This is a genomic window from uncultured Brachyspira sp. (assembly GCF_944393015.1).
GTDB lineage: Bacteria > Spirochaetota > Brachyspiria > Brachyspirales > Brachyspiraceae > Brachyspira.
Window position 1 is genome coordinate 1 of record NZ_CALXYQ010000006.1, and the last position, 106,231, is coordinate 106,231.

Here is a 106,231-nt window from a genome sequence, read left to right on the forward strand (position 1 = left end):
AATGAAGAAGATATAGTAGATGATTACAGAGAAAATAACTATACTATGTCAGAGATATCTGATGAAGAGTTAGAAGAGATAGATGACGGTTATGTTAATGAGAATGAAGAAGATATAGTAGATGATTACAGAGAAAATAACTATACTATGTCAGAGATATCTGATGAAGAGTTAGAAGAAATAAAAGATGAAGTTTCATTACCATTAGAAGAGTCAACAATAGAAGAGCCAACTTCCGAATTAGAGGAAGAAGAGATAACAGAAGAAGTTCCTGAATCAGTGGAGGAAACAAGAGAAGAAGAACCAACTACTGAATTACAGGAAGAAGAAATAAAAGAAGAAATTCCTGAATCAGTAGAGGAAACAAGAGAAGAAGAACCAACTTCAGAAATACAGGAAGAAAAGCCGGAATTAACTAATGATTATATCTCTAAGATGCATGATGAATATCTTAGAAGTCAGGAATCAAATAATCATCAAGAAGTTACAGATGATGATTACATATCTAAATTCAAAAAGATGAACGAGGAATATGTAGAAAGTCATAAGCAAGAAGAAAAACATCAAGAAGATATATCATCAGAAGTAGAAGAAGAATCAACAATAGAAGAGCCAACTACTGAATTAGAGGAAGAGGAAATAAAAGAAGAAGTTCCTGAATCAGTAGAGGAAACAAAAGCAGAAGAATCAACTTCTGAAATACATGAAGAAAAGCCGGAATTAACTAATGATTATATCTCTAAGATGCATGATGAATATCTTAGAAGTCAGGAATCAAATAATCATCAAGAAGTTACAGATGATGATTACATATCTAAATTCAAAAAGATGAACGAGGAATATGTAGAAAGTCATAAGCAAGAAGAAAAACATCAAGAAGATATATCATCAGAAGTAGAAGAAGAATCAACAATAGAAGAGCCAACTACTGAATTAGAGGAAGAGGAAATAAAAGAAGAAATTCCTGAATCAGTAGAGGAAACAAAAGCAGAAGAATCAACTTCTGAAATACAAGAAGAAAAGCTGGAATTAACTAATGATTATATCTCTAAGATGCATGATGAATATCTTAGAAATCAGGAATCAAATAATCATCAAGAAGCTTCAGATGATGACTACATATCTAAATTCAAAAAGATGAACGAGGAATATGTAGAAAGTCATAAGCAAAAAGAAAAACCTCGAGAAGATATACCATCAGAAGTAGAAGAAGAATCAACAATAGAAGAACCAACTACTGAATTACAGGAAGAAGAAGTTCCTGAATCAGTAGAAGAACCAATGACAGAAGAATTATCTTCTGAAATACAAGAAGAAAAGCCGGAATTAACTAATGATTATATCTCTAAGATGCATGATGAATATCTTAGAAATCAGGAATCAAATAATCATCAAGAAGTTACAAATGATGACTATATATCTAAATTCAAAAAGATGAACGAGGAATATGTAGAAAGTCATAAGCAAGAGGAAGTTTTAGAGTCAGTAGAAGAACCAAAAGAAGAATTATCTAATGAAATAGAAACAGCTGTAGAATCAGAAGAAGAAATAATTAATAATGAAGAGGATTTGACAGAAGAAGATAAATCTATGATAGAAAACTATTTAGATAAAGTAGATGTTTTATCAGAAGATTTAACAGAAGAAGAAAAAGAATTATATAAAAGCTATTTAGCTAATACTATAGAAGAAAAAGAATCAGAAAATAAAGAAAAATCTGCCGAATCTCAAGAAGTAGAAAATAAAGAATCTGAAGAACCAATTTCTGAATCAGAACTTCAAGAAGATTATGATGAATTAATAGCAGCAACAGAAATAAAAGTTGAAGAAACATCAGCTCCAATAAATGATGTAATAGAAGAACAAAAAGAAGAAGAATCAATACCTGAAACAGATGAAGAAATAAAAGAAGAGTTATCTGGAGCAGTTGAGGAAGTAGAAGAAGAAATAATTAATAATGAAGAGGATTTAACAGAAGAAGATAAATCTATGATAGAAAACTATTTAGATAAAGTAGATGTTTTATCAGAAGATTTAACGGAAGAAGAAAAAGAATTATATAAAAGCTATTTAGCTAATACTATAGAAGAAAAAGAATCAGAAAATAAAGAAGAAGTAATTTCAGAAGAACCTGAAGAAACTTCCGAAGTAATAGAAGATCTAAAAGAAGAAGATATAACACCTGAAACAGAGGAAGAAATAAAAGAAGAACTATCTGAAGCAGTTGATGAAGCAGCAGAAGAAGAAATCATCAATAATGAAGAAGATTTGACAGAAGAAGATAAATCTATGATCGAAGGCTATTTGGATAAAGTAGATACTTCATCAGAAGATTTAACAGACGAAGAAAAAGAATTATATCAAAATTATTTGTCTAATACTTCAGAGACTCAAGAAGTTGAAAGTGAAGAGGCAGAAAATAAAGAAGAAGTAATTTCAGAAGAACCTGAAGAAACTTCCGAAGTAATAGAAGAGCCAAAAGAAGAAGATATAACACCTGAATCACAGGAAGAAATAAAAGAAGAATTATCTGAAGCAGTTGAAGAAGCAGAAGAAGAAATCATCAATAATGAAGAAGATTTGACAGAAGAAGATAAATCTATGATCGAGGGCTATTTGGATAAAGTAGATACTTCATCAGAAGATTTAACAGACGAAGAAAAAGAATTATATCAAAACTATTTATCTAATGCAGAGTCTCAAGGATTAGAAATTGAAGAAGCAGAAGAAATCATCAATAATGAAGAAGATTTGACAGAAGAAGATAAATCTATGATCGAGGGCTATTTGGATAAAGTAGATACTTCATCAGAAGATTTAACAGACGAAGAAAAAGAATTATATCAAAACTATTTATCTAATGCAGAGTCTCAAGGATTAGAAATTGAAGAAGCAGAAAATAAAGAAGAAATTTCAGAAGTAGTAGAAGAACAAACAGAAGAAGAGCCAACATCTGAAGCAGAGGAAGAAATAAAAGAAGAACTATCTGAAGCAGTTGATGAAGCAGCAGAAGAAGAAATCATCAATAATGAAGAAGATTTGACAGAAGAAGATAAATCTATGATCGAAGGCTATTTGGATAAAGTAGATACCTCATCAGAAGATTTAACAGATGAAGAAAAAGAATTATATCAAAATTATTTGTCTAATGCATCAGAGCCTCAAGAATCATCAGGTGAAGAAGCTGAAGAAACTTCCGAAGTAATAGAAGAGCCAAAAGAAGAAGAGTCAACACCTGAAGCAGAGGAAGAAATAAAAGAAGAATTGTCTGAAGCGGTTGAAGAAGCAGTAGAAGAAGAAATAATTAATAATGAAGAAGATTTGACAGAAGAAGATAAATCTATGATCGAAGGCTATTTGGATAAAGTAGATACCTCATCAGAAGATTTAACAGACGAAGAAAAAGAATTATATCAAAACTATTTATCTAATACTGAATCTCAAGAAGTAGAAAATAAAGAAGAAACATCAGAACCAACTTCTGAATTACAAGAAGGTTTAATTTCAGAGCCTGAAGAAAATACAGCAGAAGAAACTTCCGAAGTAATAGAAGAAAAAGAAGAAGAGTCAACAGCTGAAACAGAGGAAGAAATAAAAGAAGAACTATCTGAAGCAGTTGATGAAGTAGAAGAAGAAATAATTAATAATGAAGAAGATTTGACAGAAGAAGACAAATCTATGATCGAGGGCTATTTGGATAAAGTAGATACCTCATCAGAAGATTTAACAGATGAAGAAAAAGAATTATATCAAAACTATTTATCTAATTCCGAAACTAATGAAGAAGAGCTTCAGGAAGAAGTATCGAATGATGAAAATAATGAATTACAAGAAGAAGTTAGCGATGAAGAATTAGAAGATCTCGTTTATATAAATAATGTTCAATTAGATGAGATAAGAGATTCTGATGTCAATATGCTTGAAAACATTATTAAAGGCAATGATGAAGATGGTGTAGAGCTTATAAGAATAAGTGATAAAATAAATGAGAATAATACTCAAGAAGATAATACTAAAGCAAAATCTTTAGAAAATTTTGATTCTATGGAAGAGCTTTTAAATAAGGAGACTAATATGTCTGAAGAAAAAGAATTAGAAACTATTGAAAAAGAAAATCTAGATGACAACGTAGCAGTTGAGGAAGAGTTTAGTTTAGGTGATGACAATGAACCTATACTAATGGAAGATGAAAAACATACTGAAGATGATGAAGAAGATTTTGACGGAGAAATTACTCAGTCTGATTTAGATTATGCTATTAAGCTATTTGAATCTGAAGAATCTAGCGGACAGTCTAATGAGTATAGCTCTAAACATGATATATTATTATCAGAAAATGAAATTAATAAATTCAAGAAACTATTCGGATACTTCAAAAATATTGTGGAAAAAATGTCTCCTGAAGATTTAAATGATTTCTCTAAGACAGAATTTTACGATATGTACTCATCTTTATTTAGAAAATTTGGCGACTGAAATTAATTTTTTCAAATAAAAAAAGGGACTTATTGAAAGTCCCTTTTTTATTAATTAATAAATATCTTTTTAATTTCTATCTTTTAATAAAACTAAATCCTCACCCTCTAATTCTTTCACTCTTACAGATACATACTGGTCCTGAGGTACATTAAGAGCAATACCTACATAATTAGCTGATACTGGTAATTCTCTTCCAAATCTATCAACTAAAACAAGCAAAGCCACTTTTTTTGGTCTTCCATAATCAAATAGTGCATTAAGAGCCGCTCTAATAGTTCTTCCTGTATAAAGAACATCATCAACAAGCAATATAGTTTTTCCAGTAATATCAAAAGGTATATCAGTTTCTTTAATTTCTGGAAATTCAGAAAGAGTAGACAAATCATCTCTGTAAAGGTTAATATCTATTGCTCCAATCGGTACTTCTTTTTTAATTTTTTCTTCTAAAAGTTTTTTTAATCTTATACCTAAAAAATCGCCTCTTCTTCTTATACCAACAATAGCTAATTTTTCCATATCTTCCTTTTCAATGATTTCCGCAGCAAGTCTAGGGAGAACTTTTTCGTATTCTTCAGCTTTTAGTAAAACTCTCATTTAATACTCCTTTGATATTTTAAGTTATTGCTTTATGAAGTTGTAATTAAGCAATTATGAAAATTATAACGATTATAGTAAAAAAATCAACATAATATTTTTTTACTTTTGCATAAAAAATATGTTAAGTGTTTTTTTACTTTACCGATATTATATATAAGGACAGTAAAAAAAGTTAAAGTTAACATAAGAGTTGCTAATTTTATTTTACTGTTATATAATTGTAAAATAACATATTAATTTAAGTGAGGAAATTATATGGCAGACGAAGAAAATTTAGATTTGGAAGAAGGCGAAGAGGAAGAACAAGCCGAAGCTGCACCAAAGAAAAAATTTGGTTTAAGCCCTATGATTGTAAAAATACTTATGGGAATTGCTGCCATTTTAGTTGTGGCTTTAATATCCGGGCTTATAGCATTTTTTGTATCTAAAAGTGTAGGAAAAGCTGCAGGCGTACAGGGCGGCGTTGTTGATGATATGGTAAAACAGCCACCACCATCAATCTATCGTATAGACCCAGAGTTTAATGTAAATACTGCAGATATGGATGTAGCAAGATACGTAAAAGTAAGTATTATATTAACTTATACTACTAATACTAAACAGCTTGCAGTAGAACTTCCAGAAAGATTCTATATGATAAGAGATAGAATTACTACTATACTTAGTTCTTATACTTATGATCAGTTAAGGACTAATGAGGGCAGAGAGCAATTAAAAGCTGATATTAAGCGGGAAATTAATAGTATGCTTAGAAATGGTCAAATAGATGGTATATTATTTGATAACTTCTTGTTAAGCTAATGCTAAAGAATGCTATTGAAAAAATTTATAAGAGAAGGATATTCGTATGACAGAAGTATTGTCACAAAGCGAAATAGATGCGTTATTAAGTGCTATATCATCAGGTGAAAGTTTAGATAATATTGATACTAAACGTGTAGAAGTAGAGCATAGAAAGATAAAGATATACGACTTTAAACGTCCCGATAAGTTTTCAAAAGACCAAATTAGAACGCTTCAGATGATGCATGAAAACTTTGCTCGTGTTACCACAACTTCATTATCTGCACAGTTAAGAACTTTAGTAGGTATTCACGTAGCAAGCGTAGATCAGCTTACTTATGAAGAGTTTATAAGAAGTGTTAGCAATCCTTCTACTTTGGCTATTGTAAGTATGGACCCTTTGAAAGGAAGTTCCATATTAGAGATTGACCCATCTATCACATTTACTATAATTGATAGATTGTTTGGCGGACCCGGTGAAAGTCCTAAGAACTTAAACAGAGAGCTTACAGATATTGAGTTATCAGTTATGGAAGGTATTATAGTAAGAATACTAGGTAACTTGAGAGAGGCTTGGTCGCAGGTAATAGATTTAAGACCGCGTTTGGGTTCTATAGAAACTAACCCTCAGTTTGCTCAAATGGTTAGTCCTAATGACATGGTTGTTTTAATTACTTTGGAAACTAAAGTAGCTGATGTTGAAGGTATGATGAACTTTTGTATACCATATATTACTATTGAGCCTATACTATCTAAGTTTTCAGCTCAATATTGGTATGCATCTATTAGAAGAGGCAGCACTAGCGAGAATTTAAAGATAATAAAAGAAAAATTACAAAATATATTTGTTGAAACTTCGGCGGAACTTGGATCTATGCAATTACCGCTATCAGACATTCTCAATCTTCAGAAAGGTGATGTTGTTAAGTTTACAGATACTAAGATTACAGATCCTGTCATATTTAAGATAGGAAACAGAAAGAAATTCTTATGTCGTCCTGGTATATCAGGCAGCAGAATGGCTGTACAGCTTACAGGTGTTATGGATGGAGAGGCTGATATAACCGAAGACGATTTATTAAAAGAGGAGGATTAAGGTTATGATGAGTGACGGTGCATTATCTCAAGACGAAATAGAAGCTTTGTTAAAAGGTGCCGATGAAGCTTTTGGAGGAGACACTGCTCCTAAAGCTTCAAGCAATGGAGGCGGAAATGTAGATAAACAGCTATTTAATGAAGCTGCAAAAATGATAGCTGAGAATCAAGCTTTCTCATTATCATCTATTTCTACAAAAACCGTATCTATCACTAATATTACAACTACAGTCGGAGATGTAAATAATTTACATCAAATGCTTTCCGGCAAAATGGTAGAGGCTAAAGTAGGATATACTGGTTCTATCAATGGAAATGTTTATTACTTCATGGGAGAAAATGAGGCTTTAATAGTTGCTTCTCTTATGATGGGACAAAAAGAAGCAGCTTTGAATGATATGGTATCACAAGTATTGAAAGAGGCTTTCTCACAAATGGTTGGAGTTTCTGACAGTGCTTTATCTTCAAGGTTTGGAGGAAGTTTTACTAACTCTCCTATAGAAACTTCTATATTGGAAGATGCTTTCAGTATTAATATACCAGGACCATTGGCTATAGTAAGCGGTTCACTTTCTATTGAAGGTGAAGTAGAAAATGCTCCTTATGTATTTGCTTTAGAGCTTCCATTATTACAAAGCCTTATAGGTTCTGCATCTAATAATACTGCTGCACCTGCTGGAGGAAATACAGCAAATGCCGGAACTTCTGCTAATAATTCTACGGCAGGACTTGTAGATAATCAAGCCTTTGATTCAGGTCCTCAGTTAGGAGTACAGCATGCTGAGTTCAACTCTCTAATGCCTGCTTCTGATGTACAAGGAACAGGAAATATCGGTCTGCTCATGGACGTAACTATGAACATGACTGTAGAGCTTGGAAGAGCTACTATGACTATTAGAGATATATTAGGACTTGGTGAAGGTTCTATTATAGAGCTTCAAAAGTTAGCTGGTGAGCCTGTTGATTTGCTTGTTAATGGTAAGTTAATAGCAAAAGGTGAGGTTGTAGTAATAGATGAAAACTTCGGTGTTCGTGTTACTGATATTATCAACCCTATGGACAGACTTACTAATAAACCTAGATAATAAGTTAAAATAATTACCAATATAATGAAGCGGGAGTAATTTCCCGCTTTTTTATTATTTTTTTATAAATATAATTGAAATTCTTGAATAAATGTATATAATATAATCGATAAAGTAACATAATAAATAATAGAAGTAAAATAATGAGTAATGTAGACAATAAAAATTCTAATGGTATACCTTCTAATAACATCGGCCTATTGATGGATGTTACTATAAATGTAACAGTAGAATTAGGAAGAGCACGTTTAAGTATTAGAGAAATATTAAGTCTTGGTGAGGGTTCTATTATAGAGCTTCAGAAACTAGCCGGAGAGCCTGTTGATTTGCTTGTTAATGGTAAATTAATAGCTAAAGGTGAAGTTGTAGTTATAGACGAATGTTTTGGCGTGAGAGTTACTGATATTGTTGATTCTGTATATAATACAGTTGCAGCAGATACTGAGAAAAAATAAATAATATATTTCCATTAATTCCATAATTTTTTATATTCTGATAATTCAAATCTTTTTTATTAAAAAAATAATTTAGTTTTTCTTGACTTTTAATATATTATTACATATAATAATATTACTATAAATAAAAATTTAAGGAGTTTAGAATGTACACTTCATTCACCTGTATTTCAGGCCGTTTAAATATATGCTTTCAATTTTCTAAATTCTATAAATCTTCAAAACGTACCCTTTCAAAATCTAAGAAGTAATCTTTTTAATAATTCTAAAATTAATAAAAATAATATATATAATAATATTTTATATCTATATGGTATAATTGTTTTTTTTGTTGAGGTGTTTAAATAATGCAGGACAATATAATATCAGAAAACGCTCTTTCAGCTATGAAGGACTTTTTAATAGATTTAAGAAGAGATTTGCATGCTCATCCTGAACTTGGATTTCAGGAGTTTAGAACATCAGAAAAAATTTCTTCTATACTTGATTCATTAAATATAAAATATAAGAATAAAGTTGCTGAAACTGGAATAATAGCGGATATAGAAGGCGAGGATAAAGATTTTACTATAGCCTTTAGGGCAGATATGGACGCTTTGCCTATGGAGGATAAAAAAAATTGCTCTTATTCATCACAGAATAAGGGTAAATGTCATTCCTGCGGTCATGATGTTCATACTACAGTGCTTACAGGCATAGCAAAATATTTTTCAGAAATAAAGCCTCCTTGTAATATTAGGCTTATATATCAGCCTGCAGAGGAAACTACAGGCGGTGCTTTGCCTATGATAAAAGAACATGCTTTAGATAATGTTAATGTTATTTATGGGCTTCATGTTCGTCCTGAAATAAATGTTGGACAAGTAAGCGTTACTTATGGAGCAATGTATGCCAGTTCTAATATGTTTGAAGTTCATATATATGGAAAATCTGCACATGGAGCTAAATCATATAATGGAATAGATTCAATAGTAATTGCTGCTCATATTATAACTCAGCTTCATAGCTTCACTTCAGCATTTACAGATGGAAGTATGAGGCTTCATATAGGCACTATAAATGGCGGAAGTGCTAATAATGTAGTAGCAGATAATGTTAAGATGGAAGGTATTATCAGAATGCTATGCGATGAGGATACTAGAAACAAAAGATTGAACATGATAAAAAATATAATTAAAAATACGGCAAAAAGTTTTAATGCTGATGCAAAGTTTGTTAATATTCCTTCTTATCCGGCTTTGATTAATCATGATGATGCTGTTAATATAGTGAAAAATTCTGCTGAATCTTTTTTAGGCAAAGAAAATTGTTTGCTTGAAAAAGCTAATATGACAGCTGAAGATTTCAGTTATTATGTTCAAAGGGTAAAAGGGGCTTTCTTTAGTTTGGGAGTTTCCAATGAGAAAATAAATGCTCCTATTCATAATGGTTTATTTGATATAGATGAAAATGCCATTAATATAGGGGTGAAAATGCAGGTATTGAATGTTTATAATACATATAAAAATAAGGATAAGTTTATAAAGTAACATTATTATTTTGTTTAAAACTATAGAAAAAAAAAGAAATACAATATATAATTAAAGGAGATGAATATGTCATTATTTGAAGGAGCCGGTGTAGCTTTAATAACACCATTTACGGAAGATAATCAAGTTAATTACGAGAAATTAGAAGAGTTAATCGAATTTCAAATAGCAAATAAAACAGATGCTATTATCGCAGCGGGTACTACAGCAGAAAGTGCTACTCTTACACCTGAAGAAAGAATGCAGGTTATTAAATTTTGTATAGAGCGTACAAAAAAAAGAACTATAGTTATAGCCGGTACAGGAACTAATAACACAGCATATGCAGTAGAGTTTAGTAAAAAGTCTTATGAGTATGGTGCTGATATGGTAATGGCTGTTACTCCTTATTATAATAAAGGTAATGAAAGCGGCCTTATTGATTATTATACAAAAATAGCAAATAGTGTTAAATGTCCTGTGATTATATATAGTGTTCCTTCAAGAACTGGGGTAAAATTATCTCTTAATGTTATTAAAACATTGTCTGAGATTCCTAATATTCAGGGAATCAAGGAGGCTAGCGGAGATATTAGTTATGTTGCAGATATAGTTAATATTGCACCTAAATTGGATTTATATTCTGGAAACGATGATATGGTAACTCCTATGATGGCTTTAGGTGCTAAAGGTGTTATATCTGTTACAAGCAATATCATTCCTAAAGAAAATCATGATATGGTTATGAATTTTCTTAATGGAAATGTTAATGAAGCTATTAAAACTCAAATTAAATATATAGATTTTGTAAGAGCTATGTTTATAGAAACTAATCCTGCTCCTATAAAAGAGGCTATGAATATTATGGGATTTAATGTTGGTGAATGCCGTTCTCCATTAGGTCCTTTAAGTGATAAAAATAGAGAGCATGTGAGAAATATTATAAATAAATATGGATTAAAAAAATAAATAAATTTAAAAAAGGAGAAAAATATGAAAGTATTAATACATGGAACAGGAGTTATGAGCTCAATTTTAAAAGAAGTTATAGAAAAAGAAGGAGAATTAGAAATATCAGGTTTTGCTGATGATTTTACAAATGAAAAGGGAGATATTATTATAGATTTCTCTCATTTTTCAAGACTTCCTGCTATGATAGATTACAGCTTAAAAAATAATATACCTATGGTTATATGTACTACAGGTTATGATGAAACTATGCTTGCTAAGATAGTTGAAGCTTCTATACAAGTACCTATAGTATTGTCATCTAATACTTGTATAGGAATAAATCTTATGAATGATATAGTTGCTAAGATAGCTCCTCAGCTTAGGAATTTTGATATTGAAATCATTGAAACACATCATAATAGAAAAGTTGACTCTCCAAGCGGAACAGCTAAGAGTTTATTCAATATTATTAATGATGCTTTGGATAATGAAATGTTTTTAGTTAGCGGAAGAAATGGTCTTCATGTAAGAGATAAAAAAGAAATAGGTATGCATTCTATAAGAGGCGGTTCTATTGTAGGAGATCATAGTGTTATTTTTTATGGAGATGATGAGATTATAGAAATTAAACACTCTTCTACTTCTAGAAGAATTTTTGCTAATGGTGCTATTAAAGCTGCTAAATTCCTTATAGGTAAGAAACCTGGTCTTTATAGAATGAAAGAGGTTTTGGAATAATAAATATTTTAAATAATAAGTCGATAATGCTGTAAACAATTTATTATAGGAGAATACTGAAATGGATATGTTAGAAAAGTCAGAAGATATTATTGCATACATTAAAAATTCCAAAAAGAAAACACCTGTTAAAATCTATATAAAAGGAAATTTACCTGAAATAAAAACTAATGCTAAAGTATTTTCTTCAGGAAATTTTCATTTTGTAGTTGGAGATTATGAGGATATAAAGGCTATATTAGAAGAACATAAAAACTCCATAGAAGATTATTATTTGGAAAATGACAGAAGAAATTCTGGTGTTCCTACTTTAAATTATTTTAATGTTAATGCAAGAATCGAGCCTGGTGCTATAATCAGAGATAAAGTAACAATAGGTAATAATGCTGTTATTATGATGGGAGCTGTTATAAATATTGGTGCTGAAATAGGAGAGGGTACTATGATAGATATGGGTGCTGTTTTAGGCGGACGTGCTATTGTAGGAAAGAATTGCCATGTTGGTGCAGGTGCTGTACTTGCCGGCGTTATTGAGCCTCCTTCTGCTAAACCTGTTATTGTAGAGGATAATGTTGTAATAGGTGCTAATGCAGTTATTATTGAAGGTGTTCATATTGGAAAGAATGCTGTAATTGGTGCAGGTGCTGTTGTTATAGAAGATGTTGCAGAAAATCAAGTGGTTGCTGGAAATCCTGCTAAAGTAGTAAAAACTAAAGACGAAAAAACTGCTGATAAAACTAAATTGGTAGATGATTTGAGAAAATAATAATTAAAAAACTTAATATTTAGATAAAATATTAATTGCAGTTTATAATATTTTTTATAATCTTCAATTTTTTTATACTCATTTTTTTAAAATATTAATATAATTAATTTTTATTTTTTTTAAAAAGTTTATTTTATTAATAATTTATGAACTATAATTTGTTTATTAATTTTTTTTTTTTTTTTTATAATTTTATCATATAAAAATACTAGGAGTTAAAATATGAAAAAATTTTTATCTATTTTTATGGTAACATTAATATTAATTAGTTTGCCATCATGCAGTAATGCAAAACCAACAGATCCAAAACAAAATTTTGAGAGTTACAGATTAAATGATAATGTGACTCTTCAAAAAGAAAATGATAGACTTTCCTTGAATAATTCTAAGGAAGAAAATATTTCTATAACATCAAGTAAGCTAGATAATAATTATATTGTTTCTGTATTTGCTAAAAAAGAAAATGTAAAAATTAATTTGTCGTATAATAATAATGATTTATTTCCAAATAAAGTATCAATTAGTGATGATGAAAAAATATTAGATGGATATATAAAAAATTATGATAAAGTAAATGGTACTTTTGATATAATTTGGGATAATAATGGATTAACTGTTAATAATTTTTTGGATTTGAAATTAAAAGAAACAATATCAGAAATATTATATTCTAATTTAGATGAAGAAACAAAATATGAGGCTAATATAATGTTAGTATCATATACTGTATCAGATGCTATAAATGAATATATATCTTCTAATAATTCTAGATTTATGTGGATTTTTGCTGTTATAACTTTTGGTGGTCTTATTATATGGGGATTAGGTCAAATTTTTGCTTAAAGTTATTATAATATAAATATATTTTACAAATATATTTATATATATGTTTATTACATATATGATTTAATTTAAGGATTTTACATAATGATTATATCAAAAACAATATTTTATATACCAGCATTGTTAATATTATTTTCTTTTAATCTTTTTGCTAATTTTAAATTTGGAATAAGCCCTAGATTAGGTGCGGATATCAATATAGCTGAAACTAAAGATTATAATAGTGTATTATTAGATCCAAGATTAGATATAAATTTTCAAATAGGATATGGATTTAAATTAAATAATGTTAATTTATTAAGTGGTATAGATCTTTTATTTGATTTTGGTATTAATGAGCATATGGTATCTGTAATCGATAGAAATACATCTTTGATTAACAGAGTATCAGCATTCGGAACATATACAGGAGTAGCTTTAAAATTTGATTTAACTAAAAATAATCAAAATCTTCTTGTAGGAATATCTTCAGGAGTGCAGTTTAATCCCTTAATAAATATGAATTATAAATCAGTTCCAATATCTCCTTATGTAAGATTATCATTTGAAAGGAAATTCTTTGAAACAGAAAAAACAGATTTCATTGCTGGTGTCCATTTATCTTATGAAAATATGATTTTTAATGCTAATGATATGAATAATCTATTTGCTTCTCATACTGTTAAACAATATCATTCTGTAGGTTTGATGTTTAGCTTCGGATTTTTCTTTGAGAATAGATAATAAACAAGTTAATGATAATTAAATAAAGAATATAAACTAATTAAGGTGCTTACTTAAATAAAGTTGGCACCTTTTTTATTGCATTATAATTATTATGGGGAGGGCGGGCTGAAAAAATCATAATCTAAAAATAGTTAAACTTTTTATAATAAAAATTGACAAATTAAATATTTTTGGTAAAATATATGCATTATTATATATAATATTATTGTATGTAATATTATATCTGAATATATTAATTAAAAAAACATCTATGGAGAATCGTTATGGAACTCAATAAAAACATAGTTCAAGTGCCATACTCGCTTATAAGAGAACTTACCGAAAAAGCACAGAAAAAAGAAAATGCTATAATGCTTACAATAGGTGAACCTGATTTGCTGCCTCCTAAAGAATTAATTGAATACGGATGTGAATACGCTAAAACTCATACTTTGGGATATACTCATTCAGGCGGAAGCGAACATATAAGAACATTAGTGGCTAATCATTATAATAAATATTATAATTCTGATATTAAAGCTGATAATGTAACTATGCATATTGGTTCTATGGAAGGTATTTCTTCTGTATTTAGGACTATTTTAAATATAGATGATGAGGTTATAATACCTACTCCTTTTTTCTCTCCTTATGAACAGGCTGTAAAACTTTCTTATGGTAAATGCGTATTTTTAGATACAAGACCTGATCATCTTGTACTTAAGCCTGAAGCTATAGATAAGGTTGTAACAAATAAAACTAAGGCTATACTTTTTAGTAATCCTGGAAACCCTTCAGGATATATGCTTAAAAAAGAGGAGATGGATGAGCTTGTTAAATATTTCGAGAAAAAGGATATATTTATAATAGCTGATGAAATATATTCTGCTATATCATTCTATCCTTTTACTTCATTTGCTTCTTATCCTTCTATAAAGGATAAAGTTATAGTGCTTAATGGTTTTTCTAAATCTCATTCTATGACAGGCTGGAGAATAGGTTATAGCATATCTCCTGAATATGTTAGAAAATGTTTGGTTAATGCTAGTTTCAACAATGTAGGAAGTATGGTAACTCTTTCTTGCGCTATTGCTGAATATGCTTTAGAAAAATATCCTGTTATAGAAAGTTTCAGAGATATTTATAAAGAACGTGCTTTCTTCTTGGCTAAGGAATTAACTGATTTAGGATTCGATGTTATAGAGCCTAGAGGAGCATTTTATTTATTTGTAGGATATGAAAAATTTTCAAAAGAGCCTTCACTTGATTTTGCTATGAGATTATTAGATGAAACAGGTGTTGCGGTAGTTCCTGGTATTGCTTTTGGAAGTGAGAATTACTTTAGAATAGCTTTGACTCAGGATATACCTTTATTGAAAGAGGCTGCTAAAAAGATTAGACAATTCGTACATAAGTGATCATAAATTTATATTTGACGGCAGGAAGAATAAAAACTTCTTGCTGTTGAATGTCCGATTAATTATCAAAGAATATATTTATCACAGCATTAGCATTTATTATACTTATAGGTCTTATATAATATTTAGTTTTTTCTAATACAATAAATCTATCTTTATCAACAGTTGAATTTTTATAATTCATTATGTATTTAATTCCATTTGAATGAATAGATGTATATTTTACATTTAAAGTTAATCTTTCTTCATCATCTTCTTCATAGTGATTTACAATATCAAAATAAAGTGTTTGTTCTATTTTATCAAATTCCTGATTTTCTATTATTTGAAATTCTGCTATTATTATTTTTGATCTGTCATTTTTATTGAAATAATCATATTTGAAATATATATTTTTTATATCATCGTAGTTTTCTGCAAATAGTTCTTCATTATTTTTAGAATCTTTTATTTCTTTTAATAATGTATAATTCATTCTATCATTTAAAATAACTGAAGTGAATTTACTTGATGATATTCTCTCTTCATCATTGACTTTATAATTTATAAATTTAAGTTTATATTTTGAAATTTCTTCTATTGAAATATTATTTTCAAAGTGAATTTTTTTTCTATAATTGCTCCTTACATCATCATAAGAGGTTTTAGCATTATCATAGAATGTAGGTATAACATAAGAAAAGAATGATAATTTTTTAGTATTTAAATTATAAAGATAAGCACTTGCTCCCAAATATCCTGTAGAAGAAATCCAAGGATAAGCACCTAAACCTAATAATTCAGCACTTTTTCTATTTATGTATTTACTTCTCATCTCTCCTGTTAGAAGTTTTACAGTTCTGTTATCATTATTTTGTTTTGCTTTTTCTATATTTTTTATTGTATTATAAAGTCTTGAAAGTATAGCGAAAGAGAATAATTTATTAAATGAGGCATGCTTATTTATCATAGAATCAATACTTTCTGCTATGCTTCTAAACATCTTTGCCAATTCAGGCATATTTTTAACTTGAAGTTTTATACTTAATTGTTCTGCAATATCAAAATCTTTTTCACTGCATGAATAAAGTCCTTTTTCAAAAATATTTTCTACATAGTCTTTTGAAAATTTTAGAATGTTTTCATCTATTTCTTTATCTTCTTCTTTAATTTCTTCAAGTGAATTGTACATCTGTTTGTATTTAAGTATTGCTATTATTTTATGAGCACAAAGAGAAGAATCTTTACAGGAACATACGGCCTTTTTTATACTGTCTTTTTTGGGAAAATAGATAATGACATTTTCTTCAGGTATGTTTATTTCAAGCATTGCTTTTTCTTCTATATCTGCTTCAATATCATCATTAAATCTGTCTAGAGCATATTCGAAATTTCTTTTTGTGCTTGATTTTTTTATTTCATCATAACTAATATTTTTTACTTCATCAAATATATTATTTTCTTCTTTTGTTTCTCCTGTTTCTGTATTATTTTCTATTGTATTATTATTGCTTTCATTTTCTTTATTTTCTGTATTTAGATGTTCTATATATAAAAGCGACATTATAATATGCTTACAAATATCTTTTGAAGGGCAGGAACATTTACTTGATTTTATATCTTCATCATTAAGAATTACTTGTATTTTTTCGCCTGTATCTATAGTAACTTTTATTTTATCTTCTGCTTCTTCAATCTGTATTTTTTCAGGGCTATTATTTATAATATTATCAATGTCTTTTACTGAACGGTTGTATATACCTTTATTTGTTAATGTAAGTAAGAAATTTTCATTGATGTATTGTTTTAAGTTATTAATTTTTTCAGTCATTATAAAAGCCTAAACAATTTTGTGAATATGATATACTAAAATCAATATATTGTCAAAAGTGCGAGCCGCACCACCAACCCGCACGGTATCGCTTATTCTTATCGAATGCCAACTATACGTGCGGCTGATTACTTATTATTATACAAAAACAAACAATTTATTTTACATATAAAACATACTTTCTAAAAAGGAATAGTATTTTATACTATTAATAAATCAAAATTACATTCATAAATAAGTCAAAATTGACAAAATATAATTGTTTAGGTATATACTAAAAATTTTTAAGTTTATAAAAAATTATTTTTATATTGTTATAAAACTTTTATATTGAAAATAAAAAGAGTATACATTATAAATGCATACTCTTTTTATTGTTTATTTGTAATTTTATTTTAGTCTTTTTTAGTTTTCATAAATAATATTAAAAGTCCGCTTGCTATGAAGTTACTAGCATAAGTACCTATGATAACACCGCAGAAGAATGTGAATGCGAAATCATAAAGTATGAATCCACCCCATATCATAATAGCAAGAGCAGCAAGTAGGGTAGAAATACCAGTGATTATTGTTCTTCCTACAACATTATTCAAGCTTATATTAACAATCTCTTTGAAAGGTCTTTTTGAATCAGTATTCTCTCTTATTCTATCAAATACTACGATGATGTCATTGATTGTATAACCTATAAGAGTAAGCATTGATGAAAGAACTAATACAGAAAACTCTTTATTTAAGAAAAGAAGTATACCAAATACTATAACAACATTATGTATAAGAGTAATTATTGCAGGAAAAGCATATCTGTAATTGAATCTTATAGTAATGTATATCATTATGATAATCCAAGATACAATTATCAAAATGAATGCCAATTTTAAATTGTCAGAAGATACTACTCCGCTTATGATGTTGCTTCCTATTAATCTAACTTTTTCCTGAGTATATTTATCATAAAGAACCTGCATAGCTCTGTCGGATTCTTCATTAGAACCTCTGAATCTTAAAAGAAAAGCATTTATATTGTCAGCACCTTCGAGTTCCTGTATATTAACAGTTTCAGTTCCGAAATTATTATATAAAGCTCTTATCTCAGCAATATTAATTACTTCAGGATTATCTATCTGTACTTTTAATTCAACACCGCCTGCAAAGTCAATACCCATATTGAAACTGTTTGTACTAAGTTTACTTATGAATAAACCAATAGAAACTATAAAAAGTATTGAAGATACAATAGCTGCTATAGGCATAATTTTAACAAATGGTATCTTATTTTTTGTCAAATCATTATTTTCTTTTTTTATTTCTTCACTCATTTACAAAATCCTATTTATTTTTAAGAAGTTATATTAAATAAAGAAGAATCCTGCTTTCTTTACTATTTTAGTTCTTATAATCTCTTCATAGATATATCTTGTAATAAATACAGCTGTGAATAGGTTTATTAAAATACCAAAGAACAAAGTAATAGCAAAACCTTGTACAGGACCGCTTCCGAATATCCAAAGTATTAAAGCAACAATAATAGTTGTGATGTTAGAGTCAAATATTGTAGCAAATGCTCTGTCATAACCAGATATAATGGCATCAGCAACATTGGATTTAATTTTTAATTCATCTTTTATACGTTCAAAGATAATAACATTAGCATCAACTGCCATACCTATAGTAAGAATAAGTCCTGCTATACCGGGTAATGTTAAAGTAAATCTCAAAGGTGATAATACTGCTATAATAAGTATAACGTTTACAAGCATAGCTATAGTAGCTAAAACTCCAGAAAGTCTGTAAACTATTATCATAAATAGTCCAACTAAAATAGCAGACATAAGTAAAGCAGTAGCACCTGCCTTAACAGAGTCAGCTCCAATAGACTGACCTACAACTTCTTCTTCTACTATGCTTACATTAAGAGGCAAAGCACCTTCTTTTAATATTCTAGCTAAGTCCTGAGCTTCTTCTAAAGTGAATCTTCCTGTTATTACACCTCTTCCGCCTCTTATCTCATCATTAATATTAGGAGCACTTATAACTTTGTCATCTAATACTATAGCTAGCATTCTATTTCTATTTTGTGCAGTAACTTCAGCAAATTGAGTTGATCCTTCTGAATTAAGTTCAAATTCTACAGTAACCTCTCCGAATTGACCGCCTCCAACTTGAGCATTAATTAAAGCACTTCCTTCTAATGAAGGTTCTTTATTAACTATAACAGGGGCACCTCTTACTCTTCTTCCGAAATCATCTTTTTCACTATAGAAATAAAGCTGTTTTCCATATTCCGGAACTTTAGCTGTATTAGTGAATACACCCATAAGCATATCATTGGTAGTTAAAGTAGCTGTAGCTTGTTCATCAACCAAATTGAAAGTTAAAGCTCCCTGACTTAATACAACACTTTTGATTCTGTCTGGATCTCTTGCTCCGGGAAGTTCAACAACTACTCTGTCCTCGCCTTGCTTTCTTATACCTACTTCACTTACTCCGAATTGGTCTATTCTTCCTCTAAGTCTTGATATAAGTCTTTCCATAGCATCATTTTTCTCTTCAGCTGTAAGAGATGATACTGTTCTGTCAAGTCTGTTTGCATACTCTTCAAAATCAGCCTGAAGAACGATTCTTATACCGCCTTGTAAGTCCAAACCCATATTTACAGATTCGCTTCTTAAACGTTTAAGGGATTGAACATTATCTATTTGTTCTTTAGTATATCCTTTAGCTATCATTTCATCTAAAGACATATTACTTTCTTCTTTCTTCTCATCAGATGTGAAAAAATACCATCTTACTGTAGGAGTAATAAACCAAGCCATTACACCAAGTCCTATAATGATGAATGCTAGTCTTAAATTATGACTCATATTATACTGTCCTATTATTTATATTTTTTAATTTATTCTCTTAATTATTCTTTTTTATCTTCTGCCTGAGCTTTTTCTAAATCTTCTTTTATTTGATTTTTATCTTCTATAGCTTTTTTATCATCTTTTTTCTTTTCCTCTTTTTTAGGAGGGTTTAACATTTCTTCTGTAACTACAGCTGATATAGAAGATTTAACTATTTCCATTTTAGTATTTTCACCAACTTTAACTATTGCAATTCTTCCATTATCTTTGTCAGAAACGTATTCAGCTATTATTCCGCCTGCTACTATTACTTTATCGCCTTTCTTTAATTCAGCTATACTTTGAGCTAATTTTTTTTGCTGTTGTTTTTGGGGTCTTATTAACAAAAAATAGAATATAGCAAAGATTACAACCATCATACCTATAGATACTAATGGGCTTCCTCCTGCCTGAGCTTGAGCTGCTCCTTGTGCATATAATGTAGCTGTGAACATTCTTTAATTACCTCTTGATTTTTTAAAATTTTTTTTGATATTATATCATATTATCAATAATTTATAGTTATGTCAATATTTTTTCTAATATATTTACTATATTAAAGTAATATGTTTCAATTTAAATAGTTTGCAAAATGAAAAAAAATATAAAATAGAGCTTGATTTTTTTTTATTATATGTTAATATTTTAGGCAACTACCAGCTCGGGTGATGGAATTGGTAGACATAGCAGATTTAAAATCTGCTGGTCCTTGTGACCGTGCCGGTTCGATTCCGGCCCCGAGCAAATAATAATCAATTTATGAAACGGAGTAAGCAGAGTTTGTAGTGTAATACCTATAAACTTTTTTTGTATATTGAATATGGTAAATAATCATGATAAACTTTCTAAACAAAATATTATTATTCTAGTAATAGGACTTGCTATTTTTGCTATTAGTTTTCTATTCATAGCAATGGTAGGACAGCACCCTGAAGGTTTTATGGGATTTTTAGCCCCTTTTACTATGCTTATTGGTATTGTAACTATAGTAGCTGGCTTCCTATACAAATCTAATTCTTAATATAATTATTTAATTCTCATTTCCGAACAATTTTTTATAAATATCATTCTGTTCTTCTAAATGCATTACAAATCCAACTGCAGTTTTATTTTCTGTAGCTTCTATTATTTTTCTAGCTCCTTCTTCTCTAAATCCTCCGCATAACTCTATACAGTCAATGCCTTCTGATTGTAATTCTTTAGCTATTTTACATGCTTCTTCTATATTTGAAACTCCTATGATTTGTGAAACTCCATTATGTATAGATGCTTTATCTTTTTTACTGTCGAAAATTTTATCCATTATTAAATAAGCGAATTTCATTTTATGCTCCAAAAAAGTATTTGCTTTATTATAATATAATCGCAAAAAATATAAATAGTGTTGGGTGTCAGGCAGAGTTATAAATTTAAAAATTTCTAGTATATAGTGAAAATTTTTAAGTTTGTCATTTTTTTATTCAACTTTTTCCCGCCGCAAAAAGAACCAAAAAATGCAAGTATAAAATTAGTGTTAAATCATACTATGATAGTATTACATATAAGATAGATAATTAATTTAAGCCTAAATGTAGACTTTCTCTGAAGGCGGGCTTCGCCTGTGGCAATACCATACCTACACTTACAGTGGACTTCGTCAGGTACTTTTTTCAGTCGCAGGCACTTCCTTTGGTTGCAAAAGAAGTGTGGTGTTGCGTAAGCACGCAGAGTTGCAGATATTTAAAATTTTAAAAAATTATTTTTTACAAAATATATTTTCAGCTATCATAAAAAAATTTTTTAGTTTAAACTGAAAAATTTCATCAAATCAGCAAGTTTTTCAGTTTCTTTTTCCATATCAATAACTATATCAGCATTAGTTTTTACCAAATTGCTATTTTGTTCAGCACTAATATCAACACTATTAACAGCACTTTGAACCTCTCTTGCAGAAGCATCTTGCTGAGTAGAAGATTCAACCATTTGACTTACTATATGGCTGCTTTCTCTAGCCTTATTTGTGATATCTTCCAAAGCGTCCATAGTTTCTTTTATTTTTTTATTTCCGTCTTGTATCTTTTCTATACTAGTATTAACTATGTTTGTAATATTTTTTACGGATTCCTGAGAAGTTTGTGCCAAATTTCTTACTTCAGAAGCTACAACAGCAAATCCTTTTCCCTGTTCTCCGGCACGTGCTGCTTCTACTGATGCATTAAGAGCAAGTATATTTGTTTGCATAGCTATGTCATCTATCATCTTTGTTATATTTGATATTTCAGATGTAGCTTTTGTGATATCTTCCATAATAACCATAGATTCTTTTGATAGATTATAGCAATGTTCGCTTGAATTGGTAAGCACTTGTATCTTATCATTAGTCAACACTATATCATTAGTAGTTTTATCTATAACTTTTAATGTATTAGTCATAGTTTCATTTATAAGTTTTAAATCATCTCTTTGTTTTTCTGTTCTGTTTGATAAATCCATTGTACCGGCACTTACATTCTTACTTGCATTTTCCATAGTATTAGTGGTGTCTAGTATTTGTTTTATTATATTTGATAATTTATTTTGTGTGTTTTGAATAGAATTAAATATCATTCCTATTTCATCTTTTCTCTTGCTTAAAGAGTTATTTTCATCAGAAGTTAAATTACCGCTGCTTAGTTTTTCAGATATATGCATAACTTTCAATATAGGGTCTATTATACTTTTCTTTATCAAAATATTTATAATGATTAAAAATACTATAATAATAATCACAGCTAATATACAAGTTATAACAGCATTTTTTATATTTTCTTTTACTATAACAATTTCAGGTATATTTACAAGTAAAGCCAATGAATTATTATTATCTTTTAATGAATCTAATGGTATTAAAATATTAAATGTTTTCTGATCATCTATCTTGTTTACAAAAGAATATTTATTATTATTATTTAAATTATCAATTATTTCTTTTGAATGATCTTTATATATATCAGATATTTGTTTTCCTATATTTTGAGTATTAGTGGCAGCAAGTATAGTACCATTTTGATTAATTAAATATCCAACCATACCATTATTTGTAGATATATCAGAAACTATTTCAACTAAATTATCAGCAGAAAAATCAACGCCTATCATACCCAAAAAATTACCTGAATTATCCAATATAGGCTCAACCACACTAACAGTTAATACAGTTCCTGCATCCGCATAAGTATCATCTTTTTCTACATCGCTTATATATAATTGTTTTGTATTTTTAGGTATAGTAATCAGGGTTTTCATCGAACTCATCTTGATATACTTTATCATAAGTAACTGTATTATCATCATAAAAATATGAAGGTCCGTATCTGCCGTCAATTTCAGAACCATAATCTGTATCTATAAACTCATTATCTCTTCCGTCAAAAGCATTTTTTTCCCACATTTCATATATTGAAAATAAATTTTTATTATTTTTAAGAGTATCTCCTAAGATCATTGCATGCGATTCTCTTGTAACAGTTCCATTTGCTATATCGTTTCTTAATGATGATGATAATGTTCTTAATGTCGATATATAGGTGAGCATTTCTAATTCTATATCTTTAGCATAAGTTGTAATCATATATTCTGTTGAGGCATAGCCTTTTCTTTTTGAAGTAGAAATATTATGCGTTACCATATAAGCAATAACAGCTACAAACATTATTAATATAGATACTGTAAGAAGTACAAATATTTTAAACTGAAGTCCAAGAGATTTTTTATTTTGCATAGAATAATCCTATTTATATAAAAAATTAATTAATATTTAATATACAATAGTTTTAGTTTTTGTAAAAAGAATATTTGATATTTTTATATTATTTTTACAATTTTATTTAAAAATCAATTTATTTAACTCTTTTTATTTTCACTTCAAAACGTTCTTCAACCAAATTAATTAATTCAGGCAATTTTTGTTCAGCAATCATTCTTAATTTTTCTCTTTCTATATTTTGTGCTGGAGCTCCAAGCATAATAGAATTAGAAGGTATTTTTACATTTGACATTACAGCAGTTCTTCCTCCAAATATTACTCTGTCGCCTAATGTAACATGGTCTGCTAATGCTGCCTGTCCGCCTAATATACAATGATTTCCTATTTTAGAACTTCCTGCTATTCCTACTTGAGAAACTATAATAGAATGCTCTCCTATATCACAGTTATGTGCTATCTGTACTAAATTATCTATTTTTACGCCTTCCCTTATTATAGTAGAACCTAATGTAGCTCTGTCTATACAAACATTAGCACCAAGCTCAACATCATTTTCTATGACAACATTTCCTCTTTGAGGTATTTTCATCTGCTTTCCATTAACTTCAAAGAATCCGAATCCGTCATTTCCTATAACAGTAGAAGAACCAATTATAACTCTGTCTTTTACTACACATCTGTCATGAATAGTAACATTTGCATAAATAGTGCAGTTTTCTCCAATAACTACATTGTCTCCCAAAAATACATTAGCTTCTATAACAGTTCCTTTTCCAATTATTGTATTTTTTCCTACATGTACATTATCACCTATATAAGTATTATCAGATATATTTGCATTTTCTTTTATTACTGCTGTAGATTCTATAGTGCCAAGAGGATATTTTTTATCTTCAAATAAAAAGTAAAGTAATTTAATAAATGTTTCTTTAGGATTATTATGTATTAATGCGGTTTTATTTTTAAAATCTTTTATTTCATTAGCAGCATCTTCTCTTAATATCAAAGCATTGGCATTGCTGTTTAAGGCAGTTTCAAGATATTTGTTATTATCTATGCATACTATGGAGTTTTCTATAATGTCATTAATAGGGGAGAGTGTAGATATTTCTTTATTTTCATCTCCTATTATTTTTTTTGCTTGTATAAAATTAGATATATCTTTTATTTTCATAATAAATTTCTCCATTTTATTTTAAATATAAAAAACTAAAATGTATTAAAGTATGTTAATACATTTTAGTTATTATAAAAAATTGTTTTTAAATTATTGTTTTTGAAGTGAAGCTTTAACATTTGCTATAACAGCTTCTGTTATATCAAAGTTTCTATCAGCATAAAGAATTGCATGTTCTGTTCTTTCTAATATTAGAGTATATCCTTCTTTTTTTACTATAGCCATAAGAGAAGTAGCAACCTGTCTTTTTACTTCCCCTCTCAAAGAATAATCTCTATTTTGAGCTATAGAAGTATCTTCCATATTTGTCTGCATAGCATCTCTTTCTTTATACTCTTCCAATTTCAATTTTAATTTTTCAACAAATTCATCATCACTAGTGAGTTCTTTGATTACTCTTTCTAGATCAATATATCCAACCTTTGTAAGTCTGTAAGATTGAGTAAAAACTCTTGGACTAACAATAGATACAGCAAGCACTGCTATAAATAATAAACTCATAATATAATACTTTTTCATTTTTATCTCCTTAAAATTTTAATAAAAATTGTTTTTATATATTTTTAATAGAATGGGTGGTTCATAGTAAATGCAATTCCCCATCCTCTTCCAAGCCAAGCACCTAGAGGAGTGAAAGTATCCCCTTCAAAGTCCTGAAAACCTTTACCGAATCCAACATCCTCTTTGTTATAAACGAATCTCTTAGCAATATAGAATCTTATGTTGAATATAGGTATTGTAAGTCTGAATCCGAATCCTACAGAATATATATACTGAGAAGGATCAAACATATCTCTAATATCCATAAATTGAGAAGGATATGTATGAGCATCTCCGTCCTGATTCCAACCAGTACTTCCAGGCATCCATAATTGTCCTGCATCAAGGAAAGTAACAAATCCAAGAGTTTTAGGTATAATAGGTATACGAAGCTCAGCAAAGAATCTTACTTTTGCTCTACCATAACTCCAAGAGTCTGTAGTAGGCTTACCATCTGAACCAGTAGTGGATCCTATCATATCATAAGTTGATAGGCCTCTATTTTTCTTGAATATAGTATATTTAGAAGTATCCCATCCGCGTACATCTTCAAATGGGTTTAAGTAATAAAGTACATCGGCATCATTTTGTAAAGGAAGTCCAGGAGTAGCAATTATTTGTCCTAATTCTCCATAGAATGCAAATGAAAGCCATTCTGTAGCAGGTACAGCCAAGAATCCTGTAGCGCTTAATCTAGTAAGCTGAGTATGGCCGAAATAGAAGTCTACCATACCTCTTAAGAAACTTCCTCTAGTAGGGTTCAAATAATCGTTTCTGCTGTCTCTAAGCAAAGAATATGAAATAATGAATGTTGTAAACCAATCACTTTCCCATCTTTCAAATGAACCGTTTTTTTTATTTACTCTATGAGTTAAATATTTTTTTACATCACTAAGGACATAATTAGGGCCTGATTCATTAGCACCCTGATCATGCCATTGCTGATACTGCTGTACTATAGTATCAAATGTGATGAATGTAGAATAATAGTCAGCAAAATAATAACCAAGTCTTACTATACCTTCAAAACCATGTCTAGTATAATATGAATATTTAGGTATTCCGAATTGATCCGTTCCTATTTCATATCCTGTGTTTACACCTTCATTGAAGTATGACAAATCAACACCTAAATATATAGGCAAATTAAGTAAATAAGGTTCAGCAAAGTTTACTGCTATACGTTTTTGCTGCTCTCCGAATTCTCCGCTCAATCCTAATGTTAAACCTCTTCCTAAGAAGTTATTTTCTCTAATAGAAGCAAATACTTTAAATCCTGAACCAGTGGAGAAACCGCCTCCTCCTGATACCATAGCAGTTTTTCCTTCACTTACATTTAAATTTAATTCCATAAGTCCTTCAGCAGAACCGGGTTTTACTCCTAAATTAATATTATCAAAATATTGAGTATTATATAATCTTTCTTGTACTCTCTGAATTTTTGTTGTATTAAATACTTCTCCAGGTTTAATATCAATATATCTTTCTATAACAAAATCTTTAGTTTTTGTGTTTCCTGATATAGTAATGTTTTCTATATGTACTTTATCATTTTCAACTATATCATACATTATATTTACTATTTTGTTTTCTTCATTGACATTAATTACAGGTATAACTTGTCTGAATATATAACCTCTTTCAGAGTATTTGTTTTGTATACCCTGATAATCTGCCATATGATATGAGTAATTATATAATGCACCTTTTTTGGACTTTATATCTTTTTGTATATTTTCAGAAGGTATTATAAAGTTTCCTTTAAACCCTATATCACCAAAATAATATTTATCTCCCTCTGTAAGATATACATCTATTATCAAATCTTGTTCATTCTTTATTTCCGGATTTCTCCATTGATACGTGAACTTTACATTATCAACTTTGGCTCTGTAATAACCTCTGTCTGCATAATACTTAACAATTTTATCTTTATCAGCATCAAATGTAAATTCGTTAAATTTTCCAAGAGTCATAAATCCATTTTCTTTTGTAGACATTTGTCTTTTGAGCTCGTTATCTGTGAAATGAGTATTTCCATGGAATCTTATACTGGCAACTTTAACTTCATTACCTTCCACTATGTTCATCTGTATTAAAACATCAGAAGTATCTTTATTTTCTATTACTTTAGGCTCAACATAAGCTTTTAAATATCCCTTATCTTGATAATTTGTTATAATAGCATTAACAGCATCATTCAATTTCTGAGGTATATAAGGATCCCCAGCTTTCATTATAGGTTTTACAGCATCATTAAGTGCAGTTCTGCTTAGCCTTTTATTTCCTATATACTCTATGTCTTTTATTATGAATCTTTCAGCTACTACAATAGTTAAAACCACCCCATCATCTTCTCTGTTGGCATCTATTGCAACTCTGTCAAATAATTGAGTATCAAATAATTTTTTTATAGCATCATTTATTTGAGTTCTTTGAAATTTACTTCCAGCTTTTATAGGGAAGTTATTTATTATTTGATCTTTTGTAAGCCTAACTTCACCTGTAACGTCTATACGGTTTATTGTAAGACCTTCGTATACAGCTATATTTCTCGCTGTTCGTAAATTTTCAAAGTCGCCTTCTGCAGATATAAGTAAAGCTGCAGCAAGCAAAAGAAATGAAAATAAAATAATACAATTTTTCTTAATAAAATTCACTAAAATCTCCACCGAGTAACAATATTAAAATCTTGTCCTTTTCCTCTTATATCGAAAGGATTTATTTTATACTCAAACACAAAATTTGCAAGTTTATAATTTTTTAATAATGATACTTCAAAACCAAATTGATGGTCGAAATAGTAAGGATCGACGTTTCTTCCATTTAAACTAGGTCTTGTTGTATCATTTACTCTATATGTAACATCGTATTTTAAATACAAATATTTAGAAACATATTTACCTATACCAACACTTGTATTATCCCATACAGAAGTAGGACTTATACTGTTATTATTTGTAACAAATAATAAGTTATTTACTACTGTAGGGGTTAAGTTTATATAATCTATGCCTAAAAATTGTCTGAACCATCTTTCTACTGGTCTTAATACTGTACTCCTTAATAGTAAGTCGCTGTAATTCATAGTAAGCTGCTGTAATTGCTGATCATTGTTTATTGAGTTTCTACTTGCTGTGCTTTGGGCAAACATCTGATCTTCTCTGTTTCCAAAGGTTCCCTGAGGTATTCCAGCAAGCTGATTAACCTGATATTGTCCTAAAGCAGGTATAGTATAAAATTTTACAGGTCTTAATACGCTATCCTCAGAGGATAATAATTGAGAAAGTCTTGCATTCATTTCCATATACAAAGTTACACTTTCTCCTGATAATTCATTTTCATAAGACTGGGAAGATGTGTTTGCTGTTGTAGGATAATATTTTTTGTATGTGTAAGCAGTTGCATCTATTATAGGATCTAAACTATTGTTAGGAGGGAAAGTTACAGAACCTCTTTCAAGCTGATATACATTTTGTAAATAGTATATACTTCCTCTCTCTACATTTATAGTTCCGGCAAGTTCTATTCCATCAAGAAGGGTATTATAAACTCTCATTTTAGAACCTTCTTCTAAATATACATCTCCTACTAAATTATGTGCAACTCTAACCTGACGCCAAGCTTCTATAGTGAAATCCCAATATATTTTGCTGAGTATTCCATAAACTCTTTCTCTGTATGTACTTCCGGAAGGAAGAGTAGATAATTGAACATCACTTTTCATAAGTGTAAGTATTCCGCCTATTCTAGGTGCTTCCATATTTCCATTTACTGTAAGGTCTACATGGACAGGGCCTTTTACTTTAGCTATACCTAAATTTAAATTACCATCTAAAAGTCCTAGCTGTTCATCTGATGACAATAAATCAAATGACATATAATTTATATTATTTTTGAATAATTCTGCCTCACCTGTTACAGTTAAATTTTTCTTATTTCTAGAGGTAAATGTTAAGTTATTAACATTAAACATATGTCCGTCAAAATTGAAGTCTACTATTGTATCATCAAATATATCATTGAAATATGCTATTTTTACTCTTTTTCCATGTCCTAAAAATCTTCCGTCTATTTTTACATTATCAGCATCACCATGAACATGAGCATATAAAGTATAAGGTTTGCCGTCTACCATAAAGTTTGTAGGAGATGAAGCTATTTCTGTGAATAAAATATTAAATATTTCAAAAACTTCTACATTTATTATATCTGATGTAACTAGCAAGTCTACCTGATCTCTTTTAGTATTTTTTATAACTCCATTTATATTTAACATATCATTATTATCATACATATAAACTAAATCAGTTCTTGTATTTCCGTCTTCTCCTACTATAGCACCTTTTATACCATGATTTTTAGTGTTTGTAAGAAATATATTATTTTTATCTCTAATGACTGTAGTTCCGAATTCAGGAAGTTTTCTCTTGTTTACGGTAATAGGACCTGTTTGAAGCCTATATTCTTCTGTACCATTTGGTAATTTTCTCATATTGTAATTTATATTTCCTGAAAATGAACTCATAAAATTCATATTATTAACTTCTATTGTCATATTTTGAAGTTCTTTTGAAAAATAAGCATAAGGAATTTTTATCTGCTGTTTTTTAGCAAATGGTTTTGCTGTAAGCATTCCAAAATCACCTGTTTTAGTTATAAGTACATCTTTTATTTCAAGTTCATTTGCCCTATAATATCCATTTAAAGAAACATCAAACTGCATTCCAGGTATTTGGAAATCTTTTATATCAAATTTTTCAAGATAAATTACAGGATTATTCATTAATCCTATTATAGTGGCATTTGCTGTTAATACTCCATAAGCCTGACCGCTTATATCAAAAGGAAGCTGATTAACAGTTATATTACCATATATATTATTTTTATTAATAGAAGCATCTACTGCGAATATTCCATTATTTTCTAAATCTTTTAATAAAGCAGCAAATTTAGTTATACCGTCTGTAGAACTTAATATTCCGTCTCCTGTTATTCTATTTTCTCCATAATTTAAAATGATATTTGTAAACATTATGCTTTGATTCGATAATTCAAATTGAGTATTTAAAGCAAATATTGGAGCGAGATTTTTATTAGCTTTTACATTACCATATATATATAAAGGCTTTTGCATATAATTATTTATGTCTACATCTACATTTATATCTATATCTTTTATACTTAAAGTTTTGGGGGTTTTAATATTCAAATCTAATATTCCGTTTGTAGCTATTATACCGCTTGCTATTATTTCTGAATTATCAGTTGAAGCATATATTATTTTGCTTCCATTTGTAGAAGTTGTACTAAATCCGCTTAATCCGTAATTACCGGCAGGAGTGTTAACACCTCCATTTATTTTAACATTAAAGTTTTTATCATATTCTATTTTAGCATTAGCATTTATTCCGCCGTCTTCAGATAATCTATAATAAATATCATTAATATCTATAATATTTTTATAAACAGATGCTCCTACTCTTATTAAATATTCTTCTGTATATATTTTTCTAGATGAGGCCTGCAATACATGTACATTTCCTTTTCCTCCAGTATACATAGCATTACTCATAGTATATTCTACATTTAGAGAAGATAAGTTATCTATTATATTTTGTCCTAACAATACTACGAATATCTCTTGAGGTATTACACCTTTTGCTGTAGCTATTACAGGATTAGTATTGTCTAAAGAATAGCTAGCATATAAAGGCTGATAATATTCATTTGGTATTAATCTTATAGATATTTCTTTTTCAGGTTTCTTATATAGAAATTCAAATGTCATAGGATTAGGCATAGAATTAGCATAGCTTAATGATGCTATAGTAAATCTAGACTTTATTTCCTCATTATCCGCATTGACAACCGGCTTTAAATATACTTTTGTTGATAAATAATTTACACCAGCCTTTACATTATTTACATTTAAAGAAACAGCACTTGATATAGGATTATCTAAATCAACTATTCCGCTCGCTATAATATTTCCTTCTAAAACACTAGCATAAGCATTTGACAGTATTATTTTATTATTAGTAAGTTTTGCATCTATTGCTACATTGAATAGTTTATCTCTTACATTTAAATCAAAATCTATATGTGATTTTTTTCTTCCTTTAAATGAATAATATCCGGAAGAATTAATTTCAGCATCTCTAAATGTATTTATATAATTACTTACAGTACTTATCGTTTTATTATCCAATTTTACAAATTTACTAACAATAGGTGTATCTAAAGCTATACTCATAAATTTATGTACAGTATCTTTTGTAAGTTTAATATTTGTAACAGAAAATACCATATCTTCTTTATTATAGTTGTATGTAAAATTTATGAAATCATATTTACTTTTATTTTGCAAGCCAATAAATATATCATAGAATGTATTTGTAACGAATAAATCATATTTAAATAGCTCATTTCTGTCATCTCTGCCTGATATTTCTGATTTTATATTAGCTAAGTTAGTTGAGCTTTCTACATTAAAATTAACTATTGTTTTGTCAGGTAAATTTAAGTCGTATGAAAGAAAATATCCGTAATCTCTAAAATTACCATTTAAATCTGTAATAGATACCTCTGTGATATTATTGTTATCTACTAGCTTAGCAGAGAAGTTTTTTATATTTATATTCTTTTCTTGAAATATAGTTGTAATATTATTGATGATATCTCTTGAATCAGTATAAGCATTTTTATTGGTATCATCACTTTTAAATATAGAAGTATCTAATAAATTAGGATAAAAATCAGCATTATTAATATTTACATCGCTTAAAAGATACAAAGGATCTTTCTTTATAAATATTCTAAATATATTAAATCTCAAACTAGCTCTATCCATTTCAAAAAAAGCTTTTTGATTATTTTTAGAGTATAGTTTTACATTATCTAATACTAATTCTAATTTATAGGATATACTTATATCTGATATGTATATATTTATAGGGCTTACTTTATTTATATATTCTATAACATTGTCTAGATATTTTTGTTTATTAGATATTACTATAGATATACTAAATAAAGCAGGTATCATAAAAGCTAACAAGGTTGTAGCCACATACATTCTAAATTTAGAATACCTAGTTTTTTGCATTAATTAAATAAATTCCTATTTGCAAATATAGTTTACATTATATAATATAACCTATTTACAAAAAAATTGTTATATTTTAATATCTTATTATCGTAATTTCTATTTTTAGATATTAAAATACAGCATAACTTTATTATTTTGAAACTTTCATGTACATAAAAAATAAGAATTGACAAATAATAAAAATAAAAGTATAATAATGTACCAAATAAAAGTTTATTATGTGGAGGTTTCTAATGTTAAAAGAACTTATAAGAAACAAAATAGATATAGTTGATAGTGTTGATAATTGGGAAGAGGCTATAAAAAAAGGAGCTGAACTTCTTATTGAAAATAAATGTATAGAACCTAGATATGTTGATAATATCATAAAAAATATTAAAGAAAGCGGACCTTATATTGTTCTTGGAGATGGAATGGCTATGTCTCATGCCAGACCTGAAGACGGAGTTATAAAAAACGGCATTACTCTTTTGAAAATTAAAAATGGTGTGGATTTTGATGAAAAAAATAAAATATTTTTACTATTTACCTTAGCTGCTGAAAATAATGATAATCATCAGGAATTAATGGAAGAAATTGCTGATTTGTTAAATGAAAGTGAAAAAATTAAAAGAATAATGTATGATGAATTAACTGATTTAGAAATATATGATATTATTTTACAGTAATATACTGTATGGTTTATTATATATAATTTGATAATATGAATTTTTAAAAACATTCTATATGCATATATAAAATGTTTTTAAAAATAATATTATTTTTTACAAATCCAAAAATTGTTTTATTATAATAAATAAATTTTGGAGTTTTTATGTTAAAAGAGTTGTTAAAAGATAATATGAAAATAGTAGAAAATGTTTCAAATTGGGAAGAAGCTCTAAAAATAGCAGCAAAATCTTTAGTAGATAATAATAATATAGAAGAGAGATATATTCAGGCTATAATAGATGATGTATATAAATATGGTCCTTATATAGTTCTTACTGAAGGTGCTGCTATGCCGCATTCAAGACCTGAAAACGGAGTATTAAAAATGGGGATGAGTTTTCTAAAAGTAAAAAATGGTGTTGATTTTTATAAAACAGATGAAAAGGTATATTTATTCTTCGTTTTAGCTGCTGAAAATTCTGACAGTCATCAGGAAGCTATATCTGAATTAGCCGAATTTTTATGTAATGATGATAAGGTTAAAAAAATGATAAAAGAAGATCTTACAGAAGATGAAATTTTGTCATTTTTATAAATTAAAATAATAAAGGAGAAAATATGAGTAAAATTGATTCAATTACCAGAGAAGGTTGGATATTGGACAGTTTTCCTGAATGGGGAACTTGGCTTAATGAAGAGATAGAAGAAGAGGTTGTAGAACCAAATACATTTGCTATGTGGTGGCTTGGATGTGTTGGTATTTGGGTAAAAACCCCAGGTGATGCTAACATATGTATAGATTTATGGTGTGGTAATGGAAAAAGAACAAAAAAAACAAAAAATATGGTAGCAGGACACCAAATGGCTAATATGGCAGGTGTAAGAAAATTGCAGCCTAATCTTAGAGCTTCTCCTTTTGTTATAGATCCTTTTGCAATAAAAAAAGTAGATGCTATACTATCCACTCATTATCATAATGATCATATAGATATTAATGTAGCTGCTGCTGTTATGAAGAATATTAAAGAACCTATACCTTTTATAGGTCCTAAATATTCAGTAGAAAAATGGATTGAGTGGGGTGTTCCTGCTGACAGATGTATAGTTGTTAAACCAGGTGATTCTGTAAAAATTAAAGACGTAGAAATAATAGCTACAGATTCTTTCGATAGAACTTGTTTAGTAACTACTCCTCCTGATGATTTAAGAAATACTGTTCCTGAAATGGATACAAAAGCTGTTAATTATGTTATAAAAACTCCTGGCGGAAATATATATCATAGCGGAGATTCTCATTATTCTATTTATTTTGCTAAACATGGTAAAGATTTTGATATTGATGTTGCTTTAGGTTCTTATGGTGAAAATCCTGTAGGTATTGCAGATAAAATGACTTCTATAGATGTTCTTAGAATGGCTGAAGCTTTAAGATGTAAAGTTGTTATACCTATACACTATGATGTATGGACTAACTTTATGGCTGATACAAGAGAAATAGAAGTTCTATACAAAATGAAAAAAGACAGACTTCAGTATCAGTTTAAGCCTTTCATATGGGAAGTAGGCGGTAAATACGTTTATCCTAGAGATAAAGATTTAGTTCAGTATCATCATCCTAGAGGTTTTGAAGATTGTTTTGAACATGAGCAAAATATTCCATTCCGTTCTATGTTATAATTAGATGTGAATAAAATGAAAGGATATAATTAATGGAGATTTTATTGAAAATATGGACATATTTTGCCCAAAATATTCTCACACAGCCTGCATATTTTATTGGTTTTATAGTATTAATAGGTTATATCCTATTAAAAAAACCTTGGTATGAATGTTTAGCAGGTTTTTTGAAAGCTACTGTTGGATATCTTATACTTTCAGTGGGTTCTGGAGGGCTTGTTAATAATTTTAGACCTATACTTGTAGGACTTAAAGATAAATTTAATTTGCAGGCAACAGTTATAGACCCTTATTATGGACAAAATGCTGTTCAGGCTGCAATGGAGCATATAGGTAAATCTTTTTCTCAGGTAATGCTTCTGCTTCTTATAGCATTCATATTTAATATTCTTTTGGTTGCTTTTAGAAAAGTTACAAAAATACGTTCTATATTTACTACAGGAAATGTACAAATACAACAGGCTGCTACAGCTTTCTGGCTAATATTTTTCTGTTTTCCAGAATTAGGCGATACTCCTATACTTGTAATGATGAGCATACTTCTTGGTTTATATTGGGCTGTAGGTTCTAACTTAACAGTAGAAATTACTCAAGATTTAACAGAAGGCGGCGGTTTTTGTGTTGCTCATCAACAGATATTTGCTTTAAAAATATTTTCTACTATAGCTGAAAAATTAAAAGGAAAAGGCGAAGGTAAAAAATTAGAAGATATTAAATTTCCTGGATTTTTATCAATATTCAATGAAAACATGGTATCTACTTCCATATTAATGTTAGTATTCTTTGGTATAATATTATTAACTTTAGGAAGAGATTATTTAATAGCTAATAATTTTATGAAAGAAGGTCAGAGTTTCTTCTTCTATACATTGACTACAGCTTTGAATTTTGCTGTATATTTAGCTATACTTCAATTAGGAGTTAGAACATTCGTTACCGAATTAACTCAGTCTTTCCAAGGTATATCTACAAGACTTCTTCCTGGTGCTGTTCCTGGTATTGACTGTGCTGCTACTTTCGGTTTCGGTTCTCCAAATGCCGTTACTATAGGTTTATTATTTGGTGCTGCAGGACAATTCCTTGCAATCATTATACTGATACTTATGAAGAGTCCTGTTATAATAATAGCCGGATTTATTCCTGTATTTTTTGATAATGCTACTATAGCTGTATTTGCAAATAATAGAGGCGGTATTAAAGCTGCTATGATTCTTCCATTTATTTCCGGATTATGTCAGGTATTTGGTTCTGCCTTTATAGCCTATTGGGTAGGTCTTGCTGCTTATGGCGGTTATTTAGGTATGTGGGACTGGGCTATATTATGGCCTGGATTTACAGTTATTATGAAATATTTAGGTTATGCTGGTGTAGGTATAATAATATTAATATTAATAGCTATACCTCAGATACAATATATGAGAAATAAAGATACATATTTCTTAATCACTGATGATTACGAAGCATACAAAGAAAAAATAAAAGAAAAACAACAAAAAGCAAATGCTTAAATATTTTATTTTAAGGAGATTATTATTATGTTAAAAGTTTTAGTTTCTTGTGCTAATGGATCCGGCACTAGTTTAATGATGAAAATGACCGCTGAAAAAGCTCTTAAATCATTAGGTATTAATGGAGCAAATGTTCACCATTGTGCTTTATCTGAAGGTAAGAGTACAGCTATTAATTATGATTTAGTATTTTGTCCTTTAAATTTTATTGATATGTTTAAAGAATCAATTGAAAAAGGCGTAAGAGTTATCGGAATTAAGAATGTTCTATCAGAACAGGAATTCAAACAAAAACTTAATGAATCCGGATATTTAGAAGATTTGAAAAATAAGTGATAATTTTTGAATGGGGAAATATTTATTTATTAATTATTTCCCTATTTTTTAATTATACTGGAGGGTGATATTATCAATAATTTATTTGGAATATATGAAAAAGCTTTGGAAAAAAATACTTCTTGGCATCAGAAATTATTAGATGCTAAAGAATTAGGTTTTGATTTTGTTGAAATATCAATAGACGAAACAGATGAAAGGCTTGCCAGATTAGATTGGACTAAAGATGAAAGGGAATCATTAGTAAAATCTATATTTGAAACTGGTATAAAAATACCTACTATGTGCTTTAGCGGACATAGAAGATTTCCTATGGGAAGTAAAAATTCTGATACTAGAAAGAAAGCTATGGAGCTTATGGAGAAAGCCATTATATTTGCAAGTGATATAGGAATAAGAATAATACAATTAGCTGGTTATGATGTTTATTATGAAAAAGGAGATGAAGAAACAAAGCAACTATTCATAGATGGATTAAAAAAATCTCTTGAAATGGCTGCTAAATATCAGGTAATGCTTTCTATAGAAATTATGGATACACATTTTTTAAACTCTATAACTAAGTTTTTAGAATATGATAAAATTTGCAATAGTCCTTGGCTTACAGTCTATCCTGATTTAGGCAATTTAACAGCTTGGGGAAATGATGTTGAAGATGAAATAAGAAAGGGAATTCATAAAATTACTGCCATACATATTAAAGATACTATAGCTCCTAAAGAAGGTTGTGAAGGAAAATTTAAAGAAGTTCCTTTTGGAGAAGGATGTGTTGATTTTGTGAAATGTTTTAAATTATTAAAAGAACTTAATTATAATGGAACTTTTATGATAGAGATGTGGTCTGAAAAATCAGATAACCCTAAAGAATATGTGATGAAAGAAAAAAAATGGGTATTAGAAAAGATGAAAGAGGGAGGATTTTATTAAATTATGCTTGAAGAATTAAAAAAAATAGTATTTGAAGAGAATCTTGAACTCGTTAAAAAAGAACTTGTAATATATACTTGGGGAAATGTAAGCGGTTTAGATAGAGAATCTAAAAGATTTGCTATTAAACCTAGCGGCGTTGATTATGATGTAATGAAAGCAGAAGATATGGTAGTTTTAGATTTAGACGGCAATAAATTAGAAGGAAAATATAAACCTTCTTCTGATACAGCTACACATATAGAATTATATAAGGCATTCCCTGAAATAGGCGGAATAGTACATACTCATTCAAGCTATGCTACAAGCTGGGCACAGGCTAGAAAAGATATACCTGCTTTGGGTACAACACATGCAGATTATTTTTATGGCGATATACCTTGTGCAAGACCTTTGACTAAAGAGGAAATAGAAGGTGAATATGAAAAAAATACCGGTCTTGTTATCATAGAAACTCTTAAAAAAAGAAATATTAATCCTATGGATATACCTGGTATTATAATAGCTTCTCATGGTCCTTTTGCTTGGGGTAAAGATGCTAAAGAAGCTGTTCATAATGCTGTTGTTATGGAAGAGCTTGCTAAAATGGCTTACAGAACTATACAAATAACCCCTGAAATAAAGTCTGTAGAACAGTATTTACTTAATAAGCACTATTTTAGAAAACATGGTGCTAATGCTTATTATGGACAAAACTAATAAATAAATAATTTTTAAGGAGAAAAATATGGCTATACCTTTATTGCAAATTGCATTAGATAATACTACTTTAAGCGGAGCTTTAAAATCTGCTAAGGCTGTTGGAAATGAAGTTGATGTTATAGAAGCAGGCACTATTCTTTGTCTAGCTGAGGGAATGGAAGCTGTAAGATGTCTTAGAGCTTTATATCCTGATAAAATTATATTAGCAGATACTAAATGTGCTGATGCAGGCGGTACAGTTGCAAAAATGTGTGCTGATGCAGGTGCTGATTGGATGACTGTTATATGTTCTGCAACTATACCTACTATGAAAGCTGCTTTGAAAGAAGTTAAAGAGCTTCAAGTTGAGCTTTATGGAGATTGGACTTTTGATCATGCTAAGGCTTGGAAAGATGCTGGAATTACTCAGGCTGTATATCATCAAAGTAGAGATGCACTTCTTGCTGGTCAAACTTGGTCTGATAGTGATTTAGAAAAAATTAAAAAATTAACTGAAATGGGATTTAAAGTTTCTGTTACAGGCGGTCTTGAAATAGATACTTTGAAACTTTTTAAAGATATTAATGTATTTACTTTCATTACAGGAAGAAGCATAAGAGATGCTGAGGATCCTTCTAAAGAAGCTAGAAAATTTAAAGAAGAAATATTAAAATATTGGAGATAATCTTTGAATAATATTCAGCTTATAGCTACCGATTTGGACGGTACTTTATTAAATAGAAATCATCAAATAAGTGAATATAATCAAAATGTTATAAAAAAAGCTGCTGAAATGGGTATAAAAATAATATTGTCCACTGGAAGACCCACTTCTGCAGCTACCAAATTTTTATATGATTTAAATATTGATACAGAGCTTATATCATTTAATGGTGCTATGATAACTGATAAAAATTCTAATATTATATACCAGCAGAATTTAGATGCTTCTATAGGTAAAGAACTTATAAAGATTGCTGAAAAATATAATATATATCATCAGGGTTTTTTAGCTGAAAGATGGAATATAGGTTTTTTTGATAAAAGATGGATAGATTTTTATGTATCAATAGCTAAAATAGATAATTATGTTATAGGTTTTGATAATATAGAAGATTTTTCTTTCAGTAAGTTCATGTTCATAGGAGAAAATGACAGATTAAAAGTTATAGAAGAAGAATTAAAAGAAACTTTTGGAAACAGTATATATTATACATTTTCAAGACCTGTTTATTTAGAAGTTCATAGCCCAAATGCTTCAAAGGCTAAGGCATTAAGTTATTTAGCAGATAAATATAATATAAAATCGGATAATATAATGGCTTTTGGTGATAATAATAATGATTTGGAGATGCTTGAATTTGCTGGGGTATCTGTTGCTGTTGAGAATGCTGAAGCTGTAGTAAAAGAAAAATGCGTACATCTTACAAAAACTAATGAAGAAGATGGGGTTGGTTATTTTATAAATAAATATTTAAATTTTGGATTATAGAATTTTTTATAATATTTTTATTAATTAAAAAGTAAAAAAGAGGTTATAATAAGTTTTTATAACCTCTTTTTTATGATTATTTTATAATAACCCTCTTCTAATTTTTTCTAATGTTTTTAAGAAATTAACAGAATTTTTTGCTGCATTATCCAATTTTTCTTCAGAAGTATCAGCTAGTAAATCTCTCCAAATTTTTATGTCTGTTTCTACTTCACCGCCTCTTTTTACAAAAGGTTCCATAACAGCATAACCTTTATAATCTATACTTATTAAAGCATCTAATATTTCATTCCAAGGCATTCTTCCTTCTCCTGGTACTCTTCTATTAGGTTCTCCAAGATGGAAATGTCCTAAATATTTTCCTGCTTCTTTTATAGCATTAGAAAAACTCTCTTCTTCTATGTTCATATGAAAAGTATCTAACATAACTTTGACATTATCAAAACCAACTTCTTTAACAAAAGCAACCGCCTCTTTTGCTGTGTTTAATAAATAGTTTTCAAAACGATTTAATACTTCACAGCATATATTTACATCATATTCTTTTGCAACATTAGCCAATAATTTCATACCTTCAATTGACATTTTTAAATCTTCTTCTTTGTTAATTTTTTTAGAGTAATCAACAGGCCAATAAGAATAAATAGCTCCGCATATAATATGTATATCTAATTTTTGCATAACAGAAAATACTTTTTTATACCAATCAAAAGCCTTATTTCTAGTATTTATATTTCCTATATTATGTTCTGCTATAGGACCATATCCAGCTGTTAATATAATATTATTATCATTTATTATTTTTTTTACTTCATTAATTTTATTATCCGAATAATCAAAAAGAGCGGAGGCATTGATTTCTAAAACATCAAAACCTAATTTAGATACTTTTTCTATATACTTTACAAAATCAGCACCCCAAGACTCTTCCCAATAAGAATAATATATACCATATTTCATATTTATTAACTCCTGTATCAAAAAATTAGGCTGAAGTAATAAAAACTCCAACCTAATTCTATTTATAATTATTTTATTTATTGTTTTTCGTAATCTTCTGGAGGTCCTAAAATAACATTTTTATCACCTTCCATTTTTATAACTCCCCAACCAGGTATATCTGCACCGTCTGTTAATTTTCCGCCTTCAAGCATATATTTAGCAACGGCTACAGTTAAATATCCCAAATTAGGACAGTTCCATAAAGAACCGCAGTCAACAGAACCATCAGTTAATAAATCTTGTACATCTTCTTTTACTGCAGAACCAACAACAGTAACTTTATCTTGTACTCCTAATTCTCTTACAGCTAAGCCAGCACCTATAGGTGTAGGAGTAGATACACAGAATAATCCTTTTACATTAGGATATGCTTTTATTATGTCTTTAGTTGTAGATAAAGCAACATCTTGTTTTTCATCTGTAGGGAAAGGATCAGCTACTAGTTTTAAATTAGGATATTTAGTTGAAGCATAATCTCTAGCAAAATTAATCCAAGTATTTAAATTTTCAGCAGATAATCCTCCAGTTAATATAGCCCATTCAGCAGCATCAGTTCCCATATATTGAACCATTTTATCCAACATATGTTCAGCATACTCTTTGTCAGATATTTGACGAATAGAAGCATCTACTAATGAAGCATTAGCCGGAGTATCCCAGTCAAGTACTAATATACCAGCATTTTTTGCTTTTCTTAATACAGGGTCCATAGCAACAGGGTCATTTGGAGCAACACAAATAGCATCAGCACCAACAGTTATATAGTCTTCCAACATTTTGATCTGTTCGGCAGCATCTGCAGTTGTAGGACCATTATAAATAACATTAACACCTAAATCTTTACCTGCTTTAATAGCACCATCTCCTGTTTGAGTAAAGTATGGAATTCCAACTAATTTAGGCATAACCACTATAGTGAATCCATCCTTTTTTTCTCCGCCTGCTGCATTATTTGAAGCATTATTAGAACAACTAATAAAAACAAAACTCAATGCTAAAGCAGCTGCAATAATTTTTTTGAGCATAAAAATCCTCCTAAAATATTTATTTATTTAAACGATTTTGTATTTGTTTTTTATCACTTATAACATTTGATATATATCTTAGAGCTAATACCAATATTAATATTCCTCCTGTTATTATATTAATAATATATCTATTAACTTGAAGTATATTAAGTCCTGTAGATATTACCTGTATTATACAAACAGCTATAACAGTTCCAATAACTTTACCATGACCTCCTGATATGCTTGTTCCTCCCAACACAACAGCTGTAACTGCCTGCATTAAATAAGATGAACCATAATCTGTTTTAGCAGAATTATATCTTGAAGTAATAAATATTGAAGCTATACCTGTTAATATTGAAGAATAAACGTATACTTGAAGAAGAATTTTTTTCGTATCTATTCCAGAAAATTTAGATGCTAATTCATTACATCCTATCATATAAACTTTTGTTCCCCAAGTGCTTCTTTCAAATAAGAAGTAACATAAAAATATTATAATTATATAAATTATAATAGAATATGGTATGCCAAAGAAAGATCCATTGCCTATTTCTATATAAAGTTCAGGAAAACCTGATATAGAACCGCCTTTTGTAAAATTCAGTCCTATACCTTCATATAAAGTTTTAGTACCTAAAGTAACAAGCATAGGAGCAACTCCTATATATGCTATTACAGCACCATTGAATAATCCCAATATAATTGCCACTCCTATAACAGAGATAATGCTTAATATAACACCAATCACCGGATTAGATTGTGTAAAATTAGAACAAAGTACGAATGCAGATATTATGCTTGATAATGATGCTGACATAGTAATAGACAAATTAATACCGCCTGTTAATATACATATCATCATTGCTAAAGCCATAAGACCAAATTCAGGCATTTGAAAAGCCATTGTTTGTAAATTGTATGGTGAAAGAAATTTTGTCGGGCTAAGAATAGCCATAAGCAAAAATACTACTAAAAATGTGATGATTAAACTAAACTCACCAACATGTTTTGATTTAAACTCTGAAATAAATTTCATGAAAATACCTCTATTCTTATAAAATATTCTTTATTCTTTCTATTTATTCTTCTATATCAACACGTACTAATTTTGCCTGTTCTCTTTTTCTGTTAATAACATCAACAGAAACAGCTATTACAATTACAATCCCCATAACTATCTTTTGCCAAAATGTAGGAACTTTAGCTAAAATTAATCCATTTTTAAGTACAGCCATTAATATGATTCCTAAAGTAGTTCCAAATACAGTTCCGTATCCTCCCATTGTACTAGCTCCGCCTAAAACAACTATTGCTATAACATCCAATTCATAACCATTATAAGTATTAGGGTCTACTTGACCTACTATTGATATATGGGCAGCAGCAGCAAAACCTGTCATCATACCGCAAAATACATATATGAATATTAATATTTGTTCTACATTATATCCTACTCTTATAGCTGATGAATAACTTCCTCCTACAGCATATATTCCTCTTCCTATTAGAGTAAATTTTAGTAAGATAAAAGTAATTATTGCCGCTATTATTAGCATTATAACCTGTATAGATAAACCTGTTGTTGAACCTTGAGAATTAGCAAAATTACCTATCTGAATTCTTCCAAATTCTTTCCACCATTCAGGCAATCCTGTAATCCATATTCCTCCTGTATAAAATAAAACTCCTCCTAATATAATTGTCATAGTACCTAATGTAGTTACTATAGGCGGAATTTTAAATTTTGTTATTATTACTCCGTTTATAAGTCCTATTATTGATCCTGTAAGCATTGATAGTAAAATTACTACTATGGGATTTGAATTTGGAAAAGCATTCAAAAACTTACCTATAACAACAGCACATAAGGCTATAGTAGATGATACGGATAAATCTATACCTCCTGAAATAAGTACTGGAAGCATACCAAATGCCATTATACCTAAAACAGCATAACTTCTCATAAAATCGAAGATATTATCTATTTTTAAAAAAGCATCACTTATTAAAGTTAATATAAAAGACAATATAATAATTATTAATAATATACCAAATTCTTTTTGTTTAGTTATAGTCAATAAAAATTTAGACATAAATAAATCCCCTAAAAATTAATTAAACAACTGCTTTATGCATAATATCTTCTTGAGATACAGAATCATTAATAAATTCACCATTTATAGTTCCTCTTCTCATAACTAAAATTCTATCGCTTACAGAAAGAATTTCAGGTAATTCAGATGAAATTATAATAATAGATGTACCTTCTTTAGCTAATTTTCTAATAATTTGATGTATTTCAGATTTTGCCCCTATATCCACACCATTAGTAGGTTCGTCTATGATTAATATGTTAGCACCTGTTGATATCCATTTTGCTAATACTACCTTTTGCTGATTTCCTCCTGAAAGCTGAGAAGCTAACATATTTGGATCATTCGGTCTTACATCAAGCATTTTTATCCATTGATCTACAGAATTTCTTTGTTTTTTTATATCAATAAGACCAAATTTATTTTTGAATTTAGATAAAATAGGTAATGTTATATTGCTTTCTATTGTTTTAGGTAAAATGAGACCTTGTGTTTGTCTGCTTTCTGGTATATATGCTATACCATTTTTTAATGCTTCGCTTGGTGAATTTATGGATACTTCTTTACCATTTACCAATATTTTACCGCTATCCGGCTGCAATATTCCAAATACTATTTGAGCAAGTTCGCTTCGTCCGGCACCTACAAGACCTGTAATTCCTACAACTTCACCTTTATGAAGCTTGAAAGAAACATCTTTTATATTTCCTTTCTTAGATAATTGCTGTACTTCTAATACTATATCTTCATTTTGTTCTAATTTAGCATATTTTTTTATTTCGACTTTACGTCCAACCATCAAAGAAACTAATTTATCTTCATCTACATCTTTTCTATCTAAAGTATCCACATATTGTCCGTCTCTAAATATGGTAAATCTATCAGATACTCTAAACAATTCTTCCATTTTATGGCTTACAAACATAATAGCCATATTTTTATTTTTTAAGATATCTATTATTTCATATAAATGTTCTACTTCGCCTCTTGATAAAGCAGAAGTAGGTTCATCTAATATTATCATTTTAGCATCTTGAGCTATGGCACTTGCTATTGCAACCATTTGTTTTTTAGCAACAGATAAATTTTCTACTATTTCATTAGGATTAATATCCGAACCTATGAATTTTAAAGCTTTTCTTGCATTTTCATTGAGTTTTTTCCAATTAATTATAAATTGTTTTTTTTCTATAATCTCATTTATGCCTATATTTTCTGCTACAGTTAAATTGGTAAATAAACTAAAATCCTGGTATACAACAGATATTCCTTTTTTAATGGCGTCTATTACTCCATTTAATTTAGTTTCTTGACCGTCTATAACTATTTTAGCCCCTAGATCAGGCTGCTGAAATCCAGATAATATTTTTATTAATGTAGATTTACCAGCCCCATTTTCTCCAACTAGAGAATGTACTTCGCCGTATCTAATATCAAATTTTACCTTATTTAAGGCTTTTACACCAGGAAAAGTTTTACTTACATTTGAAATTTCTAAGAAAGTTTTATCATTCATAAATATCAAATCCTAATTTAAGTAATTATATCTTAATATAGTACATAAATAGATAAAAAAAAAGAACGTAATTTAACAAAAGTTACATTCTTTTTTGCTATTTTTTATATCTTTTTCTATATTCAGCAGGAGATATGGAGAATATTTGTTTGAATCGTTTATGAAAGTAGCTGTTATTTTCATATCCTATATTACTTATAATGTCTGAAATAGACAGATTAGTTTCTATTAAAAGTTTTGATGCTAGCTCAAATTTTTTATTTTGAAGCATTTCTTTAAAAGTCTGACCGAATTTAGATTTTATAAATCTGCTTATCTGAAATATATTGCTGTTTAATTGCTTAGCCAATTCAGATAATTTGGCTGTTTTGTATTCTGTTTCTATATAATTTGTTATATATTTTGATATTGTGTATTCATCATCTAATACAAAATTTTTTTCTAAAAGAAATGTATAATTGTATAGATACATAAATAATATGCCAATAAGTTTTTTATTAATATTAACTTCATCTAAAGATCTGTTTGTTATTATAGAGTATATTAAGTTTTCAAGTATATTTTCTATTGGAAGTATTCCAAATGTATTAAATAGTAAAAATTGTCTTTTGGTATTATCACTTTTAGATAAATTTATTATAAAATCTTTTATATAGTTATTTTCTTCTAACATAGATAATACATCATTGAAAAAATCTTTTTTTATTATAAAATTTATAGCAACATCATTTTTATTGCAGGCTTTTATTCTATGGGAGATATTAAAATTTAAAAATAGCAGATCCCCTTTATTTAAAGATATTTCTTCATTATCTATTACATGTATAATATTTCCTTTAAGGACATAAATAACTTCTATATATGTATGATTGTGTTCCGGTATATCTATGAATCTTGTATGCGGTCTTATTGTAATTAAATTCCCTTTTTTTAAAAATTTATTTACATCCACACATATAAAATCATTATCATCAGTATACAACTGCTTCTTAAAACTTTTTTTTCCAGATAAAATTTCACGTTCCTCTTCAGTTATATTATCAAAGAAATTTAAAATTTTACTATTTATAATTTATACCTCCAAATTATCATGATATTATTATAACATAATTAAATTCAAATTTCATTAATAAATCAAAAAAAAATACTGTTAGTTTCAAATTTAGTCCTTATGTAAAAAAACAACTGTAGTAGAATATTTAATAATAAATTTATTGTACATGTTATATATTTTTTAAGAGGAATTATGAAAATAAATTATTTTTTAGCTATAGATATAGGTGCTTCAGGCGGAAGACATATATTAGGATATATAGATGAAAATAATAAATTATCAGTTGAAGAAGTTTACAGATTTAAAAACGGAGTATCTGAAATTGATAATCATCTATGTTGGGATTTGGATTATCTTTTTTCTGAAATTGTAAAAGGCATAAAAAAATGTAAAGAAATAAATAAAATACCTGTTTCTATGGCCATAGATACTTGGGGTGTAGATTTTGTTTTATTGGATAAAGATAATAATACATTAGGAAATGCTGTAAGTTATAGAGATAAAAGAACTTTTAATATTCCTGAGCAAGTGTATAAAATAATATCTAAAGAAGAACTTTATAATAAAACAGGAATACAAAATAAAGAGTTTAATACAATATATCAATTATATTCAATGAAAGACAGTGGTATTTTTAATAAAGCTGATACTTTTTTGATGATGCCTGATTATTTTAATTTTTTGCTTACAGGTAAAAAAAATAATGAATATACTAATGCAAGTACCACACAATTATTAAATGTTTCATCTTGTCAATGGGATACTGATATATTGAATAAGCTAAAAATACCTAAGCATATTTTTCAAAATATATTGCAGCCCGGAACATTTGTAGGTATGTTAAAAGATGATATAAAAGAAATAGTGGGATTTGATTTAGAAGTAGTTACAGCACCGTCTCATGATACAGCTTCAGCAGTATTATCAGTACCTACAGAAAAAGATGACTTTTTATATATGAGTTCTGGTACTTGGTCATTATTAGGTATAGAAAGTGAAAAATATAATAATAGCTTAGATAGTTTAAAATTAAATTTTACTAATGAAGGTGGTTATAATCATAAATATAGATATCTTAAAAATATAATGGGACTATGGATAATACAAAATATTAAAAAAGAATTGAATAATAAATATTCTTTTGAAGAATTAAGCAACATGGCAAGAGAATTAAATGACAGCAATGTTATTATAGATGTTAATGATAATGCATTCTTTTCTCCTAGTTCTATGATAGATACTATAAAGGATTATTGTAAAACTAAGCTAAATTATGAAACTAAATCTATAAATGATATTGTAAATATTGTATATAATAGTCTTTGCCATAGTTATCATGAAGCTATAAAAGAAGTTGAGTTTTTATCAGGTAAGAAAATGGGTTCATTTTTTATAATAGGGGGAGGTTCTCAGGATAATTATTTGAATTCTTTAATAGCTAAGAAAACTAATATGCATATTTTCTCAGGACCTGTTGAGGCAACCTCTATAGGTAATATTATATGCCAAATGTTGAATAAGGGTGTATTTTCTTCTGTGAAGGAAGCAAGGAAATGTATTTCTTATTCTTTTGATATAAAACAATATAATTAAAATATTTGAGGAGTTTTTTATGAGCAGATATGAAGAAGCTAAAAAAATGTATTCTAAATTATCAATAAATACAGATGAGGCATTAGAAAAATTACAAAATATAAAAATTTCAGTACATTGCTGGCAGGGTGATGATGTTAATGGTTTTGATACTAAACAAAATCTATCTGGCGGTATACAAACTACAGGTAATTATTTAGGAAAAGCTAGAAACTACCAGGAATTGATGCAGGATATGGATAAGGCTTTTAGTTTAATACCTGGAAAGCATAAACTTAATTTACATGCTAGTTATGCTATATTTGAAGACGGAGAATTTGCTGACAGAGATAAACTTGAACCAAAGCATTTTAAGAAATGGGTTGATTTTGCAAAAGAAAGAAATATGGGTATTGATTTTAACCCTACATTTTTCTCTCATCCTAAAGCATCTCAATTCACATTATCAAGTCCTGATGAAGAAATTAGAAAGTTTTGGGTAGAGCATGGAAAAGCATGCATAAGAATCTCTCAATATTTTGCTGAAGAACTAAATGAACCATGCGTTATGAATATATGGATACCTGATGGTTATAAAGATATACCCGCTGATAGAATGTCTCCTAGAGTAAGATTTCAAAAGTCATTAGATGAAATATTATCTATAGATTATGATAAAGAAAAAGTTCTTGTTTGTTTAGAATCTAAGGTTTTTGGAATAGGTTTGGAAAGTTATACAGTTGGTTCTGCTGAATTCTGTATTAATTATGCAGCTTCAAGAGGTATTATGCCTTTAATGGACAATGGACATTATCATCCAACAGAATCTATTTATGATAAAATTTCTTCTATGCTTTTATTCAATAAAAATTTAGCATTGCATATAACAAGACCTGTAAGATGGGATTCGGATCATGTTATATTATTTAATGATGAAGTTAAAGAAATATGTAAAGAAATAACAAGATGCGATGATATATCAAGAATAAAAATAGCAACAGATTATTTTGATGCTAGTATCAATAGAATAGCTGCTTGGGTTATAGGAATTAGAAATGTTCAGAAAGCTTTATTATTCGGATTGCTTCAACCTAATAAAACTTTATATGATCTTCAAATGAAAAGCAAATTTACTCAATTAATGTTTTTACAAGAGGAAATAAAAACTTATCCTTTTGGAGATGTATGGAATGAGTTTTGTAATAGAAATAATGTAATAGGCTCTGAAGAATGGTTTAAAGAGATAGAAGATTATGAGAAGAATGTTCTTGTAAAAAGAGTTTAATTTTAATGATTATTTAAGGATATAAATTTATGGATTATAATATTAAATTTGTAAAAGGTTTTATAGAATTAGCTAAAGACGGATATCTTCATAATTGGCATGAAAGAAACGGAGGAAATTTAAGCTATCGTTTGACAGAAAAAGATGTTGAAGAAGCATCTAAATATTTTAAAGAAAATAATGAATATAAACCTATAGGTGTATCAGTTCCTAAATTAGCAAATGAATATTTTATGGTTACAGGCTCCGGAAAATTTTTCAAAAATGTTGATTTAGATACAGAAGATAGCACTTGTATAATACAGCTTGATAATAGCGGAGATAATTACCGTGTATTATGGGGATTAAGAAATGGTGGAAGACCAACTAGCGAACTTCCTACTCATTTAATGAATCATGAAATAAAAAAGATCACTACAGATAATAAATATAGAGTTATATATCATTGCCATCCAACTAATGTTATCGCTTTAACTTTTGTACTTCCATTAGATCATAAAGTTTTTACTAGAGAACTTTGGGAGATGGCTACTGAATGTCCTGTAGTATTTCCAAATGGTATAGGAATAGTAGAATGGATGGTTCCTGGTGGAAAGGACATAGCTATTGCTACTTCTAAACTTATGCATAATTTTGATGCGGTTATTTGGGCACATCATGGTTTATTTTGTTCAGGTGAGGATTATGATATAACTTTCGGACTTGCTCATACTATTGAAAAATCTGCTGAGATATTAGTGAAAGTTTTATCTATGTCAAATAATAAAAGACAAACTATTTTACCTCAGAATTTTAGAGATTTGGCTGTAGATTTTAAATTGACTCTTCCTGAAGAATATTTATATGAAAAAAAATGATTATATATAGGCAAATATATTAAATTTTGATATTTTTATTTTAATGCTTTATGATTTATCTGTTATTCTTACTAGATACTTATTTTTATTATAAGGAGTTTTTATGCAATATGTTATAGGTGTTGATGTAGGCAGCGGAAGTGTAAGGGCTGGAATATTTTCAATTACTGGGGATAGTCTGATATTTAAAAGTAAAGACATCAAAAACAGAAAAATGTCTGGTAATTTTGTTGAGCAGTCATCTACAGATATATGGGAAAGTCTTTGTCATGTTGTAAAAGAATCTATTAAAGAGACTAATATAAATCCTTTGGATATTATTGCTATAGGTTTCGATGCCACTTGTTCTCTTGTGGTATTAGATAAAGATAATAAACCAGTTAGTGTCAATCCGGATAATGATGATTATTGGAATATTATTATGTGGATGGATCATAGAGCAGAAAAAGAAACGGAATTTATTAATTCTAATAATTATGAAGTTTTAAATTATGTAGGCGGTAAAATTAGTATTGAAATGGAAATACCAAAAATACTATGGCTTAAAAATAATTTAATTAATTCATATGAAAGAATTGATAAGTTTTTTGATTTAGCAGATTTTTTGCAGTATAAGGCTTCTGGATCTGATATTAGAAGTTCATGTACACTGGCTTGCAAATGGACATATTTAGCTCATAAAAATAGTTGGGATAAAAGTTTTTTTGAGGTAATAGGTTTATCTGATTTATTAGAAAATAAAAATATAGGTACTACAGTTAAAGAACCTGGAAGTTTAGCCGGTTTTTTAACAAAAGAAAGTGCTTTAGAATTAGGGCTTCATGAAAATGTAAAAGTTTCTGTTGGAATGATAGATGCTCATGCGGGCGGACTTGGTTCTTTAAGAGATGAGGCAGATGATGTACTTGTTATAGTAGCCGGAACATCTGCTTGTCATATGATGAATAGAAATGAATCTACTTTTATACCAGGAATATGGGGACCTTATTATAATGCTATGGTTTCTAATATGTGGCTTAATGAAGGCGGACAAAGTGCTTATGGCAGTTTATTAGATTATACATTGAGAAATCATTCTTACTATAGCACGGTATTAAAGCAAGTAAATGGAGTGCATAATAAAATATATGATGTATTAAATGATGAGATCAAAAGGTTAAGGGAGAAAGATCCTTATATAATAAAAGATTTACATGTTTTAGATTATCATTATGGTAATAGATCTCCAAGAGCAGATAATAAGCCTAGAGGTATTATTGTAGGTATAGATATGGCTGAGAACTTAGAGTCTATGGCTAAAATATATTTGGCTGTTTTAGACAGTATATGTTTTGGTACTAGACATATTATAGAGGTTGCAAGAGATAATGGATATAAGATAAACACTATTATCGTTTGTGGCGGTGCTGCTAAAAATACATTATATATGCAGGAATTAGCAGATATTTGTAATCAGGATATTTATTTTGCCGGACATGATGAGGCAGTGGTTTTGGGAAGTGCCATAAATGCTTCTATAGCTTCAGGAGTTTATTCTACATATAAAGAGGCATTAAATAAAATGGGAAGACTTGGAGAGATGGTAAAACCTAATAATAAATTAGCTGATTACTATAATAAAAAATATGAAATTTATTTGAATATGTTTAATGATAAAATTAAATATGAAAATATTATGAAAGATTTTTAATTGATTAATCTGGAGATAAAATATGCAATATTATATTGGATTAGATAATGGAGGCACTACTACTAAAGCAGCTTTATATGATGAGTTTGGTAATGAAATAGCCATAGCTTCAACAGATACAAATGTAATTAATCCTAAACCTGGTTTTACCGAAAGAGACATGGAAGAGATGTGGGAAGCTAATTGCAAAATAATATCGCAGGTTATTGAGATGTCTAAAATCAATCCTAAAGATATAGCTGCTTTGGCCTGCTGCGGACATGGTAAAGGTTTATACTTATGGGGAAAAGATAATAAACCATCTTATAATGGTATTATATCAACAGACAATAGAGCTTGGAAGTATGTTACTAATTGGAAGGAAAACGGGATAGAAAAAGAGGTATTTAAATTATCATATCAGCATATAATGCCTTGTCAACCTGTTGCCTTATTATCATGGTTTAAAGACAATGATATAAATGTAATAAATAATACTAAATATATTTTTGAATGTAAGGATTATATAAGATTTAGATTAACAGGTGAGGCAAATGCAGAGATTACTGATTATTCAGGGTCTAATTTATTAAATTTAAATACAAAAAATTATGATGATGAGCTTCTTAAATTATTTGATTTAAGTATTATAAAAGATAAGCTTCCGCCTATAAAAAATTCTACAGATATATGCGGCTATATAACAAAAGAAGCTGCTCAAAAAACAGGATTATTAGAGGGTACTCCTGTAGCTGGAGGAATGTTTGATATAGATGCTTGTGCTATTGCTGCAGGTTTGGTTAATGAAGATAATGTATGTATGATAGCAGGTACTTGGAGTATAAATGAATATATTAGAAAAGATGCTGTATTAGACGGATCAGTATTAATGAATTCTGTTTTTTGTATGCCTGAGTATTATCTTATAGAAGAATCTAGTGCTACTTCAGCCGGTAACTTTGAATGGTTTTTGAAAAATATTTTTGGAGATTTTGTACAAAATGTATCTTCAAAAAAAGATTTATATAAAAAAATAGATGAAGAAATAGACTCTGTTTCTATTAAAGATTTTTGTCCTATATTTCATCCGTTTTTGATGGCAAGCAATGTTCATCCTAATGCTAAAGCTAGTATAATAGGCATGAATAATTATCATACTAGAGCACATTTATTTAGAGGAATGTATGAAGGTATTGCTTTCTCTCATAGATTTCATTTAGATAAATTAAAGGCAAGCAGAAATAAACCTATAAAATCTATTAAATTAGCTGGAGGTGTTGCTAGATCTAAAGTTTGGAGCAGTATGTTCAGTGATATTATGGGGATAGATATAGATGTAATTGATATAATGGAAACTGGAGCATTTGGATGTGCTATTGCATGTTCTGTGGCTTCCGGTCAATATAAAACTTTGGAAGAAGCAGCAGAAAAAATGGTGAAAATTGCAAATACTATAAAAGCAGACAAAGATAAACATGAAATATATTCTAAAAAGTATAAATTATATAAACAAACATTAGAATTATTGGATAGTCTTTGGGATAATATTGATTTATGATTATATTTTAAGAATTTTTCCATCATTAATTTTATTTTATAGAAAACTCTTTTTTTGGGGACTTATAGTCCCCTATTTTTATATAATAATTTTGACAAATTTAGAATTTACTGATATAGTTCTTTTAGTTAGTTAGGAGTTTAATTATGCAAATATTTCAAGAAAAATTATTAAAAGCTTTAGAAATGTATCAAAACGATTTTGATAATATTATAGGAAGTTTTTTTGATGATAAAGAGAAATATAATAATTTAATAAGTAAATATTCATGCGAAATGGAAGATGATGTTGATAAAAATTATTTATTAAGGGCAAGACTTTCATTTTCTATTATATATTATAAAAATCTACAAGCGTTAAATAAAGAAGCTTTGAAAAATATAATCATTCATTTATTTAATGAAGAATTAAAAGACAGAGAACACTCAAAATATAAAGGAATAGGAATAGCATTAGAATCTTTGACATTTCTTTTAAGCAAATACAATAAGGATAATAAAGATTTATTTGAAAAAGCAAAAAAGATAAATACTGATTGTGCCATTGGTTATGACAGTAATGTGAGATTTGAAAGTGATATAGAAAAATTAACTATTCAGTATTGTATGCATTATGCTTTGGAATTGGGATTTAAAGATTTATATTATGAATTAATAGATGTATGGAAATCAAGCATTGAAAAATGGGACAGGATTAATTTAGAAAGACTTAGAGATTTTGAAATAGAAATAGGAAACAAAGATGGTGAATTAGAGGCTAATAAAAAACTTTATGAGATTGTTAAAAGTGATTATGATAAAAACAAACAAAATCAGGCATTATCAAAGAAGTATTTATTTTATTTAGTTTCATATTTAAGTAATTATGCAGAGAATTTAATAAGGGTTTCAAATTATGATGAGGCTTTGAATATTATTTTATTAAATATTGATGATATAAAATCTATTAATAATAATGCTTTTTATAAAGTTCATGCCGGCATATCAATAGCAGACAGTGCGTTAAAAATTTTAATTAACAAAGAAATTAATGATAATATAAACTCATTATGGGATTTTATAAAGATAGCATTTACTAATGAACATAATACATATTCAAAGAGTTTATATGATTCTTTCTTTAAAGCATGCGATAAAATGAATGACTTAGAATTAAAAGAGAAAGTTGAAAAAGAGATGAAAAACTAAGCACGGGCTACGGTAAGCAAACCTATTTTGTTAATGCATTCTAGTTTCTTAATCTCTTTAGAAATTTCATTTAAAGTGCTTCCCGTGGTAAGTACATCATCTATTATAAGAAGATTTATTTTATTATGATTGCTGTAGTCAGTATTTATCACAAAAGCATTTTTTATCATATTTAGTCTTTCTGTTTTACTGTTTAAAGAGCTTAATGCTTTGGTTTCTTTTTTTCTGAATATTATATCATCTATTAATTTTATATTTAGGATTTTGGATATTGTTTTAGCTATTATTTCACTTTGATTGTATCCTCTTTCCAAAAATCTATTTTTACCAAGAGGTACAAAAGTAACTGCATCATAGCTTTTAATATAATCTTTATAATAATAACTAAGCATAGCAGCAAAGTCTTTACAAATTAAATATCTATGAGAGAACTTCATTTTGTGAATCAAATCTACTGTATGATTATTATAATAAAGCATAGATTTACATTCATCAAAATAAAGTTCTTCATCTTTGCAAATGCATATTGATTTTTCACTTTCTAAAACTTTACCGCATTTAGGGCATCGTATATATTCATCTTTATGTATATAATCCAAATTTTTATTTATGCAGTCAATACAAACATAATTCATATTATTACTTTGCATTAATTCACCGCATATTATACAGTGATTAGGAAATATTAAAGAAAATATATTATTTATAATATGCTTGTAAAGTTTCATTTAATATTTAATTATTTTACTTGTATCATAGGGGTAACACCAGAGCCTGAAACCTGAGGCATTTTACCATCCCATTTCTCTATATACATTCTTTGAATAAGAAGAGGTGTTAAAGATTCCTGCATTATTCTATTAGCTTCTGCTATACCTTTAGCTTTTGTTATTTCAGCTTCAGCTTCATATCTTACTTTTTCCAATGCATTTTGTGCTGTTAAAGCATCTTGGGAAGCTATCAATTTTCTTTCTATTGCCTGATCAAATTCATCAGAAAAATCATGTTCTATAATAGAGCATGCAGCAACTGTGATGCCGTAATCCTGAAAATCACTCATAACTTCTTTTAAAAGCTCTCCAGCCATTTCATTTCTTTTTGTTATGAATTCTTCTATAGTGTATCTTGCAGAAACAGCATTCAAACTCTCTGATATTCTAGGATTAACTAATTTGTTTTTATAATCTGTTCCGAATTTTCTAAATAAATCCAAAGCATCTCCTGTTATAGAATACTGAACATTTAAAGTCATAGATATTGTCTGCATATCCTTTGATGATACAGCATAAGTTTTTTCTACAGTTTGTTCTCTTACTTCCATAGTTTTTATTGTGTCTATAAAAGGTATTCTAAAATGAAGTCCCGGCTCTTCCTGAGATATAGCTTTACCTAATCTGCTTCTTATTCCAACTTCCCCAGTAGATACTATTGTAACACTGGAAAATATTAAAAATCCTACAACTAAAACCACAGGCAATGCTATAAAAAGTATAGAATGCAGCTTATTTGAACTCACATTTATTATTCTCATATGTTCCTCCTTAAATATATATGAAATATTAAAATATAAGTAATTTTTTTGCAAGTATATCCTATTGGGGTATTATTCGGAATCATTTTATTAAAATAAAAATAATTTATTATACTAAAATATTAATTGCATTAAGAAAAAAAATACTATATAATTTATCCTACTATTTACAAATAACAGCTGCATTAATTATGTCAAATTGAATAATAGTCAAAAAAGTAATTTTTTATTATCGGAGTCTTTTTATGGAAATGCTTAATAGAGTTTTAATATCAGATGATGGTCATAGAATGTATACATATATTTTTAAACCTGATTCTAAGCCTAAAGCAATAGTGCAAATAGTTCATGGACTTGGAGAGCATGCCGGAAGATATAAAGAGATTGCTGAAAAACTTAATAAAGAAGGATTTTTAGTTTGTGCCGACGATCATAGAGGATTTGGAAGAAGCACTGTAAGTAAGGATCAAATAGGTCATATGGCCGATAAAAATGGACATGAACTTATTATAGAAGATATGAAGCATTTGATGGTAAATACAAAAGCCGATTATCCTAATCTTCCTTATTTTATGATGGGTCATAGTATGGGTTCTTTTCTTACCAGAGGTTTTTTGATTAAATATTATAAAGATTTAAATGGTGCTATAATAATGGGTACTAGAGGAAAACCTAAGGGAATAGAAAATTTAGGAAAAACTATAGCTAATATTCAGAAGTCATTATTCGGCGGAAGAAAAAGAGCTTATTTACTTGACAAATTATCAGTTGGCGGATACGGTAAAAAATTCTTCCCTAAAGATAATTCAGATTTAGCATGGCTTACTTCAGATAAAGAAGAAATTAAAAAAGCTCAGGAAGATGAATACTTTGCAAATAAGCCTGCAAGTATAGAAACTTACATTCAATTATTTGAACTTATTGATAAAATTTCAAATAAGGATAATTATTCTTCTATGGATAAAAATTTCCCTATACTTTTAATATCAGGAGCAAAAGATCCTGTAGGAGATATGGGAAAGGGAGTTAAATGGGTTCATGAAATGTATGAGTCATTAGGATTTAAAGATGTTACTATAAGTCTTTATGAAAATGGAAGACATGAAATACTTAATGATGTTCAAAGAGATGATGTATCTAAAGAGATAATTGCTTGGCTTAATGCTCATATAGCATAGTATTACTATATGATATTTTTATAAAGCATAGGTATAATTATTTATACTTATGCTTTTTTAATAGTATATACTAAAAATTTTTAAGTTTGTCAAAATTTAGATTTTTAATTTTATTGTTTGTGGGGACTAGCCCCCACACCCCCAGTTCTTTTATTGGTATAAAAGAACCAAAAAAACTGCATTTTTAACCCATATTTTAGGTATTACTACACATTTAATACATATTGTAGTAATATAAGGTTGTAGCACTTGCGTTTTTTGCAACTTTTTTGTGCGTCAAAAAGTTGATAATACATTTACAAAAATATTAAAATTGACAAAATGTAATTGTTTAGGTATAAATTTAATCATAATAGGCATAAGAACCTAATTCTCTTGATGCATCATAATCTTCTTTTATACTCATAGCATATTTATTTTCTGAGTTAATAAATTTTAAACATGATTTTATTGCTTCTTTTGAGAGGGGAGGAACATCTTTTTTATTTAAAGCTTCTTCTACACAAAGCCAAATAACTTCGCTGTTTTCACTGTCATTAACTTTTGCCTCTCCTGAAATATATTCTGCTCTGAATATTAAATACCAATCATTTTCAGTAAAACGCATTGATACTATTTCTTTTGTTTTTACTTTCACATTAGTTTCTTCTAATACTTCACGCTCAGCAGCTTCAGCAGGCAGTTCTCCTTCATTGATGAATCCTCCCGGTATTATAAGAAGTCCTTTTCCTCTGCCGTAATTATGACGTCCTAGAAGAACTTTACCGTCATTTATTACTACACAGCCTACGCCTTTTCCAAATATCATTCTTTCATTATCTGAAAATGCCATTTATCATTCCTTTTAATTATTTTTTATCATTATAAAAATTTATTTCTAATATATACTCATCATCTTTATTTACAGCGGCATTTTTTGATACTCTATTTAATCCGTAAGGCTCTAAATATAATGCTAGTATATCATCTTTTTCTGATAATATTACTGGTATTTTTTCCCTTTCATATAATGGTATTTTTAAATCTATGAAAATTTTTCTTAAATATTTTTTATTTCCATTAGGATAAGCATTTATAAAGTCAGATTCTTTTTTATTTCTTATTATTAATGGATAATCTGCTTTTATATAAATATTATTCTTATAATTAATATCTTTGTTTAAAACGGTTTTTATTTCTATTTTTTTATTTAAAAAGTTATATACTCCGTCTTTTTCAATTTTTATAAAATTATTTATTTTTGTATCATTAAGTTTTTTTTCATTTTGTTTTTCTATAGTTTTTATAAAGTTATATTCTTTTATCAAATAAAAATTATCCAGTCTTAATCTTATATTAGGCTTATCTGATTTTATCAGTTTTAATATTTCTGAAACCCTTTTCTCTGTTATCTCTATATTATTTTTTGCTAAAAATTTGATTATTATTTTTTTTATAAAAAGTTCATTTGTATTTTTTATTTTTTCTATATTAAGTTTTGTATTTTTTTCAGATATATTTTTTTTGTATAATTTATTAATTTTTTTTCTTAAAATATATGTTTCTTCATAGCTTCTTTTTGCAAATCTTATAATATTGTTTTTAGCATTTGTATTTATTTCTTCAAGCATTGGTATTATCAAATTTCTTATCTTGTTTCTAGAATAATAATTTTTTTTATTTGAAACATCTTCTCTATGTTCAAGATTATTATTTTTAGCGTACTCTTCAATGTCTTTTCTATAGAAATTTAAAATAGGTCTTAAGATATATCCTTTTTTATCTCTTAAACTTTTATAGACATTAGTTCCAGCACCTTTAATCATTCTGTAAATTATAGTTTCAGCTAAATCATCTTTATTATGTGCTATTAATAAATAGTCGTATATTTTTTTATTATGAAGTTCTTCAAAAAAATTATATCTGTCATTTCTAGCTTCAAGCTGAATATTTTTTCCATTATAGCTGTTAGGTGCTATTTCTTTAACATATATTTCTATATTATATTTCTTAGCCATATCGCGTGCGAATAATTCATCATTTATAGAATCTTCGCCTCTGAGATTATAATTAACATGTATTATTATTAAATTGAATGATAACTCATCTTTTAATCTATATGCTATATTTAAAAGAACTTGAGAATCTATTCCGCCTGAATATGCTACGGCTAAAGTTTTATTTTTTATATATTCTATATTTGAAAGTAAAAAATTATAAGTTTCTTTTAACATAAAAATATCCTAAAGTTTAAATACATCATTTTTCTCATTAATTATTATTTTTCTTTCTGTTATATTTATATTTTCATTATCAATTAAATTTTTATCTGATAATATTTCATTGTTTGCATCATAATCTTTTAATATATTTTTTGAATTAGCATAACAGTAAATGCATCCGTTAGTGCATGTATTATATATTCCTATATCAATACTTTCTATACAATTGCATAATTTTCTTTGGGATTTATCCTTTTTTTCTTTTATAGAATATCCTAATATTTTTTGTATTCTTTCTTTATCTATGCATGCAGACTTTTCTATTGTTATATTATCAAAATCTTGGGAACAGGATTTTAATTTTATATTATTTTTTTCAGATATTTCTTTTATATTTTCTATTAATATAATTTTATCATTGTAATTTATATTTTTAATATTGTTTTTTATCTTTGAATATATTTGCACAAAACTGAATATGCATTCATCTGTATAACCATTTAAATTATCAGCAAAGTTTTTGAAATTATTTATATGATAATTAGCATCAAAATCATCATTTAAAATAATAGGGTCATATCTCCATATAATTTTTTCTTTACCAAATAATTTGCTTATAATCTGAAAGTTTTTTATTAATAAATTTTTATCAGGTATATTTTTTTCTATATTTTTGTTATAAGGTGTGATAGTAAAATGCAGATAAAACTCATACCCTAAATCTCTAACTTCTTTTAGAAAATCAATATTAGGATTCTTCGACCAAAATACTATTATATCAACTATATTTTTATTTAATGGTATTTTGTAGAAATTATTTTTACTTATAGGATTTTGAGTAATAACATATTCTTCTTTTAATCTATTCAAAAACCATTTAGTATGTAAAGAAGGTATATCGGTTCTTCTGCTTGCACTTATTATCATTTTGTATTTAGTTTAAAATACGCCCATTTTCTTTCTTTGAGATAATTTTACTCCGTAAGCATCATGTCCCGGATATAATAAAGTATCATCATCTAAAGCAAATACTTTCTTTGATATGCTTTCTTCTAAAGTAGCAAAATCACCTGTAGGAAAATCTGTTCTTCCTATTCCATAGGCAAATATTGTATCACCGCAGAATAAATGTCCTTCAGTATAAAAGCATACTCCGCCTCTTGTATGTCCCGGTGTATGTATAACCTTGAACTCTATATCTTTTAATTTGAAAGTATCACCGTCATTGAATTGTATTTCAGGACTTTGACATTTTATAACGCTTCCTAAATATGAACTTACATTCAAACTTCCGTCCTGAAAGAAATCATAATCCATACTATGAACGCAATGAGGAACATTAGGAAATTCTTTTCTTATATCATCGGCACCAGATATATGGTCGAAATGCCCATGAGTATATATCACCTTTACTAGTTTTTTCCCTTCTAATACTTTTTTATAAGCATTATAATTATTTAATTGTGCTGCATCTATAATCATAGCTTCATCATCAGCTATTACTACATAAGAATTCATAGCATACATATTATTATTTATGCAGTATATTTTTAATTCGCTCATTATTATTTCTCCTGTTTTTAGTAAATTATTTTTTTTCTGTCTCTGTAAGAAAAATGTCCATAGTATCAAGCATTCCAGACATAGTATTATATTTGATTATTTTTCTTGTTTTATCATCTTTTTCTATATAAGCTGCTATTTTAGGAAGAAATATTGAGAATGGTATTCCTTCTATTTTTATTTCCATTTCATAGCATTCTTTTTCTTCATTTTGTATTTTTATTTTTTTTATTCCATTATTGAGTATAGATACTCTTATTTTATTATCTTTTGAAGTCATAGGCATGATGATATTCATTTCATTTGTTGCCTCAAGAGGAAAAGTTCTGGCTATTTGATAGGCTCCGTACATAGAGAATATAGCCAAAGAACCAGGGGCATTTGTATAATTTACTTTGCCTCTTATATCGAATGTATGCTCCATAGTACCGAAATCATAATAATCTATTGTTTTATTATAAATGGTTCTCATATTTACTAAATCTATTTTAGAATACATTTCTGATTTTCTAATATTAGTCATCATACTTTCTTCTAGTAAGAATGGATCTTTTAACTTATTTGTTACATAGCCTTTTATAGAAGTTTCTTTGACATTCCAATATCCGTTATTGTCTATAGAAGTTTCTGTATATATTATTACGGCATTATTTTTCTTTCCTGATACTCCCTTATGAACAAAGTATTCCTTTTTTTGAAAAGATGGAATATTTGTATAAGAGTAGTATTGTGAAAATAAAAATGAATTTAATATAAAAAAAATTATCAATATGTTTTTCATTTCAATATAATAACCTTAAAAATACAAATTTCAATATATATTTCATACATTTTTTATTTTTAATATATTGCCTTCAGTATCTATTATGATTATATTACCATTAATTTCTATTTCATATTTATTTTTTCTTTTAATTATTCTGTATATATTGAAGCTTGTATATTTATATTTTATAGTTTTTATTACTTCTCTTTCAATAATATTATCTTCAGCAAGTTTTTCTACTATATTAAATGGTATTTCATTTCCGTTTCCTATTATAGAAGTCCATTCTCCTTTTGTATTAAAATTAATTGAACTTCCGCCTTTAAATACTGCACTATATGATGAATTAAATGTTACTTTAAATAAATAGTATTCAGAGAAATATGTTTCTATAAAGTTTCTTGCTTTTTGAGGCAGGCTTTTTGATGAAAGAATATCCATAATTATCCTTATTACAGTTAATAGAAATTAATTTATTTATTTTCTTCGTTCTTTTCTTTTTCTATCATATCTTCTAAATATGCCTTTAAGAAAATATAATTGTGAACATCTGCAAGATTTTGATTATTGTCGATTTTTTTGTTTAGAAATTCCACTAATTCTTCTTTTGTTTTCATATAAGCTCCTTTAATAATTTAAGTAATAATTTTTGGGTTAAACAATATAATATTATTTGCAGTATGTCAATCTATAATTAGTATATAGAATTGTTTAAAATAGAGTATCAAAAATGTATTCGAAGCCAAATAATTTTAACTTTTTTATAAATACTTATTATTTATCAATTGTGATTATATACTGAAAATTTTTAAGTTTGTCAATTTTTATATTGTTCTTTTTCCCGCCGCAAAAAGAACCAAAAAGTGCAAATGTAAAATTAATACTAAATCATATTGACTTTGTTTTACATGTATATAAATTATTAATTTAAGATAAAATATAGCCCTTCGCCGTAGGCGGGCTGTGCCTGCTTCTCGCTGTAGGCGTACTTCGTATGTGGCACGCCACAGGCAACTCCCTACGGTCGCAAAAGAAGTGGGGTCTGTGGCAAAGCCCCAGATATAACAACAAAAATATAAATTGGTTTTTTGACAAAATGTAATTGTTTAGGTATATATAATAATTTACTGTTTAAATATCATATTTTTATAAAAAAATTATAGTATTATTTTTAGGCTTTTTTTGTTTTTAAAATATTTCCGTCATAATCTATATAGATGTAATATGCATTATCTACTTTAAATTCATAGCCTTTGCTTCTTTTATATATATTATTTATGTTTGTATATTTGTTTTTTATGATATTCATAATTTTACTGTCAATAAATTTTTCAGCTGTACTTATCTGTATTATTTTTCTATTTCCTATTATAGAAGTCCATTCGCCTTTTCTATTAAAGTTTATAGATGAACCGCCTTTAAAAATAACCATATAATGAGTGGATACTGCAGCACTATACACTTCATATTCGTTAAAGTATGTATTTACGAATTCCTGAATATTATTAGGAAGAGAGGTATATGGTACAAACTGAATATTTCTTTCATCATCGAAAAATAAAAATGAGGAGGACACTATATATAATATTAATATTAAAAAATAAAATTTTATATTATATTTTTTCATAATATTTTCCGCCTTATATTAATAATTTTAAATATATACTGAAACAAATATATTTTGTCAAAAATTATTTTATTATTTTTATTATTTGTGGGGACTAGCCCCCACACCCCCAGTTCTTTTGTTGCCACAAAGAAGCTATATCCTCGACAAGCTCAGATACGCTTCGCGAAAGGCTATATTTAAACTTAAATGTAATAAATTATTTTACATGTAATACAATTTTAGTATGATTTATCACTAATTTTATATTTGCACTTTTTGCAACTTTTTGCGGCGGGAAAAAGTTGAATAAAAGAATTGACAAACTTAAACATTTTCAGTATATAACAATTTTTGGAACTATAAACGCATACATTCTGATGCAAAATTATGATACAACGTTTTTTTACTTCAAAAAATTAAGGAATACTTAAATTCAATATCTATGTCATCTGTGCATATATTGGTATATGTAAAAAATATATAAAAAAATAGGCTGTATAATTAAAATATAAAGCCTATTTTAAATTACTCAGTTAATAATTAATATAATTAATTTTTTTGAAGTTTATACAATCTATCAGTTTCATAATAATATTTTATATTTTCACTTTTATCAAAGATTATAAACTGAAACTCTGTTATAGAATCATTTTCAACTTTCATAGTTAATGTATATTCACCTCTATAATCACTTGAATAATATGTATGTTTAGAATTATCCAACTTAATATTATTAAAATAAAAATGAGTTGGTATATTCACTACAGCACTTTTATCTTTTTCATTAATATCAACATACACATTTTCAGGGTCAAATTCTGTAAGTTCTGTTCCATCCAATTTTTTAGCAATTGATTTTGCTTTTCCTCTAAATTCTACATAACCATCATCTTCAAAATTTGGTTCTGAAGTTTTATTTTCACTGCTGCTTATATCATTCTTAGAAGAAGTATTATCTGAATCAGCATTATTTTTTGTTACATTATCAGTATTTTGAAGAGGATTAGCAGGGTTATTTTTGGTACATGATGCCGCAAATAGAATTATCATTATAATTAAAAATATTTTTATTTTCATTTTTTATTTCCTTTATTTTTTATATGTCTTAAATATAATATTTTTATATTAGAAGTCAAATTTATTTTCATAAAAATGAATTTTTATGAAACGGATAATATTAGTAAATTTAAAAGTTTTATTGAAAATAGTAATATATCTTTACTAAAAAATAAAAATTATTGCACAGGTGCTATAGATATTGCATTTAGGAATTCCTTAATTTCTTAAAGTATATCATAGGCGTATCATAATTTTGCATTAGAATGTATTCTTTTATGATTCCAAAAATTATTATATTTCCTTAGTTTTAGATTAGCTTTCTCTAAAGTTAATTCTTTTGTACAAAAGTCATAAAATTCTTTTTGGTCTCGGTTATGTGTACTTTCTACTACTCCATCGCTCTGCGTGCCTGCGGCAATACCAAGGACTAGCAACTGGGCTATAAACTCTTTTGATGTGTTTATTTTTACAAAAATTATCTAGCGGATGCTCTGTTTCAAAAAAATGCTTACGATAGGTGAATTCTGTGCCATTGTCTGTTTGAATACAATGAACACGAAAAGGAAAATATTTCAGCATACGTTTGGTAAAATCAATAGTACTTTCTGGTGTTTTTTCAGCATATAAATATCTAAAGCTCATTCTTGTTGCTATATCTACAGCAGTAAATTGATAATAACGTATTTCCCCAAAGAAAGCATATTTTACATCTGTTTGTACCTTTTCCCCCGCTTCTTTTATATAAATAGCATGCTTTCCTTTATGTTTTTTTCTTATTTTCTTCTTTCTATTTTGATAGAGATTATAATCTTTGAGGATTGTTTCAATAGCTGTAGTGCCTATTGTAATATTTTCTTTTTCTAAGAGTTTTTTAATTTTTAGCTTACCATATTTGTATTTCTTACGAACTTCTATTACTTTATTAATAATCTTTTTCTTTTTAAGCTTATTAGGACTATTTTTGGGTTTCCTACTCTTACTTTCTACAGTTCCTGTTTCTTATAATTTCTTCTTCCAATAGTAATAAGTTCTTATGCTAATATTAAATTTGAGAGCCTGAACTTTTTTATTTTTAGCTTTATTAATAGTTAATACTATCTTTTTTTCTGATTTGTATTATATTGTTTCATAGGTATTCCTTTTTATTTTTTTGCTAATTTAATTATAAGGAATACCTGCTTTTTTTAAACTAAAAAGTGTGCAATATCTATTACTCCTAAACAATAAAAAGTAAAAAATCGTACTTTTTCTATTGACAAACAAATAAACATGTATATAATACTTCATTACTAATAGTACGAAATAAGACTATATTTAAAAGGAGTTTATTATGATGAATATTCAAAAAATGGATAAGTCTTTTTTCAAATATGTTTTACCTGCTATAGTATCAACTATGCTTGGAGGATTTTATATAGTTGTAGATGGTTTTTTCGTTGGTAATTCTATGGGAGATATTGGGCTTACTGCTATTAATTTAGTTTATCCTATAGGTACTTTGCTTATGGCTGTAGCTATTATGCTTGGTATGGGAGGCTCGGTTATAATGTCAACATATCTCGGAGAGGGTAATATAGAAGGATTTAATAAGGCTAAAGTAAATACCTTTATTTCTTTAATATTAGCTAGTATAATATTAACGGTTGTTCTTCTTTTATTAAAAAACAGTCTTATATATTTGCTTGGTGCAAGAGATGAAGTATTTAAACAGGCTGATTCATATATTACCACTATAATTTTAGGGGGCAGTTTTCAAATAATATCATTCGGTTCTATGCCTATAATAAGAAATTCAGGAAAAACTATTCATGCCATGAGTTTTATGGGAGTTGGACTTATAACAAATATTATTCTTGATTATTTATTTTTAATGGTTTTTAGATTAGAGATGTTTGGTGCTGCTTTAGCTACTATAATAGCTCAAGGATTAGTTGCTTTGATAGCTGTTTATTATTTATTTATAAGAAAGAAAAATAGAACAAAAATAAAATTATCAGATTTTGATTTATCTATGACAAAGAGAGCTTTGCAAATAGGATTATCTCCATTTGGTTTGGTAATGGCTCCTTCTCTTATAGTGATATTTAATAATCTTCAATGCATCAAATACGGCGGATATTTAGGAACTACTGCATACTCTGTAATGAATTATATATACGGCTCTATTTTGCATTTGTTTGAGGGAGTTGCAGAGGGCTGTCAGCCTATGATAAGTTATTTTAAAGGTGCATGCAGAAATGATCTTATGAGAAAAGTATTTAAAAAAGGCATATTATTTGATATTATACTTGGGGCTTTTCTTATGATAATAGTATTGATTTTTAGAAATAAACTAGGAATATTATTCGGTGCATCCATAGAAACTAATGCTATAATAAGTTTAGGGCTTCCTATAATATCAGCTGCATTTATACTTCAGCCCATAGTAAGGCTTGGAACTGCATATTTTTATTCATCAGGAGAAAGCAGATATTCTACACTTTTAACATATATAGACCCTTTACTTGTAAGTCCTTTATGTATATTGGTACTTCCTTTATTTTTGAAACTTAATGGTGTATGGTTTGCCGTACCTGTATCACAATTAATATTAGCTATTATATTTTTATTTATCTTTTATAATACAAATTTAAAGAATGATAATTTAATTAATAAAGCAGTTTATCAAAATGAATAGTTAATATAAAAATATAGGCTTTAAATAATAATCAATATTTATATTATTTAAAGCCTATAATTATATTCTTTTAATATATACCTAAACAACTATATTTTTTCAAAATAAATTTATATTTTTGTTTTGATATCTGGGGCTTTGCTGTGAAGCACACAGTCGTGCCGCGAAGCGTACCCGGACGAAGTCCACCTACGGTGAGGGTAAGCCCCAACTTCTTTTGCGACCGTAGGGAGTTGCCTGTGGCGTGCCACATACGAAGTACGCCTACAGCGAGAAGCAGGCACAGCCCGCCTACGGCGAAGGGCTATATTTTATCTTAAATTAATAATTTATATACATGTAAAACAAAGTCAATATGATTTAGTATTAATTTTACATTTGCACTTTTTGGTTCTTTTTGCGGCGGGAAAAAGAACAATATAAAAATTGACAAACTTAAAAATTTTCAGTATATATTATTTAAAAAATTATTGAAGATATTAGCATAGAAATAAGTTTAATTATTATTAATGCTGCTAAAGCAAATATAGCGGAAGTTAATATTAATTTATTAGCTTTTTCTATATGATTAGAATTTAAATCTTCTAAATATTCTCCTACTAATGTTCTGTCATATATTTCACCGTCTTTTATATATTCGCCTCCAAGTTCTATATTCATAGCACCGGCAATACCTGCTTCTAATCTTGCTTTATTATTTTTACCGTCTTTTCTCAAAACAGAAAATGCATTTTTATATTCATATCTAAAGAATATAGATGTAATAATACAAATCAAGGCAGTAAAGAATGAAGGAATTATATTTAATATATAAGATAATTTTATATTAAATATTCCGAATATATCATCACTTTTATTTTCATCTATGTATATAGTATCTGAAGAACTTTCAGAAAGTACATATATAACTTTATAAGCTATACATAGAGGAGCCCCACCTAATAATAAAAATATAGATGGATATATATAATCTTCAGCAATGCTTATTATCGTATATTCTATTGTATTTTTTATCATTTGATCATCTTCAATGTCTTCTGTATCCACTTCAGCATTTTCTTTCAAAAGAGATTTAGCTTTTTTAATATCATTTGTTATCATACTATGATATATATAAGAACTTATTTCCAAAGGCTTTCTAATGCCTAATGTTATATAACATAAAGCGAGTTCTATTATTAATCCTAATATAAAATGTACTTTATACAAAAATGTTAAAAGAAAGAATGGAATTAAAAAGCCTATAGCTATAAGTATTAAAGAAGATAATATTCCTATTATATAGGCTAATATTTTATTGTTAGGATTTCCTTTTTTTCTAAATAAATCTTCAGCTATGAAATGAAGTCTTGATACAAATACAAAAGGATCAAATTTAATATTCTTTATAAATATATTTAAAAGAAAAGATATAGGCAGTATTAATAATATTTCCATGTTATTTATTCCAATAAAAGTTATTACTAATAATCATCGTAAAATTACAGCTTTTCTATAATATTTATATTATTTTTATCATCTATTTCCGCATAATATCCGCATCCGTTTTGTAAAAGATAATCATAAAAATTTAGTTTTTGCTTATCGTATCTGCTGAATATTGACATAATAACCCCACCATGAGTAACTACAGCAGTATAATCTAAATTATTTTTCTTCATATCTTCTATTATATATAAATAGGCTTTTTCTGTTCTGTTAAAGAAATTTTCAGAAGTTTCTCCGTTTGGTACATTGCTTTTCCAATTAGTTCTAAAGAATTCTTTATAGTAAGGATTATTTTTTAATTCATCATGATTTTTTCCTTCAAAATCTCCAAAACTCCTTTCTTTCAAATCATTTATAATTTCTTTATTCATATCATTGAAATATATATCAGCTGTTTCTAGGCATCTTTTCATAGGGCTGCAATATAGTTTTTGAATAGGTTTATGTTTTTCTATTATATTTTTTTTATTAATTAATACTTCTTTACCAGATTCAGACAATGGAGCATCGGTAGAACCAAGCCATCTTCCTTCAGCATTTAATTGAGTTTGACCATGGCGTATAAATAGTATTTTCATGTGATACTCCGACTATAATATTTTATTTTCTTAGATAATATTAACATTATAATAATAGTTTATTTTTTTTCAATAATATAATGTAATTTTTTAATAATAATGTATTAAACAATAGTGTTTTTATTTTTTAAAAAATTATAATATAGGTGCGGTATGTATAAAAAATACTGTGAAAAATGAATTGACAATTTATCTAATTTGGGTTATAATCAATAACTGTACAAAATCTAACAAAATTCAAAAATAGGGGTATGTGTATGAATTATGAAATATTAGCTGAAAACGCCCGCTTTTTTACAATATCAGCGGCAATTCTAACATTAGCGTTTGCCTTCTATTTCTATAAATGGATGCGTAAACAAGATGAAGGTAATGACACTATGAAAGAAATAGCTTCGCATGTTCGTTCCGGTGCCATAGCTTATCTTAAACAACAGTATAAAGTTATAGCTTTCTTCTTTGCCGGAGCTTTCATCATTTTTGCTATTCTTTCTTATACATTAAAAGTTCAGAACCCTTTCATTCCTATAGGTTTCTTAACAGGCGGTTTCTTCTCAACTTTGTCTGGTTTCTTAGGTATGAAAACTGCTACTTATGCATCAGCTAGAACTGCTAATGCTGCTAGTAAATCTTTAAATGAAGGTTTAACTATCGCTTTCCGTTCTGGTGCTGTTATGGGACTTACTGTTGTAGGTCTTGCTTTATTTGACATTTCATTATGGTTTATAGTATTAAATGTATGGCTTGATAATAGCTTATTTGGTACAGACTTTTTAAACTTAGCTGTTACAGGCATAACTAAAGGTACTGCTGAGTATACAGCTGCTAAAATGCACTTTGTAACTACTACAATGCTTAGCTTTGGTGTAGGTGCTTCTTTCCAAGCATTATTTGCCCGTGTTGGAGGCGGTATATTTACTAAAGCTGCTGACGTTGGTGCTGACTTAGTAGGTAAAGTTGAAGCAGGAATACCTGAAGATGACCCAAGAAACCCTGCTGTTATAGCTGACAATGTAGGCGATAACGTAGGTGACGTTGCTGGTATGGGTGCTGACCTTTATGAATCTTATGCTGGTTCTATACTTGCTGCTATGAGTTTAGGTTCTGCTGCTTTTGGATATATTAACCCTGATGTAAGCCCAATATTTGCTGTATCTCTTCCTATGATACTTGCTGCTATTGGTACTCTTTCTTCTATTATAGGTGTATTCTTCGTTAAAACTAAAGAAGGTGCTACTATGGGAGAATTATTAAAGTCTTTAAGAGTTGGAGTTTATGTAAGCAGTGCTATAATTATTATAGTATCTTTCTTACTTGTAAAAGCTTTACTTCCAAACAATTTGGGATTATTTGTTTCTATAATTGTTGGACTTATAGCTGGTAACGTAGTTGGTTTCTTTACAGAATACTATACTGCTGCTGAATACAGACCTACTCAATGGGTAGCTGAACAGTCTAAAACTGGTCCTGCTACAGTTATAATCGGCGGACTTGCTGTAGGTATGCAATCTACTTTAATACCTGTTGTTACAGTAGTTATATCTATAATATTAGCATTTGGTTTTGCAGGCGGTTTCGGTGCTGAGGCTTCTTCTTTCTCTCAAGGTTTATATGGTATTGCTTTAGCTTCTGTTGGTATGTTATCTACTTTAGGTATCACATTAGCTACAGATGCTTATGGTCCTATAGCTGACAATGCCGGCGGTAACGCTGAAATGTCTGGACTTCCTGAGAGTGTTAGAGAAAGAACTGATGCTTTAGACTCTTTAGGTAACACTACTGCTGCTACTGGTAAAGGTTTCGCTATTTGTTCTGCTGCTTTAACTGCTATGGCTTTAATTGCTGGTTATATTGAGGAAATTAAAACTTCTTTAGGAAGAATGATCAATACAGGCAATCTTACTTCTATAGATATAGGTACTGTTCAATACACTGCTAACAGTGCTAAAGAATTATATGACAAAGTTGTTTATAGCTTAGGTATGAATGAGTTTATGAATGCTTTCAATATTCACTTAATGAACCCTAAAGTATTAATAGGTATATTTATTGGTGCTATGTTAGTATTCTTCTTCTGTGCTTTAACTATGAAAGCTGTTGGACGTGCTGCTGCAGGTGTTGTAGAAGAAGTTAGAAGACAGTTCAGAGAGATTAAAGGTTTATTAGCTGGTGAAAAAGGCGTAAAAGCTGATTATGAAAAAGCTGTTCAAATCTGTACTAAATCTGCTCAAAAAGAAATGATTGTTCCTTCTGTACTTGCTATAGTTGTACCTGTTGTTGTTGGATTTATATTTGGCGTACCTGCTGTTATAGGTATGTTAGTTGGTGGTTTAACTTCTGGTTTTGCTATGGCTGTTATGATGTCTAATGCTGGCGGTGCTTGGGACAATGCTAAAAAATATATCGAAGCTGGTAATTTAGGTGGTAAAAAGATAGTTGATGAAAATGGTAACAAAATCACTAACCCTAATCATGCTGCTGCTGTTATAGGGGATACTGTTGGTGACCCATTCAAAGATACTTCTGGACCAAGCTTAAACATTCTTATTAAACTTATGAGCTTAATAAGTGTTGTATTTGCTGGTGCTATAGTTGCTTTCTCACCAAAGATTCAGGCTATATTAGGTATCGCTGATCAAATTATTAAGTAATAAATTTTATTTAATATAAATTATAAAGCTGTCTGACTTTAATAAAAGTTGGGCAGCTTTTTTATTATATTTTAGTCTTTTTGTAAAAAAAATTTAGAATAATGTGTAAAAGTAAAAAATATTTTAGATTCTTTATTGACTTTATCAATTTTTAATTTATAATCATCTTCTATTCAAAAGTGTAAATATATCAATTTTTGTTTTAATGATGAACTATTATAATAGCATATACTGCATTTTTACTGATTATAACCTTTGTTAAAAATTTTTATTATCAATATATATTTATAGAAAATAAAATAGTTTTATAAAAGGAAAATATATGAGAAAAATACATTCTATAAGGGTTAAAATGCCTATAGCAATAAGCATTTTAAGTACAATTTTTTTAGTCCTAATAGTAGTAATATTATCATACAGATCGCACACAATAGTTAAAGATTCTACATTATCCGGTTTTGATAATACAGTTAATGGTTATAAAGATATGCTAGATGTTTGGCTTGATGACAGCAGAAATTTAATAAAAACTTATGCTGTATCTCCTATAGTGAGAAATTATTTAGTAAACAGAGATATTGATATAAGGAGCACACTTACTGAATTTGAAGCAATTAATGAATATGTACTTGATATAGGTATAACAGATACGAATGGAATAATTTTAGACAATGTTAATAATGTGAAAATAGGTGAAAATATAACAACAGTAAGACCTAATATTTTAAATATATTAAAAAGAAATAATAATGAAGCATCTTTTGATGACAGTATACAAAAATCAAGTGCTGATAAAAAATGGTCATTAGCCGTTATTTGCGGAGTGAAGTATAATGGGGAATATGTTGGAAATGTATATATGATTATGGATTGGGAGGATTTAGCGGCTAAACTTCAGGAATTAAAATTGCCTGAGAGAACTAGAATATTTGCTATTGATGATGATAATATTGTTGTGTTAGATACTAAAAATGAACTTAATACAAAGGCTAATGAGGCATATACTTCAATAATAAAAGGAGGAATGCCTTCTGGTGTTATGAATTATATATCTTCTGTAAGTCATGATCCTAGAACAGCAGTTTACAGCAGACTTATGAATTTGGATTGGTATTTGATTATGGCTATGGATGATAAAGTTATTTATAAGGCTAATAACGATTCTATAATGATATCTATTATTATATGTATTTTATCTATTGTTTTCATAAATATATTTGCTTTTCTTTATATTAAAAAAGTTACACATCCTCTTAAAGTTTTAATGGATCATGCTACCAGCATATCAGAAGGAAATATAACTACTCATATTAAAGATAATTATGGAAAAGATGAATTCGGACAATTGGAAAAAGTATTTGATGTTATGAGCAACAGGTTGGCTGAGGTTGTTTCTAATGTTAATGATGCTTCAAGGGAAATAATGACAGCAGCACAAAGTATGATGGAAAGCAGTAATGAATTATCTGTAAGAACCGATTCGCAGTCATCTAGTTTGGAAGAAACAGCAGCAAGTATTGAGGAAATGGTTTCTAATATAAAAACTTCTGCTGAAAAATCTTTACTTGGAAAAAATATGATGTCAGAATCTATGCAGTATATAGAAGATGCAGCCAATATAATTGCTCAAACTGCTTCCAATATAGAAGAAGTTTATCAGTCTAGTGAGAAAATAAAAGATATTACAAAGATAATTGAAGACATTGCTTTTCAAACTAATATATTGGCGCTTAATGCTTCAGTAGAGGCAGCACGTGCGGGAGATCAAGGAAAGGGATTTGCTGTAGTTGCTTCTGAAGTAAGAAATCTTGCTCAAACTACTCAGGCTTCAGTTAAAGATATCACTGAATTAGTTGATAATACTTCACAAAAAATTGATACAGCCACTCAAACTGCAAAACAATCTCAAGAAATATTTGTGGACTTACAAAATAAAGTATCTGATACCTCTAAATTAATGGAAACTATTACATCAAATGCGTTAGAGCAGGAATCAGGAACTAATCAGATAAGTATAGAAGTAAACAATATGGAATCTGCTACAACTCAGAATGCTGCTTTAGCTGAAAACTCAAATGAAATTTCAAAGAGCTTGGTTGAAAAAGCTGAATTTTTAGAAAGAAGTATTGAGTTTTTTAAGATTTCACATAATTAATTTTTATTTAATGTAAATATAAGCTGTCTGACTTTAATTAGTTAGGCAGCTTTTTTTATTTAAATATGAACTATAATTCTTTTTATTATACAATAATTGTTAAATAATGATAATTTCATATTTATTTATTTATTTATTTATTTATAATACTAATCATACTTAATATTATTAATTTTGAGGTAATTTATGAAGTTAATATGTATTTTTATGATTATTTTAACATTATTCAATTTATCAGCATGTACAAAACATGAATATTCGGTATATTATCCAAGCACTCCAGAAACTCCAAGTACTCCAGAAACTCCAAGTACTCCAGAAACTCCTTCTATTTATAAAGATATTAATTTTATGTATTTAGATAGTAATTATACCTCTGTAGAAAATAAAACTGATATTATGTGTATATTTCTTAAAGATATTGAAGATATGGTAATTTTTTCAGAAAAAGAAAATGATAATGAGTATTTAGTTTCTATAATATTTAAAAATAATACTTCTGTTTTAATGAGATATAAAAATAAAAAAATATTTCCTGAAACAATTAGTTTTTATAAAAATGGTGCCATAATAAAAGGATTGGTAAAAATGGATTTAGTTAAATATAATAATATTGATGTTACATTTTATATGAATGATACAATGGAGTTAATATCCGGTATAGAACTAAAAAATGATATAAAAAATTATAAAGAAAATTTTAATTTAGATAAAGATGAAAATTATAATCTTAATATAATGAGGAATAGTTTATTCATATTAAATTCAATTAATGATCATATTATTAATAATGGACAATTTCAAACAAGAGCTGGATTTGGTCCCATATTTCAAGCATTAGGTGCAATAGTAACAGGTATAGTAAATGGAGTAATGGCTGGTGTTGGTTTATTTGTTGTTCAAACCATAGTTGCTATTGCAGGAATAGTTGGATTTGCAGCTTTAATTGATTGGGCTATAAAAAATAGTAAAGATCCTAGAACAGCAGATGAACAATTTGTTATAAATTATAGAAATAGTTCTGCTGTAATATTGAAAGATAATCAGGATATTGTATTTGATGGTGATTCATTTATTGTTAATAATGTTCTTAATTTGGTGATACCATTAAAATCCGATTTGGCACCTATAAGATGGTATATAAAACATAAGCCTGATAGCATGAGCTATGCACAAATTGGTCAATATTTTTTGTTTAAAAATTATAATAATACTCCTATATCAATTAAACCAGATGGGCTTATATCCAATCTTTTAGTTTCTGGAGGAATGTCAGATACTACATTTTATATACAAAATGAAAAAATACAAAATTTGCCAGACGGAGAATCTATAATTATATGTTTTGAATTTTCAAAATATTCTACAGTTAATGGATATTATACTGATAATTTATGTATTGAAATAAAATAATTATAGTTTAATATATTAATAATTGGAGTTATATTTATGAAAATAATTAAATATTTTTTATTTATAGCAATTTTAATTATAACTATTACATATAGTGCATTTGCTAGTTTAGAGATAAATTTTCAAGGACATTATGGAATTGCTTTTCCATTTAATTCTATAAAAGTAAATGATAATTATAAAAACACTATTTATGACAGCGTTAAAGGTACTTTAGGTTTTGAAGGAGCTGTATTTTTTCAAATAGGAAATTATTTTAAATTATTTGAAGATGATTATACAAGCATTATTAAAGGTGTGAGTTTATTTGGAGATATTGGTTTTAGTATTAATGCTTTGATGTCAGATTATAAAGAAAATAATAAAAAGTATACAGAACTTATGGCGTTTTATTCAATGATGGTTGGGGCTACTGTAAAGTTAAATTTCAGTAAAATGTCTATAGGATTTGGTACGGGAATAATAGCTCCTTTATATGCTATGGAATCTTCAAGTAAATACGGAGGGGTTATAGCTTCACCTAATTTGGATAATTGGAATGTTGATGATATGAGAAATCTATTTAAAGCTCCTATAATGCCTTATATAAAACTTACTGTTGAAGGATTTATATATTTAGTTCCTAATTTTGCTTTTACTATAGGAGGATATATGATGTATAATTTTGGTATGCAGTATAAAACTGATGTTGTTAATAATAATTTAGGCGGCAATATATATAATCAATATAATTTCTCTGATCTTTCTATTGGCTTAATTTTAGGTATATCTTTTGGAAGAAGCGACGGATATAATTAAAAATCTGTAATTTTGACAAATTAATTTTTTTCTGTATAATAAATTTAAAAATTAATTTGGATAAAATAAATGAATATTTTTGATGATCTAAGCCTTTTATATACAATAGCAAAATATTATTATTTAGAAGATTATTCTCAAAGTGATATAGCTAAAATCCTAAATATATCAAGACCTCAAATATCAAGACTTTTAAAAAGGGCCAGAGAATTAGAAATAGTAAAAATAGAAATATCAATGCCTAATAATCTTCAAGATGAAAATAAATCAGAAAAGATAAAAAAATATTTAGGACTTAAAGATGTTTTGATAGTTGAAAATTCAAATGATAATAAACTTTTATATGTAAAATCATCAGAATATTTATCAGCATTAATAGAAAAGAGTAAAAAAATAGGTATAGGCTGGAATGAAACTTTATACAATATTTCTATAGAATTAAAATATAATGATTCAGATAAACAAAAAGTATTTTATCCTCTTATAGGAAATTTGGGAAACAATAATAATCCTTACTTGCAAATAACTACTATAGTTGATAGATTTGCTGAAAAGTTCAATTCAAAGGCCTATTTTAATAATTATCCTGCATTGATAGAAAAAAAATCTCTTAATAATAATGATCTTGAAAAATTAGAGGAGTTTAAAAAATTTTGGTCTGATTTAGATGTTGCCATAGTAGGATTAAGCAGCAGGAGAGAATCTTATCAATCATATATATCAGATATACCAAAAGTAGATAAATTAAATGTTGATGAGATAGAGGGAATAATATTAGGAAGTTTTTTCATGAACAATGGAGAAACTTTTAATTATCCTGATAAATATTATATAAACTCTATAATGCTTTCAGAATTAAAAAAAATTAAAGATATAGTTTGTATAGTTTCAGGAGTAAAAAAAATAGATATTATTAAATTTGCAGCTATGAAGAAATATTTTAACATTTTAATAACCAATGAATCTACAGCAGACTCTGTAATATCAAATTTTAATTTATAACATATTTAAACAACTATATTTTGTAAATTTTAGTTTTTTCAATTTTATTGTTTGTGGTGGCTTTGCCCCCACACCCCCACTTCTTTTGTTGCCACAAAGAAGCAAAAAGGCTACATTTGGTCTTTAATTTAACAAATTATCTTACATATAAGACGATTTTAGTATTATTTAGTACTAATTTTTTACACTTGCATTTTTTGGTTCTTTTTGCGGCGGGAAAAAGAACAACAAAAAAATTGACAAACTCTAAAATTTTTAGTATATCTTAAATAATTTTATTTTATAAATTATTATTCATTTAATCAATTTTATAAATATTAATAAATTTATACTTAAATTTTTAGAAATTTGTTTCAGAACAATTGACAAAATATAGCTATATCGTATAATACAAGAAATATTGTTTAGAACATTTGTTCTGTTGTATGTGATATTAGTTTTGGAGGTTTGTTAATATTTATGAATAAAGATAATATTTTTTCTAAGTCATTATTATTTGCAGGGGCATTAAGCTCATCAATGATAAGTGTAAGCTGTAATAATGACAATAGAGTGTCTGATAATAGTATGGTTTTAGCTAGTAACGATATAGAAAAGCCCAATATTGTTTATATAGTTATAGATGATATGGGCTTTTCGGACTTAGGCTGTTACGGTTCAGAGATAAGCACACCTAATATAGATAAGCTAGCAGAAAACGGACTTCGTTACAATAATTTTTGTGTTACTCCTTTAAGTTCTCCGACAAGAGCGGCACTTTTAAGCGGAAGAAATTCTCATTCAGTAGGTATGGGAAGACTTGCTAATTATACTTTAGATGCTCCTCATTCTACAGCACAAATAACAAATACTGCAGCTTTAACACCAAGAGTACTTAAAGATAATAATTATAATACTTATGCAGTAGGTAAATGGCATGTTGCTCCTTTATGGGAAACAAGCAGTATAGGACCTTATAATAATTGGCCTTTAGGCAGAGGATTCGATAAGTTCTACGGATTTATGGACGGAGAAACTGATCAATTCAATCCGGAACTTGTTGACGGAAATACTCATGTTGATACTGTGTATGATGATAATTATCATTTGACAGAAGATATTACAGACAGAGCTATTTATTATATTAAAAGCCATAAATCAATATCAAAAGAAAAACCTTTCATGCTTTACTATGCAACAGGAGCAGCACATTCACCTCATCAGGTACCGGAAGAATATGTTAAGAAATATGAGAATGTTTATAATGTTGGTTGGGATAAAATAAGAGAGGCGAGATTAAAAAAACAAAAAGAATTAGGAATAGTACCAATGGATGCAGAACTTTCTCCATTAAATGAAAATGTTAAGCCTTGGAATGAACTTGATGAAGATACAAAAAGATTATTTATAGAATATGAAAAACATTATGCTGCTTTCATAGAACATACTGATGCACAAATAGGAAGATTAATAAAAGCATTGAAAGATATGGGATAGCTTGATAATACTGTAATATTCTTAATAGCTGATAATGGTCCTTCTCCTTCTGAAAAAGCTACAGGAACTTTGAATACTGTTAATATAAAAAATGGTATCATGTCAGATATAGAAAAAGATGTTAAGAGAATAAATGAATTTTCTAAATTAGCACCTAATTATCCTCAGGGCTGGGCACAGGTTTCTGCTACTCCTTTTAGATATTATAAAGAAAGTGCAAATTATTTAGGAGGAATAAGAGTACCTTTAATAATACATTATCCTAAAGATATTGATAAATCACAAAATGGAAGCATAAGAACGCAATTTAGTTTCGTTACAGATATAGCAAAAACTGTATTGGATATTACAGGCATAAAAGAACCTAAAACAGTTGATGGTATATAACAAATGCCTTTACATGGATATAGTTTAGTTCCTACTTTCAATGATGCAAATGCTGATACCAAAAGAACCACTCAGTATTTTGAACTTTATGGAAATAGGGGCTTATATGATAAAGGATACTTCTTGTCAGTTTCTCATAAAAAGGGAGAAAGTTTTGAGAATGATAATTTTGCTCTTTATGATTTGAATACTGATTTTTCTCAGCTTAAAGATATTTCAAAAGAAAATGAAAGCAAATTAAAAGAGATGAAAAACTTATGGGATAAAGAGGCAGAAAAATACGGAGTTACTCCTCTTGATGACAGAGTGCATGTTGAATTAATAGCTAAGCAATTGAGCGAGAATATAGAAAAGAAAAACTCTTTGACATTATACCCTAATACATCAAGTATAAACGTTAATATATCTGCTATACCTACAGCATTGAACCGTTCTTATGATATAACAGCTTATTTAAATAGAAAATCAGAATCAGAGGAAGGCGTATTATTAGCATTCGGTAATCATTACGGCGGATATTCATTGTATATAATAAATAATAAATTGAATTATGAGTATATATACGATAACGTAAAATATCATATAGAAGTAAATGAGCCTTTGCCTTTAGGTGAGTTAGCTATAAAAGTTAAATACACTAAAACAGGTAATGATTCAGGAGAGGCATCATTATTAGTAAATAATAAAGAAGTCGGAAAACTTGCATTACTTAAAGTATATCCAATGACAGCAAATACAACAGACGGAATGTCGGTAGGAAGAGATTTACAAGGCAATGTAAGCGAGAGATATGAATGCAGAGGACATTTTGAATACAGCGGAGATTTAGAGAAAGTAACAGTTGAAGGACATAATGATTTAACAAAATAGCTATGTGATAAATATAAGGATTTAGAGGACATTTTATATCTATACTGAAATGATTTTAGTTTGCAAAAAAAACATTTTAAATTTAGGTATTTGTGGGGACTATCCCCACCGCTATGCGTACTTCGTAACACCCCACTTCTTTTGAGACCGAAGGAAGTACCTTAGGTATGCCCCAAAGAAGCTATATCCTTGATAAACTCGGATACGCTTTGCGAAAGGCTATATTGGGTTTTAATTTAATAAATTATATTACATGTAAAATATTTTTAGTATGATTTAGTACTAATTTTACATTTGCACTTTTTGCAACTTTTTGCGGCGGGAAAAAGTTGACTAAAAAATGACAAACTTAAAAATTTTCAGTATATATAAAAAATACGGAATTGTAAGGAGAATAAAATGGTATATGAGAAAAAATAATAATAATTTAAAAAAAGGTTTTTGTATAGGATCATCTGTACTCATGGCAGCATCTGCAGTATCCTGTTCAACTGAAAATAAGAATCAATCAGAGAAGCCTAATATAGTTTATATAGTATTAGATGATATGGGATTCGGTGATTTAGGCTGCTACGGATCAAGTATATCTACACCAAATATTGATGCTTTAGCTCAAAATGGTATAAGGTATGTTAATTATTTTACTTCTCCATTAAGTTCTCCAAGTAGAGCGTCACTTCTTACAGGCTGTGAAGCTAATAAGGTTGGAATGGGAGCGGTAAGTCAGGTTGATTTCGGAGATTTAGCACCTAATATGGCAGGAAGAATAAAGCCGGAACATGCTCCTATTACTCATACATTAAAAGCAAACGGATATAATACTTATGCTATAGGTAAATGGCATTTAGGGCCTTATGATGAGTTTACACCGGATGGAGATAAATATCATTGGCCTTCAGGAAAGGGTTTCGATAAGAATTATAATTTTATAGCAGGACAGGCTAATCAATTTCAGCCGGGCGGTATTATAGAAGGCGATGAGTTTATAGTTCCTGATACTTCAGATCCTAATTATCATTTGAGTAAAGATATAGTTGATAGAACATTAAAATATATTGATGAATCTAAAAATAAACCTTTCTTTGCTTATGTGGCATTCGGTGCTATGCATGGCCCTTTCAATGTTGCTAAAAAATATATAGACAAATATAAAGGCAAATTTGATCATGGATGGGACGTTGAAAGAGAAAAAATATTTGAAAGACAAAAAGAGTTGGGAATAATGCCAGCTGATGCAGTGTTATCAGAAAGAAATGATGAAGTACCTGCTTGGGATAGTTTAACAGAAAAAGAAAAAGCAGTTGCTATAAGACATATGGAAACTTATGCAGGGTTTTTAGAGCATACTGATGAACAAATAGGACGCTTAATTTCAGAAATGAAAAAAAGAGGCGTATACGATAATACTATCTTTATAGTAGTTTCAGATAATGGAGCTAATTATAATGGAGGAAGAACAGGAAGTTTAATGGCTCATGCTAATGAAAATTTATATGTTCATGATATAGATACTCAATATGATTTGATAGATGAGTTTGGAAGTGCTGTATACGGAACAGAATATAATAGCGGTTGGGCTAATGTTTCAAATACACCATTAAGATATTTCAAAACTAAAGCACATTATGGTGGAGTTAAAACTTTCTGTATAGCTTCTTGGGCTAATGGCATAGCTGATAAAGGCAGAATATCAAAAGAGATGATAGCAGTATTTGATATTTCCCCTACTATGCTTGATGTATTAGGTTTTGATCCTCTAAGTCAAGTTAATGGTGTTAAACAGGAAAAGATGCAGGGTATATCATTTAAAGAAAGTTTTGAAAGTTCTGAACCTATGACTAATCCTAGAAAAGAAATAGCTTTAATGATGATGCTTGACAGAACTTATGCAGACGGAAGCGGATACATTATAGTAACTAATCCTAAAACTCAGGAATGGGAACTTTATGATATAAATAATGATCCTACTCAGATGAAGAATTTAGCTTCTTCTATGCCTGATAAGGTAAAAGAAATGGCTTCAAAATATGAAGAAACTGTAAAAAGAGATTTTAACGGAGCACAAAATTTATTAATTGATTTTGCTCATAGGGTAGACAGTAAAATATTAATAGAGCGTTACGGACAATTAGCAAAAGATGTACTTACTTCTATGCAGACTGGTAAAGCAGTTTCAAAAGATGCAGAAGAATATATGAGATTGTATAGATTCTTTAGTTTTGTTCCTAAAGGTATAGGATATGCTGGTGTAGGTTCAGTTTGGTATAGACCTCCTTCATCAAAATTGAGAGCAACAAACTATACATACAAAAAAGAAGACGGATATTTCTTCTCATTATCAGCAGCACATACAGGATCAGTTTCTCATAAAATAAATGTTGATGTAGAAGTTCCTAATAAAGCTTCCGGAGTTATATATGCAAACGGTGGTTTAGACGGCGGTTATGTATTGTATGTAAATGATGATGGTAATTTAGTATATGAATACAATCATTTAGGAGAAAGACAAAAAGTTATATCTCCTTCAAAACTTGAATCTGGAAAGCATAATATAGTTATGGATTATAAAAAAGATGATGTAAACAACGGAGTCATTGATATGATTATAGACGGAAATGTTGTTGCTTCTTCAGATATAAATACTTTGCCTATAATGATTTCTTATGACTATTTCAGTATAGGGGAAGATGTAGGCTCTAAAGTGAGTTTGTATTATAAAGATAATTATGCATTCAATGGGAATGTAGAAGAAGTTCATATAAATTTAGGAGATGATTTACTTAAATAATTAATACTCTAATTTTTGTTTTTAAGGGGGGATAATTATTCCCTCTTAAATACATACTTAAATTTGATATATTAAAATTTTTTTTATTTTTTATTTTCCCCTAAAACCGCATGCTGTTAAATCGTGTGCGGATTTTATTTTTTTATTTATCATAAAAGGAGAATTATATGAATAAAGGTTATCATTTAATGGCTAAGCCTTTCGGCCCTATATGTAATATAAAATGCGAATATTGTTTTTATTTAGAGAAAAAGTCATTATTTCAAAATACTGAAAAATATAAAATGTCTTATGAAGTGTTGGAAAATTATATAAAAAAATATATAGAAACTCAGGACATACCGGAAATAAATTTTGTGTGGCAGGGAGGGGAGCCTACTCTTGCTTCTTTGGATTTTTATAAAGATGTTGTAAAACTTCAGAAAAAATATGCAGGCAATAAAAACATTACTAATTCATTACAGACTAACGGACTTTTAATAGACGATGATTGGTGTAAATTCTTAAAAGAAAATAATTTTCTTGTTGGTTTAAGTTTAGATGGTAATAAAGATATTCATAATAAATACAGAAAAGATATTTTTGGAAATGGTACTTTTGACAGAGTTTTTAATTCTTTGAAAATGCTTCAGGATTATAATATAGATTTTAATGTTTTAGCTTCTGTTAGCAGATACTCTTCTCAATATCCTTTGGAAATATATAATTTCTTCAAAGAAAATAAAATCAAATATATACAGTTTTCTCCTATAGTAGAAAGACTTCCAGATGAAGAAGCTAAAAAACTTTCTCTAACTCATTCTATACCTAACAGCAATTCAAATGAAAAAGTTACTGATTATTCTGCAGAGCCTGAGAGTTACGGAGATTTTTTAATATCTATTTTTGATGAATGGGTTAAAAAAGATGTTGGTGAAATATTTGTTATGAACTTTGAATGGGCTTTAACTTCTTGGCTTGGCTTAGATAGTACTATATGTTTATTTGGAAAAGAATGCAGCGGCTGTACTGTAGTTGAGCATAATGGTGACATTTACAGCTGCGATCATTATGTTTATCCTGATTACAAAATAGGTAACATAATAACAGATAATCCTAGAAGTATAATTGATTCAGATAAGCAAAAATCTTTCGGACTTAAAAAATCCGATTTGCCTAAAACTGTTTAAGATGCGATGCTTTATTTGCATGCCGAGGTGAATGTCCTAAAAACAGATTCGATAAATTTTATGATGGTGAAGAAGGAAAAAATTATTTATGTGAAGGATACAAAAAATATTTTTATCATATTCACCCTTATATGAAAGCTATGAGAGAGCTTTTAGAAAATAATATAGATATTAGAGAGATTATGAGAATAAAGGAAAGCCCTATTGTAGTGGTGAAAAAGAATAATTAAATTTTATTATTTGTTAGGCTTTACCATTATATAGAGAATTATCAACTTTTTTCAGTACTAGTCAAAGTTTTTATCCTTCGGATACATTATACTAAAAATGCAATTGATAGAACTTTATATTTATTAAATGTGGGCTTTATCAAATGCAGTCTTTTTGGTTCTTTTGGTCACAAAAAGAACTGGGGGTGTGGGGGCTAGTCCCCACAAAAAACTAAATTTAAAATTATGTTTTTTGACAAAATATAGTTGTTTAGGTATATATTAATTTGGCTTTATTAATCTTATAAGTATTTTATAAAAAAGCATTTAAATTTTTTTATTAACTTATATAAGTCCCCCACCCGCACCTTATTTTCTAATATGCATATTATAAAAAATAGTTTGCATTTCTTTTTATTTTGTTTTATAAATATAATAACAAATAAATTAGGATAAGATTATGAAAGAGATAAAAATCACAGATATAGAAAATATAAAAATAGGCAATGCTGAAAACAAGGAAGCCGCAACAGGCTGTACAGTTATAATATGCGAAAGAGGTGCAGTTATAGGTTTAGATGTTAGGGGAGGGGGACCAGCTTCAAGAGAAAGCGAACTTACAAAGGCACAGGCTTCTACTGATGTAGTTCATGCAGTACTTCTTAGCGGAGGAAGTGCATTCGGACTCGATGCTTCAGGCGGAGTTATGAAATATTTAGAGGAGAGAAATATCGGTTTTGATGTTGGTATTACAAAGGTTCCTTTAGTATGTCAGTCTTGTATATTCGATTTAAGAATTGGAGATTATAAAGTTCGTCCTGATATTAATATGGGTTATGAAGCTTGTGTTAATGCTCAAAATAATAATCCTAAAATGGGTAATTATGGAGCAGGTACAGGGGCAAGTGTAGGAAAGATACTAGGTGCTGATTATGCTATGAAGTCTGGACTTGGTTTCTACGCTGTACAAATCGATGATGTAAAGATTGGGGCAGTAGTTTCTGTTAATGCTTTCGGTGATGTGTATGATTATGACAGCGGTAAAATGATTGCAGGGCTTCTTAATGAAAATAAAAATGGATTTAGAAGTTCAGAAGAAGAATTAATAAAAATCACACAAAATAATAATTTATCTTTTACTTCTAATGCTTCAAATACAAAAGAAAATACGACAATAGGAGCTATTATAACAAATGCTAAATTTACAAAATCTCAAATGGGCAAAATAGCTTCAATGGCTCATAATGGATTTGCAAGGGCTATAAAACCTGTTCATACCACATTAGACGGAGACAGTATTTATGCTATGAGTGTGGGTGATGTTAATGCTAATTTGGATGCAGTAGGTACGATAGCTGCTATTGTAATGGGTAAGGCTATAAATAATGCTGTTAGAAATGCTGAAACTTCTCATGGTTTTAAATGCCATAATGATATAATGAAAAATTAATTCCTATTAAAATATTGTTTTTATAAAAATAAACTAGAAGTACTGATTAAATATGTACTTCTAGTTTTTTATTTTTTTATAAAAGAATATATTTTTGTGTTGGTAGGCTTAAATAAATTAATAAAAAATTTAAATGATTTTATTTTTTTAAGAATATATAAATTAATCTACTTGTTTAGTTTTTGCTATTACAATTTCTCTTACACATATATCCTGAGGCATATTATAGGCAAACTCTATACAATTAACAACATCAGAAGCATTAAGTCCATTTCCTATACTTTTTTTCCACTCAATATAATCAGATTTTATATTTTCATCTGTAGTATGACTTAAAAGATTAGTTTCTACTACTCCAGGAGCTATAACTATTATTCTTACATTTTTATCAGCAACTTCTTCTCTTATACTTTCTGTAATAGCATGTACGGCAAATTTACTTCCGCAGTATATTCCATGATTTGTGAAAGTTTTTCTTCCAGCTATTGAACTTATATTAATAATAGTTCCTTCATTTCTTTTTATCATATCAGGAAGTATAACATTTGTAGTTGTAAGTATGCCATTAACATTTACATCAATCATGTTTTTCCATTCTTCATAACTTTGTTTATCTATATTTCCTAATAGCATAACTCCAGCACAATTTATAAGTAAATCGGTTTTACCATACTTCTCTTCAGCTATTTTTACTGCATTTTTTATTTCTTCTAAATTTGTAACATCAGCAGAAACGCTTATAGAATTTTTAAATTTAGTTTTTCCATTATTTCTTTTCTTCTTGATATTAATAGAGTAGGGTATCCATTTTCAGAAAATTTTTTAGCAGTTTCCATTCCTATGCCTGAACTTGCTCCTGTAATTACAACTAATTTTTTCATTGTAAAAAACTCCTTTATAAAAATAATTTATGATTTATAATACAGTATAGATAGAGTAAAACAAGAACGGAAATATTTGTTATTAAGTAACATGCATTTCACTGCATTATTAATTTTTATTGAAGGAAATAATATTTATGAAAAAAATTAAAGTATCATCAGAAATAGGTGTTACACTTTATATGATAGGCGGTAAATATAAGCCAATAATACTTAATTATCTTATAGAAAATAAAACAAAAAGATTTAATGAGATGATGCGTTATATGAAGCCTATATCTCAAAGAACATTAACTAATCAGCTTAGAGAGTTGGAAGAAGACGGACTTATAAGCAGAAAAATATATGCAGAAGTTCCTCCCAAGGTAGAATATTCAATAACTAAGAAAGGCAAATCATTATATAAAATATTAGAAGCTATGTGTGAATGGGGAGATAAAAATATTGATGAGAGATTTGAAATTACTAATCCGCAATGTTTAGAAGATGATTAATATAATAACTTTTAGTATTAATTTAAATAACCTAGCCATTTAAAATTTTATGTTTAAGTTTGTATATGCATTTTCATTTTTTTGTTTGAAATTGAAAAAGAAATGCAACAAAAGTTTTTATTAGTTTTATTGATTTTATTAGAAAATAAGTTAATAAATAAAAATGCCGCAGCATAATAAATATACTAACGGCATTTATGATATTATCAGAAAAATATTTTTTTATTCTTCTGTTTTTTTCTTTCTAGTAGAAGAAGAAACTTTTTTAACACTTGATTTCTTTATAGATTTAACTTCTTCTTTTTCGCTTTCAGCTTTATCAGATTTTTTAAGAGGTTTTATAGGTGTATTAAAAACTTCTTCCTTTACGCTTTTTACTTCACCTTCCTGATATGCTGAAGGGTCTTCAAGCTCATCAGTACCTCTTTTTGGGTCTTTACCAGCATAAACTAGCTTATCTTTGATTCTATCTAATTTTACTTCGCATATTCTTTCAATATCTTCTATGTCAAGAGATTCTTTTTCAAATAATTCTCTAGATAAAGATTCAAATTTATCAGCATTTTCAGCTATTAATTTTTTAGTTCTTTCATAAGCTCTCATGACGAATTTATGAACTTCTTCATCTATTTTCTGAGCAGTTTCTTCACTGTAATCTTTATGTCTAGCAATCTCTTTTCCTAAGAAAATAGGCTGTTCTTTCTGTCCGAATGAAATAGGGCCAAGTCTACTCATACCCCATTCACATACCATTCTTCTAGCAAGTTCAGTAACTCTTTCTATATCATTTGAAGCACCTGTAGTTACAGAATCTTCTCCAAACTTGAATTCTTCAGCAACACGTCCTCCAAGAAGCAAAGACATTTCATCAACAGCTTTTTTTCTTTGAAGGGTATATCTTCCGTCAGAAGGCAAAGTCCAAGTAGCACCTAAACTTCTTCCTCTAGGAACAATAGTAACTTTGTGTAAAGCATCAGTATTTTGAAGAAGTACGGCCATTAAAGTGTGTCCTGCCTCATGATAAGCAGTATTTAATTTTTCTTTTTCACTGATTAGTATGCTTCTTCTTTCAGGTCCCATCATAACCTTATCGCGAGCCTCTTCAAAATCAGAAAGTTCTACTCTTGGTTTATCATTTCTAGCAGCAATTAAAGCAGCCTCATTAACCATATTGGCAATATCAGCACCAGAAAAACCAGGAGTCGCTCTAGCTAAATGATACAAATCTATAGAAGGGTCATGCTGTATTTTAGCAACATGCACTTTAAATATTCCCTCTCTTCCTTTAACGTCAGGCAAATCAACAACAACCTGTCTGTCGAATCTTCCAGGACGAAGTAGGGCAGGGTCAAGTACATCAGGTCTGTTAGTAGCAGCAAATATTATGATTCTAGTATCAGTATTGAAACCGTCCATTTCAACAAGCATTTGGTTTAATGTTTGTTCTCTTTCATCATGTCCGCCGCCGTATCCAGCGCCTCTAGTTCTACCAACAGCATCAAGCTCATCTATAAATATGATACAAGGAGCAGATCTTTTTCCTTGTTCAAATAAATCTCTTACTCTTGAAGCACCAACACCTACAAACATTTCAACAAATTCAGAACCAGACATACTGAAGAAAGGCACATTAGCTTCACCAGCAACTGCCTTAGCAAGTAAAGTTTTACCAGTACCTGGAGGGCCTACTAATAATACACCTTTAGGAATTTTAGCACCAAGTTTTGTGAATTTGCTTGCATCTTTTAAGAATTGTACAACTTCCTGTAATTCTTCTTTAGCTTCTTTACAGCCTTCAACATCTTTAAAAGTTACTTTTACATCTTCTTTAGTTAAAAGTCTTGCTCTGCTTTTTCCGAAACTCATAGCTCTGTTATTAGAGCCCTGTACCTGCCTGAACATAAAGAACCAAAGCAGAAATCCTATTAACAGTATAGGCAGTAAGTTTACGAGTATAAGACTTAAATAACTAGGTTTTTCAGCTTCTCCTCTAACTTTAACATTATTATCTATAAGCAAGTTAACGAATCCGCTTGCAGTAAATGGTATAAATGAGTAAAAGTTTATTTCTGTTATTTTACCATTAACTGTTTCTATAGCTTTACCATTTCTGATATTCTGATCTACTATAGTAACTTCTTTAACAACTCCTTCTTTGACTTTCTGTACTACAGTTGAATAATCCCATTCCTGAGCTTTCACCTGCGGTGTTTTTTGAAAGTACATTATAGCCATTACTACAACCATTGTAAGAAGAAGTATTATTATGATTTGATTTCCTCCGCCTCCGGATTGCGGCATAGATTGTCTTCTATTATTTTTTTTACTACTCATGTATTCTCCAAACTTATTTTAACTTTATATATAAATAAATATTAATAAAATATCAAATATTTACAAATTATTATTTTTCAGGTATATCTAAGATAGTACCATAGCTATTAAAGCAATGAGATGCTAGAGAAGAAACTCCTCCGCCTCTCTTAAGAGCACTGTTTATTATTTTCCCATCTTTTCTAGCTAAATCAGGGTATTTTAAATTCATATATCCAATAATAAGTCCTTTGCTTGTAGAAGCATGAATATATGTTACAGTTTCATCTTTTTTATCAACTTCTATTACTATACCGGCATGAGTAAGCTTTTTATCATCAGATGTAGTTTTGTCAAACATAATTATATCGCCCACATTCGGCAAAACACCTTTATAAATTTTTTTATATTTTGACAAAGTAGAATATATAGTTTTTACTCCGCCAGAATCTAAAATTGCTTGTTTTTCAAATACCGCTATATTAGAAGCCCAATAAACTGCAGCTACATATCCCGAACAATCAAATCTAAATGTTTTCTTCTCTTTAGAAGTAGGATGTGTTAATGTAGCTTTTTCATTATATTGATAATGTTTATCCAAATAAAAGTTAGCCCATTTACTTATATCATTTCTAACTTTTTGTTTTTGTGCATCATTTATTTCAACACCGCTTTCTTCTAACTTCTTTTGATACTCTTTGTCATATCCGTAAGTTTGAGTAAATGATACTGAATAAAACAACATCATCAATAATGATAGTATAATAATATAAAAACGCATAATACACTCTTATACATAGTAAATTATTTTATAAAATATTAGTAAAAAGTCAAGGCAATTTACAATATTATTATTTATATTAATTTGGCTTTTCAAAAATAGTACCATAACTATTAAAACAGTAAGAGGCTAAAGAATCTGTACCGCTTGATCTTTTTCCTCTTCTTAGATAACTATTAATAACTTTGCCGTCTTTTCTAGCTAAGTCTGGGTATTTTAAATTCATATATCCTAAAATAGGTCCTTTACTTGTACTTGAATGTATATAAGTAATTGTTTCATCTTCATCAACATCTATTACTATACCAGAATGAGTAAGTTTTTTATCATAAGATGTAGTACCGTCAAAAAATATTATATCTCCTATATTAGGAAGAGTATTTTTATAAATTTTATTTTCTTTTGATAGGAGATAAAATATATTTGCAGTAGAGCCGCTTAATTTTATACTTGGTTTTTCAATAGCTGTAAAGTAAACTGCTGCTACAAATCCAGAACAGTCAAAATTAACTTTTTTCTTTTCTTTTGTGAAAGGATTAGTAATAGTATCGCTTTGATTATATTTATAATTTTTATTCATATAATAGTTAGCCCATTTTACTATTTCGTCTCTTTCATTATTTTGAGAAAATAATAACTGAGTAAAAAAAGACAGTATTACTATAAAAACGGTAATATAAAAACGCATTATTAATCCTCCTGTATAAAAAATTAATTTTCTATTATAAATCGGATTTTTAATTATAAATAATAGTTACATGTTATTATAATATAACTCTTTGATAGTAAATTCATCAGATTTTAACCATTTTATTCTATATTGTATAGGTGTTATTATATTGAAAAATACTGATAAATAAGGGTAGGCATTTTGAAACTGCATAGATAATCTTGTTTTGAATATGTACTTATTGTTTTTATTTAATTTATTTACATTGATAACTTCTATTCTATTTATTTGATATATATTTTTAATTAAAATTGATAAATCTGTATTTCTTGTTTCTCTCATAGTTTCCGAGTTCAAAACAACATATTCTTTAGTGAAAAAGTCATAATACAATTTTCTATATATATATATTTCTCTTATATTATCATTAAGCAGTAAATTCTTTTTTATTAAATCAACCCTATAATTGATAAATAAGATTATTCCATTATCTATATATTTTTTTATATTTTGATAAATTTCATCTTCATAATATGTTTTTACATCTACATAAAGCTTATCATCATATATATAGCTTCTTGAAAAATGTAATCTTAATTCATAAGCATAAGATATTTGTGAAACAATTATAAAAGATAATAGTATAATAATTTTTTTCATAATATTATTTTACTTTTTTTATTAAATATTACAATATCAAATTTATACATTATAAGAATATACTTACTTCCATTCCGATTTTGCTTTCCATTTTTTTATAAGCATATAATTGTCTTGATCTTAAATATTCATATTTAAACGCAAAAACTACTCTATAAATTTCAAAACCAACTCCAACAGCTACATGAGGATAGAATTTCTGATAACTGTCAATTATGGGATATCCTTCGCCTTTCTTTTTTCTGTTTACAGTATTTATTTCATCATAATTTCCTGCTACATATATTCCTGTTATAAAGCTTATTTCTCCCCATATAGGAAGTCTGAAATCTGTTCCTAAATATATATTGAATAAATTTACAAAATTTGATTTTTTGAATCCTGTTATAGCAAATGCAGTTCCGCCATAGAATGTAAACCAACCCCAGTTATAATGCAAAGAAAAATGCATCTGTTCAAAACCTACATCTCTGAATTCTTCTTCATCTTTATTATATAATTCACTATCTCCTAATATATCTCCGCTTATATGGGAACAGGTATGTCTTAAAGGAGTGAATCTGAATCTTAATTTATTTTTATAAATATAATCAAAATATGCTTCAACTTGCATATGAGTTCCATACATTAAACTTATTCCATAGTATCTATCATAACCTTTGGGATAAGCCGATAAGAAAAATTGAGTAAGGTAACCTACACCTATTCTGAATCTATGGTCATTATTGTATTCAAATGCTATAGGAGCTGCCTCTGTTGCCAATGTAGGCTGATGGAATATTAGTACGGAATCAAAATCATAATTACCTTTATTGTACATCTCTTTTATATTTAAAATATCACCGAACCAAAATTTACTGTTATAAACATTAGGATCAAGCCAGCCATATAAATATTTATCTGTTTCAAAATCTCTAAATGGATTGTATCTCCATTTTATTTTTTTACTTTCTCTATATTCATTCATTTTGTTTTCTAATGAATTTTCATTTTCTGTATTTTGGGAATAAAGTGATAAAGCGAATAAAATAAATAAAAGAATATATAATGTTTTTTTCATAAAAAATCCATTTATTATAAGATAATTGAACATTATATATAATAAATTCATTTTTTCAATATATTTTAGATATATATATTTAGATAATATATAAAGATATTCAAATTTTAATATTGTAATATTAATTTCTATTAATCATCTATAAATGGATTTAACAATTTAGAAAAATAAACTAGCTTCAAGTCCTATTCTGCTTTCCGTTTTTCTAAAAGAATATACCTGTTTTGATCTTCCGTATTCATATTTTACTCCAAGTATAACCCTATATATTTCAAAACCTATTCCTGTAGATATAGAAGGAGTCCATTCATTATGTTTTTCTATGATATCATATCCTTGTACATATCCTTGTGTTCTTCTTATTGTGCTTAAACTATCAAAGAAAGCCCCTACATATATTCCTGTCATTAAACTTATTTCGCCCCATAAAGGTATTCTCACTTCTGCACCAGCATAAATATTAAATAAATTTATAAGACTTGTCATATTAAAGCCTGATATAGCAAATGATGTGCCTCCATAAAAAGAAAACCAGCCCCATCTATAATATGCTGATAAATGCATTTGTTCAAATCCAAAATCTCTAAATTCTTCTTCATTCTTGTTATACAAATTTTCATCTCCGAATATATCACCTCCCATATGATAACAAGTATGTCTTAATGGGGCAAATCTTATCTTTAATTTATTATTATATATATATTCGAAGTATACCTCTACCTGCATGTAATCACCAAATAAAAAAGTTTCTCCATATAATTGATCTTTTCCTTTAGCATAACTTCCTAAAAATAATTTAACTGAATAAGCTACGCCTATTCTGAATCTATGTTTATCACTGTTTATATTGAATGCTATAGGAGATAAATCTACTGCCAATTTAGGATCAAAGTATAATAATATATTTTGTAATTTAAATTTATTAGGGTATAATTGCTGATCATTTAGTATATCACCCAACCAAAAACTTGTATTATAATTATAAGGATCAAGCCATGGAGAAAAATATTTATCTGTTTCGTATGTTCTGAGCGGATTATATTTCCAGTTTAGTTTTACTTTTTCTATATAATTGTTCATTTTATTTTCTAATGAATCATTATTTTGAGAATATATTAAATTTGATATGATAATTAGTAACACTATAGTATAGATGATTTTTTTCATAATAAATCCTATATTATTAATATTATTAAATATATAAATTATTTAAAAAAATTAAAAATTATGTAATCAATTTTTTTTTGAAAGGAGATTGATATAAGGTTCTGTTTCTATACAGTTTTCATCTATACCTATTTCATTTAATATGGATTTTAATTGAAGTATTTGATTTTCAACAGTTTCATTTGAATTTAAAAATTCTATTTCTATAAAGTTGTCTAAATTTTTTATTTTTGAAATTTCTACTAAGGCATTTTTATATATAAAGGCATAACCTTTTTTTTCTTTTTTAACATATTCTTTATATTTCTGAAGCTTTGATAAAAAGTTAATTATAAATCTTGCTTTTTTCTTGCTTACTTTAACTTCTATTTCTTCATTAACTTCTACGCCGTCAATTAGAATTCTTTCTTTTGTGCAGAAAGTATATCCTCCATGTTCTATTCTAAGTCTTATGCAGTCGCTTGTTTTTATATTTTCTTTTTTGATGCTTTCTTCTTTAGCATAATAAATATCTTTTTTGAAATACTTTTTTTTGAACTTAGCATTATTTTTAAGAAAGTTTAAAACAGAGTCAAAATCTTTTATATATGCTTTTATTTCTATTTCAGAGTTTGCCATATTTTATTCAGTATATTCCTTAGTGCTGTCATCTACATGTATTTTTTGTTTATCATAAATTAAAGGAGCAACTTTTTCAAATAATATGAATGCTGGTGAAGATAGTATAACTGTAAGAGGAAGTCCTACAAGCAATTCTGATCTTATCAATACAGCAACATTTGAAAGATCTGAATATATAGAAGTTACCAAAAATAATGCTATGATTTTTATTAAATAGCCTACTAAAGTTACAAATATTCCAGCAGCAATTTGCTTTATAAATATTCTTGTATTGAAAAAACCTACAAAGAAACCAATATTAAGGAATATTATGGCATAAGATCCAAATGTTCCGCTTGATACAATATCTTGTAAAAGCCCTATGATAAAGCCATATATTACTCCATCAAATGAACCATATCTAAATGCTATGAATGTTAAAAAAATTAAAAGCAAATCAGGTTTAGCACCTAATGCCACTCTTATTAAATCATAAGCAGGAGATGATTGTATAAGAAGTAAAATCAGAGTTGTAATGATTACTGTTACTATTCTTTTCATTTTGCCTCTCCATTATCATCTTCTTCATTAGCAAGCATAATGATTTCCTGATCCGGTATCTTTTTTATTACATAAACATTTTCTAAAGTTGAGAAATTAACAGCAGGCTCTACATATAAATCATGGAAAAGTCCGTAATTTTTCTTTTCAACTTTGAATATAGTACCTACTAATATACCTTTAGGAAATACTCCTCCCATACCGCTTGTAACAACTCTTTCGCCTTCTTCAACGTCCATTTGTAAATCTATATACTGCAAATGTGTTTGTGTAGATTTAGGGCTTTGTCCAACCATTATTCCTGTAGTTCTTGAGCTTTCAAGCATTACAGATATTTGAGATCTTTGGTCAACTAAAGATAATATTCTGCTGTTGTATCTTCTCACTTCAACTACCTTTCCTACTAATCCTTTATATCCGTTTTGATAAGATATAACAGGCATTCCTACTACTATACCATGAGCACTTCCTTTATTTATAACAATAGTAGTGTAGAAGTTTTGAGGGTCTTTAGAAACTATTTCAGCATATTCTAAAGGGTATTCATCAGTAGGGGCTTCATTTAATAATGCTCTAAGTCTTTCATTTTCAGCACTTAATTGTTCATATTCTAATGCAGCACCGCTTAATTCAGCTATTCTGTCTCTTAATACCTGCACCTGACTTTGAAGTGTGAATATATCTGTTATGCTAGTATAGAGGTATACAAAAGCTCTTGATACGCTTTTTGTTGCACTTTGAATAGGGTATACTCCAAGTGCATAAATAGACTGTAAATTGAATACAAAATTACTTCTATTTAACACCATTAGCATTCCTGCTACAAGATTAAGCAGAATATATAATGTTAATAATTTGTGTTTTATAAAAAGTTTCACGTATATGAATATCGGCTATATTAATAAAATTTTTATTATTTTTCCGATTAAGAGTATCTTCTGTAATTTTTCAAATTTCTAGTCTCTTCTATAAACTTTCCGCATCCTATAGCAACGCAAGTAAGAGGACTTTCAGCAAGAATTACAGGAACTCCTGTTTCCATAGATATCAAATCAGTAAAACCAGGAAGCATTGATGTACCGCCGCTCATAACAATACCGCGTTCTACTATATCAGCAGAAATTTCCGGAGGTGTTTGATTAAGTACAGATTTTACAGCTTCCAAAATTTCTATTAATATATCAGCTATGGCGTCTTTAATTTCAGCACTGTTTATTGTAAGAGTTTTAGGAAGTCCTGATACAGAGTCTCTTCCTCTTATGTCCATAGTTTTTGATATATCGCCTTTATAAGCATGACCGATATTGATTTTAATTTCTTCAGCAGTTTTTTCACCGATATATAAGTTGTGAGTTCTTTGCATATATTTGATAATAGCATCATCAAGTTCATCACCGCCTACACGTATAGAAGCACTTCTTACCATACTTCCAAGTGAAAGAACAGCCACCTCTGTAGTACCTCCGCCTATCTCTATAATCATATTACCATGAGGTTCATTAATAGGCATATCAGCACCAATAGCTGCAGCTCTTGCCTGTTCAATTAAGAATATAGTTCTAGCTCCTGCCTGTTCGCAGCTTTCTCTTACGGCTCTTCTTTCTACCTCTGTGATTCCAGTAGGTATACCTATAGCTATTCTAGGTTTTACTAAAGTTCTTTTATTATGTACTTTATTAATAAAGTATCTTATCATCTTTTCAACAGTTTCAAAGTCAGCAATAACTCCGTCTCTCATAGGTCTTATTGCTGCTATAGAATTAGGTACTTTACCTAACATTTGCTTAGCTTCATTTCCAACTGCTATAACATTTCCTGTGCTTTTTTCTATAGCCACAACTGATGGTTCAGCCAAAACAATACCTTCTCCCTTTACATATACAAGAGTATTAGCAGTTCCTAAATCTATTCCCATATCGCTTGAGAACATATTATATAACCAGTTAAACATTTATTACAATCTCCTTAAAGTATCCCTAGCGGGCTTATACGAATTATCTATTTTTATAGCTTCTCTAAACATTTTTATAGCTTCATTTCTTCTTTTAGTGTCTAAATATAATGTCCCTATACTATAATATAAATCAGGATTTTTTTCATCTATCTCTAATGCCTTTTTGTAAAAAAATTCGCTTTCTTTATACAATCCTTGTCTGTAATATAAATTTCCTAATTTAAAATAGGTTCTTGATTCAAGCATAGTATTATTATTAAAGCTGTCCATAGAGGATAATATTTGTATAGCTTTTGTATAATCTTTATCCCCCTCATAAGCATTTGCAAGTTCATAATACAATTCCATATTTATAAATTTATCGCTGTTTTCTTTTAATTCTCTATCAATGGCATTTTCTAAATATTTTACAGCATCTTTGAATAATCCTATTTCATAGCAAATTTTAGATAATTCTATGGCAGTTGAAGTTCTATTATCTCCTTCATTTATTGCTTGTATATATGAATTGTATGAATCAATATAATATGCCGAACCTAATCTTTGATAACTATAAGCTAATCTTTGATGTATGATATTTTTATTTTTTATGAATTTGAAAGATAATAATAATTGATTAGCGTATCTTATGATATTTTCACTTGCATTGACGATTATTTCTTTTTTATCAGACCTTATAAGTATATCATAGTATAAATCTATGCCTGTTATTAATATATTTTTATTTAAAGGTCTTTTACTATATAGATCATTAAATAAAAATGAAGCATTATTATAATCTTCTGATACCATATAATCATATATAGATTTTAATCTTTTTTTTTCTATATAGTTAGAAGTAAATAAATATGCAGCTCCAATTAGAGCTAAGGCAGCAATTAAAGTTATCACTATAATATGTATGCTAATCTTTTTTTCAACATTATATAGGTAAGGCATTATTATTTAATGTAATCCGTAAGTTAATTTTGATTATCCATATTACCATCATTATATAATTCTAAAATGGTTTCTTTAGGATTAGTAAGAGGGTCTTGAGATACTATACATACTCCCTCCAATATAACCCCATTTTGTATTATTAATTCAGGAGTTCTTATCTCTCCAAGTACTCTGCTGGTAGGCATAAGCATTACTCTGTTTTTAGCCTCTATATTTCCAATAATTATTCCTTCTATAACAGCAGAAACAGTTTTTATATTTGATTTTACTTTTCCTGTGGCACCTACAAAAACATTATCTACTTCTAATTTTTCACCTTCATAACGTCCGTCTATTCTTAATGTGCCGTTTAATGTAAATTCACCTTTGAAGAATGAACCTTCACCTATAATAGAATTAGATTCTGTATTATCATTTCTTTTTGAAAACATTAATAAAACTCCTAATTTTTAGTATATACTATGGAATTATCTATATTGTTAAATTTGAATTTTGTATCTAGTCCGAATAATGATTCACTATGTCCTATAAATAAAAATCCATGTTCATTTAGTATATCATAAAATCTATTAACTGTAAGCTTAACAGATTCATTATCAAAATATATAAGAACATTTCTACAAAAAATAACGTCCATATTTGACTGACTTCCTCTATGTCTCAAATTATGATAATCAAAAGTTATTAATTTTTTTATATCATTTTTGATAGAGTACTCTCCGGAAGCTAATTTATCAAAATATTTTTTTAAATATTCTTTTGGAACATTTTCTACCTTGTGTTCCTCATATCTTCCTTCTTTGGCAGCTACCAAAGAATTAAGAGATAAATCACTAGCAAATATTTTTATATCTCTATCTGTTATACCGGGCGTTTCCAAACAAGTTATTGCTATAGAGTAGGGTTCTTCTCCAGTAGAACAGCCAGCACTCCAAATTCTTATTTGTTCTCCGGGTTTTTTGTATTTCATTATTTTTGGCAGAACATAATTTTTTAATAGTTTAAAGTTTGGCTCATTCCTGAAAAATTTAGTAAGATTTGTAGTAATGTTATCTAAAAATTTTTTTAGTTCTTCTTTGTCTGAAGAAACAAGTTTATAATAATCTTCTACTACTTCTAAATTTCTTTCTTTCATAGAAGAAGCTATTCTTGACTCTAAAATAATTTTATTGATAACATTAAAACATATACCGCTTTCTCTATATACAAAATCTTTAAACAGATTAAATTGTTGTTCGGTTAATTTTATCTCGTTCAAAATAAATTATTCCAAGTAAGTAGGCAATAAATTATTATTGTTTTTTTGCAAGAACCATTTTTATACGTTCAAGAACTTTTTTTCTGTCTAAAGGTTTAGTAATGTAGTTTTTAGCACCAGCTAGAAGTGCCTTTTTTACCATATCTTCTTTACCTAAAGCACTAACCATAACAACTTTAGCATTTTTATCGTATTCTATTATTTTAGTCAATGCAGTAATACCGTCCATTTTAGGCATTGTAATATCCATAGTTACTAAGTCTGGCTTGTATTCTTTATACATAAGTACGCCTTCTTCTCCGTTTTCTGCTGTGCCAACTACATTGTATTGTTCTGATACAAAGATTTGCTGTAATTGTTTAACAACAAATGCAGAGTCATCTACGATTAGAACTTTGTATGGTTTTCCAAATTCATTTATACCATCAGCTTCTTTTGTATTAATGTCAGACATATTTCTTTACTCCTTTTCTGATTCTACGGCAACTAATATATTAAAATCGCCAATAGAGGTATCTAGTTTTATATGCAGAAATTCCGAATCGCTTATCGAAACTTCCAAATTTTTGCTTTTCATAATAACAGGCGGAGATATATCAACATCATAACCGTCTGTTTCTAATTTTGTTACAGCGAGACCTGCTATTAAATTAACAAGCTCCTGTATAGTAGATAATGATAGCTTATCAATATCTTTTATTTCTCTGTCATTCATAATAGAAACTATTTTTTTGGCAGTTTCTAACTCCATATCTATTATGAAATGACCTACTATATCTTTTGATAATGCTACTATAGCTATAATACCTGAAGCATTTACAAAATCACCTTTTAAAGTTATATCGCCGATTTTGATACCGTCTTTAATATAATTTTGCAATATTTCGTTTGACGCATCTGTAAATGGTCTTATATAGTCAAGTCTCATTATAACACTCTTTACATACTAATTACTTACGTTTATTTTAACAATATATGAATTTTATTGCAAGTATAGTTGTAAAATATAGCATTATGCTTCTATAAATATCGAAAAAAAAATAATTTGCTTGAAAATATTTTAAAATATATAGATTTATTTTAATTTTAAAACCATATAATACCTGTTTATAAATATAACTATATGATTGTATATTTACTATCAAATACTATAAAATTTACATATCGATTAAATATTTTCAAATAAATGTTGATGTTAAGAAATATTAACAAAAAAATTCTGATTATTTCTGATAAAAAATCATAAAAAATATTTGCTACGACAAAAAATGTCATAAGCATGAATTATTATCCTAATATAATGATTATTTATATAAGCAAAGGAGTTTAATTATGTTTTGTCAAAATTGCGGTTCTGAAAATGAGGATAATGTAAAATTCTGTTCTAATTGCGGAAATTCAATTAATACATATAATACATATTTTGGAAATATTACATCAGAAAATAATGAATTTAAACATTCATCTGCTTTTGGAAGAATTAAAACTCAAATTGATTCTATAAAAGATCAGCCGGATACATCATTATCAGATGATAATATTAATCAGCTTTCTGAAATAATAAATGATGATGAAAATATATTATATTTTACTTCAGGTTTTTCTGCTTTTGGAAATGATTCTCTTCTTCTGATTTTAACTTCAAAAAGAGTCATTGTTGCCAAATGGGGTATTTTTAAACCTATTGAAGAAAAAAAATCAATACCGCTAGATAGTATAAATAAAGTTTCATCTTCTATTGGTATTATGGGTGCTGAAATAACAATAGACTATGGAAATAATTCAGAGTACATTACGGATATAGGAAAAGAAAGCGGGAGATTATTTGAATATAAAATCAATAGAGAATTAGAAAAATATAATAAAAACGAAATTCAAATAAAAGAAACTGAAAAAGTAAAAGAAATACAGAATCATAATTTCAATAATAATATAAATCCAATTGAGAATAAAGACAGATATTTATTTTTTAAAAACAGATATGTCAATTGCAGCAGCATTCAGGAAATAAAAAGAGAAGAAAATACTATTCTAATTATGACTTCAAAAAATGTGTATTACTTCAAATATAATTCAGAAGAGAGAGCTATAGATAATCATAATAAATTAATATCTTTCATCACTAATGAAGTATTTGATCTTGAAGATGATGAAGAAAAATAATTATAAAAAATAATTTATATAAAAAAATAATTTATATAAAAAAATAATTTATATAAAAAAATAATTTATATAAAAAAATAATTTTAAGGAGTTTAATTATGTTTTGTACTAATTGCGGAACACAACTTAATGAAGGTGCAAAGTTTTGTACTAATTGCGGGGCAAAAATAGAGTTATCATCAGAAATTAATAAAAATAATATTTCTGATAATTCTATTTCTGACAGCGTAAAACCAAATGATTCAAAAATAGAAAATATAACTAGTAATGAATCTAATCAAAACAAAAATGCTTCAGATAATAATGATGCCAAAAAGAAGAATGAAGATGACAGAAGTGCTTATCAGGCTAAAAGTGATGTTCAGTATTTAGAAGAATATGAACAGTTTATTGCTGCATTCTTTGGTATTACAGGAAGTTTAGACAAGAAGAAAAATAAATTTATAGAGGGGTATTCTCATTCTTTTAAATTTTATGATTCAAAGCCTAATATATTAAAATTTCTTATGGATTTAAGATTTGGAGATAAGAGTTTGCCTATACATGATATAAGGGCTATATTAAGCTGTATATTTCTTATTCCTTTTGCATATTTATATTCATTTGGGGCAAAAAAATCTGCTATTATATCAGGCATTATCGTGGCATTAGTAATAAGCCTTGTTATGATAGCTCCTGCAGGAGATATTTGGATTATATGGTTTCCGTTTATGTGTATCGTATTTTATTTAATGCCTAAATTTTTTCACATAGAATTTAGTAAAAGAATGAAGCTAGTTGAAAATGAACCTAATCATAGTATGAAATTAGAGAAGTTTAAATCTATGTGTCAGGGATCTGATAAAAAGAAAGAAAAAATAATATCAGCAATTTCTCTTGCAGCAGTGCTTGTATTTTTCTTTATTTCAGCGGCTTTATTTTCAGGTGCTTTTGAGGGAAAGTATATTAAGCTAGTTAAACAGTCAACATTCAATAATTTACCTCAAGTAACTGTTGAAGAATTAATAAAAGGTACTATTAAAAATGCTGAATGGAGCGAGGGAGTAGGAGAAGATGACGGAAGAAACTATGTTAATGTGAGAGGAGATTTAATGGGATTTGATGTATTAATACAGTTTAGAATCAATAAAAATGAGGATGGATGGGTTGTGAATGCTGTTGAAATGGATGGAGAAGCACAGCCTGTAGGTAATGTTGGCCAGGATTTATATAACATATACATTGGCAAAGAGGCATTAAAAGAATATTTTTAATAGATAAAATAATATTTTAATGGGGGAGAAAATGAAAAAATTATTTATTATAACAGCTTCAATATTTTTATTTATAATATCTTGTTCATCAGACGGCGGTTATATAGATATGGTTAAACATGGTGCATTTGAGGCATATCCAGATGTTACAGTAGGGGAGATGGTTGATGCTATATTTGATGAGGTTGAATGGGAGGAAATAGTAGCAGAAGATGGAAATGATTATGTAAATATGCATGGAACTTTGGAAGGAGATAAAGCTTCTATACAGTTTAGAATATTAGATGATGAGTCATGGATAGTTTATGCTTTAGAGATAAATGGAAAGCCTGATACAACAGATAATATTGCTGAAGATTTATATAATTTATATTTATTAGCTACTGAAGCATATTAAAAAATTAAAAAGGGCTTGAATAAATAATTTTCAAGCCCTTTATTTTTTAGTAATATTATTTACAGTCTGAATTTTTACATATTTTTGTAGAAATCTATATGATGCTGTAATTCAGGAGGAAGAGGATTTCCTGATTTTGTGAATTTGAAGTATCTGTTTTCTAATTCAGTAGCCTTTTTGTTTCTTATGTTTTTGAATCTGTTAGCTATTTCTGTATACATAGGCTGTTTTTCAAGTTCAACTCTTATGTCTTTGGCAAATGGTACTTGTCTGTATAATATTCCTCTTGCAACTCTATTAAGTCTCATAATACCTTTGCTTTCATATCTTATCCATAAGTTGTAATCTGCTACGAATACTTCTCTCAGATTGTTTCTGCATTTTTTAATTTGTACTTTTAATTTTTCTTTAGCCTCATCAGAAAGGTTTCTGTTTTTCTTATAGAACTGAACATAGTCGCTGTACTCAGAAGTAATTGACATTTGAGTAATATCATTCCAAGCAGGTCCGAGCATAGTTTTACATAATTCCCATCTGAATGCACCTATAGTAGGTATTGCTAAAGTATCTATTTCTTCAGAAGTAAATATAGGGAATAAGAATCTTCCTGTACTATTTTTTTGTCTTGTTGAAAGCTCTTCCCACATTATAGCTCTTGAACCGAATGTAGGCATAAGTATTATATTAGGCAATACTTCTTGCATAACCAATTCTTTTTCTATGTTTAACTCTTTATTTTTATACAATACCTCTCTATAGAATGCTGAAAAATCTATATCTGTTATTTCTTTTATAGATTTTTCCATGAAATCTCTTCTGATTAATGCTCTTTCAAAGTCTTTAGTTATCATATCCTTGTGAAGTATAGGGAAATATACACTAACTTGTCCGTAACATAATCTATGAGTAGTTTCAATCATGTTGTCAACTTCATATTCAAGTCTTTTTGATGAACTTTCCCAATGCTCCTCTAATTCTTTATCATTGATAGTACCGCGTTTCTTTAATTCTCTCAAAGCTTCTCTATAATCCTGACCGAATCCATTAACAGAAGGCGGCTCTTCTTTATCATAAATTTTTTGAAGCCATTCGTCTATATAAAATACATTGATTCTTTTGGTTTTGCTTTTATCTTTTATTTCATAAAGATCCATTATTTGATTAGGAGTAAGAAGCTGATCGTCCATATATCCAAAGTTTAAAAACATTTTTACAAGTTTATTGTTATCTCCGTTTATTATGGCTCTTTTCGCAATTTCTTTATATATTTCAAAGAATACACTTGAAACGCCTCTTCTTATTTTTCTTACATCATCATCAGTGCTGAATTTATCTCTTAATTTTCTAAATGCCTGTAAAGACTTCATGAAATTTTTAGCTTTAGTTTCATCAATTCCAGACATTTCTATTAATTTTTTAGTAGGATTTTTTACTTCTTCAGGTAATTCTTCAAATCCTAATTTAACTTTTATATTATCAATATCATCTATTCCAGCAATAATATTGTCATCAGATGAAGCAATAGAGTTTACAGATATTCTTCTTAGTATTGAATCTATCTCATCAAGATCTATGTGAAGATCATAATCGTATTCGGTTTTAATTTTATTGTATATATCTTTTATGATATTAGACATAAATTTTATATATTTAACCCATACTTCATTATCTTTACCCTGTTTGTCTAAATCAAGAGCAGTTTTAGCATACTCACCAAATAAAGATTCATCTTCATTTGAAGACAAAAATAATATGTTTTCTATAGCTTCAACTATTTCATTTTTTAATAGTGATGATATCTTTTTTAAATTTTCGTATAACATATGAGAAGCATCTAAACTCATATTCTCATCATAAGTGAAGAACTGATTTTTAATTTCTTTAGGCATAGTTAAAAATCTTCTTACATAGTCAATTTCAAATTCCAATTTTTCTGTATTTTCTATTAATTGATTTTTATTATGCATATATATTTCAGAGTGATCTGCTCTTATGAAATCCACATCAAAAGATGCAGGGAAATTAAAACCAGAGTTTATAGAATCATCATAAATTTCTTTATATCCCTTAAAAATCTCTGATTTTATATTTTTTGATTTGTTCTGCTGTAAATTGAAATATATAACAGCAAGATTTGAAGATAATATTTTTATATCAGAGTTTATTTTTTTTATTTTGATATATTCTTCATAGGATTTAAGTATCATATATGCTATAGAATGATACATACTTGTAAGATAAGGTTTATTAACTTTAAAAAAACTTTTTACATACTCTTGATTTGGTGTTTTCACTGCATATATTTCAGTATTCTCTTTTGCTTTAAAAGAAAACATGTATTTAGAATTAGATTTATAACTTCCAATACCAAGCATAATATTTTTAGGAATTGAAAATAATCTGCAGCTATATCTCATAACTTCATTTTCATCTTCTATACCTAGAATCTCTTTAGAAGAAATATAAACATCTATCTCTCCTTTTGTAACAATTGATATGTTTTTTACATTTTCTCCTTCATAAAAAACAATATTTCCAGTACTTAATTTTAAATTTCCATTTTCTTCAATGTTTACACTCATAATAACTCTCTTTTCAAATGTTTATTAGTAATTTTAAAAAAAATTATATATTATTTTTCCAAAATATGCTAGTTATTTGAATTTTTAATAAAAAAAATCCCAAATTCTTCTAGAAATTCATTTTTTTAATAAAAAATTTCCAAAATTCATCCCAAATTTCACTGAAATTCCTGAAATTTTGAAAAAAATTGGGCCTCAAAAAAGGCTTTTTATAGCTTTTTAATTTTTCTAACTTAATTTTTGTATGAAATGTATTATATAATCAATTATTTTAAAAATATTTGCTTTTTTTAGCCAAAATAAGGCTTTTTAAGTATTGCGTTTTTCTAACTGTATGCTATAATAACAAAACAGTTGATGAGAAACAAAAAAACACAACGAAAGAAACGAAACATCAGCTGAGAAAATGAAAAAACTTAAGATCTTTGACAGATATATGAGAGCGTAGATTTTTAGAAAGTTTTTTCCAACATTAAAAACGGAAATCAGCAATTATAAAAATCTTCACTAGATAAAGAAAACACAATTAGATTGTGTGTCTTAGAGTAGAAACAATTAAGCGGAGCGTTACTAAAGAATTAGATAAGAAACAGCTTTAATTAGCTAAAAGTCTCATTCAATTTGATATATTAGCTTTAGCTTCTATATAAAGAAGAAAAGGATAATATGGTCAAGTAAGTAAGGGCTTAAGGTGGATGCCTAGGCACTGGAAGGCGATGAAGGTCG

At 28.1% G+C, this 106,231-nt stretch carries 93 protein-coding genes, 1 tRNA gene and 1 pseudogene; 45 read left to right on the forward strand and 50 right to left on the reverse strand.

Going from position 1 to position 106,231, the window contains the following annotated elements:
• The coding region (locus Q0K19_RS03535) for a hypothetical protein (protein WP_297245366.1) at positions 1 to 4,476 on the forward strand (4,476 nt) is incomplete at its 5' end.
• A gap of 69 nt (positions 4,477 to 4,545) precedes the next feature.
• On the opposite strand, the gene pyrR is transcribed toward Q0K19_RS03535, so the two are convergent.
• On the reverse strand, positions 4,546 to 5,073 hold the full coding sequence (pyrR, locus tag Q0K19_RS03540) for a bifunctional pyr operon transcriptional regulator/uracil phosphoribosyltransferase PyrR (protein ID WP_297245368.1): 528 nt from the start codon (positions 5,071 to 5,073) through the stop codon (positions 4,546 to 4,548).
• A 258-nt stretch (positions 5,074 to 5,331) separates the two neighbouring features.
• On the opposite strand from pyrR, the gene fliL reads away from it, so the two are divergent.
• From fliL to Q0K19_RS03595, 11 genes are all read left to right on the forward strand, one after another.
• Positions 5,332 to 5,877, forward strand: coding sequence for a flagellar basal body-associated FliL family protein (gene fliL, locus Q0K19_RS03545; protein WP_012670913.1), 546 nt, complete (start codon positions 5,332 to 5,334; stop codon positions 5,875 to 5,877).
• A gap of 46 nt (positions 5,878 to 5,923) precedes the next feature.
• Entirely contained in the window at positions 5,924 to 6,955 is a 1,032-nt protein-coding gene (gene fliM, locus Q0K19_RS03550; protein WP_008722421.1) for a flagellar motor switch protein FliM, read from the forward strand.
• A 4-nt stretch (positions 6,956 to 6,959) separates the two neighbouring features.
• On the forward strand, positions 6,960 to 8,039 hold the full coding sequence (fliN, locus tag Q0K19_RS03555) for a flagellar motor switch protein FliN (protein WP_297245378.1): 1,080 nt from the start codon (positions 6,960 to 6,962) through the stop codon (positions 8,037 to 8,039).
• A gap of 143 nt (positions 8,040 to 8,182) precedes the next feature.
• On the forward strand, positions 8,183 to 8,494 hold the full coding sequence (gene fliN, locus Q0K19_RS03560) for a flagellar motor switch protein FliN (protein ID WP_297245380.1): 312 nt from the start codon (positions 8,183 to 8,185) through the stop codon (positions 8,492 to 8,494).
• Between the two features lie 347 nt (positions 8,495 to 8,841).
• The gene (locus tag Q0K19_RS03565; RefSeq protein WP_297245381.1) at positions 8,842 to 10,023 is read left to right on the forward strand and encodes a M20 family metallopeptidase; all 1,182 of its coding nucleotides are present in this window, start codon (positions 8,842 to 8,844) and stop codon (positions 10,021 to 10,023) included.
• A 66-nt stretch (positions 10,024 to 10,089) separates the two neighbouring features.
• Positions 10,090 to 10,971, forward strand: a complete 882-nt coding sequence (dapA, locus tag Q0K19_RS03570) for a 4-hydroxy-tetrahydrodipicolinate synthase (RefSeq protein WP_297245383.1) — start codon at positions 10,090 to 10,092, stop codon at positions 10,969 to 10,971.
• A 24-nt stretch (positions 10,972 to 10,995) separates the two neighbouring features.
• Positions 10,996 to 11,691: a 4-hydroxy-tetrahydrodipicolinate reductase gene (gene dapB, locus Q0K19_RS03575; protein WP_297245385.1), complete on the forward strand. Its 696-nt coding sequence runs from the start codon at positions 10,996 to 10,998 to the stop codon at positions 11,689 to 11,691.
• Between the two features lie 61 nt (positions 11,692 to 11,752).
• Positions 11,753 to 12,457, forward strand: a complete 705-nt coding sequence (gene dapD / locus Q0K19_RS03580) for a 2,3,4,5-tetrahydropyridine-2,6-dicarboxylate N-acetyltransferase (RefSeq protein WP_297245387.1) — start codon at positions 11,753 to 11,755, stop codon at positions 12,455 to 12,457.
• 222 nt (positions 12,458 to 12,679) lie between these two features.
• Positions 12,680 to 13,300: a hypothetical protein gene (locus tag Q0K19_RS03585; RefSeq protein WP_297245389.1), complete on the forward strand. Its 621-nt coding sequence runs from the start codon at positions 12,680 to 12,682 to the stop codon at positions 13,298 to 13,300.
• Positions 13,301 to 13,384: 84 nt separating this feature from the next.
• Entirely contained in the window at positions 13,385 to 14,023 is a 639-nt protein-coding gene (locus tag Q0K19_RS03590; protein ID WP_297245391.1) for a hypothetical protein, read from the forward strand.
• Positions 14,024 to 14,289: 266 nt separating this feature from the next.
• Positions 14,290 to 15,423, forward strand: a complete 1,134-nt coding sequence (locus Q0K19_RS03595) for a pyridoxal phosphate-dependent aminotransferase (RefSeq protein ID WP_297245393.1) — start codon at positions 14,290 to 14,292, stop codon at positions 15,421 to 15,423.
• A gap of 58 nt (positions 15,424 to 15,481) precedes the next feature.
• Here Q0K19_RS03595 and Q0K19_RS03600 read toward each other — a convergent pair whose 3' ends face one another.
• From Q0K19_RS03600 to yajC, 4 genes are all read right to left on the reverse strand, one after another.
• Positions 15,482 to 17,233 (reverse strand): SWIM zinc finger family protein, encoded by a 1,752-nt coding sequence (locus Q0K19_RS03600; protein WP_297245395.1) that lies wholly within the window; start codon positions 17,231 to 17,233, stop codon positions 15,482 to 15,484.
• A gap of 395 nt (positions 17,234 to 17,628) precedes the next feature.
• On the reverse strand, positions 17,629 to 18,552 hold the full coding sequence (gene secF / locus Q0K19_RS03605) for a protein translocase subunit SecF (protein WP_297245397.1): 924 nt from the start codon (positions 18,550 to 18,552) through the stop codon (positions 17,629 to 17,631).
• Between the two features lie 33 nt (positions 18,553 to 18,585).
• Positions 18,586 to 20,097, reverse strand: a complete 1,512-nt coding sequence (gene secD, locus Q0K19_RS03610) for a protein translocase subunit SecD (protein WP_297245399.1) — start codon at positions 20,095 to 20,097, stop codon at positions 18,586 to 18,588.
• A gap of 44 nt (positions 20,098 to 20,141) precedes the next feature.
• The gene (yajC, locus tag Q0K19_RS03615; RefSeq protein ID WP_297245401.1) at positions 20,142 to 20,576 is read right to left on the reverse strand and encodes a preprotein translocase subunit YajC; all 435 of its coding nucleotides are present in this window, start codon (positions 20,574 to 20,576) and stop codon (positions 20,142 to 20,144) included.
• A 204-nt stretch (positions 20,577 to 20,780) separates the two neighbouring features.
• Here yajC and Q0K19_RS03620 point away from each other — a divergent pair.
• Positions 20,781 to 20,865 (forward strand) — tRNA-Leu (locus Q0K19_RS03620).
• Between the two features lie 76 nt (positions 20,866 to 20,941).
• Positions 20,942 to 21,142 carry a hypothetical protein gene (locus tag Q0K19_RS03625; RefSeq protein WP_014486954.1) on the forward strand — a complete coding sequence of 67 codons (201 nt, stop codon included), beginning with the start codon at positions 20,942 to 20,944 and terminating at the stop codon, positions 21,140 to 21,142.
• 9 nt (positions 21,143 to 21,151) lie between these two features.
• On the opposite strand, the gene Q0K19_RS03630 is transcribed toward Q0K19_RS03625, so the two are convergent.
• The 7 genes from Q0K19_RS03630 to Q0K19_RS03660 form a co-directional block, all read right to left on the reverse strand.
• Positions 21,152 to 21,445 carry a DUF6506 family protein gene (locus Q0K19_RS03630; RefSeq protein WP_297245408.1) on the reverse strand — a complete coding sequence of 98 codons (294 nt, stop codon included), beginning with the start codon at positions 21,443 to 21,445 and terminating at the stop codon, positions 21,152 to 21,154.
• Between the two features lie 455 nt (positions 21,446 to 21,900).
• Positions 21,901 to 23,385, reverse strand: a complete 1,485-nt coding sequence (locus Q0K19_RS03635) for a methyl-accepting chemotaxis protein (protein ID WP_297245410.1) — start codon at positions 23,383 to 23,385, stop codon at positions 21,901 to 21,903.
• The gene (locus tag Q0K19_RS03640) at positions 23,360 to 23,860 is read right to left on the reverse strand and encodes a hypothetical protein (RefSeq protein ID WP_297245412.1); all 501 of its coding nucleotides are present in this window, start codon (positions 23,858 to 23,860) and stop codon (positions 23,360 to 23,362) included. The genes Q0K19_RS03635 and Q0K19_RS03640 overlap by 26 nt, the downstream gene beginning before the upstream one ends.
• A 118-nt stretch (positions 23,861 to 23,978) precedes the next feature.
• Positions 23,979 to 25,019, reverse strand: a complete 1,041-nt coding sequence (gene lpxD / locus Q0K19_RS03645) for a UDP-3-O-(3-hydroxymyristoyl)glucosamine N-acyltransferase (RefSeq protein WP_297245414.1) — start codon at positions 25,017 to 25,019, stop codon at positions 23,979 to 23,981.
• Positions 25,020 to 25,112: 93 nt separating this feature from the next.
• Positions 25,113 to 25,541 carry an OmpH family outer membrane protein gene (locus Q0K19_RS03650; RefSeq protein WP_297245416.1) on the reverse strand — a complete coding sequence of 143 codons (429 nt, stop codon included), beginning with the start codon at positions 25,539 to 25,541 and terminating at the stop codon, positions 25,113 to 25,115.
• A 44-nt stretch (positions 25,542 to 25,585) separates the two neighbouring features.
• Complete coding sequence (gene bamA, locus Q0K19_RS03655; protein WP_297245418.1) at positions 25,586 to 28,222, reverse strand: outer membrane protein assembly factor BamA; 2,637 nt, start codon at positions 28,220 to 28,222, stop codon at positions 25,586 to 25,588.
• Entirely contained in the window at positions 28,222 to 32,610 is a 4,389-nt protein-coding gene (locus tag Q0K19_RS03660) for a hypothetical protein (protein ID WP_297245560.1), read from the reverse strand. The genes bamA and Q0K19_RS03660 overlap by 1 nt, the downstream gene beginning before the upstream one ends.
• A 296-nt stretch (positions 32,611 to 32,906) precedes the next feature.
• On the opposite strand from Q0K19_RS03660, the gene Q0K19_RS03665 reads away from it, so the two are divergent.
• From Q0K19_RS03665 to Q0K19_RS03705, 9 genes are all read left to right on the forward strand, one after another.
• Positions 32,907 to 33,341: a PTS sugar transporter subunit IIA gene (locus tag Q0K19_RS03665; RefSeq protein WP_014486961.1), complete on the forward strand. Its 435-nt coding sequence runs from the start codon at positions 32,907 to 32,909 to the stop codon at positions 33,339 to 33,341.
• Positions 33,342 to 33,487: 146 nt separating this feature from the next.
• Positions 33,488 to 33,919: a PTS sugar transporter subunit IIA gene (locus Q0K19_RS03670; protein WP_297245421.1), complete on the forward strand. Its 432-nt coding sequence runs from the start codon at positions 33,488 to 33,490 to the stop codon at positions 33,917 to 33,919.
• A gap of 23 nt (positions 33,920 to 33,942) precedes the next feature.
• Positions 33,943 to 35,001, forward strand: coding sequence for an L-ascorbate 6-phosphate lactonase (ulaG, locus tag Q0K19_RS03675; RefSeq protein ID WP_297245423.1), 1,059 nt, complete (start codon positions 33,943 to 33,945; stop codon positions 34,999 to 35,001).
• Positions 35,002 to 35,033: 32 nt separating this feature from the next.
• Positions 35,034 to 36,509: a PTS ascorbate transporter subunit IIC gene (locus Q0K19_RS03680; RefSeq protein WP_297245425.1), complete on the forward strand. Its 1,476-nt coding sequence runs from the start codon at positions 35,034 to 35,036 to the stop codon at positions 36,507 to 36,509.
• A 27-nt stretch (positions 36,510 to 36,536) separates the two neighbouring features.
• A complete protein-coding gene (locus Q0K19_RS03685; RefSeq protein WP_297245429.1) occupies positions 36,537 to 36,845 on the forward strand; it encodes a PTS sugar transporter subunit IIB in 309 nt (102 codons plus the stop codon).
• Between the two features lie 90 nt (positions 36,846 to 36,935).
• Complete coding sequence (locus Q0K19_RS03690; RefSeq protein WP_297245562.1) at positions 36,936 to 37,772, forward strand: L-ribulose-5-phosphate 3-epimerase; 837 nt, start codon at positions 36,936 to 36,938, stop codon at positions 37,770 to 37,772.
• A 3-nt stretch (positions 37,773 to 37,775) separates the two neighbouring features.
• A complete protein-coding gene (locus tag Q0K19_RS03695; protein WP_297245431.1) occupies positions 37,776 to 38,471 on the forward strand; it encodes an L-ribulose-5-phosphate 4-epimerase in 696 nt (231 codons plus the stop codon).
• Between the two features lie 28 nt (positions 38,472 to 38,499).
• Positions 38,500 to 39,138, forward strand: a complete 639-nt coding sequence (locus Q0K19_RS03700; protein WP_297245433.1) for a 3-keto-L-gulonate-6-phosphate decarboxylase UlaD — start codon at positions 38,500 to 38,502, stop codon at positions 39,136 to 39,138.
• A 3-nt stretch (positions 39,139 to 39,141) separates the two neighbouring features.
• Positions 39,142 to 39,945, forward strand: a complete 804-nt coding sequence (locus Q0K19_RS03705; protein ID WP_297245435.1) for a Cof-type HAD-IIB family hydrolase — start codon at positions 39,142 to 39,144, stop codon at positions 39,943 to 39,945.
• Between the two features lie 81 nt (positions 39,946 to 40,026).
• Here Q0K19_RS03705 and Q0K19_RS03710 read toward each other — a convergent pair whose 3' ends face one another.
• The 6 genes from Q0K19_RS03710 to Q0K19_RS03735 all read right to left on the reverse strand — a co-directional run bounded on the left by Q0K19_RS03710 (position 40,027) and on the right by Q0K19_RS03735 (position 46,521).
• Entirely contained in the window at positions 40,027 to 40,905 is an 879-nt protein-coding gene (locus Q0K19_RS03710; RefSeq protein WP_297245437.1) for a sugar phosphate isomerase/epimerase, read from the reverse strand.
• Between the two features lie 77 nt (positions 40,906 to 40,982).
• Complete coding sequence (locus Q0K19_RS03715) at positions 40,983 to 41,972, reverse strand: autoinducer 2 ABC transporter substrate-binding protein (protein WP_297245439.1); 990 nt, start codon at positions 41,970 to 41,972, stop codon at positions 40,983 to 40,985.
• Positions 41,973 to 41,991: 19 nt separating this feature from the next.
• Positions 41,992 to 42,996, reverse strand: coding sequence for an ABC transporter permease (locus tag Q0K19_RS03720; protein ID WP_297245441.1), 1,005 nt, complete (start codon positions 42,994 to 42,996; stop codon positions 41,992 to 41,994).
• A 43-nt stretch (positions 42,997 to 43,039) separates the two neighbouring features.
• A complete protein-coding gene (locus Q0K19_RS03725; protein ID WP_297245445.1) occupies positions 43,040 to 44,053 on the reverse strand; it encodes an ABC transporter permease in 1,014 nt (337 codons plus the stop codon).
• Between the two features lie 22 nt (positions 44,054 to 44,075).
• A complete protein-coding gene (locus Q0K19_RS03730) occupies positions 44,076 to 45,569 on the reverse strand; it encodes a sugar ABC transporter ATP-binding protein (RefSeq protein WP_297245447.1) in 1,494 nt (497 codons plus the stop codon).
• Positions 45,570 to 45,666: 97 nt separating this feature from the next.
• Positions 45,667 to 46,521: an AraC family transcriptional regulator gene (locus Q0K19_RS03735; protein ID WP_297245449.1), complete on the reverse strand. Its 855-nt coding sequence runs from the start codon at positions 46,519 to 46,521 to the stop codon at positions 45,667 to 45,669.
• Between the two features lie 294 nt (positions 46,522 to 46,815).
• On the opposite strand from Q0K19_RS03735, the gene Q0K19_RS03740 reads away from it, so the two are divergent.
• From Q0K19_RS03740 to Q0K19_RS03765, 6 genes are all read left to right on the forward strand, one after another.
• Entirely contained in the window at positions 46,816 to 48,216 is a 1,401-nt protein-coding gene (locus Q0K19_RS03740) for a rhamnulokinase family protein (RefSeq protein ID WP_297245451.1), read from the forward strand.
• Positions 48,217 to 48,235: 19 nt separating this feature from the next.
• Positions 48,236 to 49,480 carry an L-rhamnose isomerase gene (locus tag Q0K19_RS03745; RefSeq protein ID WP_048595318.1) on the forward strand — a complete coding sequence of 415 codons (1,245 nt, stop codon included), beginning with the start codon at positions 48,236 to 48,238 and terminating at the stop codon, positions 49,478 to 49,480.
• Between the two features lie 29 nt (positions 49,481 to 49,509).
• A complete protein-coding gene (gene rhaD, locus Q0K19_RS03750) occupies positions 49,510 to 50,337 on the forward strand; it encodes a rhamnulose-1-phosphate aldolase (protein ID WP_297245453.1) in 828 nt (275 codons plus the stop codon).
• Positions 50,338 to 50,440: 103 nt separating this feature from the next.
• Positions 50,441 to 52,027: an FGGY-family carbohydrate kinase gene (locus Q0K19_RS03755; RefSeq protein WP_297245455.1), complete on the forward strand. Its 1,587-nt coding sequence runs from the start codon at positions 50,441 to 50,443 to the stop codon at positions 52,025 to 52,027.
• 22 nt (positions 52,028 to 52,049) lie between these two features.
• Positions 52,050 to 53,564 (forward strand): FGGY-family carbohydrate kinase, encoded by a 1,515-nt coding sequence (locus Q0K19_RS03760; RefSeq protein ID WP_297245458.1) that lies wholly within the window; start codon positions 52,050 to 52,052, stop codon positions 53,562 to 53,564.
• A gap of 146 nt (positions 53,565 to 53,710) precedes the next feature.
• Positions 53,711 to 54,751, forward strand: a complete 1,041-nt coding sequence (locus Q0K19_RS03765; RefSeq protein ID WP_297245460.1) for a hypothetical protein — start codon at positions 53,711 to 53,713, stop codon at positions 54,749 to 54,751.
• On the opposite strand, the gene Q0K19_RS03770 is transcribed toward Q0K19_RS03765, so the two are convergent.
• Both Q0K19_RS03770 and Q0K19_RS03775 read right to left on the reverse strand, forming a co-directional pair.
• Positions 54,748 to 55,479: a ComF family protein gene (locus Q0K19_RS03770; RefSeq protein ID WP_297245462.1), complete on the reverse strand. Its 732-nt coding sequence runs from the start codon at positions 55,477 to 55,479 to the stop codon at positions 54,748 to 54,750. The two genes, Q0K19_RS03765 and Q0K19_RS03770, sit on opposite strands and share 4 nt — an antisense overlap.
• 11 nt (positions 55,480 to 55,490) lie before the next feature.
• Positions 55,491 to 56,282 carry a prohibitin family protein gene (locus Q0K19_RS03775; protein WP_297245463.1) on the reverse strand — a complete coding sequence of 264 codons (792 nt, stop codon included), beginning with the start codon at positions 56,280 to 56,282 and terminating at the stop codon, positions 55,491 to 55,493.
• A 245-nt stretch (positions 56,283 to 56,527) separates the two neighbouring features.
• Between Q0K19_RS03775 and Q0K19_RS03780 the strand changes: the two genes are divergently transcribed.
• Positions 56,528 to 57,460, forward strand: a complete 933-nt coding sequence (locus Q0K19_RS03780; RefSeq protein WP_297245465.1) for an alpha/beta fold hydrolase — start codon at positions 56,528 to 56,530, stop codon at positions 57,458 to 57,460.
• Between the two features lie 343 nt (positions 57,461 to 57,803).
• Here Q0K19_RS03780 and Q0K19_RS03785 read toward each other — a convergent pair whose 3' ends face one another.
• The 10 genes from Q0K19_RS03785 to Q0K19_RS15390 all read right to left on the reverse strand — a co-directional run bounded on the left by Q0K19_RS03785 (position 57,804) and on the right by Q0K19_RS15390 (position 65,588).
• Positions 57,804 to 58,292, reverse strand: coding sequence for an NUDIX domain-containing protein (locus Q0K19_RS03785; RefSeq protein WP_297245468.1), 489 nt, complete (start codon positions 58,290 to 58,292; stop codon positions 57,804 to 57,806).
• A gap of 16 nt (positions 58,293 to 58,308) precedes the next feature.
• Entirely contained in the window at positions 58,309 to 59,673 is a 1,365-nt protein-coding gene (gene tilS / locus Q0K19_RS03790) for a tRNA lysidine(34) synthetase TilS (RefSeq protein WP_297245470.1), read from the reverse strand.
• A 9-nt stretch (positions 59,674 to 59,682) separates the two neighbouring features.
• Complete coding sequence (locus Q0K19_RS03795) at positions 59,683 to 60,588, reverse strand: DUF1848 domain-containing protein (RefSeq protein ID WP_297245472.1); 906 nt, start codon at positions 60,586 to 60,588, stop codon at positions 59,683 to 59,685.
• A 12-nt stretch (positions 60,589 to 60,600) separates the two neighbouring features.
• Complete coding sequence (locus tag Q0K19_RS03800; protein ID WP_297245474.1) at positions 60,601 to 61,224, reverse strand: MBL fold metallo-hydrolase; 624 nt, start codon at positions 61,222 to 61,224, stop codon at positions 60,601 to 60,603.
• A gap of 25 nt (positions 61,225 to 61,249) precedes the next feature.
• Positions 61,250 to 62,005: a hypothetical protein gene (locus Q0K19_RS03805; RefSeq protein WP_297245476.1), complete on the reverse strand. Its 756-nt coding sequence runs from the start codon at positions 62,003 to 62,005 to the stop codon at positions 61,250 to 61,252.
• Between the two features lie 42 nt (positions 62,006 to 62,047).
• Positions 62,048 to 62,431: a PepSY-like domain-containing protein gene (locus Q0K19_RS03810; protein WP_297245479.1), complete on the reverse strand. Its 384-nt coding sequence runs from the start codon at positions 62,429 to 62,431 to the stop codon at positions 62,048 to 62,050.
• A gap of 32 nt (positions 62,432 to 62,463) precedes the next feature.
• Positions 62,464 to 62,607: a hypothetical protein gene (locus Q0K19_RS03815; protein WP_297245480.1), complete on the reverse strand. Its 144-nt coding sequence runs from the start codon at positions 62,605 to 62,607 to the stop codon at positions 62,464 to 62,466.
• A gap of 554 nt (positions 62,608 to 63,161) precedes the next feature.
• The gene (locus tag Q0K19_RS03820) at positions 63,162 to 63,617 is read right to left on the reverse strand and encodes a PepSY-like domain-containing protein (protein WP_297245481.1); all 456 of its coding nucleotides are present in this window, start codon (positions 63,615 to 63,617) and stop codon (positions 63,162 to 63,164) included.
• Between the two features lie 531 nt (positions 63,618 to 64,148).
• Positions 64,149 to 64,676 (reverse strand): hypothetical protein, encoded by a 528-nt coding sequence (locus Q0K19_RS03825; RefSeq protein WP_297245484.1) that lies wholly within the window; start codon positions 64,674 to 64,676, stop codon positions 64,149 to 64,151.
• Positions 64,677 to 65,030: 354 nt separating this feature from the next.
• Entirely contained in the window at positions 65,031 to 65,588 is a 558-nt protein-coding gene (locus Q0K19_RS15390; RefSeq protein ID WP_367172127.1) for a DDE-type integrase/transposase/recombinase, read from the reverse strand.
• A 400-nt stretch (positions 65,589 to 65,988) separates the two neighbouring features.
• Here Q0K19_RS15390 and Q0K19_RS03835 point away from each other — a divergent pair, with 400 nt between their 5' ends.
• The gene (locus tag Q0K19_RS03835) at positions 65,989 to 67,335 is read left to right on the forward strand and encodes an MATE family efflux transporter (protein ID WP_297245486.1); all 1,347 of its coding nucleotides are present in this window, start codon (positions 65,989 to 65,991) and stop codon (positions 67,333 to 67,335) included.
• Positions 67,336 to 67,794: 459 nt separating this feature from the next.
• On the opposite strand, the gene Q0K19_RS03840 is transcribed toward Q0K19_RS03835, so the two are convergent.
• Together Q0K19_RS03840 and Q0K19_RS03845 are read right to left on the reverse strand one after the other, a co-directional pair.
• On the reverse strand, positions 67,795 to 68,772 hold the full coding sequence (locus tag Q0K19_RS03840; protein WP_297245488.1) for a cobalamin biosynthesis protein: 978 nt from the start codon (positions 68,770 to 68,772) through the stop codon (positions 67,795 to 67,797).
• Between the two features lie 44 nt (positions 68,773 to 68,816).
• Positions 68,817 to 69,401 (reverse strand): histidine phosphatase family protein, encoded by a 585-nt coding sequence (locus tag Q0K19_RS03845; protein ID WP_297245492.1) that lies wholly within the window; start codon positions 69,399 to 69,401, stop codon positions 68,817 to 68,819.
• Between the two features lie 257 nt (positions 69,402 to 69,658).
• Between Q0K19_RS03845 and Q0K19_RS03850 the strand changes: the two genes are divergently transcribed.
• The 10 genes and pseudogenes from Q0K19_RS03850 to Q0K19_RS03895 all read left to right on the forward strand — a co-directional run bounded on the left by Q0K19_RS03850 (position 69,659) and on the right by Q0K19_RS03895 (position 85,769).
• Positions 69,659 to 72,052, forward strand: coding sequence for a sodium-translocating pyrophosphatase (locus Q0K19_RS03850; RefSeq protein WP_297245494.1), 2,394 nt, complete (start codon positions 69,659 to 69,661; stop codon positions 72,050 to 72,052).
• A 322-nt stretch (positions 72,053 to 72,374) separates the two neighbouring features.
• Entirely contained in the window at positions 72,375 to 74,207 is a 1,833-nt protein-coding gene (locus Q0K19_RS03855; RefSeq protein ID WP_297245498.1) for a methyl-accepting chemotaxis protein, read from the forward strand.
• A gap of 186 nt (positions 74,208 to 74,393) precedes the next feature.
• Positions 74,394 to 75,620 (forward strand): colicin lysis protein, encoded by a 1,227-nt coding sequence (locus tag Q0K19_RS03860; protein WP_297245500.1) that lies wholly within the window; start codon positions 74,394 to 74,396, stop codon positions 75,618 to 75,620.
• Between the two features lie 36 nt (positions 75,621 to 75,656).
• Positions 75,657 to 76,418: a hypothetical protein gene (locus tag Q0K19_RS03865; RefSeq protein WP_297245502.1), complete on the forward strand. Its 762-nt coding sequence runs from the start codon at positions 75,657 to 75,659 to the stop codon at positions 76,416 to 76,418.
• Positions 76,419 to 76,487: 69 nt separating this feature from the next.
• A complete protein-coding gene (locus Q0K19_RS03870; protein ID WP_297245504.1) occupies positions 76,488 to 77,420 on the forward strand; it encodes a sugar-binding transcriptional regulator in 933 nt (310 codons plus the stop codon).
• Between the two features lie 567 nt (positions 77,421 to 77,987).
• A pseudogene (locus Q0K19_RS03875) lies at positions 77,988 to 79,283 on the forward strand (arylsulfatase).
• A gap of 3 nt (positions 79,284 to 79,286) precedes the next feature.
• Positions 79,287 to 80,153 carry a hypothetical protein gene (locus Q0K19_RS03880; RefSeq protein WP_297245506.1) on the forward strand — a complete coding sequence of 289 codons (867 nt, stop codon included), beginning with the start codon at positions 79,287 to 79,289 and terminating at the stop codon, positions 80,151 to 80,153.
• A gap of 406 nt (positions 80,154 to 80,559) precedes the next feature.
• The gene (locus tag Q0K19_RS03885) at positions 80,560 to 82,941 is read left to right on the forward strand and encodes an arylsulfatase (RefSeq protein ID WP_297245508.1); all 2,382 of its coding nucleotides are present in this window, start codon (positions 80,560 to 80,562) and stop codon (positions 82,939 to 82,941) included.
• A gap of 167 nt (positions 82,942 to 83,108) precedes the next feature.
• Complete coding sequence (locus Q0K19_RS03890) at positions 83,109 to 84,110, forward strand: anaerobic sulfatase maturase (RefSeq protein WP_297245509.1); 1,002 nt, start codon at positions 83,109 to 83,111, stop codon at positions 84,108 to 84,110.
• 669 nt (positions 84,111 to 84,779) lie between these two features.
• Positions 84,780 to 85,769, forward strand: coding sequence for a P1 family peptidase (locus Q0K19_RS03895; protein WP_297245511.1), 990 nt, complete (start codon positions 84,780 to 84,782; stop codon positions 85,767 to 85,769).
• A gap of 162 nt (positions 85,770 to 85,931) precedes the next feature.
• Here Q0K19_RS03895 and Q0K19_RS03900 read toward each other — a convergent pair whose 3' ends face one another.
• Together Q0K19_RS03900 and Q0K19_RS03905 are read right to left on the reverse strand one after the other, a co-directional pair.
• Positions 85,932 to 86,573: an SDR family oxidoreductase gene (locus Q0K19_RS03900; protein ID WP_367172128.1), complete on the reverse strand. Its 642-nt coding sequence runs from the start codon at positions 86,571 to 86,573 to the stop codon at positions 85,932 to 85,934.
• Positions 86,507 to 86,650, reverse strand: coding sequence for an SDR family NAD(P)-dependent oxidoreductase (locus Q0K19_RS03905; RefSeq protein WP_297245513.1), 144 nt, complete (start codon positions 86,648 to 86,650; stop codon positions 86,507 to 86,509). The genes Q0K19_RS03900 and Q0K19_RS03905 overlap by 67 nt, the downstream gene beginning before the upstream one ends.
• Before the next feature lie 137 nt (positions 86,651 to 86,787).
• Between Q0K19_RS03905 and Q0K19_RS03910 the strand changes: the two genes are divergently transcribed.
• On the forward strand, positions 86,788 to 87,144 hold the full coding sequence (locus Q0K19_RS03910) for a helix-turn-helix domain-containing protein (protein ID WP_297245515.1): 357 nt from the start codon (positions 86,788 to 86,790) through the stop codon (positions 87,142 to 87,144).
• A 222-nt stretch (positions 87,145 to 87,366) separates the two neighbouring features.
• Here Q0K19_RS03910 and ftsH read toward each other — a convergent pair whose 3' ends face one another.
• The 15 genes from ftsH to Q0K19_RS03985 form a co-directional block, all read right to left on the reverse strand.
• Entirely contained in the window at positions 87,367 to 89,478 is a 2,112-nt protein-coding gene (ftsH, locus tag Q0K19_RS03915) for an ATP-dependent zinc metalloprotease FtsH (protein ID WP_297245519.1), read from the reverse strand.
• Between the two features lie 70 nt (positions 89,479 to 89,548).
• A complete protein-coding gene (locus Q0K19_RS03920) occupies positions 89,549 to 90,238 on the reverse strand; it encodes an NlpC/P60 family protein (protein ID WP_297245522.1) in 690 nt (229 codons plus the stop codon).
• A 79-nt stretch (positions 90,239 to 90,317) separates the two neighbouring features.
• Positions 90,318 to 90,926 (reverse strand): NlpC/P60 family protein, encoded by a 609-nt coding sequence (locus Q0K19_RS03925; protein WP_297245524.1) that lies wholly within the window; start codon positions 90,924 to 90,926, stop codon positions 90,318 to 90,320.
• Between the two features lie 66 nt (positions 90,927 to 90,992).
• Positions 90,993 to 91,568: a DUF4390 domain-containing protein gene (locus Q0K19_RS03930; protein ID WP_297245526.1), complete on the reverse strand. Its 576-nt coding sequence runs from the start codon at positions 91,566 to 91,568 to the stop codon at positions 90,993 to 90,995.
• Between the two features lie 49 nt (positions 91,569 to 91,617).
• Complete coding sequence (locus Q0K19_RS03935; protein WP_297245529.1) at positions 91,618 to 92,628, reverse strand: hypothetical protein; 1,011 nt, start codon at positions 92,626 to 92,628, stop codon at positions 91,618 to 91,620.
• A 159-nt stretch (positions 92,629 to 92,787) separates the two neighbouring features.
• On the reverse strand, positions 92,788 to 93,795 hold the full coding sequence (locus tag Q0K19_RS03940; protein WP_297245531.1) for a hypothetical protein: 1,008 nt from the start codon (positions 93,793 to 93,795) through the stop codon (positions 92,788 to 92,790).
• Positions 93,796 to 93,861: 66 nt separating this feature from the next.
• Positions 93,862 to 94,413: a class IV adenylate cyclase gene (gene cyaB, locus Q0K19_RS03945; RefSeq protein WP_297245533.1), complete on the reverse strand. Its 552-nt coding sequence runs from the start codon at positions 94,411 to 94,413 to the stop codon at positions 93,862 to 93,864.
• Positions 94,414 to 94,416: 3 nt separating this feature from the next.
• Positions 94,417 to 94,956 carry a rod shape-determining protein MreD gene (gene mreD / locus Q0K19_RS03950; RefSeq protein WP_297245536.1) on the reverse strand — a complete coding sequence of 180 codons (540 nt, stop codon included), beginning with the start codon at positions 94,954 to 94,956 and terminating at the stop codon, positions 94,417 to 94,419.
• Complete coding sequence (gene mreC, locus Q0K19_RS03955) at positions 94,953 to 95,822, reverse strand: rod shape-determining protein MreC (RefSeq protein WP_083818259.1); 870 nt, start codon at positions 95,820 to 95,822, stop codon at positions 94,953 to 94,955. Before mreC ends, mreD begins: the two co-directional genes overlap by 4 nt.
• A gap of 59 nt (positions 95,823 to 95,881) precedes the next feature.
• Complete coding sequence (locus Q0K19_RS03960) at positions 95,882 to 96,907, reverse strand: rod shape-determining protein (protein WP_041177193.1); 1,026 nt, start codon at positions 96,905 to 96,907, stop codon at positions 95,882 to 95,884.
• A gap of 3 nt (positions 96,908 to 96,910) precedes the next feature.
• Positions 96,911 to 97,849, reverse strand: a complete 939-nt coding sequence (locus Q0K19_RS03965) for a tetratricopeptide repeat protein (protein WP_297245539.1) — start codon at positions 97,847 to 97,849, stop codon at positions 96,911 to 96,913.
• Between the two features lie 23 nt (positions 97,850 to 97,872).
• Positions 97,873 to 98,283: a polymer-forming cytoskeletal protein gene (locus tag Q0K19_RS03970; protein ID WP_297245542.1), complete on the reverse strand. Its 411-nt coding sequence runs from the start codon at positions 98,281 to 98,283 to the stop codon at positions 97,873 to 97,875.
• An 11-nt stretch (positions 98,284 to 98,294) separates the two neighbouring features.
• Positions 98,295 to 99,110 (reverse strand): protein-glutamate O-methyltransferase CheR, encoded by an 816-nt coding sequence (locus Q0K19_RS03975; RefSeq protein WP_297245544.1) that lies wholly within the window; start codon positions 99,108 to 99,110, stop codon positions 98,295 to 98,297.
• A 34-nt stretch (positions 99,111 to 99,144) separates the two neighbouring features.
• Positions 99,145 to 99,564, reverse strand: coding sequence for a response regulator (locus tag Q0K19_RS03980; RefSeq protein ID WP_014487004.1), 420 nt, complete (start codon positions 99,562 to 99,564; stop codon positions 99,145 to 99,147).
• 6 nt (positions 99,565 to 99,570) lie between these two features.
• Positions 99,571 to 100,038: a chemotaxis protein CheX gene (locus Q0K19_RS03985; protein ID WP_297245548.1), complete on the reverse strand. Its 468-nt coding sequence runs from the start codon at positions 100,036 to 100,038 to the stop codon at positions 99,571 to 99,573.
• A 404-nt stretch (positions 100,039 to 100,442) separates the two neighbouring features.
• On the opposite strand from Q0K19_RS03985, the gene Q0K19_RS03990 reads away from it, so the two are divergent.
• The 3 genes from Q0K19_RS03990 (at position 100,443) to Q0K19_RS04000 (ending at position 102,923) form a co-directional block, all read left to right on the forward strand.
• Positions 100,443 to 101,273 (forward strand): PH domain-containing protein, encoded by an 831-nt coding sequence (locus Q0K19_RS03990; RefSeq protein WP_297245550.1) that lies wholly within the window; start codon positions 100,443 to 100,445, stop codon positions 101,271 to 101,273.
• A 98-nt stretch (positions 101,274 to 101,371) separates the two neighbouring features.
• The gene (locus Q0K19_RS03995; protein WP_297245552.1) at positions 101,372 to 102,526 is read left to right on the forward strand and encodes a zinc ribbon domain-containing protein; all 1,155 of its coding nucleotides are present in this window, start codon (positions 101,372 to 101,374) and stop codon (positions 102,524 to 102,526) included.
• A gap of 31 nt (positions 102,527 to 102,557) precedes the next feature.
• Positions 102,558 to 102,923, forward strand: a complete 366-nt coding sequence (locus Q0K19_RS04000; protein ID WP_297245555.1) for a hypothetical protein — start codon at positions 102,558 to 102,560, stop codon at positions 102,921 to 102,923.
• Positions 102,924 to 102,997: 74 nt separating this feature from the next.
• On the opposite strand, the gene Q0K19_RS04005 is transcribed toward Q0K19_RS04000, so the two are convergent.
• A complete protein-coding gene (locus Q0K19_RS04005; RefSeq protein ID WP_297245557.1) occupies positions 102,998 to 105,505 on the reverse strand; it encodes a Crp/Fnr family transcriptional regulator in 2,508 nt (835 codons plus the stop codon).
• Positions 105,506 to 106,231: the final 726 nt, after the last annotated feature.

Bases quoted from the DNA above. Each gene is read 5' to 3' on its own strand.
- Q0K19_RS03745 (WP_048595318.1), top strand. From the start codon at position 48,236: ATGAGCAGATATGAAGAAGCTAAAAAAATGTATTCTAAATTATCAATA.
- Q0K19_RS03990 (WP_297245550.1), top strand. From the start codon at position 100,443: ATGTTTTGTCAAAATTGCGGTTCTGAAAATGAGGATAATGTAAAATTC.
- Q0K19_RS03650 (WP_297245416.1), bottom strand. From the start codon at position 25,541: ATGAAAAAGTATTATATTATGAGTTTATTATTTATAGCAGTGCTTGCT.
- dapD (WP_297245387.1), top strand. From the start codon at position 11,753: ATGGATATGTTAGAAAAGTCAGAAGATATTATTGCATACATTAAAAAT.
- fliN (WP_297245380.1), top strand. From the start codon at position 8,183: ATGAGTAATGTAGACAATAAAAATTCTAATGGTATACCTTCTAATAAC.
- Q0K19_RS03585 (WP_297245389.1), top strand. From the start codon at position 12,680: ATGAAAAAATTTTTATCTATTTTTATGGTAACATTAATATTAATTAGT.
- dapB (WP_297245385.1), top strand. From the start codon at position 10,996: ATGAAAGTATTAATACATGGAACAGGAGTTATGAGCTCAATTTTAAAA.
- fliM (WP_008722421.1), top strand. From the start codon at position 5,924: ATGACAGAAGTATTGTCACAAAGCGAAATAGATGCGTTATTAAGTGCT.
- Q0K19_RS03565 (WP_297245381.1), top strand. From the start codon at position 8,842: ATGCAGGACAATATAATATCAGAAAACGCTCTTTCAGCTATGAAGGAC.
- Q0K19_RS03995 (WP_297245552.1), top strand. From the start codon at position 101,372: ATGTTTTGTACTAATTGCGGAACACAACTTAATGAAGGTGCAAAGTTT.
- Q0K19_RS03820 (WP_297245481.1), bottom strand. From the start codon at position 63,617: ATGAAAAAATATAATATAAAATTTTATTTTTTAATATTAATATTATAT.
- fliN (WP_297245378.1), top strand. From the start codon at position 6,960: ATGATGAGTGACGGTGCATTATCTCAAGACGAAATAGAAGCTTTGTTA.
- Q0K19_RS03665 (WP_014486961.1), top strand. From the start codon at position 32,907: ATGTTAAAAGAACTTATAAGAAACAAAATAGATATAGTTGATAGTGTT.
- Q0K19_RS03940 (WP_297245531.1), bottom strand. From the start codon at position 93,795: ATGAAAAAAATCATCTATACTATAGTGTTACTAATTATCATATCAAAT.
- Q0K19_RS04005 (WP_297245557.1), bottom strand. From the start codon at position 105,505: ATGAGTGTAAACATTGAAGAAAATGGAAATTTAAAATTAAGTACTGGA.
- Q0K19_RS03980 (WP_014487004.1), bottom strand. From the start codon at position 99,564: ATGTCTGACATTAATACAAAAGAAGCTGATGGTATAAATGAATTTGGA.
- Q0K19_RS03765 (WP_297245460.1), top strand. From the start codon at position 53,711: ATGCAAATATTTCAAGAAAAATTATTAAAAGCTTTAGAAATGTATCAA.
- Q0K19_RS03910 (WP_297245515.1), top strand. From the start codon at position 86,788: ATGAAAAAAATTAAAGTATCATCAGAAATAGGTGTTACACTTTATATG.
- Q0K19_RS03905 (WP_297245513.1), bottom strand. From the start codon at position 86,650: ATGAAAAAATTAGTTGTAATTACAGGAGCAAGTTCAGGCATAGGAATG.
- Q0K19_RS03855 (WP_297245498.1), top strand. From the start codon at position 72,375: ATGAGAAAAATACATTCTATAAGGGTTAAAATGCCTATAGCAATAAGC.
- Q0K19_RS03860 (WP_297245500.1), top strand. From the start codon at position 74,394: ATGAAGTTAATATGTATTTTTATGATTATTTTAACATTATTCAATTTA.
- Q0K19_RS03700 (WP_297245433.1), top strand. From the start codon at position 38,500: ATGGCTATACCTTTATTGCAAATTGCATTAGATAATACTACTTTAAGC.
- Q0K19_RS03920 (WP_297245522.1), bottom strand. From the start codon at position 90,238: ATGCGTTTTTATATTATTATACTATCATTATTGATGATGTTGTTTTAT.
- Q0K19_RS03760 (WP_297245458.1), top strand. From the start codon at position 52,050: ATGCAATATTATATTGGATTAGATAATGGAGGCACTACTACTAAAGCA.
- Q0K19_RS03720 (WP_297245441.1), bottom strand. From the start codon at position 42,996: ATGAAATTTATTTCAGAGTTTAAATCAAAACATGTTGGTGAGTTTAGT.
- Q0K19_RS03890 (WP_297245509.1), top strand. From the start codon at position 83,109: ATGAATAAAGGTTATCATTTAATGGCTAAGCCTTTCGGCCCTATATGT.
- Q0K19_RS03925 (WP_297245524.1), bottom strand. From the start codon at position 90,926: ATGCGTTTTTATATTACCGTTTTTATAGTAATACTGTCTTTTTTTACT.
- Q0K19_RS03935 (WP_297245529.1), bottom strand. From the start codon at position 92,628: ATGAAAAAAACATTATATATTCTTTTATTTATTTTATTCGCTTTATCA.
- ulaG (WP_297245423.1), top strand. From the start codon at position 33,943: ATGAGTAAAATTGATTCAATTACCAGAGAAGGTTGGATATTGGACAGT.
- secF (WP_297245397.1), bottom strand. From the start codon at position 18,552: ATGAGTGAAGAAATAAAAAAAGAAAATAATGATTTGACAAAAAATAAG.
- Q0K19_RS03755 (WP_297245455.1), top strand. From the start codon at position 50,441: ATGCAATATGTTATAGGTGTTGATGTAGGCAGCGGAAGTGTAAGGGCT.
- Q0K19_RS03785 (WP_297245468.1), bottom strand. From the start codon at position 58,292: ATGGCATTTTCAGATAATGAAAGAATGATATTTGGAAAAGGCGTAGGC.
- secD (WP_297245399.1), bottom strand. From the start codon at position 20,097: ATGAGTCATAATTTAAGACTAGCATTCATCATTATAGGACTTGGTGTA.
- Q0K19_RS03600 (WP_297245395.1), bottom strand. From the start codon at position 17,233: ATGACTGAAAAAATTAATAACTTAAAACAATACATCAATGAAAATTTC.
- Q0K19_RS04000 (WP_297245555.1), top strand. From the start codon at position 102,558: ATGAAAAAATTATTTATTATAACAGCTTCAATATTTTTATTTATAATA.
- Q0K19_RS03960 (WP_041177193.1), bottom strand. From the start codon at position 96,907: ATGTTTAACTGGTTATATAATATGTTCTCAAGCGATATGGGAATAGAT.
- Q0K19_RS03895 (WP_297245511.1), top strand. From the start codon at position 84,780: ATGAAAGAGATAAAAATCACAGATATAGAAAATATAAAAATAGGCAAT.
- Q0K19_RS03640 (WP_297245412.1), bottom strand. From the start codon at position 23,860: ATGCAAAATAAAAAATCTCTTGGACTTCAGTTTAAAATATTTGTACTT.
- Q0K19_RS03865 (WP_297245502.1), top strand. From the start codon at position 75,657: ATGAAAATAATTAAATATTTTTTATTTATAGCAATTTTAATTATAACT.
- Q0K19_RS03870 (WP_297245504.1), top strand. From the start codon at position 76,488: ATGAATATTTTTGATGATCTAAGCCTTTTATATACAATAGCAAAATAT.
- Q0K19_RS03810 (WP_297245479.1), bottom strand. From the start codon at position 62,431: ATGGATATTCTTTCATCAAAAAGCCTGCCTCAAAAAGCAAGAAACTTT.
- yajC (WP_297245401.1), bottom strand. From the start codon at position 20,576: ATGTTCACAGCTACATTATATGCACAAGGAGCAGCTCAAGCTCAGGCA.
- Q0K19_RS03775 (WP_297245463.1), bottom strand. From the start codon at position 56,282: ATGAGAATAATAAATGTGAGTTCAAATAAGCTGCATTCTATACTTTTT.
- dapA (WP_297245383.1), top strand. From the start codon at position 10,090: ATGTCATTATTTGAAGGAGCCGGTGTAGCTTTAATAACACCATTTACG.
- Q0K19_RS03965 (WP_297245539.1), bottom strand. From the start codon at position 97,849: ATGCCTTACCTATATAATGTTGAAAAAAAGATTAGCATACATATTATA.
- rhaD (WP_297245453.1), top strand. From the start codon at position 49,510: ATGGATTATAATATTAAATTTGTAAAAGGTTTTATAGAATTAGCTAAA.
- Q0K19_RS03715 (WP_297245439.1), bottom strand. From the start codon at position 41,972: ATGCTCAAAAAAATTATTGCAGCTGCTTTAGCATTGAGTTTTGTTTTT.
- pyrR (WP_297245368.1), bottom strand. From the start codon at position 5,073: ATGAGAGTTTTACTAAAAGCTGAAGAATACGAAAAAGTTCTCCCTAGA.
- Q0K19_RS03680 (WP_297245425.1), top strand. From the start codon at position 35,034: ATGGAGATTTTATTGAAAATATGGACATATTTTGCCCAAAATATTCTC.
- Q0K19_RS03815 (WP_297245480.1), bottom strand. From the start codon at position 62,607: ATGAAAACAAAAGAAGAATTAGTGGAATTTCTAAACAAAAAAATCGAC.
- fliL (WP_012670913.1), top strand. From the start codon at position 5,332: ATGGCAGACGAAGAAAATTTAGATTTGGAAGAAGGCGAAGAGGAAGAA.
- Q0K19_RS03770 (WP_297245462.1), bottom strand. From the start codon at position 55,479: ATGAAACTTTACAAGCATATTATAAATAATATATTTTCTTTAATATTT.
- Q0K19_RS03845 (WP_297245492.1), bottom strand. From the start codon at position 69,401: ATGAAAATACTATTTATACGCCATGGTCAAACTCAATTAAATGCTGAA.
- Q0K19_RS03695 (WP_297245431.1), top strand. From the start codon at position 37,776: ATGCTTGAAGAATTAAAAAAAATAGTATTTGAAGAGAATCTTGAACTC.
- Q0K19_RS03835 (WP_297245486.1), top strand. From the start codon at position 65,989: ATGATGAATATTCAAAAAATGGATAAGTCTTTTTTCAAATATGTTTTA.
- Q0K19_RS03625 (WP_014486954.1), top strand. From the start codon at position 20,942: ATGGTAAATAATCATGATAAACTTTCTAAACAAAATATTATTATTCTA.
- Q0K19_RS03595 (WP_297245393.1), top strand. From the start codon at position 14,290: ATGGAACTCAATAAAAACATAGTTCAAGTGCCATACTCGCTTATAAGA.
- Q0K19_RS03805 (WP_297245476.1), bottom strand. From the start codon at position 62,005: ATGAAAAACATATTGATAATTTTTTTTATATTAAATTCATTTTTATTT.
- Q0K19_RS03590 (WP_297245391.1), top strand. From the start codon at position 13,385: ATGATTATATCAAAAACAATATTTTATATACCAGCATTGTTAATATTA.
- lpxD (WP_297245414.1), bottom strand. From the start codon at position 25,019: ATGAAAATAAAAGATATATCTAATTTTATACAAGCAAAAAAAATAATA.
- Q0K19_RS03985 (WP_297245548.1), bottom strand. From the start codon at position 100,038: ATGAGACTTGACTATATAAGACCATTTACAGATGCGTCAAACGAAATA.
- Q0K19_RS03710 (WP_297245437.1), bottom strand. From the start codon at position 40,905: ATGAAATATGGTATATATTATTCTTATTGGGAAGAGTCTTGGGGTGCT.
- Q0K19_RS03660 (WP_297245560.1), bottom strand. From the start codon at position 32,610: ATGATACCTGCTTTATTTAGTATATCTATAGTAATATCTAATAAACAA.
- Q0K19_RS03800 (WP_297245474.1), bottom strand. From the start codon at position 61,224: ATGAGCGAATTAAAAATATACTGCATAAATAATAATATGTATGCTATG.
- Q0K19_RS03685 (WP_297245429.1), top strand. From the start codon at position 36,537: ATGTTAAAAGTTTTAGTTTCTTGTGCTAATGGATCCGGCACTAGTTTA.
- Q0K19_RS03885 (WP_297245508.1), top strand. From the start codon at position 80,560: ATGAGAAAAAATAATAATAATTTAAAAAAAGGTTTTTGTATAGGATCA.
- ftsH (WP_297245519.1), bottom strand. From the start codon at position 89,478: ATGAGTAGTAAAAAAAATAATAGAAGACAATCTATGCCGCAATCCGGA.
- Q0K19_RS03970 (WP_297245542.1), bottom strand. From the start codon at position 98,283: ATGTTTTCAAAAAGAAATGATAATACAGAATCTAATTCTATTATAGGT.
- Q0K19_RS03825 (WP_297245484.1), bottom strand. From the start codon at position 64,676: ATGAAAATAAAAATATTTTTAATTATAATGATAATTCTATTTGCGGCA.
- Q0K19_RS03730 (WP_297245447.1), bottom strand. From the start codon at position 45,569: ATGAATGATAAAACTTTCTTAGAAATTTCAAATGTAAGTAAAACTTTT.
- Q0K19_RS03780 (WP_297245465.1), top strand. From the start codon at position 56,528: ATGGAAATGCTTAATAGAGTTTTAATATCAGATGATGGTCATAGAATG.
- Q0K19_RS03635 (WP_297245410.1), bottom strand. From the start codon at position 23,385: ATGAAAACCCTGATTACTATACCTAAAAATACAAAACAATTATATATA.
- Q0K19_RS03840 (WP_297245488.1), bottom strand. From the start codon at position 68,772: ATGGAAATATTATTAATACTGCCTATATCTTTTCTTTTAAATATATTT.
- Q0K19_RS03930 (WP_297245526.1), bottom strand. From the start codon at position 91,568: ATGAAAAAAATTATTATACTATTATCTTTTATAATTGTTTCACAAATA.
- Q0K19_RS03670 (WP_297245421.1), top strand. From the start codon at position 33,488: ATGTTAAAAGAGTTGTTAAAAGATAATATGAAAATAGTAGAAAATGTT.
- cyaB (WP_297245533.1), bottom strand. From the start codon at position 94,413: ATGGCAAACTCTGAAATAGAAATAAAAGCATATATAAAAGATTTTGAC.
- Q0K19_RS03850 (WP_297245494.1), top strand. From the start codon at position 69,659: ATGAATTATGAAATATTAGCTGAAAACGCCCGCTTTTTTACAATATCA.
- Q0K19_RS03630 (WP_297245408.1), bottom strand. From the start codon at position 21,445: ATGAAATTCGCTTATTTAATAATGGATAAAATTTTCGACAGTAAAAAA.
- Q0K19_RS03795 (WP_297245472.1), bottom strand. From the start codon at position 60,588: ATGATAATAAGTGCAAGCAGAAGAACCGATATACCTTCTTTACATACT.
- mreD (WP_297245536.1), bottom strand. From the start codon at position 94,956: ATGAAAAGAATAGTAACAGTAATCATTACAACTCTGATTTTACTTCTT.
- tilS (WP_297245470.1), bottom strand. From the start codon at position 59,673: ATGTTAAAAGAAACTTATAATTTTTTACTTTCAAATATAGAATATATA.
- Q0K19_RS03880 (WP_297245506.1), top strand. From the start codon at position 79,287: ATGCCTTTACATGGATATAGTTTAGTTCCTACTTTCAATGATGCAAAT.
- Q0K19_RS03740 (WP_297245451.1), top strand. From the start codon at position 46,816: ATGAAAATAAATTATTTTTTAGCTATAGATATAGGTGCTTCAGGCGGA.
- Q0K19_RS03725 (WP_297245445.1), bottom strand. From the start codon at position 44,053: ATGTCTAAATTTTTATTGACTATAACTAAACAAAAAGAATTTGGTATA.